We start from the raw sequence: 111,864 nt of genomic DNA on the forward strand, positions 1-111,864 counted from the left end.
CGATGGCCCAGCAGCGTCCGGAGGAACCGCGCACGCTGACCCAGCTGCGGGCCGATGTCGCCACCGAACTGCTCCTCACCGGTGGCGGAGGTGCCGATGGTGGCGGACCGCAGGAGGACCGGTTCGCCGGCATCCGTCCCACCGTGTTCGTCACCGTGCCGGTCGTGACATTGCTCGGCCACAGCGACGAACCCGCCACCCTCGACGGCTACGGCCCGATCGACCCGGACACCGCCCGCCGGCTCACCGCCCAGGCACCCTCCCTGTTCCGGCTGCTCACCGACCCCGAGACCGGCGAACTGCTCGCACTGGAGCAAGGACTGCTACCGGCTCCCCCGCCTGCTGCGCCGATTCCTGCGGCTGCGGGACGAGACCTGCCGGTTCCCCGGCCGCAACCGCAAAGCCGTGCACTCCGACCTCGACCACACCATCGCCAAAGAACACGGCGGCCCCAACACCGCCGCAAACCTCGCCCACCTCTGCCGCAAACACCACCGACTGAAACACCTCACCGGCTGGAGCGTCGAGCAACTGGACCACGGCATACTCCGCTGGACCTCACCCACCGGACACCAATACACCAGCGAACCAGAACTGCGTTCCGACCCGGCCAGATGGGAAACCCTCGTCAGTCACTCGGAGACCGTTTGGTCCACACCGGATTCAGACACGGACGGTGAAGCGAGATCCGAGACCACGAATGAGGCCAGGGATTCCGGCGAGAACGAGGCTGCGGATATGACCGGGCGGAGACCCAGTCCGGGATCCGAACCCGGCACCGATCCACCGCCGTTCTAGGCACCGGCGTGCGATTAGATGAGGGCATGTCGATTGTGTTGAGCGGACCAGGAGTCGATGGGCTAAGCGAGGCCGTAGGCGCGCTACGAGCGTGGCAGTACGACGGGGCACCGATGCAGCTTCACCCGGGAGACCTGGGCTGGTACTGGCAGCTGGGCGCGGAGGCGACGGCTGCGGCGGTTCGGACTTGGAGCCGCGACGGACAGATTCTCGCCGTTGGGCTGCTGGACGATCCTGGCCTGTTACGACTGGCGATGAAGCCGGAGCTGAACACGACGAAGAGCTGGCCAGGCAGATGGTCGCCGACGTGACCCGGCCAGAGCGTGGCGTCCTGCCGCACGGGAACGCATCCATCGAAGCGCGATTTGGCGGATTGCTTCAACGGCTGCTGCTCGATAACGGCTGGCACGCGCACGAGCCGTGGACACCACTCCAGCGCGACCTCGCGAAGGCCGTGGAGGACTGCGGCGTGCGTATCGAGGTGACCGGTCCACAGCGCCGCAGCGGCCGCTCTCAGGGAGCTGGGCTCGTCTACGCTACTGTCTGCGCTCCCAGCTCCAATGTCGGCGCCGTCGCCACCTACAGCTCAGCCGGCTTCCAGCAACTCCCCGAAGTACCAGACCTTCACCGAAGCGTCTAGGGCGATCATGCGAAGCTCCTCGCGAAGCTTGTAGTCACAGAACTTCCGGGTCCATAGCGCTGGGCACCACGCGCCCTAGTCCGCCAGCAGCCGCCGCACCACCGCGTCAGCCAACAAACGACCCCGCAGAGTCGGCACAACGGTGCCCGCGAGAGCGTCCCGAGGCTCGACCAGACCGTCGGCGATCAGGCCTGCAACGGCGGCACGTCCGGCACCCGACAGCTCCGAGATGGACAGGCCATCACGGATCCGCGAATGCAACAGCACCCGCTCGATTCGCCTGGTCTCCTGGTCGAGGGTCTCGCGGCCGGCCGCCGGAGAATCTCCGGCAAGGATCCGGTCCGCATAGGCCGCCGGATGCTTCACATTCCACCAGCGGACACCACCGACGTGGCTGTGCGCGCCCGGACCGATCCCCCACCAGTCCGCACCCTGCCAATAGCTGAGGTTGTGCCGCGAACGGAACTGAGGCTTCCGCGCCCAATTGCTCACCTCGTACCAGTCATACCCGGCCTCCGCGAGCAGCTGGTCGGCGAGCTCGTACATATCCGCCTGCAGGTCGTCAGAAGGCTCCGCAACCTCACCACGCCGGATCTGACGCGCGAGCTTGGTGCCATCCTCGACGATCAACGCATACGCCGAGATGTGGTCCGGCTGCTGAGCGATCGCGTGCTCGAGCGAGGCCCGCCAGTCATCGATGCTCTCCCCCGGCGTGCCATAGATGAGGTCGAGACTGACCTGAAGGCCCGCTTCGCGCGCCCACTGCACGACCAAGGGAATCCGCTCCGGGTCATGCGTGCGCTCCAGTGTGGCCAGCACCCGCGGCACCGCCGACTGCATCCCGAAAGACACCCGAGTGAATCCTGCCTGCTTCAGCGCGAGCAGGTACTCCAGGTCGACCGAGTCCGGGTTCGCCTCGGTCGTGACCTCGGCATCCGGAGCCAACCGCCAGGTTTCGGTGACCGCATGAAACATTTCTATGAGGTCGCTCGCCGGCAGGAGCGTCGGCGTCCCACCGCCGAAGAACACGGTCGACACCGCCCGCTGCGGCATCCCGGTCTCCCGCAACACCCGATCGGCCAGCTGCACCTCGGTGACCGCCTGCGCGGCGTAATCACTGCGCTTCACGCCCCGCAGTTCGGTGGCCGTATAGGTATTGAAGTCGCAATAGCCACAGCGCACCCGACAGAACGGCACATGCAGGTACACGCCGAACGCTCGGGACTCGGCGTCATCGACGACGAACCCCGGCAGCAGGCCATCGAGTGGGGCCGGGTCGGCGATGGGAAGGGCGGAGGGCATCAGATCATTCTCGCGCGCACGACTGAGAGCAGCCGGACCAGCGTCAGTTCTCCGGCCCAGTGGGGATTGCGTCAGGCGTGGTCTCCGGTGCCGCGACCAGCGCGCGCAGATAGCGCTTCACATACAGACGCTGCAACGCCCGAAGCGCGGGGTACGCCGGCCACCAGTACCACGCGGCAGGACGCCAGAAGAGCCGGATGTCGAGCCAGACCGAGCCGTCCGCGGTCTCTTCGACGACGAAGCTCTCTTCACCGGACAGCGGATGCCCGGCCCGGGTGCCGAGCGCCATGCCCTGTCGCCCCGGCTCATCGATGAAGGAGACCACCCGCACCGGCGCCCGGAACGGTATGCCAAGCACCCGCATCGTCAAGGTCGCCGTCGTACCAGGCGAGGCGAATTGCTCGCCGTCGGCGGTGTACTCGACTTCCTCCTGGTCGACTGGCTCGGCAGGACGAACCGGCTTGCCGGAGGCATCCCAGCCGACCGGTGAGTACGAGCTCGGGTCGATCGGCGCCATCTCATCGACCTTGACCTCGATGTCGCTCCGGGTGAAGACCTGCCAGGTCCGCACCTGCACCACGGCAGCAGCGAACCGGGCATCGCCATGCCCGATCCGGGTGCGGAACGCTGCGGGCCGAAAGCCGGTGGGCGGGTAGGCGAGCAAGTCCTCGGCCTGGGTGGCGCCGATGGCGCCGTAGGTCACATCGGATGCCTGGTGGGTTGAGCGGCGCATCTCTACTTCTTGGCGTCTTTTTTCTCGGTGTCCCCGCTGAGGGCAGCGATGAACGCCTCCTGCGGCACTTCGACTCGGCCCACCATCTTCATGCGCTTCTTGCCTTCCTTCTGCTTCTCGAGCAGTTTGCGCTTTCGGGTGATGTCACCGCCGTAACACTTGGCCAGCACGTCCTTGCGGATCGCCCGGATCGACTCACGGGCGATGATGCGAGCACCGATCGCCGCCTGAATCGGCACCTCGAACTGCTGCCGCGGGATCAGCTCACGCAACCGGCCGGTCATCATCACGCCGTACGCGTAGGCCTTGTCGCGGTGCACGATCGCGCTGAACGCATCCACCTGCTCGCCCTGCAACAGAATGTCGACCTTGACCAGATCGGCTTCCTGTTCGCCATCCGGCTCATAGTCGAGCGAGGCGTAGCCGGCGGTCTTCGACTTCAGCTGGTCGAAGAAGTCGAAGACGATCTCACCGAGCGGGATCCGGTACTTGATCTCGACCCGGTCTTCGCCGAGGTAGTCCATGCCGAGCAGGGTTCCGCGTCGGCTCTGGCAGAGCTCCATGATCGTGCCGACGTAGTCCTTGGGGGCGAGGATCGCGGAGCGCACCATCGGTTCGGTGACCGAATTGATTTTGCCGGTCGGGAACTCCGACGGGTTGGTCACCTCGACGGTCTTCTTGTCCTCGGTGGTGACCTGATAGATCACGCTCGGGGCGGTGGTGATCAGATCGAGGCCGAACTCGCGGCTGAGACGCTCGGTGATGATCTCGAGGTGCAGTAGTCCGAGGAAGCCGCAGCGGAATCCGAAGCCGAGGGCGACGGATGTCTCGGGCTCATAGTTGAGCGCGGCATCGGACAGCTTCAGCTTGTCGAGCGCCTCGCGCAGCTCCGGGTAGTCACTGCCGTCGATCGGGTACAGCCCGGAGAAGACCATCGGCAGCGGCTCGGTGTAGCCGGGCAGCGCCTGGGTGGCCGACTTCATCGCGGTGGTGACGGTGTCGCCGACCTTCGACTGGCGCACATCCTTCACTCCGGTGATCAGGTAGCCCACCTCACCGACGCCCAGACCCTTGCTCTCAGTGGGTTCGGGCGAGCTCACCCCGATCTCGAGGATCTCGTGGGTGGCCCTGGTCGACATCATCTGGATGCGTTCACGCGGGGCGAGCTGGCCATCGACCATCCGCACATAGGTGACGACGCCACGGTAGGCGTCGTAGACCGAGTCGAAGATCATCGCCCGGGCCGGGGCATCCTTGTCGCCCTGCGGTGCCGGGATCAGCTCGACCACGCGGTCGAGAAGTTCCTCGACGCCGACACCGGTCTTGCCGCTCACCTTGAGCACGTCGTCGGGGCTGCCGCCGATCAGGCTGGCCAGCTCCTTGGAGTACTTCTCCGGGTCGGCCGCCGGCAGGTCGATCTTGTTCAGCACCGGGATGATGGTCAGGTCGTTCTCGAGCGCCAGGTACAGGTTGGCGAGCGTCTGCGCCTCGATGCCCTGCGCGGCATCAACCAGCAGGATGGCACCCTCGCACGCGGCCAGGGAGCGCGACACCTCGTAGGTGAAGTCGACGTGGCCAGGGGTGTCGATCATGTTCAGGGCGAAGGCCTGGGAGCCGCGCTGCCACGGCATCCGTACCGCCTGGCTCTTGATCGTGATGCCCCGCTCACGCTCGATGTCCATGCGGTCGAGGTACTGCGCACGCATCGACCGGTCGTCGACGACTCCGGTGATCTGCAACATGCGGTCGGCCAGCGTGGACTTGCCGTGGTCGATGTGCGCGATGATGCAGAAGTTTCGGATGAACTCGGGGGCGGTCGACGCCGGTTCAAGGGCCTTCAGTGCTCGTGGGCTCACGCGTTCCTCTTGCTTGCCGTGGGGATCATCCGATTGTCCCACGACCTGAAGGCCCGCGAAGAATCAGACCAGGGCGAACAGGAAGAACGGCGCGGAAACGATCAGCCAGATCAAGCCGAGCAACACCCAACCGAACATGCTGACGAAGCCGAGGACGATGCCCCAGGTCGACATGGTGCGGCCTGCGGGCTCTCGCGTTCGGGCGAGGAACCCGAGGACGACAGCGGCGATCGGCACAATGAAGGTCAGTCCGAAGAACAGCGAGCCGATGCCGGCGACCAGCGACAGGATGGACAGGGTCTGCGACGGCTGGGCCTGCATCGGTTGAGTCGGGTAACCGGCCGGGTAGCCGGCGGGTGCCTGGTATCCGGCGGCACCTTCCGGGGTCTGCGTGGTTGTCATGGTTCAACCGTAGGAGGGCGCCGAAGCGCCGACCATGGGGCTATCCCCCGATCTTTGCGGCGGATTTCCCGGTGATCTCCCTGAGGGCAGGTTCCAGTTCCGGATGCCGGAACTCGAACCCGGCCGCCTCGAGCCGAGCGGGCAGCACCCACCGGCTCTTCAGCAGCAGCTCGGTCTCGGTGCGCAGCGCCAACGCGCCCAACTCGAGCATCCACCGCCACGCCGGCAGCCCGAACGGCATTCCCAGCACCCGGCGGATGGTCGCCATCAACTGTCGGTTGGTCACCGGATGCGGCGACGACACGTTCACCGGACCGCCGAGTTCGTCATCCTCCTGCACGAACCGGATGACGCGGTAGACGTCCTCGATGTGCACCCAGCTGAACCATTGCCCGCCGCGCGGCGTGGGACCGCCGATCTGCGGACCACCGAGGCCCAGGCGAGCCAGCATCAACAGCGGCCGAAGCGCTGAGCCGTCGCCGAGCACGATCGCAAGCCTCAAGGCGACCTGCCGCACACCGTCACGTTCGTGGGCGTAGAACTCGCGCTCCCAGCCCGTGGCGACATTCACCGAGAACCCCGTCCCCAGCTCGCCGTCGTCCTCGGTCATCGGACGATCGTCGGCATGCCGGTAGATCGTCGCGGTGCTGGCGTTCAGCCACAGCGGCGGTGGCGCGTCGACGGATTCGATCGCGCGGCCGAGTTCACCGGTGGTGAGCACACGCGAACCCATGATCCGCTTCTTGTTCCGCAGCGTGTATCGGCAGTTCACGTTCTTGCCGGCCAGATTGACCAGCAGGTCGGCGCCGTTCAGGGCGGCCTCGATCCCAGCCGAGTCGCCCCAGGTGACATCCGCCCCCTGCCGTCCGATCGTGATGACGGTGTCGCCGTCCTTCGCGAACCGGGCAGTCAGGTAGCGGCCGAGGAACCCGCTAGCGCCAGCGACGACAATTCGCTGACCGCCGCTCATCCGGCATCCCGCTGTCCAGCGGTTGTCGGTTCGGGAATGTGAGACACAGGGGACGACACACGCTCAGACTATTCGTTTGCACAGATGAGATTGGCCCCGCGGGTCGCGATTGCCGACCGGGCCTGTTGGCTGGTAATGTTTCCTGTTGGCTTGCACGCGCACACCGTTCCCGGGTTGGCGTGAATTGCGGCCGAGAACATATCGGGAGTCCACACCCTCCTCGGCTGCCCGGAACTTATCGATCAATCAGGAAGTACACACACGTGGCAAACATCAAGTCGCAGATCAAGCGCATCCTCACCAACAAGAAGGCTCAGGACCGCAACAAGGCTGTCAAGAGCGAACTGAAGACCCTGGTCCGCCAGACCCGCGAGGCCGTCGCGGCCGGCGACAAGGCGAAGGCCACCGCGTCGCTCGCGATGGCGTCGAAGAAGCTCGACAAGGCCGTCAGCAAGGGCGTCATCCACCAGAACCAGGCCGCGAACCGCAAGTCGGCCATCGCGAAGCAGGTTGCTTCCCTCTAAGGAACTTCCGTTCCGCGGGGTTCAACCCACAGCAGCAAGAGGCCCGTCCCGTAAGGGGCGGGCCTCTTTGCCTGTCCAGGCAGGTGCGGCTAGAGGCCGCGTCGCGCGACGGTCGCCACCATCCGCTCGAGGGCGAACACCGGATCCCGGCCGCCACCCTTGACCTGCGCGTCGGCTTCGGCGATCAACTCGATCGTGCGGCCGAGTCCCTCATCGGTCCAGCCGCGCAGGTCTCGCTGTGCTCGCTCCACCTGCCAGGGGGCAACCCCGAACCGGGATGCCAGCTGACCGGACGGACCGTGCGCGCCAGACAGCTTCGCCATGGTGCGCAGCTTGGAGGCGAAGGCGGCGACCATCGGCACCGGATCGGCCCCCGTCGCGAGCGCGTGTCGAAGCAGCACCAGCGCTTCACCGGCGTGACCGGCGATGGCGGCATCCGCGACCTTGAACGCGTTGGTCTCAACCCGACCCGAGTAGTACTTCTCGACGACGGGTTCGGTGATCTCGGCCGCTGCATCGGCGATCAATTGCTGGCAGGCGCTCGCCAGTTCGGACATGTCATCGCTGAAGGCGCCTACGACGGCACGCAGCGCGCCCGGGGTGATGCTGCGCCCTGCCGCGCTGAACTCGGCCTTCGCGAAGTCGTACTTCTCGGCATCCTTCTTCAACTCGGCGCAGACCACTTCGACGGCACCGCCGGTGCCGGAACGGATGGCATCCAGGAGCTTCTTGCCGCGTACTCCTCCGCCGTGCCGCAGCGCCACGACGGTGTCCTCGGCGGGCCTGGTGAGGTAGTCGAGCATCTCGACGATGAACGCGTCGGTGCATTTCTCGACGTTGGTCACCCGGATGAGGCGCGGTTCGCCGAACAGGGACGGGCTGGCGAGCGTGAGCAACTCCCCCGGCGCGTACTGATCGGCCTGCACGTCATGCACCTCGAGGCTCGGGTCAGCCTGGCGCAGCTGATCGCGCAGCAGTTTCATCGCCCGGTCGGCCAGAAACCCTTCGGTGCCCGAGATGAGGACGGCCGGAGCCGGTCGCACGTTGTTCCAGCTGAGCTGAGGGATCGCCGCCTTCTTCGGGCCGGCTGCGCTTCTCGCCACGGGGCTCCTTCCACCGATGTCCAGCCTATTCGTCGGCGCTGTCATCGCGACGCGCCACCGCCGCGCTGGGTCCACACTTCGATCGCGCCGGCTGAGCCACCGGAGGACAGCAGCACCAGCCCGGCGCGATCCGTTCGCACCACGGTGGTGCCCAGGCGCTCAAGGTCGCTGAGAATCGATGCGGTCGGATGCCCATAGCCGTTGTCAGCGCCAACGCCGATCAATCCGACAGTCGCCGCCGCCCGCTCATACAAGTTACGACTCTGGTCGGCTGACCCGTGGTGGGCGACCTTGACCACGTCAACCTCGGGCACCGCGCCGCCGGCGAGCATGGCCGATTGCGTCTGCTCCCCCAGATCGCCGAGGAACAGCGCGCTGGGGCATCCGTTCGCGCAGGCGCCAACGCCCTCCGCCGTAATCACCACGCTGCCGTCATTGCCTTCGTACTCTCCCCGCGAGGGCGGCCAGAGCACCCGCCAGCGCAACTCGCCGAGCAGGCCCGACAGGCCCGCCCGCGCATCGATGATGTCGGCGCCGGATGCCGCCAGACGCTCCAGCACGCGTTCGTCGTCGCCCGTGGCCGGCGGTCCGGTGAGCACAACGCTGGCCCGGCCGAGCACAGCACCGACACCGCCGACGTGGTCGAGATCGAAGTGGGTGGCGACGAAGACGTCGATCCTGCCGATGCCCAGGGCGTCGAGGCAGTCGGTGAGCAGTTGCTCGTCTGGTCCCGCATCGATCAGCATGGTCATTCCGGCGCTCCGCAGTAGGGCGGCATCGCCCTGCCCGACGTCGCACATTGCGACCTGCCAGTCGGCGGGCCTGCCCAGGCGCTGCACCACCTGGCTTCCGGCCATGCCGCCGACGGTCAGCACCAGCAGGCCGGCGGTGACGGTCGCGGCGAGCCGTCGGCCGAATCCGGGGCGAAGTCTGGCCGCCACGATGACTCCCGCAGAGATGAGGGCGCACAGGATGACTCCGACGAGTCCGTCGGGCCATGGCAGCCGGGCACCCGGCAAGGCAGAGCTCACCTCGGCGAGGGTCGCGATCCAGCTTGCCGGCAGCCAGGCCAGCACGGCGAGCAGGTGCGCGACCGGCGGCAGCACAGGCGCGAGGACACAGGCGAGAGAGCCGAGGATCGTCGCGACCGGGGCAGCCGGCGCCGCGAGCAGGTTGGCGGCGACGCCATGCACCGGGATCGAGGCGTCCAGCGTGATCAGCACCGGCTGGCAGGCCAGCTGTGCGGCGAGGGGCACCGCGGTGACCGTGGCCAGCGGGCGCGGCAACCAGCGCGCCAGCACGCCGGTGAGCGGGCCGGAGAAGAGCAGCAGGCCGCCGGTGGCGAGCACCGACAGCACGAACCCGTAGTCGAGCGCCAGCCATGGATCGGCGACAAGCAGGACGAGCACGGCCAGCGCGAGCACCGGCAGTCCCCGCACCGGTCGGCCGATCGCCAGGGTGATCAGCACGATGCCGGCCATCACGGCGGCCCTGAGCACACTCGGTTCGGGAGTCACCAACAACACGAAACCGACCAGCAGGACAACGGATGCCCCCACCCGCCAGCCGCGGGGAAGCCCGAGCGCCGCTCCGGCGAGCATCACGAGGCCGATCACCACCGCACAGTTGGCGCCGGAGACCGCCGTCAGATGACTGAGCGCGCTCGTCTTCATCGCCTGGTCCAACTCGGCACTGACGGCACTGGTGTCGCCGATGGCCAGCCCGGGCAGCAAATCCGCTCCGTTGCCCGGCAGCCCACCGGTCAGCTCGAGGAAACCGGCGCGCAGCTCTGCCGTGCCGGCCAGCACCCCCGACGGCTGCCGGCTTGACCGGGTGTCGTCCGGGAAGACCAGGAACGCGACGTCGTCTCCGGGTGGCGTCGGCTGGATGCTCCCGGTCCAGCTGATCACGCCACCGGGCGCGACCGGAGCGGAGGCGAACAGGAGCGCCGGGATCCGGACCGCGAGCACCCGCTCGTCGTGATCGATGGTCAGCAGCAGCGCCTCGAAACGCTCTTCGGCTGCGATCCGGGTGACCTGCGCAGTGCCGGTGATCGATGACTGTTCCTCGGCGAGGGCCACGACCGCGGCGGGCTGGCGGATCGGCTGCTGGCCGGCGGCGACGCTCGCGACCACGGCCGCTGCGGCGGCGCAGGTGCCGACCAGCAGCGCCGATGAAATCCGGGCACGCCAGCCGATGCCGATGCTGACGAGGGCAGCCAGCCACAGCCCGATCGCGAACGGCACCGCGCTGGGCAGGGCGATGACGATCGCGGCGGCGATCCACGCGACGAGTGCCGGGATGGCCAGCCGCGCGCTGTTCGTGAGCATCAGACGGTGATCAGGTCGCGGAGACCATCGAATGTCTTCTGGCCGATGCCGGTGACGTTCATCAGGTCTTCGACCTTCGTGAAGCGACCGTTGGCTTCGCGCCACTGAATGATCCGCTCGGCGATGGCCGGGCCCAGCCTCGGCAGCGTGTCGAGGGTCGCGGCATCCGCCGTGTTGATGTCGATCTTGCCCGGCACAACCGCACCCGGTGCACTCGGCGGCTGCTCCCCCTGCGCCGGCACGTACAACTGCTCACCGTCGCTCAGGAAACGGGCGAGGTTGACGCCGCCCTCGTCGGCGCCGTCGGCGAAACCACCTGCAGCGGCCACCGCGTCGATGGCACGGGCGCCGTCCGCCAGCTCATACAGCCCCGGTGCCGTGACCGCCCCGAGCACGTGCACGAAGATGGCGCTGCCGTGCTGCTCCGGCGCCGCGCTCGGCACCGGAGCAACCGGCTCCACGGTCACGGCCGCGCCCGGCTGGTTCAGCGCGGAGACCAACACCGTCACGCCCAGCCCACCGAGCACGACGACGACCGCCGCGGTCACCCCGATGCGCATCCGGGCACGCCGCTGATCGGGGATCGCCGGCATGCTCATGCCCGGACGCTACGCGGAGCGCCCGGCGCCATCCGCGACGGATATCCCCGCTGTGGAGCGCTTAGCCGCGCGTGGCGATGTTGACGATGCGCGGCGCACGGACGATCACGTTCACGATCTCCCGCTCACCGATCGAGCGCTGCACAGCGGACGACGCACGGGCCAGGGCCTCGAGCTCGTCCCCGCCGATCTTCGGCGACACATCGATGCGGTCCCGCACCTTGCCGTCGACCTGGATCACCGCGGTCACGGTGTCCTCGACCAGGAGCGCGGGATCGGCTTTCCGCCAGCCGGCGAAAGCGACACTCGGCTCGTAGCCGAGCTTCTCCCACATCTCTTCGGCGTGGTACGGAGCGAACAGGCTGAGCGCGATGGCGATCACCTCGGTGGCCTCGCGCACCGCAGCATCCGCCGCTCCAGCGCCGGAGTCGATCACCTTGCGGGTGGCGTTGACCAGTTCCATGATGCGGGCGATCACCACGTTGAACTTGAACGCCTCGATCAGTCCGGGACCCTCGGCAAGCAGCCGGTGGGTCTGGCGCCGCAGGCCGATGTCGCCGGTTGCCCAGACCACGTCCGGCGCGCTCGACACATCGTTCGCGAGTCGCCACGCGCGGGCCAGGAACTTCGCCGAACCGGTCGGAGACACCTCGGCCCAGTCGATGTCATCCTCGGGCGGACCCGCGAAGGCCATCGTCACACGCACCGCGTCGACGCCGTGCTTGTCGACCTCGTCGGAGAAGTAGACCAGGTTGCCCTTCGACTTCGACATCTTCGCGCCGTCGAGGATCACCATGCCCTGGTTCAGCAGGGCGCTGAACGGCTCGGTGAAATTCACGTAGCCGAGGTCGAACAGCACCTTGGTGATGAACCGCGCGTACAGCAGGTGCAGGATGGCGTGCTCGACACCACCGACGTACTGGTCGACCGGCGCCCACTTGTCAGCCTTGGCAGGATCGAACGCCTGGTCGGGGTCGTTCGGGCTCAGGAAGCGCAGGTAGTACCAGGAGCTGTCGACGAAGGTGTCCATCGTGTCCGGGTCGCGGCGCGCGGGGGTGCCGTCGATCGGGTTGGGCACGTTCACCCAGTCGGTGGCGGCGCCCAGCGGCGAAGTGCCCTTGGGCTGCAGGTCGAGGCCATCGGTCGGCGGCAGCACCACCGGCAGCTGGTCCTCGGGAACCGGGATCAGGTCGCCGTTCTCACCGTGGATGATCGGGATCGGGGTTCCCCAGAACCGCTGGCGCGAGATCAGCCAGTCCCGCAGCCGGTAGGTCTTCGCCGCCCGGCCGGTGCCGCGCTCCTCGAGAATCTCGATCGCCCGCTTGATGGCGTGCTGCTTGCTCAGGCCATCGAGCGGCCCGGAGTTGATCAGGCGGCCATCCCCGGCAAGCGCCTCACCGGTCGCAACCGGGTCGAGGAGGGGGAGGTCCGGGAGCACCGGGTCGCCGTTCTCGTCGGTCTCGATCACCGGGATCGCCCCGGTCACGGCCGCGTTGGTGTCGACGACCACCCGCACCGGCAGGTCGAACGCGCGCGCGAAGTCGAGGTCGCGCTGGTCGTGCGCGGGAACGGCCATGATCGCGCCGTGCCCGTAGTCGGCGAGCACGTAGTCGGAGACCCAGATCGGCAGTCGTTCGCCGTTCAACGGGTTGATCGCCCACCGGTCGAGGAACATGCCGGTCTTCGGCCGGCTGGTGTCCTGCCGGTCGATCTCGGATTCCTTCTGCACCTCGGTGAGGTAGCTCTGGAACGCCGCCTGCACCTCGGGGCTCGAACCCTCGGCCAGTTCAGCGGCGAGATCCGAATCGGGGGCGACGACCATGAACGTGGCGCCGTAGAGAGTGTCCGGCCGGGTGGTGAACACCGTGACCTTCTCGGCCCGACCTTCGATCTCGAAATCGACGTCGGCACCGGTGGACCGGCCGATCCAGTTGCGCTGCATACTCAGCACCTTTGCCGGCCAGTGCCCTTCCAGCTGGTTCAGGTCGTCCAGCAGCCGGTCGGCGTAGTCGGTGATCTTGAAGTACCACTGCGTGAGCTTCTTCTTGATGACGGTCGCGCCGGAGCGCTCGGACGTTCCGTCGGCGAGCACCTGCTCATTCGCGAGCACGGTCTGGTCCACCGGATCCCAGTTGACCCAGCTGTCCTTGCGGTACGCGAGCCCCTTCTCGTACATCTTCAGGAACAGCCACTGGTTCCACTTGTAGTACTCGGGGTCGCTGGTGTGCAGCACGCGGTCCCAGTCGAACGAGGCGGCGTAGCGGCGCATCGAGGCCTTCTGCTGCTCGATGTTGCTGTAGGTCCACTCCCGCGGATTCGCGCCCCGCTTGATCGCGGCGTTCTCGGCCGGCAGTCCGAACGAGTCCCAGCCGATCGGGTGCAGCACGTTGAAGCCCTGCTGCCGCCAATAGCGGGCGAGGACATCGCCGAGCGCGTAAACCTCGGCGTGACCCATGTGCAGGTCGCCGGATGGGTAAGGGAACATGTCGAGGATGTACTTCCGCGGCCGGTGGTCATCGTCCTTCGTCGAGAACGGTCGCAGCTCGTCCCAGATCGCCAGCCACTTCTCCTGGATGCGGTCGATGTCGAACTCGGGTGCGTCGCCGGCGTTGCCGGTGTGGTGCTGCTGGTTGGCCACGGAACTCTCTTCATCTACGGTGTCAGACGAGCACCAAGCTTACTGAATGGCGGCAGTTCAGGCCCTGAGCGCTGCGAGCACCGCCGCGGCCTTGAGTTTCACCTCGGCCAGTTCCTCCTCAGGCACCGACAGCGCGGTGATTCCCCCGCCTGCGCCGATCGTCGCGCCGGACTCGTCGATCACCGCGGATCGGATCACCATCGCCAAATCAACCGCGCCGTCCACCCCGAGGTAGCCGAAGGCGCCCGAGTACACGCCGCGGGCGCGCTGTTCCAGTCGGGACAGGATGCGCGAGGCCGCCAGTTTCGGCGCGCCGGTCATCGACCCGGCCGGGAAACAGGATGCGACGGCATCCAGCCCGTCCAGCCCCGCGCGCAACCGTCCGCGGACCGTGCTGACCAGTTGGTGCACGTGCGCGTAGCTCTCCACCTGCAGCAGGGCCGGCACGCGGACGGTCCCGGTTTCACAGACCCGGCCCAGGTCATTGCGCATGAGATCGACGATCATCACGTTCTCGGCGCGTTCCTTGTCGCTGTCCAGCAACTCCTGCAGCAGTCGTCGGTCCTCGTCAGGGCCCGCCGCGCGCGGTCGGGTGCCCTTGATCGGCTTGGTCTCGACGACACCGCCGGGGCTCACCGACAGGAACCGCTCGGGCGTCGCCGAGACGAGCGCGGTGCCGCCGGCGCGGATCAGGCCGCCGTGGTGCGTGGGGCTGGATGCTCGCAGCGCCAGGTAGGTCGCGACGGGGTCGATCGGGGCGGCGCCGGGCCCACGTGCGACGCTCACCTCGTTGGTCAGGCACAGCTGGTAAGCGTCACCGTCGGCGATCGCACGCTGGCATTCGCCGATCATGGCTAGGTAGTCGTCGTCGGGATAGCGCCAACTCGGAGCGGTGTGCACCGGCGTGCCCTCCCCCGGCGTGGCCGGAGATCGCAGTGCCTCGACCGTGGCATCCCGCCAGGCGGCGAGTTCACCGTCCCAGCGTTCGCCGAGCGCGCGTAAGGTCGTCCGCCCGGTGGTCGGGTCGATGGCGACAAGCCGGTCGACCCAGAGGAAAGCGGCCGCCGGATGTCTCGGCTGCTGCGGTACCGGATCGCCGAGGGTCACCGCCCGAACCTCGTAGCCGAACCAGCCGACCCAGCCGAGCGCGAATCCGGCTGGGCTCTTGGCGGTGCTCTCAGGGTCGGCAGGGATTTCGCCCGCATGCCCGGCGAGCCCTGAGCGAAGCACGTCGAACAGCTCGGCCACGCCATCGACATCCGCCGTCACCACCGTCGACGAGGAGCCGAGAAAGCTCATGCCCGTCGCGGTATACGAATGCTTATGCTCATCGCCGCCGGTGGAGTGGTCCGGCCCGGAACTGTCCAGCCAGAACGAGTTGGGCGCATCCGCGTACAGCGTGCAGAAGGCTGCGGCGGGGTCGACCGGGAAGTCGAGCGAGGCTTCGAGGACCCGGAGGCGCATAACCTAAGCCTATGAGCGAAGCCCCGCCCGTCGAACCGGTTGCCCTCGCCCGCTGGCGCGACGGCGTGTTGGAGCCGATCGAGTACTGCTCCCCAGACGACGCCTCGAGTATCCGGGTTGCGGATTCCTTCCTCGTCGCCGACGGCGCGGCGCTGGCGATCGACCTGCATCGGGAGCGATTCCTCGCCACCGCTGTCGCGCCGGATGCCGTGACGACAGCGGTGGATCCCGCGAATCCCGCGGTGGCCGAGGCGTTCTGGGACGCCGCGATCGGCAGCATTCCCCGCGCCGGGTCCTGGTTCCCGCGGCTCGAGCAGCGCACCACCGACGGGGCCACCCGATTGGTGCTGCGCACACGTCCGGCGCCGGAACTGCGATCATCCATCGCCCTGCTCACCCATGACGGACCGGATCCGCGGCAGCATCCCCTGGTCAAGGGCCCGGATCTCGATGCCCTCGTACGCACCCGCACGCTGGCCCAGCAGACGGGCGCGGACGATGCCGTGCTGCTGCAGGACGGCGCCGTGGTCGAGACCACGACCGCCGCCCTGCTCTGGTGGCGCGGCGATGCGCTCTGCATCCCGGAGCCTGAGCTGGCCCGGGTGGACAGTGTCACCGTCCGAAGCATCCTCGCCTTGGCCGCCGCGCTCGGGGTCGATGTGCTGCACGAAGCGGTCACCCCGGCCGAGCTGGATGGGCTGGAGGTCTGGGCGGTGAACGCCCTGCATGGCCCGCGCATCGTCACCGGCTGGCTGAACGGTCCGGGCACGGCGGAGCAACCGGGTCGGCTCAGCCTGTGGCGACGCAGGCTTGCGGCGCTGCGCCGGCCGCTTCCGTGAATCCTCCGTGACTCCTCCCGAGACGCAGCGGCGCGCGGGATAGGCTCGACAGGGTGAACGAGCTGCTCGTGTGGGTGCTGGAGATGGTCGATTCGGTCGGCCCGATCATGCGAACAGTGCTCGCCGGTATCGGCGTAATGCTGGAGACGTCGGTGCTCATCGGCCTCATCATTCCCGGGGACTCCATCGTCATCGTGGCGTCACTCTCGACCGAGAATCCGTTCGTCAACCCGGTGTCGTTCATTGCGCTGGTCATCACCGTCATCGTCGGCTCCCTGATCGGTGAGAGCATCGGTTTCGCGCTCGGGCGGTATTTCGGGCCGAAGATCCGCCGCTCAGCTCTTGGCCGCCGGATCGGCGAAGACCATTGGATGCGTGCCGAGAACTATCTGGACCGGCGTGGCGGCATCGCCGTGTTCGTGTCCCGGTTCCTGCCGGTGCTGCACTCGCTGGTGCCTCTCACGGTGGGCATGAGCACCATGAGTTACCGCAAGTTCATGGCCTGGACCATTCCCGCCTGCACCATCTGGGCGTTGGCGTACGTTTCGGTCGGCACGACGGCAGGTGAGGTCACCCGCCAGCTCATCTCAGAGCAGCTTCACTACGCCGGCTACGTCTTCGTGGGCATCATCGTCGTGTTCGCCGTCATCGTCTGGGTGGTCAAGTCGCTGCTGGCGCGCAGTCAGCGGCGGCACATGCTCCGCCGCGGGGACGGCGACGCGAACACGCTCGAGCCTGCGGAGTAACCCGTTGGTCGAGCTTGCCGAGACCTCGTGAGGAGATCTCGGCAAGCTCGATCAGCGGGGGTGTCGATCAGCGGGTGCTAGCCGTTCAGGCGCGCGTTCGCGATGAGTTCCGCAGCCTCGAGGGTGCTCACATCCTGAGCGGCGGACTCGCGGTAGATCGCGGTGATGGTGTCTCCGATCGCCTGGACGCGGGACTCGATGGCGTCAGCCTCTGCCCCCGGTTCGGAGGCAAGCGCGAGGAAGATCACTCCGCCGCCGTTGACGACGAAGTCGGGCGCCCACAGGATGCCGCGCTGGCGGAGCTGATCCGCGCCGTCGCGCGTGGCCAGCTGGTTGTTCGCGGCGCCGACGACTCCTTGTACTCGCAGCTCGGAGATGACGGTCCCGGTCAGCACACCGCCGAGACCGCACGGCACGAACAGGTCGGCTTCGGTCCGGTGCACGGTAGCGGGGTCCGCCCAGGTCGCGCCGAGACGGTCGGCGAGTGCCTTGCGAGCCTGGTTGACGTCGGCGACTGTGAGGCGGGCCCCGCCGGCAGCGAGCCGTTCCGCGAGTCGACCGCCGACCTGGCCGAGTCCGGCGATCACGAAGTGGCGTCCCGCGACATCGCGGGTGTCGAACAGCTCGTCCAGGGTGGCCAGGATGCCGGCATAGACACCTGAGGCTGTGGCATCCGCTGGCTCACCGACACCGCCCTCCTCCGGCGGCAGCCCGCACACGTACGACGTGCGCTCGGCCACGATCGACATGAGTTCCGCGCTGGTGCCGACATCCTCCGCGGTCATGTACGCGCCGCGCAGGCTTTCGACCGCGTCTCCGAGGTCGAGCATGGCGTTCCGCTGCTGCTCGGCAGTGAGCGTCACACCGAGCGGTAGACGGATGACCGACTTCCCTCCGCCGCGACCGATTCCGGCAACGGCGTTCTTCTGGGTCATCGCCCGGGACAACCGCAGGGCGTCATCGAGAGCGTCGGTCCAACTCGGGTACTGCCACACTCTGGCACCGCCGAGGGCTTGGCCGAGCTTCGTGGAATGCACCGCCACGCAGATGGTCAGCCCGGAACGAGCGCCGGTGGTGATGAGCACGCGTTCGTGCTCGAAATCGGCTGGGGCCAAGGCATCCTGCGTCGGTGAAGGCTGCGCGATGGTCATGGGAACTCCTTTGTCGCCCTGTCTCGTGGACAGAAATGCATGTGGGCAGGGTATTGCCCGACCTAACGCTACCGGTTCGGCGACTAGATGAGGCCCTTCTCGGTGAGCCATTCGGTGGCGATGGTGTCCGAGGACTCTTCGTCGACGGAGCTTCTGGTGTTCAGGTCGACCAGCTCCGCGGCGGTCAGCTCGGCCTGGACGGCGTTGATCACGTCGGCGATGTCGTCAGCAATGTCCGCGTTCACCAGCGGCACAACGTGCGAGGCCAGGAACAGGGACTCCGGGTCTTCCAGGACGACGAGGTTCTCGGTGCCGATCGCCGGGGACGCGGAGAAGATGTTGACGATCTGCACCTGGTTCTCGGTGAGCGCCTGAATCGTGAGCGGTCCGCCGCTGTCCTCGATCGGAGTGAAGCCGACGGTGACCCCGTACACGCTCTGCAGGCCCTCGGGGCCGTACGGCCGCGTCTCCAGCTCGGAGTTGCCGCCCAGCGTGAGCGGTGTCGTGACCGCCGCGAGGTCGGCGAGGCTCGTCACCGAGTTGGTGTCAGAGAACTCCTTGGTGACCACGTAGGAGTCCTGGTCGGTGGCCTCGGCCTGGTCGAGCACCTCGAGCCCGTCGGGCAGGGCGTCCGCGAGGGCGTCATAGACGTCGTCGGTCGATCGGGCCTCGGTTGCCTCGTCGTAGTACTGCAGCAGGTTGCCGGTGTACTCGGGAAACAGGTCGACCGAACCGGACTCGAGCTCAGGCAGGTATGCCTCGCGCTGGCCGATGTTGAACTGGCGCTCGACCTCGAAACCGTCAGCCTCCAGCGCCTGGGCGTAGATCTCGGCGATGATCTCGTTCGAGTAGTAGGCCTGCGAGCCGACGACGATGGTGTCGCTGTTCGTGTCGTCGGGTGCTGGTGCCTCGAGCGGGTCGCCTGACGCACATCCGGCAAGGGCGAACGCCCCCACTGCGATGAGTCCGGCGAGGGCCATCCGGCGCGGTCGTGCGGTCGATACCATCAGTGTCTCCTCAGTGCAGGGGCGCGAGTCAGGCGTTGCAGGAGGGCGAAAATGCCTTCCAACAGCAGGGCAAGCACGGCCACGAGGATCGCTCCACCGAGCATCACCTCGAAATTTCGAGTGCTCAGTCCCGAGAATATGTACCGGCCGAGCCCGCCGAGGCCAATGTACGCCGCGAGTGTTGCGGTCGCCACAACCTGCAGTGTCGCGTTCCGGAGGCCGCCGATCAGCAGCGGGAGGCCGAGTGGCAGCTCCACGCGGGTGAGCACCTGCCACTCGGTCATCCCCATCGCCCGGGCCGCGTCCACCGTGTGCCGGTCGATCGCCTCAACTCCGGCATAGGCGCCGGCGAGGATCGACGGCACCGCGAGCACGACAAGCACGATCAGCACCGGGCCGAAGTCGAGCCCCAGAAGCAGGGCGAGGATCGTGATGAGGCCGAGTGACGGCAGCGCGCGCGCCGCGCCGGAGAGCGCGATCGCGAGCTGCCGGCCACGGCCCGTGTGACCGATCAGCAACCCCGCCGGGATGGCGATGGCGGCCGCAATGAGCATGCTGACCAGCGTGTAGTACAGGTGCTCGGCGAGCCGGTTCGGGATGCTGGAGGACCCCACCAGACGCTCGGGCGAGAAGATCCAGGCCAGCGCCTCCAGAAACAGGCTCATGCGGAGGCCTGCCGTCCACGCTGGGCTTGCACGAACGGCAGCCACGGCATCAGCAGACGGCCCACCAGCACTAGGATCACGTCGAACAGCAGCGCCACCAGCATGGTGACGACAATGCCGGTGAGGATCTCGACGCCGATGCCCCGCTGCAGGCCGTTCGTGAACAGGTAGCCCAGGCTGTCGGCGCCGATCAGCACGCCGACGGTGAGCAGGCTCACGGTGCTCACTGACACCACCCGCAGACCCGCGAGCAGCACCGGGCCGGCCAGTGGAAGCTCGATCTTCCAGAACCGACCCCAGCCGGCGTAGCCGACTGCGGTTGCCGATTGCCGCACGTCAGGCCCGACCGAGCCGAGGGCGTCCGTCGCCGAGCGGACCATCAGGGCCACCGCGTAGATCGTCAGGGCGATGATGACGTTGAGCTCGGACAGGAAGCTGATTCCAAGGATCGGCGGGATCAGAACGAACAGCGCGAGCGACGGAATCGTGTACAGCAGCCCCACCACGGTGAGCAGCGTTGCGCGGGTCCACTGGTAGCGCCAGGCCACCCAGCCGAGCGGCACGGCGATGACGAAACCGAGCACGATGGGAATCGCGCTCAAGCGGATGTGGGAGAGCGTCAGCGCCCAGACAAGGTCCAGGTTTGAGAGCAACCAGTTCACGAGGCTGGGGTCTCTCCTACGGCGCCTTCTCCCACAGCGTCTTCTCGGACGGCGCCTTCTCGGGCTGGAGCCTCTCCCACCAGCCTGGCCTGCACACGGCCCTCAGCATCGACCAGCACAGTCCCGTCCGGTGTCTCACGTGTCCGGAGGGCGCGCTTGCCCCGCTGGGCTCCGATGAAACTGGCCACGAAGTCATCCGCCGGGTTCTCGATGATCTCGCTCGGCGAGCCTTGCTGGACGATACGGGCGCCGCGGCCGAGAATGACGACCTGGTCGCCAAGCAGGAACGCCTCATCAATGTCGTGTGTGACGAAGACCACGGTCTTGTCGAGTTCGCGCTGCAACCGGATGAGCTCCTGCTGCAGCTCGGCGCGCACGATCGGGTCGACCGCGCCGAACGGCTCGTCCATCAGCAGGATGTTCGGATCGGCGGCGAGACCGCGTGCCACACCGACGCGCTGCTGCTGCCCGCCCGACAGCTGGCTCGGGTACCGGTCGGCAAGGCTCCGGTCGAGTCCGACGACATCCAGCAGTTCGAGCGCGCGCGCCCGCGCCGCTTGCCGCGACGCCCCGTTCAACCGGGGCACGGTGGCGATGTTGTCGGCCGCGGTGCGATGGGGCAGCAGACCGCTGTTCTGCATCACGTAGCCGATACTGCGCCGCAACGGCACCGCCGCGACTTCCGACACGTTCGTGCCGTCGATCTCGACGTATCCCGATGTGGCGTCGACCATGCGGTTGATCATCCGCAGCAAGGTGGTCTTGCCGGATCCGGATGACCCCACGAGCACAGTTGTCTTCCGTGAAGGAATGACGAGACTAAAGCCGTCTACGGCGAGGGTGCCATCCGGGAATTGCTTGGAGACATCCCGGAACTCGATCATCAGTCGAAATACGGCTCCAGCAGTGCGTTCGCGATGGTGCGCCCCTGCTTCAGGTAGCGTTCATCACCCTTGTCGTCGCGGGCGAACGCGCGAGCGACGAGCGCGTCGGTGACTTCAATAGCGGCATTGAACGCGAATCGCGCCTCTTCATTCGCCGAGATCTGGAACCGCTTCGTGTACTCGTCGAGCATCGCAGCGCCCAGGCGACCGTAACTGGTCTCCTCCTCGGCGGCGGGACGGAGGTCGAGCACATCGCCGACACGGAGCGACCGGAATCCGGGCTCGGTACGGAACATCTCGACGAACACGTCGAACACCGCCTGCCTCGCGTCGTGAAAGTTCTTGTGCCCGCCGGCGTCGAGTTCGGCGACCAACCGTTCATGCAAGCGTGCGTAGTTGCGAGCCGCAAGCGCCTGGAGGACGGCGATGCGATCAGGGAAGTAGCGGTAGACGGTGCCGATGGATGCTCCGGCGCCATCGGCGACCATGGCCGTGGTCAGTCGTTCGTAGCCGATTCGATCGATGACGGCGGCTGCCGCGTCCATGAGTGCGGTCAGGCGGGCTGTGCTCCGAGCCTGGACCGGTTCGTTCCGGATGAGCGTGTTCCCCGCGGGAACTGCTGCGAAGTCTCGTGCAACCACAGTCACTCCTTCGTCGATTGGTCTGAATATACCCGTGACCCCCCAGTGTGGGGGACTTTTTCTCAAAGATGCATGGTGTCGGTGGCGATTGGCAGAATGTTCCCATGTGTGGACGCTTCGTCGTATCCGACACGACCCCCGATTTGATCGGAATGTTCGATGTCGAGGTCGTCGGCGACAACCTGCCGGGACAGTCGTGGAACGTGGCGCCGACCGATCCGGTCATCGTCATCATCGATTCACTGCCCAAGAACCAGCCCGAGCACCCCGAGCCGGTGCGCCGTGCCGAGGCAGCCAGGTGGGGTCTGGTGCCGTCGTGGGCAAAGGATCCCTCGGTTGGTTCGCGCATGTTCAATGCCCGGATTGAGGAGGCGGCCGAGAAGTCGTCGTTCCGCAACTCGGTGGCCAAGCGCCGGGCTGCGATCCCGGCCACCGGCTACTACGAGTGGCGACGCGGTCCGGACGGGGTGAAGTACCCCCAGTTCATCCACGCTGCCGATGGCCGGCCGCTGCTGCTCGCCGGCCTGTACGAGTGGTGGCGGAACCCGGCTGCCGCCGAGGATGCCGCGGACAAGTGGTTGTTGTCGGCGACGATCCTCACGACGGACTCGGCGGGCGAGCTGGCGAGCATCCATGACCGCATGCCGGTGGTGCTCGACCACGGGTTCCTCGATGAGTGGCTCGACCCGTACCTGATCGGTGACCGAGACTTGCTCGCTGCGATCGCCGAGTCGGCGAAAACCGGGGTGGACGAGCTCGCCCACTACGAGGTGGGCCGAGCCGTCGGCTCGGTGAAGAACAATGGGCCGCAACTGATCGACCCGGTGGCTGAGGACGAGGCGGAGCCGGAGGCGTGAACGCGTCCGGCTGAGCCGTGACAAACTGGACGAATGCGACGCAAGGGTCCGGTCGGTGACACTCTCGGCCGAACGCCGCGGGAGATTCTGCACCGCGCGGCCCGCATAGAGGACAAATTTCACGAGTTCCGGGCTCGCCGAGGCCGGAAACGCGGCCTGGTGACCACGGTCGTCCCGTACACCGCTTATGGCGCACCAGGCTGGGCGCGGGTGCTCTGTCGCGTGGTTCTCACCAAGCCCGACATCTCCGACCGGCACCGGTACGAGAAGATCCGCGGCTGGCGGAGCTTCTTCAGCATCCCGGTGCACGACTCCCCCGTCTTCGTCACGGTGAACGGAGTCGACCACGAACTGCCCGTCGACCGCGGCGGCGTCGTCGACGCACGCGTGGAATCGGACTTCGAGCCCGGGTGGCATGAGGTTTCCATCCGCACTCGGGACACCGACCCGGTGGTCGCACCGCTGTTCGTGATCGACCCGGCAACCCGATTCGGCATCGTCTCCGACATCGACGACACCGTGATGGTGACCTATCTGCCGCGGCCGTTCCTGGCCGCCTGGAACACCTTCGTGCTCGACGAGCACGCCCGGCGAGCGGTGACCGGGATGCCGGTGCTCTACGACCGGCTCGCTACGGCGAATCCCGGCGCACCGTTCATCTACCTGTCGACGGGCGCCTGGAATGTCGCGCCGACCCTCACCCGGTTCCTGACCAGGAACCTCTATCCGGCCGGCGCCCTGCTGCTGACCGACTGGGGACCGACGCATGACCGGTGGTTCCGCAGCGGCCGGGCGCACAAGGTCGAGAACCTCGAACGCCTCGCGGTCGACTTCCCCGATCTGCGCTGGCTGCTCATCGGCGATGACGGCCAGCGCGACGAGGACATCTACGGACAGTTCACGAAGCGGCATCCCGACAAGGTGATCGCCGTGGGCATTCGACAACTGTCGACATCCGAGGCGGTCCTGGCCGGTGGACGCCGGCATGGTGACCACGCGGAGGGGCCCGCACCGTGGGTCTACGCGCCCGATGGCGCCGGGCTGGCCGAACAGCTCGTCGCTTTGGGAATTCTGCGGTAGTCAACCTGCGTTAGCGTTACTTCGCCATGAGAAATTTTGAAGATGGGTCGGCGGGCGACGCCGACTACGGGACCATCGGGGCTGGGTACGCCCAGATCCGCCAACCGGATCCGCGCATCGCTGCCCGCATCCTCACCGCCCTCGGTAACGCGCGCACCGTTCTGAACGTCGGCGCAGGCGCCGGATCGTATGAACCGGTCGACCGCCATGTGTTCGCTGTGGAGCCGTCCGCGTCGATGCGGGCACAGCGCCCCGCGCACCTCGCGCCAGCGATCAACGCCACCGCAGAGAACCTGCCGTTCGACGACGACAGCTTCGACGCGAGCATGGCGAGCGTCACGGTGCACCAGTGGCCGGATGTCAAGAAGGGCCTCGGCGAGATGCGCCGGGTCACCCGCGGCCCGGTGGTGGTGCTGACCTTCGACCCGGTGGTGCCCGAACAGTGGTGGCTGCCGGAGTACGTGCCGGTTCTGTTCGACATCGAGGCGCGCCGGATGCCGACACTCGACACCATCGCCGACGCCCTGGGCGGCGCCCGCGTCGAGATCGTGCCGATTCCCGTCGACTCGATCGACGGATTCGGACAGGCGTTCTTCGGACGCCCCGAGCGCGTGCTGGACCCCGCGGTTCGCCGCGCCATGTCAGCGTGGAGCTTCGTCGCACCAGAGATCATCGAGGAGTTCGAGCAGCGCCTCGCCGCTGACCTCGCCTCGGGTGAGTGGGACCGCAAGTGGGGCCGGTTCCGCACCATGGACGAGTTCGACGGCGGGCTGCGTCTGGTCATCAGCGACCCCACCGAGTAACCATTCCAACGGAGGCCATCGGGTGAGAATGCTCTCATCCGATGGCCTTCCCTCATTCCCATACGGATAATTGGGGAATGCCCACCCGCCGGATGCCCCACTGGTCCGTCAGGGTGCGCATCCTCGCCGCGATCCTCGTCGTGACCGCGGTGGCGATGGTCACAGCCGGCGCCTCGGCGTATTTCGTGCAGCGCGAGCGAATCCTGGATGAGATCGACGACCGGCTGAACACCAGCGTTGAGGCGGTGCGCCTCGTCGTCACCGGCAGCGACCCGGCCGGTGGCGTCGACTCGCAGACAACCGCACCGGAGGCATCCGGTTTCAGCACCACCCGGTCAGCCATCGAAGCCGTGCTCGCCCGGGTGCTGCCCAGCCGGAACGAAAGCTCGCTCGGCCTGCTGAACGGCGTGCCGACGTTCGTCTCGGCGGTGCCGACCGACTTCCAGCTCGAGGACGATCCGGCCTTCATCGTGCGCGTGACTTCGGAGACATCCGACGGTTCCATCCGCCTCGGTACCGCTCTCACCACCGTCGGCGACCTGCGCTACATTGCCGTGCCGATCGACGTTGCCGGGACGCCCGACGCCGGGTTGTACGTCACCGCGTACGACATCGAAGCCGAACTCGCCGACATGAACGCCGCGTTCCGCACCTACGCGATGATTGCGGCGGTCTCGCTGCTGGCGATCGGCCTGGTCGGCTGGTTCGTCGCCGGCCGGCTGCTGCGGCCGATTCGGCAGGTGTCCGCTGCAGCTTCGCGGATCACCGCCAGCGACCTGTCCGGTCGCATCCCGGTCTCCGGCAACGACGATGTCAGCGCGCTCACCTCGACCGTGAACGACATGCTGGAACGACTGGATCGGTCGATCACCACCCAGCACCAGCTGCTCAGCGATGTGCGACACGAGCTCAAGACGCCCCTCACGATCGTGCGCGGTCACCTCGAGCTGATGAATCCGGATGACCCGGCGGAGGTGCGTCAGACGGTGCCGCTGCTCCTCGACGAACTGGACCGCATGACCGGACTGGTCGATGAGATCGCCGCCCTCGCGGACAGCCAGGAAGGCGTGCTGCAGCTGAAATGGGTGGACGTCGACGACTTCAGCGACCAGGTTTTCGCCAAGGCGTCAGCGATCGGCAACCACGATTGGCGCCTCGCCGAGTCGGCCACGATTGTCGCCTCGCTCGACCCGGTCAGGATCACGCAGGCGTGGCTGCAATTGGCCGACAACGCCGCCAAGTACTCGCCGCCCGGGTCGCCGATCGCCCTCGGCAGCCGCCTGCCGGATCCGCACACTCTGGAGTTCTTCGTGACGGACCGTGGCCCGGGCATCCCGGAGGGCATGGAGGAGCGCATCTTCGAGCGGTTCGGCCGCGTCGACGCCCGGCGCGGCATCCAGGGCAGCGGCCTCGGGCTCCCCATCGTTTCCGCGATCGCACGCGCGCACGGCGGCCGGGTGACGCTCCAGACATCGCCGTCCGGATCCCGGTTCGCAATCGTCGTTCCCGTGAATCAGGAGGTCAAGTGAGCAGCATTCTGGTGGTCGAGGATGAGGAACGCATCTCGGCTTTCGTCGCCAAGGGGCTGACCGCGGCCGGTTACGCCTGCCGGGTGACCGACAACGGTCTGGCCGCGGTTGAACTCGCCCGCAGCGACGAGTTCGATCTCATCCTGCTGGATGTCGGCCTGCCCGGCATCGACGGCTTCGAGGTGCTGCGCCGGGTGCGTGGCTTCAACGAGACCGTGCCGATCATCATGCTGACCGCCCGCACCGCCACCGTCGACACCGTTGCCGGACTCGACGGCGGCGCGAACGACTATCTGGCGAAGCCGTTCAAGTTCGACGAGCTGGTCGCCCGAGTGCGCAGCCGGATGCGGGATGCCTCCAGGTCGAGCGCGGCGTCGACGGTGCTGGTGCATGATGACCTGTCGTTGGACATGCATTCCCGCCGGGCAAGCATCGATTCCCACACCGTCGACCTGTCGGCGCGCGAGTTCGCCCTGCTCGAGGAGTTCATGCGGCATCCGGACCAGGTGCTGAGCCGGGAGCAGCTGCTCAGCCGGGTGTGGGGGTACGACTTCGATCCGGGGTCGAACGTGGTGGATGTCTACGTGCGTTACCTGCGCGGCAAGCTCGGATCGGATCGCATCGAGACCGTGCGCGGCATGGGGTACCGCCTGCGCTGAGACTTACACCAGGGCGCTGGCCCGTTCGAGCAGCCAGTTCGCCGGAACGCTTTGCCCGAGGGTGTGCGCGAGCAGGTGAGTCGCCGAGATCGCGTGGGCGCGATCACTGAAACCGGCGTCGTCACCGCGCACCCAGCGCTCCCTCCAGCGTTCGGCGAGCCGGTCGTACCGGGCTTCTGACTCGTGCTCACCGGCTGCCCGCATGGTGAGCGCAGACATGATCAGGTGCGCGTGCATCGCGCCGGCGTCATCGGCGGGATCGCCGAGACCGGCGGTGTCGATGTCGAGCACGCCGAGGATGCGGCCGGGATCGACCGGATCCACGAACAGCTGGCCGACGTGCAGGTCGCCGTGCACCATCACCGGCTGTGGCACGGCCGCGGCCGCGGCCGTGAGCGTGGCATCGATGCGACGGCAGATGTCACTCAGGGCGGCCAGCTCCGACCCGCCGGTCTCGGCAAGCAGCATCCGGACGCGGCGCTCGTACCAATCGAGCCGCCTGGACAGCGACACGCGTGCCGCGTTCTCCCCCGGGATTTGCGCGATCGTTCGGGTCAGTCCTTCCACGGCGTCAAGGAACCGTTCGTCATCGCCGAGTCGTTCGATCGACTGTGCCGCGACCACGCCCGGCAGCTCGGTGAACACGATGATGCCGTCATCGCTCCAGCCGAGGGTGGCCGGCACGGGCAGCCCGGCCTCACGCCAGCGGGAGTAGCGGGCATGCAGCGCCGACACCTGGTCGGGGGCGACCACCTTGAAGTAGGCGATGCCGGCCTGCCACACGGCTCTGACCACCGCACGCTTGCCGGGCCGGTAGGCGACCAGGGTGAGCTGAATGTCGGAGACATCCTGACCCATCCGGCGCAGCAATACGGTGGCGGCGTCCGGATACACGGCTGACGGCAACGCGGGCAGCGCCGGATCCTTCGGATACAGCCACACGGCGACCTCGTCGCCGGTGTCGTTGTTGCGCATGGTGAGCACACCGTCACGGGAGGCGTCGACGGCCTTGGTGGTGCCGTGCCGCGTGTCGAGGTAGACCACCTGACGTTGCACGACGCCGTCGGCGGAACGCAGTTCGATCTCGTGTCCGCTGATGAACCCGTCGCCGCTGACCTCGAGTCCGAGCGGCCTGCTCGACTGCAATGAGAATCCGAGCGATTCGGCGAGTCCCTCGAGCAGGTCCTGTTGCTGCTCAGTCATCGTCGTCAGGCGCGTCGGGGCCGTCATCAGGATCGTCGTCCGGCGCGTCATCATCCGGCCCGTCGTCATCCGATCCGTCGTCATCAAGCGGTGCCGGCGGCGCCGGCGCTACCGGTTGCGGCTCACCGGGGGCGGTCGTCGCGGGCACCGGAGTCGGTGGAACCGTGCTCCGTGGGACGATGATCGGCTGGGCGGGCTGCGGTTCGCCTGGCGTGTCGCGGATGTCCAGCGCCCGCACCGTCAGCGTGCCGAGCAGCACGAGGCCGAGCACGGTAAGCACACCCGCGATGAGAGCCACGTACCTGCGCATCCCCCCATCCTGCCGTGCGAGCTGGCCGATCGGGCCGCAGGTGAGTGAATTCTCATCGGGAGGGAGCTTTGGCACGCTCTGCCTGACACCGGTCGGCGGCATACTTGCCGCATGGCCACCTCCCCCGCCCGTCGCCTCACCGAGCTCCGGCTGGTTGCTCAGCGCATCTCATCGCCCGCCGCCGACACGCCCGGTGAGGTGGTGCGCCGGCTGCTGGCACTGCAGGGTCAGGACTATCCGGGGGTGCTCTGGTCGGTCGGGCTCCGGATGCGCCAGCCCCAGCGGTCCGCGGTCGAGGCCGCCCTCGCCACGGGCGACATCGTTCGGTCCTGGCCGATGCGCGGAACGCTCCACGTGCTGCCGGCCGAGGATCTCGGCTGGCTGCTCTCGCTCACCACCGAACGGCTGATCCGGGAGGCGACGACCAGGCGCAAGCAGCTCGAACTCGACGACCGCACGATCGAGGCGGCCGCGAGGTCGCGATCGGAGCGCTCACCGGCGGACGGATCCTCATCCGCACGGCACTCCTCGGCGAGTTCGAGGCCGCCGGGATCAGCACCGCCCGTCAGCGCGGGTACCACCTGCTGTGGCATCTGTCCCAAACCGGCACCCTGGTCTTCGGCCCGGCCGAGGGCGCAGCGCAGACCTTCACGCTGAGCAGTGAGTGGATTCCCAACCCCCGCAGGCTCGAGGCGGACGAGGCACTCGCCGAGCTGGCGGTCCGCTACTTCGCGGGGCACGGCCCGGCAACCGTGCACGACCTCGCCTGGTGGGCGTCGATCACAGTCACCCAGGCGCGGGCAGCGCTCGCCTCGGTGCGCGACCGGCTCGAGCAGCTCACCGTGGACGGCACCGACTACTACCTTCACGCAGACACCCTCGAAGCGCCCGCAGCCGGAGCCGGTGCGCGGGCGGCCGTGCACGCCCTGCCGGGCTTCGACGAGTTCCTGCTCGGCTACCGGGATCGAAGCGCAGCGCTCCGTCCGGACCAGCAACTCGTGGTGGTTCCCGGTGGCAACGGCATGTTCGCGCCGACCATCGTCGACAACGGCTCGGTCATCGGAGTCTGGCGCAAGCGGCAGACAGGCAGCGGCATCCGCGTGACTGCAGAGCCATTCGCTCCGCTCAGCAAGCGAGCCACGTCCGGCTTCACCCGGGCGCTGAAGCGGTATGGGGAGTTTCTCGGCCAACCGGTGACGCTCGATACGCTGAGCGAGTGAAGCTCTTCGGCACGCTGCAGGACACGAAGCGCTCACCGCTGCTGCAGGTACTGAAGACCTCGGCCGCGGCTGTCGTGGCCTGGCTGCTCTCCCAGTTGCTGCTTGGCCAGCCACTGCCCATCTTCGCGGCGATCGCCGCGCTGCTGGTGGTGCAACCAAGTGTGAACCAGTCACTCGCCAAGGGCATCGAACGAAGCGTCGGCGTGATCCTCGGAGTGCTGCTGGCCACAGCGCTGGGTGCGCTGTTCGGATCTGACAGCTGGGTCGTGCTGGTCGCCATCGTCGCGTCGCTGCTGATCGCCTGGGCGCTGAAGCTCGGCCCCGGGTCGACGAACCAGATACCGATCAGCGGCATGCTCGTGCTGGCGCTCGGGGCCAACACTCCCGGCTACGCGATCGATCGCATCCTGGAGACCGTGATCGGCGCGGTCACCGCCCTGGTGATCAACGCGCTGATCGTGCCGCCCGTGCTCGTGCAACCCGCGCACCACGCGATCGGCAAGCTGCAGGCCCAGACCGCTCGCATCCTCGAGCGGATCGCGCTCGCGCTGCACGAACCGCACGATCGTGGCCAGCTGGACCAGCTGCTCGTGGACGCCCGCGAGCTTCGCACGGCGCAGCGAACCGCCAGCGATGCCCTGACCCGTGGCGAGGAGAGCCTGCAGCTGAACCCTCGGCGCAGCCGCAACCGTGACCTGCTCGCCGAAGACGATGCACTGCTGCACCGATTGAACGCGCTCGTGACCCGGGTGATCGGCATGGCGCGCGCGGTGCGCGACCATTACGACCCGACGATCGTCGATGACCGCACGGTACAGGCGATCGTCACGGAAATGATCCGCGCCGCCCACGACCTGCGGTTACTCGGGCGCACCGAGGCTGCCGGCGACACCGCGGCCGAGCTGCCTGCCCTGACCGCACCGCTGGTGATCACCACGCCCGGCGAGCATTGGATCCTGATCGGCTCCCTGCTGGAAGACATGCGCCGGGTGCGCGAAGAGATCATGGGCACCACCCGCTGAACAACGGGCGGCCGCGGTGGGCTACAGCCAGCTCAGCGAGGCGAACTCCTCCGGGCTGAACCCGAACTGGTCGTACCCGTCAGCGACCAGCGCGCGCAGGTCATCGATCACTGCTGAATCCCGGACGAGCACCAACAGGCCATCCGGCGAGCCGTATACCTTGGACACCGCCAAGACTGCGACATCACCCGACGAGTGCACGCCGCGAACCGCCCACCGGCTGGCGCCGCGCGGATCGAACCGGCGGGTGCGCGTGCGGAAGTGGGTACCGGCCCAGCGGTCCCGACCGATCAGGGTTCGCTGCTTGCCTTCACCGTTCTCGAAGCTGATCACGTGCGAGAGCACCAGCGGGTTCTGCTGCTCCAGCCGATAGCTCAACCGGATCGGTGCCGCGGGGTTGTAGGTCCAGGCAGGGAAGCTCGACGCCGCCGTATTCCAGTCTCCGGGTAGTGTTTCGGCGATCTGTGTGGTGTCAGTGTCGGCATGCGGAACCATTTTGTTACCGTACCGTTGCACTCCGGTGATCGAGAGCGCCCACTCCGGGGGCCACCGAATCGGTTGAAGTCGCGCGGGATCAAGGACAATACAGCTGGGTGCGCTCCCCCGAGCGGTCAACGATGTGGTCGCTCATCAGCCGGCCGCACAGTGGGCATGCCTTGGTGTCACGCGACGGCAGGGGCGCTTCGTTGTACGGGCCGAGCGGCGGCGCACCGATGTATGGCCGGAGCTTCACGTTGAGCTTCTCAATCCAGTTACCGAATGAGCTGCCCTGTTCCGCGTCTCGACCCTTGCCCTGTCCCATATGCTTAGTGTACTAACGATTAGCGCGATCGCTAAAACGAGGGGATCACATGACTGAGCTCGCACATGATCGCAGTCTCCTGGCGCTCGAGGACCAGGTCTGCTTCGCCCTGGCGGTCGCCTCACGGAGCGTCATCGCGCTCTACCGGCCGATCCTCGAGCCACTTGGGCTGACGCATCCGCAGTACCTGGTGATGCTGGCCCTGTGGGACCGGGACCCGCGCACGGTGCGCGATCTGGGCCATGCCCTCGAGTTGGAGCCGGCAACGCTCTCCCCGCTGCTGAAGCGGCTGGAGGCATCCGGCTACATCACCCGCACCCGGAACGCCGCCGACGAGCGCGCGCTCGACGTGCGGTTGACGAGTGTCGGGCGCGAGTTGCGCGTGGAAGCGGAACAGATCCCCCACCGGATCATCGAGCGTCTGGGCATGCCCGCCCGCGAACTCGAGAATCTGCGCTCCAGCCTGCACCGGGTGATTCGCGCGGCGTCGACGTCCTAGCCGGAAGGTCAGAGTCGCTCGACCGCAGTCACTCTGATTTCCGCCGCGCCAATGGCATCTGATGCTGCCAGGTCGACTGTCGCACTGATCGCCCAGTCGTGATCACCGGCCGGATCGGCCAGGATCTGGCGCACGCGCCATTCGGCCTGGTCCTCATCGATGATCAGCATCGACGACCCGCGGGCGTTGGCGTCGGTACCGATCGAATCGTGCTCCGCCCAGTAGTCGTCAAGCGCGTCGGCCCAGTCATCTGCCGTCCAGCCGTACTCGCCGTCGAGCTCGCCCAGCTCCTCGTACCGTTCGAATGCGGCCAGTTGCACCCGGCGGAACAGTTCGTTGCGCACGAGCACTCGGAAGGCTCGAATGTTGCTGGTGAGCCGCGGCGGCGGGGGCGGTACGACCGGTCCTTGCGCCTCCTCGGCCGGATTCACCAGGTGTGCCCACTCGTCGAGCAGGCTCGAGTCCACCTGCCGCACGAGTTCCCCGAGCCAGTCAATGAGCTCGTGCAGGTCTTCGTTCTTGACATCGTCGGGGATGGTTTGCCGCAGGGCACGGAACGCGTCGGAGAGGTAACGCAGCACGACGCCCTCGGAACGGCTGAGCTTGTAGTGGCCGACGAACTCGGCAAAGCTCATCGCCCGCTCGAACATGTCACGCACCACGCTCTTCGGCGACAGCTCGAAGTCGAGCACCCAGGGCTGCGTTGAGGCGAAGGTCACGTAGGCCTGGTGCAGCAGCTCGTCGAGCGGCTTCGGGTGCGTGATCTGCTCGAGCAGCTCCATCCGCTGGTCGTACTCGATGCCCTCGGCCTTCATCGCGGCGACAGCTTCACCGCGGGCGAAGAACTGCTGCTGAGACAGCACTGGCCGCGGGTCATCCAGGGTGGCCTCGACGATGCTCACCATGTCCAGCGCGAAGTCCGGCGCCTCCGGGTCAAGCAACTCGAATGCGGCGATCGCGAACGGGGACAACGGCTGGTTGAGCGCGAAGTTCGGCTGCAGCTCGACCGTCAGCCGGATGCCGCTGGGAGTGTTCTCGACGATCCGGGCGTCGCGGAGGGTGCGGTAGATGGCAAGCGCGCGCCTGGCCAGTTGGTACTGCCTGGTGCGCGACTCGTGGTTGTCGAAGACCAGCGAACGCACGTTCTCGAAGCTGTCGCCGCCGCGGGCGATCACGTTGATCAGCATCGCCGCGGACAGTTGCAGGTGGCTCGTGAGTTTCTCGGGGGTCGCCGCGACCAGCTTCTCGAAACTCGCCTCACCCCACGAGACGAAGCCATCGGGAGCCTTCTTGCGCACCACCTTGCGACGCTTCTTCGGGTCGTCGCCGGCCTTCTGCAGCGCCTTGAGGTTGTCGCTCTCATGCTCGGGCGCCTGGACGATGACCGTGCCGGCGGTGTCGTACCCGGCCCGACCGGCGCGGCCCGCGATCTGGTGGAACTCCCGGGCGCTCAGCTGGCGCATGCGCACCCCGTCGAACTTGGTGAGCGCCGAGAGCAGCACGGTGCGAATGGGCACGTTGATGCCGACGCCGAGCGTGTCGGTTCCGCAGATCACCCGCAGCAGGCCGCGTTGCGCGAGCTGCTCGACCAACCGCCGGTAGCGCGGCAGCATGCCCGCGTGGTGCACGCCGATCCCGCTGCGCACCAGGCGGCTCAGGGTCTTGCCGAAGACCGTGGTGAAGCGGAACTCGCCGATCGCGTCGGCGATCTCGTCGCGCTGCTCGCGGCTGAGCACTTTCACGCTGGTGAGCGCCTGGGCGCGTTCCAGCGCGGCGGCCTGCGAGAAGTGCACGACGTAGACGGGCGCCTGGCCGGTGTCGAGCAGTTCCTCGATGGTCTCGTGGATCGGGGTGGTCGCGTAGTAGAAGTGCAGTGGCACCGGCCGTTCCACGCCGGTCACTTCCGCGGTCTGCCTGCCGGTACGCCGCGACAGGTCGGCGGCCAGGTCGGTGACATCGCCCAGGGTTGCGGACATCAGCACGAACTGGGCGCGCGGCATCAGCAGCAGCGGCACCTGCCAGGCCCAGCCGCGTTCCGGATCGCCGTAGAAGTGGAACTCGTCCATGACGACCTGGTCGACGGGCGTGGCCTCGCCGTGCCGGAGCGCCAGGTTGGCCAGGATCTCCGCGGTGGCGCAGATGATCGGGGCATCCGGGTTCACCGACGAGTCTCCGGTGATCATGCCGACCCGTTCGGCCCCGAACAGGTCGACCAGGGCGAAGAACTTCTCGCTCACCAGTGCCTTGAGCGGCGCGGTGTAGAAGGTGCGCTTGCCCTGCGCGAGTGCGGTGAAGTGCGCCGCGATCGCCACCAGCGACTTTCCGCTGCCGGTCGGTGTGGAGAGGATCACGTTGTTGCCGGAGACCAGTTCGATCAGCGACTCGTCCTGCGCGGGATACAGCGGCAGCCCACGGGATCCCGCCCACTCGGCGAACCGTGCGTAGACGTCGTCCGGGTCGAATTCGTCAGGAATCAGCGCCGCCAGAGGCGCGCGGTTATTCGGGCGCCCGGCGTCAGTCATGATTAATAGATCATGTCATCCGCTCCCGACACCGAAACACCGCCGACCGACTGGCAGCCGAGCGGCATCGACCCCGCCGACCTCGACACCACCCTCAAAGTGCTCGCCTTCATGGACCAGGTCAGTGAAGAGCACCCGGACTACATCGCCGTGCGCCGGGCGACCGCGCAGATGTTCAAGTCGGTCAAGCGCGTGCGTCGTCGTGAGTTGCGCCAGGCCGTCGTCGACGCGGACAACGCCGTCGTCGCCGCCACCGCCACCGGCGCACCCGATCGCATCGACGATGAGACCCGCGGCATCCCTTTGGAGCCCGGCACCAGCGCCCCGGTCGCAGGCACGCTGCTCAAGCCGCGCGCCTGTTATATCTGCAAGCAGCAGTACACCCAGGTTGATGCGTTCTACCACCAGCTCTGCCCGGACTGCGCCGCGTTCAGCCATCAGAAGCGCGACGCGCGCACCGACCTGACCGGGCGCCGTGCCCTGCTCACCGGCGGCCGGGCGAAGATCGGTATGCACATCGCCCTGCGGCTGCTGCGGGACGGCGCGCACACCACCATCACCACCCGGTTCCCGCGGGACGCGGTGCGCCGCTTCTCGTCGCTGCCGGATGCCTCGGACTGGCTGCACCGGTTGCGGGTCGTCGGTATCGACCTGCGTGACCCGGCGCAGGTGATCGGCTTGGCGGATTCGGTCGCCGCATCCGGCCCGCTCGACATCCTGATCAACAATGCCGCGCAGACGGTGCGTCGCTCCCCCGGTGCCTACGCGCCGCTCGCGCAGGCGGAGCTTGCCCCGCTGCCCGACGGTCCGCTGCCGGAGCTGCTGACCTTCGGGCACACCACCGACGCGCACCCTCAGGCGCTCGCGGCCTCGGTGGCCTCGCATCCGCTGCTGGCTCGTGCCGGCGGCGCATCGCAGGGCATCTCCCCGGAGCAGCTGGCCGAGTTCGCGATGACCGCCGGTTCGTCGTCACTCGAGCGGATGGCCGCCGGCACGGCGATCGACGCCGGCGGCCTCGTCCCCGACGAGCTGACCGTGAACAGCTGGACTCAGCACGTTCAGCACGTGGACCCACTCGAACTGCTCGAGGTGCAGCTGGTCAACCAGACCGCGCCGTTCGTGCTCGTCAGCCGGCTGCGTCCGGCGATGGCCGCGTCACCCGCCCGGCGCAAGTACGTCGTGAACGTGTCGGCGATGGAGGGGCAGTTCTCCAGGCGCTACAAGGGGCCGGGACATCCGCACACCAACATGTCCAAAGCCGCCCTGAACATGCTCACCCGCACGAGCGCCGAGGAGATGCTCGAGACCGACGGCATCCTGATGACCGCGGTCGACACCGGCTGGATCACCGACGAGCGTCCGCACTACACCAAGGTTCGACTGGCCGAGGAGGGCTTCCACGCTCCGCTCGACCTCGTCGACGGTGCCGCCCGCGTCTATGATCCGATCGTGCGCGGCGAGGCCGGCGAAGACCTTTACGGCGTGTTTTTGAAGGACTATAAGAAAGCCGCATGGTGAACCGAAAAGAACTGAAGACTCTCGCCCTGGCCGCCGGGCTGCTCGCTGTCGGCGGCATTGCTCTGGCCGCGCTGTCGATCGCCGGGATCGTGATCGCCAGCGTCCAGGGCAACGGCCTGTGGATCGGCCTCGGCATCGCCGGGGCGGTCGTCGGAGTGCTGCTGCACCTCTGGGGCCGTCGGCTCGGGCTGCGGGTGGTCGGCGGGCGTTAGAACTCACCGGCAGGAGGCGCCGGACCCGTAGCGAAACCCTTCACGCCTCCAGGTGGTCGGCGACCGCCTGAATGAGCAGCGGATGCCGCAGGATGCGGAAGTGCCCGTCGATCGGCAATTCCACATTGGTCGCCCCACGCAGCTCACTGCCACCCGGGATATGCGGGTCGAACTGCGGGTAGATCGAGACGATCCGGGCATTGGTGGCGACATCCCGCGCCAGCAGCAGGATGGTCTCATCGTTCGGCCGGAACAGGCGTAACGAGCGCACCGGCAGGAAACTCGCATACGCCGAACCGGCAAACGGGGTCGCGATCGCGATCAGCCGGGACACCCGGGATCCGGATGCCCCGAGCATCAGGTGTTTGCCGATCAGACCGCCCTTGCTGTGCGCCACGATGATCACTCGGTCGAGGTTTCTGGCCTCGATGAATCGGGCGGCGACGGCCGCCATGGCCGCAACACTCCCCCGATTGGTGCCGAGCTCGGGCAGCACGTGCACCGGATGTCCGCGGGCATTGATCAACCGAGCCAACGGGCCGAGGAAACGCCAGGTCTCCCACACGCCCGGGATCATCACCACCGGGGCGCGATCTCCCGACGACAGTACGGTCACGTCGCGTCCACCGAAGATGCTGCCCAGCTGGCGACCGGCTGCGTACGCGTAATCGGCGATCCAGGGGCCGATCCGGATCATCGTGCGGCGTGTTCTGCGATCAGCCGGGCGGTGTTCTGCGGGTCGGTGAACATGATCACGTGTGGCCCGTTCACCAGCTGCGCCTGCGCATCCGGAATCAACTCCGCGATCTGCTGCGTCCATTCGGCGGTGGCGATCGGATCCCGATGTCCGGAGATCACCAGCGTCTTCGCCCGCACACGCGGCAGGCGCTCTTCGATGCGATCGTCGAGCAGGTGCGGCAACTGGCGCAGGTAGTACGGGATGCCACAACGGAACAGGTAGTCGACGACAACGATCACGTTGGCCATCAGCGGCTCGCGCAGGATGTCACGGAACAGAAGCCAGCTTGCGCGGCCGACTCGTCGTCCGCTCGGTCTCATGGTGGTGCCCAACAGCACCAAGCGGTCGCTCACCTCCGGCGAATCGACCGCGAGCCGGGTGACGATCTGAGTGCCCATCGAGTGGCCGACGAGCACCGGGTTCTGCACACCATAAGCGGTGAGGAACTCGGCGAGCACGGCGGCATGCTCGGCCAGGCTGACATCCTGATGCGGGTTCGGCGCCGAGCCGTAGCCTGGCAGGTCGATCAGGTACACCTGCCCGAACTTGGCCAGCGCGGCCGCGAGCGGAGTGAAGTACCGAGTTGACACCCCGATCCCGTGCACCAGCACGAACGCCGGCCCTGTCTGATCCGACGGGAAGACCTTGACGGCGACCGCGAGGTCACGATACCGGGCGCGGCCGCTGAAGTACTCGGTGCCGTGCCAGCGGCGTCGGGCGAGGTTGTCAGTGAGGGTCGGCATCCTCGCAGGCTACCCGGAGCACCCCAAAGAGGCCGGATGCCGAGGTCAGGCGAGCAGGTCGCGGACCATCGGGATGACCCGGCTTCCGTACAGCTCGATGCTGTTCATCAGCCGATCGTGTGGCAGCGTGCCGGTGCTGTACTTCAGATCGAACCTGGTGAGGCCGAGGTCGGTGACCGCCTGCGCGATCTTGCGGGCGACGGTGTCGGGTGAGCCGACGAACAGTGCGCCATCCGGTCCCGCGTCATGCTCGAACTGGTCCCGGCTGGCCGGACCCCAGCCGCGCTCGGCGCCGATCCGGGCCTGCATCACCGCGTAGTGCGGCCAGAGCTCCTCACGGGCCTGCTCGTCGGTCTCGGCGACATGGCCCGGGGAGTGCGCACCGATCGGTTGCTGCTCACCACCGAACTGGTCGAGGGCCCGGCGGTACAGGTCGGCAAGCGGCGCGAAGCGCACCGGCGCGCCGCCGATGATCGCGAGCATCAGCGGAAGACCGTAGTGCGCGGCGCGGACCACCGACTGCGGGCTGCCGCCGACGCCGACCCAGGCACGCAAGCGCCCGGACTCGGTGGGCGGGAACACCCGCTGCTCGCTCAGGGGCGCCCGGGTGCTGCCCTGCCAGGTCACCGGCTCCTCCTTGAGCAGTTCGGCGAAGAGGTTCAGCTTCTCCTCGAACAGGTTCTCGTAGTCGGCGAGATCGAAGCCGAACAGCGGGAACGACTCGATGAAGGACCCGCGGCCGAGGATCACCTCGGCGCGGCCGTTCGACAGCGCGTCCAGGGTCGAGAAGCGCTGGAAGACTCGAATCGGATCGTCGGAGCTCAGCACGGTGACCGCGGATCCCAGCCGGATGCGCTCGGTCTGACCGGCGATGGCGGCGAGCACGACTTCCGGTGCGGACACCGCGAAGTCCTCGCGGTGGTGCTCACCGATGCCGATGAAGTCGACACCGAGCTCGTCGGCCAGGCGGGCCTGGGCCACCACATTGCGCAGCACCTGAGGCTGGGGAATGGCGGCACCCGCGGCATCCGCCGTGACATCGCCGAAGGTGTCGAGTCCGAGCTCAAGGGCGGCGGGCGCCGTCTTGTCGGGCACAGTGGTGTCGGGCTCTGTGGTGTCGGGCTCTGTGGGGTCGGGCACGGTGGTCCAATCTCGCGGTTACATGCGGACGTATCGAAGGGGCCAACCGCGGTCGGCCGGCCGCTATTCCCGGGCTCGCGTGCCTACTGCCCGGTCTCGATCAGCGCTGTCGAGATGAACGCCGCGACGCTCGCCAACGTGTCGGCGTCCCACGGGAAGTCGCCGTGGCTGGTCGCGGTCGATCGGGTCCCAGCCGGCGCGTCCTGGCTGGTCGTGGCCAGCACGAGCCTGTCGTCGGCCGCTGCCAGGAACTCCCGGATGGCGTCGCGGTGGGCGCGCTCCCCGTGGCTGAGCGCGGGATCCAGGTCATCCAGCAGGAAACGCTGCATGCCGAGCAGCGGCCGATCGGGCAGTGTCTCCAGCGCTCCGGAGATCAGGTAGAGCAGGCTGTGCTGGTAGAACTCGAACCGGTCATGGATGACGGTGTCTGCACGTTCCAGTTCGTCCCGCATTGTGAACATCCGGAACCCGCGCAGGCGACCGAATTCATGCGCGTGCCGGCGCAGGGTGTCGTAGAAACGGGCGTGTGAGACGGCGGGCGCGAGGAACACCACGTCGACGTCGATCTCCGTCTCGCTCAACGCATCGAGCAGCGCACACGCCATGACGCAGCCCGCGCTGTGCGCCACAAGGGTGAGCCTGGTCAGCCGGCCGTCGGCCGCGCGGGCGGTCAGCGCCCGGGCGAGCGCCGATCCCGCGGCGCGGTCATCCGCCTCAAAGCCTGCGTCAATGTCGGCGAGCATGCCTGTCCACACCGCCCTGCCGATTCGCAGTTTGCGGATCAGCTCTTCCTGGATGGTCTGCCACGCCCCGTGCATGCGGCCGGCGTCTTCGCGGGCGCTGACCTGGTCGTAGACATCGGCGAGCACGGCGGCCAGTCGTTGCGGCAGGGTGAGCCCGACTCCCTGGAACAGGGTGGCGTAACCGGGGGTGTCCAGCCGGCCGACTGTCCTCGCGCGGGCAGTCCGTTCCTGCCCGGGCGGGATGGGCCCCGCAGCTCGCACCGCTTGCACGCTGACGATCAACCCCGGGTCGCCGCTGATCCGTTCCTCGAGCGCGGCGCGCACCGCGCGACCACCTTCGACGGGGGCACGGCGGATGTCGTCGATTGCGTCGGCGAAGGATTGAAGCATCCGACCGACCGGGTCCAGGACCTCCGCCTGCAGCGCCGACAGGAATCCGGAGTCCCACACCAGGAAGGCCGGATAGGCGCGCGCCTGCTCATAGGCCGCGGCGAGCCGTCGAGCGCTCTCGATACCCGCTCCCGGGGTGACCAGGCCGCCATGGATGTGCAGGACAAGACCGTTCGGCGCCGTTTCGGCGGCATCGAGGATGGCCTCAATCTGAGCGGCATCGCTCACCGGAGCATCGTCGGACAGTCGGCCATCCCGCGAATGGATGATGTGTTGCCGAAAGAACTCGTCGTCCGACTCCTGCACGGGTCGACCTTCCCCTCCGACGCCTCCGGCGGCGCACGTGGTGCCGACTGTAGCAGCAGTCCATCCACCGCGGATCGAGCGTGCGCCGAGGCCCGGCAGCCTTGGCCCGCCGGGCGCGCCTCCCCCATTCGAGGGGTACGCCAATAGACTGGCCCAATGAATCAGGTCGTCGTATTTGCGCCATCGCCGGTTCTGACGGTGACGGTCGAGGACCACCCTGATGGAGCCGACATCCATATCCACGCCGGCGGCCAAGGCGTCTGGCAGGCGCGCATGCTGCGCGCACTTGGCGCCTCGGTGACGATGTGCTCGGTGTTCTCGGGCGAATCGGGGCGCGTGCTGCATCATCTGCTGGATGACGAGGGATTCGACGTACTCGCGGTGCACAGCACCGGCCGCGGCGGTGCGTACGTTCACGACCGGCGCGGCGGTGAACGGATCAAGATCGCCGAGACCGGCGGCGAACCGCTCTCCCGGCACGACCTGGACGCGCTGTACGGGCTGACGCTGCGCGCGGGCCTTGATGCGGGCACCACCATCCTGAGCGGACCGCACGGCGAGGGCGCCCTGCCTGCCGACATGTATCGACGGCTTGCATCCGACCTGCGCACCGGCGGACGGCAGGTCATCGCCGACCTGTCCGGCGAACGCCTGCGCGCCGCGCTTCGCGGCGGCGTCACCGTGGTCAAGGTCAGCGACGTCGAGCTCGAAGCCGACGGAATCGTCAGCGACCGCACCCTGCTGCCCGACGTGATCCGTGCCATGCACCGGCTGCACGAAGACGGCGCCCAGAACGTACTCGTGAGCCGCTCAGAGGAACCCGCCCTGCTGCTCGCCGATGGCGTGGTGAGCGAGGTGCACATGCCGAAACTGGAGATCGCCGACACCAGCGGCGCCGGCGACTCGATGACCGCCGGCGTCGCCGCCACGCTCGCCGACGGCGGCTCGATTCTGGAGGCGGTCGCGATGGGCGCCGCCGCAGGAGCTCTCAATGTCACCCGGCACGGACTGGGCACCGGCGAGGCAGCCGCGATCCTGCGGTTGCGCCAACTGGTCACCGTCACCCCGCTCGAAGAAGAACGCGGGGCGAGCACCCGCGTCAGTCCCGATGAACTGGCGCGAAGGGTGCGTGAGGAGTGATTCGGCCGGTCAAGACCCTGATCACCAACGACGACGGGATCACCTCGCCTGGCTTGTTCCGGCTGGCGGTCTCCGCAATGGAGCTGGGGTTGGACGTCGTCGTGGCGGCCCCCGCATCCGAGGCGAGCGGTTCCAGCGCGTCGATCATCGCCTCCGAGAGCGATGGCCGCATCCGGATGGACCGCCGCAAGCTCGAGGGACTCGAGGATGTCCCCACCTACGCCGTGCACGGCGCTCCCGCGCTGATCGCGCTCATCGCCGGACACGGCGCATTCGGCGATCCGCCCGAGCTCGTGCTGTCCGGCATCAACCGCGGCGCGAACGTCGGACGGGCAATCATCCACTCGGGAACCGTGGGAGCGGCGCTCACCGGCGGGGTGAACGGCGGCCGCGGGCTCGCCGTGTCACTCGACGTCGGACTGGAGCCGACCAGGTTCCGCTGGAGCATCGCTGCCCGGATGGCGCGCAAGCTCATCCCATTCCTGCTCGACCAGCCGGTCGGCACGGTGCTGAACCTCAACGTGCCCAACCTGGAGACCGATGAGTTGCCGGAGTTCCGGCAGGCGCCGCTGGCCAAGTTCGGCATCGTGCAGACCACGATGACCGAGAGCGACCAGCACAGCATCCGGCTCGCCGTCGCCGACCAGGATGCGCAGGCCGAGCCCGGCAGTGATGCCGCGTTGCTCGCCGACGGCTTCGCGACGGTCACCTCGATCGACCCGGTGCGGGAGGCTGCGCTGCCGGCGCTCTAGCGCGCTGGAGCTAAAGGGATCGCGCAGCGATCCGCGACGCCAGCGCCGCAGGAGCCTGCGACTGCGGTTTCCGACTTCGTAGCGCGCTACTCACCCACCGAAACTGTCGCCGTCGACGTAGAACCAGCGCCCGGACTCGCGCACGAAGCGGCTCACCTCGTGCAGCACGCCAGCGCCGGCATCCGTCCGATGGTGCGCCCTGAACTCGACGACACCATCCGTGTCGAAGGGACCGCCCCGCTCACTGCGAACGATGTCGAGGCGGTACCAGCGCTCGGCCGGATCGAGGGCGAGCGTCGCCGGGCGCGTGGCCGGATGCCAGGTGGCGAGCAGGTACTCGGTGTCACCGGCCGCGAACGCCGAGTAGCGGGAGCGCATCAGAGCTTCGGCTGTGGGCGCAATGGCGCCGGCGTGCAGCGGGCCACAGCATTCGCCGTATGGGTTCCCGCTCAGGCAGGGGCAGCGGTCGGTGGGTTGGAGCACCGTGTCAGGCTAACCGGTGTCAGGCTAACCCCGGTCAGGCTAACCGCTGGATGAGCGCCATCGCGTCGAACGGGGCCCGCACCTTGACATCGTTGTCGAAGTACGCCCAGACGTCGCGACCCTCGGCCAGCCAGCCGCGCATCATCGATGCCCACCCATCCAGTGCCGCATCGTCGTAGCCGCTCTCGTAGAGCACCGTGTCACCGTGCAGCCGCACGTAGACGAAGTCGGTGGTCGCGGCGGTGAGCTTCGGCCACTTGCCTGCGGTGTCGGCGACGACGGATGCCACCTGGTGCGCGGCCAGCTGCGCGAAGTACTCCGCGGTGTCGAAGCTGGGGTGGCGCACCTCGATCGCATGGCGCAGCGGGCGGTCGGCGTCGATGTCGAGGTGCACGCGCCCATCCAGCCGATCTTCGTGCTGGCGGCCGAGGGTCGCTGCCTGGCCGGTGCTGGTTGGCAGCAGCGTGAGGAAGCGTTCCAGCGTCTCGGGGGCATAGCTCAGATTGGGCGGCAGTTGCCAGAGCACCGGGCCGAGCTTCGGCCCGAGCGCAAGCAACCCGGAGGCGAAGAAGTTCGCGAGAGCCTGCTGCGGCTCACGCAGCCGCAGCAGATGGGTGATGTATCGGCCGCCCTTGACCGCGAACCGGAACTGGTCCGGAGTCTCGGCTGCCCAGCGCGTGAAGTAGGCGGGCTTTTGCAGCGAGTAGAAGGTGCCGTTGATCTCGATCGAGGTGAGCCGGTCGGCGGCGTACTCGAGTTCGAGTCGCTGCGGCAGCTTCGGCGGATAGAACGTGCCGCGCCAGGCGGGGTAGCGCCACCCTGAGATGCCGATTCGGGCGACCGCTCCCCCGTCAACCACTGCCATGCCGCCGACGCTACGCCCGCGCCAGGCTCGGCGAGAAGGTGCGCGGTTAGTCCGGCTGGGCCGTTAGTCAGACTGAGCTGTGCGGGCCCGATTGATGAGTCGGACGCGTCTCGGTGCTCGCCCACCGATGAACGACCGGGCAGGGTCGACGAGGAACTGCTGGCGCAGCGCTTCCCGGCCGATCAGCATGCGGAAGCCCATCGAGTCCCGGTTGCTGAGGGTCACCTCAGCTCTCACGGTTCGGCCCAGGATGGCGACATCCATGAGCACCACGATCCGCTCCTCGGCGTGCCCGGACGAACTGCGCACAAGTCGCCGATCGTGCACCGGGGCGTCGACGAGAACAGCATCCTGATCCGAGTTCTGCCAGGGGTGCACCCAGAACCTCACCCGCTCGTCGGCGCCATCACTGGATACCTCGACATCGAACGCGTGGATCGACGACGTGCGAGCACCGGTGTCGAGTTTTGCTTTGATCCACGGGACGCCGATTCCTGGGAGACCCACCCACTCGCGCCACCCTGCGATGGTGCTTGAATGGGAAAGATGCCTCATACCTCCATCTTCTCAGTCTTCGTCCGGCTTCCATGAAACTCGCTATTCTTTCGCGCGCCCCGCATTCCTACTCGACGCAGCGACTTCGCACCGCTGCCGCGCAGCGTGGACATCAGGTCAAGGTGCTGAACACCCTGCGGTTCGCCATCGACCTGTCCGGCGAGGAACCGGACCTGCAGTTCCGCGGCCGCCCGCTGTCCAGCTATGACGCGATCCTGCCGCGGATCGGCAACTCGATCACCTACTTCGGCACCGCCGTCGTGCGGCAGTTCGAGCAGATGGATGTCTACACGCCGAACACCGCCAACGGCATCAGCAACGCGCGCGACAAGCTGCGGGCGACCCAGATCCTGTCGCGGCACAACATCGGCATGCCGGCAACGGCGTTCGTGCGCAATCGGGCCGACGTGCGACCGGCGATCGAACGGGTCGGCGGCGCCCCGGTGGTCATCAAACTGCTCGAGGGCACGCAGGGCATCGGAGTCATTCTCGCCCCCGAGGCGAAGGTGGCCGAGGCGATCATCGAGACGCTGCACTCCACCAAGCAGAATGTGCTGATCCAGGCCTTCATCGCCGAGAGCCGGGGCCGCGACATCCGTGCCCTGGTCGTCGGTGATCGCGTCGTTGCCGCGATGCGGCGGAAGGCGAACGGCGACGAATTCCGCTCCAACGTGCACCGTGGCGGCTCGGTCGAACCGGTCGAACTGACTCCCGAGTATGTCCGCGCCGCCGTGCGTTCGGCGCAGATCATGGGGCTGCGGGTAGCCGGTGTCGACATGCTCGAGGGCAATGACGGCCCGCTCGTGATGGAGGTGAACTCCTCCCCAGGGCTGGAGGGCATCGAGACCGCCACCAAGCTCGACGTGGCCGGCGCGATCATCGACTACATCTCGAACGAGGTCGCGTTCCCCGACATCGATGTGCGCCAGCGGCTTGCGGTGTCGACCGGGTACGGGATCGCCGAACTCGTGGTGAACAGCGGCGCCGATCTGGTCGGCAAGGCGCTGGGCGACTCGGGCCTGCCTGAGCGTGACATCTCGGTGCTCACGCTGCACCGTGGGGCGACCGTCATCCCGAACCCGCGGCGCTTCGAGGTGCTGCAGGCCGGTGACCGGCTGCTCTGCTTCGGCAAGCTCGAGGAGATGCGCTCGATGATCCCGAACCGGCGTCGGCGCGCCAAGGTGCGGAAGCTGCCCAAGGAGCCGGTTACCGAGGACTGATTCCCGCTGACCCTCCTGGCCCCGCTGGCCGGTCAGCCGCCGGGCTGCGCGATCATCAGCCACAGGATGACGGCAAGACCGACGCCGCCGATGAGGGCGAGGGCCGTGGGGCGCCACGATGTGGCCAGAGACTCCACGACGCCTTCAGTCCCGAGACCGGCGGCCTTCTTGCGTGAGGCCTCATCCATCGTCGCGCCAGTCACGAACCGCAGGCGACGGAACGTAGGGGTGGCGATGCCGTACATGGCGCCCATGACGAGCAGAAGCAGCACGATCGAAACCCAGAGCCACCAGTCTCCCCAGAACCCACCCATGAAACCGAGCACGATGCCCGGGACGATGATGAGCAGCAGCCCCGCGTACATCAGCCCGGCGCTCCAGGAGGAGAGGTCGAGCATGGCCGCGATGCGGGCGTGTTCGACCTCCTTGCGCAGGCGGAAGGCCACCGCGACCGACGTACCGTGACCCAGCGCGAAGACGATCACGCCGAGCACGTGCAGGAAGATCATCAGCAGGTACATCGGTGGTCCCCTCGTCGGCGTCTGTCTGGACACGGCCTGTGAAGAGTCTCCGCGTCGATCGCTGCCGTGGCAAGGAATCTCGTGGGCGCGAGAACAGAAAAAGCCCCGGCCATCGGCCGGGGCTTTCCACGTGGTGGATCTGAGGGGACTCGAACCCCTGACCCCCTGCATGCCATGCAGGTGCGCTACCAGCTGCGCCACAGACCCTTACTGTTTTCCTCTGCGTATCCCGCAGAAGCAACTCATCAAGATTACATCATCCTTGGGGGTGGTCGTGACCACTTGGGGGAAAGACGGATGCCCCGCGCCTGACCGGCGCGCGGCATCCGTCTGTTCTTAGTTCTTACTCGACCGGGATCATCTGGTCGCCGAAAGTCTCCTCCATGTAGGCCTTGGCCTCAGCGGAGGTGAGCAGCTCGAACAGCTTGACGATGCGCGGGTCGTCCTCGAGCTCAGCGGTCGTTGCGAGCACGTTGAAGTACTTCGAGCCCTGGCCCTCGACGAGGATCGCATCCTCGAGCTTCAGCTGCGCGGGCAGCGCGAACGAGATGGTCACGAACGCCGCGTCGACATCCGGCAGCACGCCAGGCAGCGACGCGTTCTCGGCCTCGATGAACTCGAAGTCGTGCGGGTTCGCGGTGATGTCGCCGACGACGGTCGGGTTCTCGGTGGTCTCGATCAGGCCTTCCGCGGCGAGCATCTCGAGCGCACGGCCCTCGTTGGTCGGGTCATCCGGGATGGCGATCTTCGCGCCGTCCTCGAGCTCGTCGATCGAGGTCACCTTGTCGCTGTAGAACGCGGCAACCGGCAGGTAGACCTCGCCGACGCTGACGAGGTCGGTGCCCGAGGCCTCGTTGTAGGTCTTCAGGAAGGTCGTGTTCTGGAACAGGTTGGCGTCGATGGATCCCTCGGCCAGCGCGGTGTTCGGAGTGTTGAAGTCGGTGAACTCGGTCCACTCGATGTCAAGGCCGGCGTCGGCGGCGAGGTTCTCGTCGACCCAGGTGAGCAGCTCACCGGCGGGAACCGCGAGGGCTCCGACGTTGACGGTGCCGAGGCTGCCGTCGGCGGGAGCGGCGTCCTCGGAGGAGGTCGATGCGCAGGAGGCCAGGGCGACCGTGAGCGCGGCGGCAACAGCGGCACCAGCAAGGCGCTTGCTGCGAGTAGTGAACTGCATGAGTGCTTCTTTCTTCAGGGAGTGGAACCGTGTCCGTGATGCTGACTTCGGGCACGGCTGGTGGGCGGTTAGGCCCATCTCACGCGGGGACGTCGGCGGCTATCTTGTCCCGGACTTTCGTCGCGGGCGCACCGCCCCGGTGAGCCAAACGCCGGGCCAGCCGCGCTGCTATGCCCTGCAGGATCATGACGATCACGAAGATGATGATGATCACGGTGACCATGTGGATGACGCTGTAACGCTGGTAGCCGTACCGCAGCGCCACCGAACCGAGTCCGCCACCGGCAACCACGCCGACCATGGCCGAGAAGTTGATGATCGAGGTGACCGTGGTCGACAGCCCCAGCACCATCGGAGCAAGGGCCTCAGGCACGAGCACCTTGGAGATGATCTGCCAGCGGGTGGCCCCCGAGGGATTCCGCGGCTTCGATCAGGCCATTGTCGACTTCCTTGATCGCGATCTCGACCATGCGGGCGAAGAACGGGATGGCCACCGCGGCCAGCGGCACAATCGCCGCCGTTGTGCCGATCGAGGTGCCGACGATCAGCCGGGTGAACGGAATCAGCGCGACCATGAGGATCACGAACGGCACACTGCGGCCGATGTTGACGATGAAGTCGAGCACCTTGTTGAGGAAGAGGCCGACCGGGCGCGAGCCGAACGGGCGCTCGAGGATGCCGCCAGGTTCGGTGCCGACGAGCACAACGCCGAGCGGCAGTCCGATGAGGATGGTGAAGATCAGCGCGACGAAAACCATGTACAGCGTTTCGGCGGTCGCCATCAGCAGGACTTCGAAGAGCTCCGGCCAGAATCCGGGGGCGGATGGATCGATCATGCGGCACCTCCGACGATCTCGACGAGCAGTCCTCGGCCGCGGAGGTCTTCAATCGGGGCTGCGTTGGCCTCGGGCGAACCGGGCAGCTGCAGGCGGGTGCGCCCGGCCTGATTGCCGCCGATGGTCTCGATGACGGCGCCGAGGATGGAGACATCCAACCCGTACTCGCGCGCGAGCCGCGCAATCACCGGGCGGTCCGCGGAGCCCCCGCTGAAGGTTATGTCGATGACGGTGTCCCCATTGTGCGACGGCACCGGGCCGAGCGGGAACAGGTCGCGTGCCAGCCGGGAGCCCGGGGTGGAGATGAGGGAGACGATGCTGCCCTGCTCGACGACACGACCGGCTTCCAGCACCGCGGCTGATTGGCAGACCGCCTTGACGACATCCATCTCATGCGTGATCAGCAGCACGGTGAGCTCGAGCTCGCGGTTGATCGTCTTGATCAGGTCGAGGATGGACCGTGTGGTCTCCGGGTCGAGGGCGGATGTCGCCTCGTCGGAGAGCAGGACGCGCGGTTTGCCTGCGAGAGCCCGGGCGATGCCGACTCGCTGCTTCTGTCCGCCGGACAGTTCCTCGGGATAGGAGTTCGCCTTTGCGGCGAGACCGACCAGGTCGAGCATCTCCAGCGACCGGCGGCGGCGTTCAGCCGTGGGCACGCCGGTGATCTCGAGGCCGAGTTCGACGTTGCCGAGCACAGTGCGTCCGCTCAGCAGGTTGAAGTGCTGGAAGACCATGCCGATCTTCTTCCGCGCGTGCCGCAGCTCGGTCGAGGAGAGCGCAGTGAGATCCTGCCCGTCGACGGTGATGCTGCCGCTGTCCGGGCGTTCGAGCAGGTTGACGTGCCGGATGAGCGTGGACTTGCCCGCGCCGCTCTGGCCGATGACTCCGAAGATCTCGCCCTCCGCTACCTCCAGGCTGACGTCGTCGAGCGCGGTCACGGCCGACGCGCCAGACCCGTAGGTCTTGGAGACGTGGGAGATGGAGATCACGAGGTGGAGCCTTGCAGTCGATCGGTTGGGAAGTGGCGCGGTCACGCACCCTCGGGCGACAGCGAATCCGGCATACAGCCGACGTCCATTATCTCAGAGCGGTTCGGCACGGCTCATCCGGGTTACGGATTGTTGCCAGCTGGCGGCTCAGTCGGCCGGCTGCTCCGCGGTTTCGGCCGCCTGCAGCTCCAGCGGGATCACCGGGCAGTCCTTCCACAGGCGCTCGAGCGAGTAATACATGCGGTCTTCTTCGTGGAAGACGTGCACCACCAGGTCGCCGAAGTCGATGAGGACCCAACGTCCCTCGGCGCGACCCTCGCGGCGGAGCGGCTTGGCGTCGGCGAGTTCGAGCAGCTTGTCTTCGATCTCGCCGGCGATTGCGAGCACGTTGCGCTCATTGCGTCCGGTGACAAGCAGGAAGGCGTCGGTGAGGGGCAGTGGACCGGTCACGTCGAGCGCGACCAGGTCGGTGCCCTGCTTGGCGTCAGCGGCGGCTGCCGCGATTTTCAATAGGTTGAGCGCGTGCTCTGATGCAGTCACAGGTTCCTTGGGGAGTGGGGCAGGCGATTGGACATCGGGGATGTCGCTAGAAGGTACCGCTCAGGAAACCGACGACGACGAGGCCGACGACGACAACCGCGAGGGCAGAGGCGGTGACCGCGAGCACGGCGAGCATTTTGTTGCCATTGCTCGGGCGCTTCGCCTGGATCATGCCGCGGGTGGCGGTGTGGGTACTGACCGCCCGGCTGGCGCGCACGGGAGTCGAGTTGGTGGCGCTGACCGACCGGTCCTCTTCATCGAGCAGCCGGTCCACCTCGATGCCGTCGAGACCCGAGTGCTCCGCGGTGCTGATTCCGTAGCCGCGCGGAAGGTCCATGCTGCCGGTGATCAGGATTTCACCGGTGCCGTCCAACGCACGGGGCAGGTCGGAGTGGGTCGGGATCGAGGGCAACACGAGGGCGCTGGGCGCGTAATGCGAGCTGCCGCCGTCGTGCGCGATGAGGCTGTCGAAGTCCGGGGCCGGGGTCTTGGCTGCCGCCGGGGCTGGTGCTGGTGCTGGCGCAGGCGCCTTGGGTGCTGCCGGGGCGGACCCCTGGACGAGCGGGACCGGAGCCTGCGGCACGATCTTCGGCACCGGCTCGGCCCGCGGCGCAACCCGCTCGGGGACGTGGGGTTCCGGGGTCGGCGGGGCGGCCGGGGTCGGGCTCGGCGCCGCCGGCTGGCCGGTCGGGATCGCCGCCGGCGGAACCGGCAAGGCAGGGGTCGGCACGCTGAGCGGAGCGCCCAGACCGCTGGATGCCGGCTTCTGCGGCTCGATCAGCTGCGGCGGGGCGCTGTTCTCGGCCGCTGCCTGGGCTTCACGCAGGGCCCGCAACTCGCGACGGGTCATCGTCCGGTCAGGGGCGTTGAGGTTGTCAGGCGTCGTTTGCTCTTCGCGCTGGGGTGGAACAGGCTGCGCGGCGCGTTGCTGGCTGCCGTCCCCTGAACGCAGCGCGCTCGGGACCGAGGACACGATCGGAGCGGCCGCTTGTGTGCGGTAGTTCAGCGGCGCGCCGTCGTCGGTGGGTGCCGACTGGGCAGGAATCGTGCCGGGGCTGCGGCGTCCCTCGGGACTGAAGTCACGAATCCGGTAGCCGGCGACCTGGGGCAGCGTGGTGGTGACGTGGTCAACGGGCTCCGGCAATCCGGCCGGAGCGGGCGCGTCTGCCGGTGCATCCGTCTGCGCCGTCGGATCCTGGCTGCGCTCCAAGGCGTCACGAAGGTCGCGCTCCGCAGCTTGGCCACGTTCGCTTTCTCGTGCGGCTCGCCGACTCATCGGCGGCCGATCCTGGTACGTCGTCACGTAGTTCTCCGGTAGAGATGATGCTTGGAGATGTATTGGACTACACCGTCTGGTACGAGGTACCAGACGGGATACCCCCGACTCACTCGGTTCCGGCAATCGGTGGACGATATCGCCAGCGCGGGAACCTCAAGAGAGCTTACGCCGTGAGTAGGTAATCCGCTAATGCTGAGCTGGTGCCCTGGCCGGGACACTGCGACGAAATGGGCAAGGTTCCAGAGTTCGTCCTTGTCTTTCCAGTCGATGATCTGGGCGATCGCATCCGCTCCGGAGATGAAGAACAGGTCCGCGTCCGGCCGTTCGAGTCTCAGGTCACGCAGCGTGTCGATGGTGTAGGTCGGCCCGGTGCGGTCGAGATCGACTCGGCTGACCGTGAACCGTGGATTCGCCGCGGTGGCGATCACGGTCATCAGGTAGCGGTGCTCCCCCGATGTCACGCTCGGCTTCATCCACGGCTGCCCGGTCGGCACGAAGATGACCTCGTCGAGGTCGAACTGCTGCTGGACCTCGCTGGCGGCGACGAGGTGACCGTGGTGGATCGGATCGAAGGTTCCGCCCATCACCCCGATGCGTGGACGTCGCTTCTCCGTGTCCGTCATGAAACGGGCGTCGCCTTAGTGGCGAGTGTGCTGGTCGTGCTTGGCAGCCTTGTCGCGGTGCCGGTTGGCCACGTCGCGGTAGCTGAAGGTCACCATTCCGAGCACGATGAACAGCAGCGCCATGATGCCGCCGATGACGGGCGCCGGGACGATGAGCGGGGCAAGCTCGTGTTCCGTGGACGCGGTAACAATGGTGGCAAGCAGCGACATGGTGGTTTCTCCGTTCAAAGCTTTCTCAATTCTATGCGCGAACCTGGCCGGCGCCTCGCACGACCCACTTGGTGCTGGTGAGTTCGGCGAGGCCCATCGGGCCGCGGGCGTGCAACTTCTGGGTCGAGATCCCGACCTCGGCACCGAAGCCGAACTCGCCACCGTCGGTGAAGCGGGTGGATGCGTTCACCATCACCACGGCGGAATCGATCTCGGCGAGGAAGCGTTCGCTGTTCTGGATGTCGCCGGTCACGATGGATTCGGTGTGTCCTGTCGAGTACCGCCGGATGTGGTCGATGGCCTCGTCGAGCGAGTCGACGATCTTCACCGACACGTCCAGCGACATGTACTCCGTTGACCAGTCTTCTTCGGTCGCCGGTACAGCGTCCGGGAACAGGTTGCGGGTGTCGTCGTCGCCGTGCACGGTGACGGATGCCTCGCGCAGAGCCTGCAGCACGTCGGGCAGCAGGCGGTCGGCCGCGGCGCGGTGCACCAGCACGGTTTCCACCGCGTTGCAGACGCTGGGCCGCTGCACCTTCGCGTTCCGCACGATGTCGACGGCCCAGTCGCGGTTGGCGGTCTCGTCGATGAAGATGTGCACGACGCCCGCGCCGGTTTCGATGACCGGAACCTTGGATTCGGTGACGACGGTGTTGATCAGGTTGGCGCTGCCTCGCGGGATGAGCACGTCAACGTAACCGCGTGCCTGCATGAGCTGCTTCGCGCCGTCGCGCCCGAACTCGTCGATGGTCTGTACGGCGGCGGCGGGGAGCCCGCTTGCGGTGAGCGCTTCCTGAATGATCTCGACCAGCACCCGGTTGGTGTTCTCGGCCGCGTGCCCGCCGCGTAGCACGACCGCGTTGCCGCTCTTCAGGGCGAGGGCGGCGATGTCGATCGTCACGTTCGGACGCGCTTCGTAGATCGCCCCGATCACGCCGAACGGCACGCGCACCTCGGTGATCGACAGTCCGTTCGGCAGTACCTTGCCGCGTACCGTCTCGCCGACCGGGTCGGTCAGCGCGGCAATGTCCTCGACGGCTGCGGCGAGCGACTCGAGCCGGGCGGCATCAAGCCGCAGGCGATCCTGCAGTCCGGTGCTGAGCCCCTCGTTGCGACCGTTCGACAGGTCGAGCTCGTTGGCGGGCACCACCCGCGAAGCGCCCTCGCGCACGTGCGTGGCAATCGCGAGCAGGGCGGCGTTCTTCTGAGCGGGAGTCAGGGTTGCCAGCATCCGGGAGGCGGAGCGCGCAGCGTCGAGCTTGTCGATCATGGACGGCACGGCGAGGACAGTTTCAGGCACGGCCCTAGTTTATCGGCATGTCCGCTTCAGCCGCGGCGAACCAGGTGCCGACCATCTCGCCGCTGAGCGCGCGCATGACGTCTCCGGTCGACGCGAGCAGCACGGGGGTGCCCCGGTGGGCGGCGTGCTTGGCAGCGGCGATCTTGGTGCCTGCTCCCCCGGTGCCGACGCCGGCGGCGCCGATGTCGCCGAGTTCGATGCCGCCGAGATCGTCGTCGATCGGCACCTCGGTGATCCGGGTGGCACCCGGCTCGTGCGGCGGTTTCGTGTAGAGCGCGTCGACGTCGCTGAGCAGCACCAGAGCGTCTGCACGGATCAGTTCGGAGACGAGCGCGGCGAGCCGGTCGTTGTCACCGAATCGGATCTCGTGGGTTGCCACGGTGTCGTTCTCGTTGACGATGGGCAGGATGCGCAGGGCGAGCAGCCGATCCATTGCGCGTTGCGCGTTGCCGCGGGATGTCGCCTGCTCGAGGTCCCCTGCGGTCAGGAGCACCTGGCCGGCGACGATTCCGTAGCGGCGCAGGCTCTCCTGATACCGGTAGATCAGCACGTTCTGGCCGACGGCAGCGGCGGCCTGCTGGGTCGCGAGGTCATCGGGGCGGCCGTCGAGCTTCAGGAACGGGATGCCGGTGGCGATCGCGCCCGAGGACACCAGCACAACCTCGGTGCCGCGCGCGTGGGCGACGGCCAGAGCGTCGACGAGCGGGCCGATCTGGGTGACGTTGGGGCCACTGATCGAGGATGAACCGACCTTGACGACGATGCGGCGAGCCTGGGTGAGTTGCTCCCGGCTGGTCAGGGTTTCAGTCATCCGTGCCCGGTTCCTCCTCGCGCCACAGCCCAGCTTCCTTCTCGCGCGCCAGCTCGGCGCGGGCCTCGGCCTTTGCATCCATTCGGTCGAGGTAGTCCTCGCGACGCTTCGCCCGCGTTGCGCGGGGGCTGCCGCCGAGCCGGTCGTCGCTGCCGCGTGGGCCGGTCATGAGTTCCGCAGTCGAAGTGAGTGTCGGCTCCCAGTCGAACACGATGCCCGATCCCTCGCCGATGACCACGGTCGAGCCGGCAACCGCGCCGGCTCGGAACAGTTCGTCCTCGACGCCGATCTTCGCCAGCCGGTCCGCGAGAAAGCCGACGGCCTCATCGTTGGTGAAGTCGGTCTGCGCGACCCAGCGTTCCGGCTTCTCGCCGAGGATCCGGTAGACGTTGCCGTAGGTGCCGCCTTCGACGCGGACGATGAACGGCTTCTCATTGACGGCGCGGGGCCGGATCACGATCCGCTCTAGGGCGGGCTGGGCAGCCTTCTGAGCCCGGTCCTCCTCAACGAGGGCGGCCAGGGCGAAGGACAGCTCCCGCAGGCCTTCGCGGCTGACGGCGCTGATCTCGAACACGCGGTACCCGCGACGTTCAAGCTCGGGGCGCACGAAGTCGGCGAGTTCGCGACCGTCCGGGACGTCGACCTTGTTCAGGGCGACCAGCTGCGGGCGTTCCAGCAGCGGGGTCTGCCCCTCAGGGACCGGGTAGGCGCGCAGCTCCTCGAGGATGATGTCGAGGTCGCTGATGGGGTCGCGACCGGGCTCGAGCGTCGCAGTGTCGAGCACGTGCAGCAGGGCGGTGCAGCGTTCGACGTGGCGCAGGAACTCCAGGCCGAGACCCTTTCCTTCGCTCGCGCCCTCAATCAGTCCGGGGACATCGGCAACCGTGAACCGGGTCGACCCGGACTCGACGACACCGAGGTTCGGATGCAGGGTGGTGAACGGGTAATCGGCGATCTTCGGCTTGGCTGCCGAGATCGCGGCGATCAGGCTGGACTTGCCCGCGCTCGGGAAACCGACCAGCGCAATATCCGCAACCGTCTTCAACTCGAGCTGGACGTCGCCCTGCCAGCCCGGGGTGCCGAGCAGCGCGAATCCGGGCGCCTTGCGCTTGGTGCTGGACAGGGCAGCGTTGCCGAGTCCGCCGATTCCGCCCGGAGCGACGACGAAGCGCATGCCGGGCTCGTTCATGTCGATGAGTTCTTCGCCGTCGGCGCTCTTCACGACCGTGCCAACCGGCACGGGCAGCACGAGTTCTTCGCCGGTGTGGCCGCTGCGGTGATCGCCCATGCCGAAGCCGCCGTTCTCGGAACTGCGGTGCGGGGCGCGGTGGTAGCCGAGCAGGGTGGTGACCTGCGGGTCACTGATCAGCACGATGTCACCGCCGTGGCCGCCATTGCCGCCGTCGGGGCCGGCGAGCGGCTTGAACTTCTCCCTGCGAACGGAGACACATCCGTTACCGCCGTTGCCGGCGCGCAGATGCAAGGTCACATGGTCAACGAACGTGGCCATGGCACCGCTCCTTCAATGGTCGATCGCCGTGACGGATGCCACGGCTATAGAAACACCAAAGGCGAGCCGAAGCTCGCCCCTGGAGTGAAACAAGAAAACTAGCTGGCCGCCACGATGTTGACGACCTTGCGGCCGCCCTTCGAGCCGAACTGAACCGCTCCCGCCTCAAGGGCGAACAGCGTGTCGTCCCCGCCACGGCCGACGCCTGCGCCGGGGTGGAAGTGAGTGCCGCGCTGACGGACGATGATCTCTCCAGCACCGACGACCTGGCCGCCGAAACGCTTCACACCGAGGCGCTGTGCGTTCGAGTCGCGACCGTTACGGGTCGAGGAAGCTCCCTTTTTATGTGCCATTTCAGCGCCTGCCTTACTTGATGCCGGTGATCTTGACGCGGGTCTGGTCAGCGCGGAAACCCTGACGCTTCTTGTACCCGGTCTTGTTCTTGAACTTCTGGATGGTGATCTTCGGGCCACGGAGGTCTCCGAGGACCTCAGCAGTGACCTTGACCTTCGCAAGCGACTTAGCGTCGTGCGTGATCGTGTCGCCATCGACGAGCAGCACCGGGGCGAGCTCGATGTTGCCATCCTTATCAGCCGCGATGCGGTCAAGAACGACGATCGAACCAACTTCGACCTTCTCCTGCCGACCACCGGCGCGCACAACTGCGTAAACCACTTCTAACCCTTACTTTTCAGAGGAAATCTCTTGGCGACCAGCGCGGACACAGCCCAGCGCACACCAACGGTCAAGATTACTCGATGCTGTGCGCTTCGGTCAAACCGCGTCCACGATCCCTGCAGCAGTGGGTGTTGTGCAGGATGTCGCGTGAGCCAGTTCCGCGAATGAGCCACTTCCAGAAGGATCAGCTCAGCCAAGATTGTCCATGGTAGCAACTCGATCGCCACCGCGTGTGCAGCGCGCCGGAATGTCGGAAGAGGCATCCGCGTGTCCCGCCACCCGACTGTCTACAATCGGCGCATGGCGGTGATTCCATGACGGTGCTCATCGATCCGCCCAGGTGGCCGGCGCACGGCATGCTGTGGGCGCACCTGGTGAGCGACGAGTCCCTGGCCGAGTTGCACGCGTTTGCTGCGTCAGCTGAGATACCGCCTCGGGCGTTCGACCACGACCACTACGACGTGCCGGAGAACCGCTATGCCGATCTGGTTGCTCGTGGTGCCGAGCCGGTCAGTGGACTGGATCTGGCCCGCCGGCTGGAGGCCAGCGGGCTGCGGGTGAAGCAGCGCGACAAGAAGCCGCACGCGTAACCGCTGGTTGAGGAGCGCCGCGAGGGCGCTCCTCATCAACAAGCGAGTCTGGCGCTATCTAGCTGATGGTGCCCGGAGCCCCACCGGAGGACTGCACGCGGCGCGAGGTGCGCGCGGTGCGACCCTGGCCGGGCTGCTTCGGTTCGGGCAGCGCCTCAAGCACCGAGCCGAGGATCTGCTGAGCCTCTTCGGTGTTGATGCGGCGGTTCTGACGGGCCTTCTTGACCGGGATGTCGAGGATGGCAACTGTCGCCTCGGCGGCCGCAACCGTCTCGGCATCCGTCTTCGCCTCGCGCACGGCGTCGGCGACCTGCTCCAGCTTGCCTGTGGCGGCCTGCTCGGCTGCCTCGGCGGCAGGCTCAGCCGATTCGCCCTCCTGGGTGTGCGCCACGGTGCTCGCGGCGATCTGGGCGAGAGCGTGTCGCACGTCCTCGGTGATCGCGTGAGTGCCCGCGCTGGCTGCGACCGGCTTCTGCTGCTGGGCGTTGCCGCCACCATTGCCGCCGTTGCCGTTTCCGCCGTTGCCGCCCTTGCCGCGGCGGTTACTACGCCCGGACTCCGGCTGCTGGCTGCGGTGCTTCGTGACGGGGTCGTGGTGCACGATGATGCCTCGGCCGGCACACGTCTCGCAGGGCTCGCTGAAGGACTCGAGCAGTCCGAGGCCCAGCTTCTTGCGGGTCATCTGCACGAGACCGAGCGAGGTGACCTCGGCGACCTGGTGCTTGGTGCGGTCGCGGCTCAGGCACTCGACGAGACGTCGCAGCACCAGGTCACGGTTGGATTCGAGGACCATGTCGATGAAGTCGACGACGATGATGCCGCCGATGTCCCGCAAACGCAGCTGTCGCACGATTTCTTCGGCCGCTTCGAGGTTGTTCTTCGTGACGGTCTCTTCGAGGTTGCCGCCCGACCCGACGAACTTGCCGGTGTTGACGTCGACCACGGTCATCGCTTCGGTGCGGTCGATGACGAGCGAACCGCCCGAGGGCAGCCACACCTTGCGGTCGAGCGCCTTCTCGATCTGCTCGGTGATGCGGAACTCGTCGAAGGCGTCACGCTCGCCCTCGTACTTCTCGACGCGCTCGAGCAGGTCCGGGGCGACCGCGGCCAGGTAGCCCTCGATCGTGGCCTGGGCATCGTCACCGGAGATGACGAGCTTCTGGAAGTCCTCGTTGAAGACATCCCGGATGATCTTGACCAGCAGGTCGGGCTCGGAGTGCAGCAGCGCGGGAGCGTTCACGGTCTCAACCTGACGGCTGATCTGTGCCCACTGCGCGGTCAGCCGGTTGACGTCGAGGGTCAACTGCTCCTCGGTGGCCCCCTCGGCAGCTGTGCGGACGATGACGCCGACGTTCTCGGGCAGCACCTCCTTGAGGATCTTCTTCAGCCGGGCACGCTCGGTGTCGGGCAGCTTGCGGCTGATCCCGTTCATCGAGCCGTTCGGCACGTAGACGAGGTAGCGACCAGGCAGCGAGACCTGGCTGGTGAGCCGGGCTCCCTTGTGGCCGATCGGGTCCTTGGTGACCTGCACCAGCACCTTGTCGCCGGGCTTGAGTGCCAGCTCGATGCGGCGCGCCTGGTTCTTGTTCTCGCTCTCGGCGGCGGCGGCTTCCCAGTCGACCTCACCCGAGTAGAGCACGGCGTTCCGGCCGCGCCCGATGTCGACGAATGCGGCTTCCATGCTCGGCAGCACGTTCTGCACGCGGCCGAGGTAGACGTTGCCGATCAGCGAGCCGTCCTGCGACTTGGCGACGTAGTGCTCGACGAGCACGCCATCCTCGAGGACACCGATCTGGATGCGTCCGTTCTTCGACCGAACGACCATGGAACGGTCGACGCTCTCGCGGCGGGCGAGGAACTCGGCCTCGGTGATCACCGGACGGCGACGACCGGCGTCGCGACCGTCACGGCGACGCTGCTTCTTGGCCTCGAGACGCGTGGAGCCCTTGACCTTCTGCGGCTCAGTGATCAGCTCAGGCTGCTTGCGCGGCTGGCGGACCCGCACAGTGGTGTTCGGCTCGTCGTCACCCTCGCGGACGTCGTCCGCGCTGCGCCGGCGGCGCCGGTTGCGGGGAGCACCGCGGTCTTCGTCGTCATCGGCGTCGTGCTCGGGGAGCGGCGGCAGCGGTGCGATCGCCGGCGCGTGGAAGAGCAGCGACGTGGTCGAGGTGGCGACGAGCTTCACCTCGGCGGGCTTCGGCTCGGTGGCGGCTGCTTCCGGCGAAGCGGATGCCTCGGCCGACTGCGCCTTCAGGGGCTCAGCCTCGTCAGACGCGCTGTCTTCGGCGGCAGTGGCCTCGGCGTTGCCCTGCTCAACGGTGTCCGCGTCAGCGGACGTCTCAACGGTGCCCGTCTCAACAGTTCCCGCCTCGGGTGCGGCCTCGACGTCGGTCAGCGGTTCATCGGCGCTCGTCTCGAGGACCGGCTGACCGGTCTTCTTCCGGGCTCCGAAAAGCCGCGTGCGTCGTCTGGGTGTTCCTTCGTTCCCTACCATCGTGGTAGCACTCCTCGCCCGGTGCGGGTAACCGCGCACCCGCCGGGTACTTCTCACGCGGGAACGCCATGGCGTCCGCCGCTAATCCTGTCGTCTGCGATCGTGTGCGACACTGCGGTTCGCGATCACTATCGCTGCGCTCTGTCACAACGCTTCGGAACTTGCTATCCGACACGCCAGCGAATCGGTTCGCTGCCTGCGTGGCCCGGTTTGCCCGGTAAGCCTTCATTGGCGCCAGTTCGGGCGCGGCCCGTCTGACTACATCAAATTATCGCACGGTACCCGTGAAACCCCGCACATCGCCCCCACCAAGCCTGTCGCGGTACTCGCGAAGGATGCTCACACGTGGTTGGTCGCGCTTGTCGCGGTCTCGGCAAGCTCGACCAGGGAGGGTGCGGCTGGTACTAGCCGACTCGTTCGAGCCGCGAAACAGCGAACGCCGCCGCCCAGTGGCGACGGCGTTCACTGTACGTGTGTGGCTTATGCGAACCAGAGGCCCAGCTCGCGCTCCGCGGTTTCGGGAGAGTCGCTGCCGTGCACGAGGTTCTGCTGCACCTTGAGGCCCCAGTCACGGCCGAGGTCGCCGCGGATGGTGCCGGGCGCGGCGGTCGTCGGGTCGGTGGTGCCGGCGAGAGCGCGGAAGCCCTCGATCACCCGGTCGCCGGCGGCACGGATGGCCACGATCGGGCCCGACTCCATGAACTCGAGCAGCGGCTCGTAGAACGGCTTGCCCTCGTGCTCGGCGTAGTGCTTGGCGAGCAGCTCCCGGTCGGCCTGCACGAGCTTGATGTCGACGAGGCTGTACCCCTTCGCTTCGATGCGGCGCAGGATCTCGCCGGTGAGGTTGCGGGCGACCCCATCGGGCTTGACCAGGACGAGGGTTTCTTCGACTGCCATTACTCTCCTTCTCTCGTGTCAGGCGCTGACGCCGCATTCCTGCGATCGATCTGCCTGCCCTTTACAAGGTAGTAGACGAACATGGCCGCAAAGCCCGCACCGATCAGGTACATGAGCGGCTCCAGCAGCCCGAGCGCGATCAGCACAACTTGCAACCCGAGCGCAAGCCAGATGCCAACCGGGTAACGGAGCAACCGCACGGCGACAATCAGCAGCACGACGAGCGCTCCCCCGCCGATGAAGGCCACCGGCGCCGGCAGCCGCTGCAGGCCGAACACCACGATTGTCGCGAAGAAGACCAGGAACATTTCCAGCGCGAGCACGATCGAGAGCAGGCTCTCGGTCACCGTGCGCACGCGACGAGGCCTGGGTGCCTCGGCGCTCACTTCATCCACCGTTCACTTTCGGCGAGGCCGATGACCTCGCCGATCAGCGTGATCGAGCCGGCGACGAGTGCCGCACCGCGTTCGGTTTCGCCCGCGAGTGCTCGGGCCTCATCCATCGCGGTGGCCAGGTTTGGTTCGACCCGGACCCGGTCGGGGCCGGCGACCGCGACGACGATGGTCGCCAGCGCATCAGCCTCGAGGGAGCGTTCCGAGTCCGACTCGGTGACGATGAACTCGGCCACCACCGGGTCGAGTGCCTCGACGATGCCGCGGGCGTCCTTGTCGGCGAGCACGCCGAGCACGCACACGACGTGGTCGAAGGTGAAGTAGCTGGTCAGCGCGGCCGCCAGCGCGGCGGCGCCGTGCGGGTTGTGGGCGGCGTCGACGAGCACGGTGGGATCGGTGCCGACGATCTGCAGACGGCCGGGCGACGTGACCGAACCGAGTCCCTCAGCGAGGGTGTCGTGGTCGAGCGGGTGCGCCCCGTCGCCGAGGAATGACTCGACGGCGGCAATCGCGAGCGTCGCGTTCTGCGCCTGGTGGTCGCCGAACAACGGCAGGAACAGGTCGTCGTACTGGCCGGCGCGTCCGCGGACGCTGATCACCTGGCCACCGACGGCGACCGTGTTCGACAGCAGCGCGAACGCGTCGCCGTCCACGGCGAGCAGGGATTCGTTCTGCTCCGCGGCGAGCCGGATCTCAGTGAGCGCCTCGGGGGTCTGCAAGGCGGAGACGACGCGGGCGGCGGGTTTGATGATGCCCGCCTTGGTGCGCGCGATCTCACTGATGGTCTCGCCCAGTCGCTTGGTGTGGTCCAGCGCGATCGGCGTGAACACGGCCACCTGACCGTCGGCGACGTTGGTGGAGTCCCACTCACCGCCCATGCCGACTTCGAGCACGGCGACATCCACCGGGGCATCCGCGAACACCGCGAAGGCCAGCACCGTGAGCGCCTCGAAGTAGGTCAGCGGCTGTTCGCCGTTGGCGGTCAGTTCGGCGTCGACCATCAGCAGGTAGGGCTGGATGTCGGACCAGTTCGACGCGAGCGCGGCGTTGGATACCGGCACTCCGTCGATCACGATCCGCTCGTTCAACCGGGTCAGGTGCGGGCTGGTGAGGAGCCCGGTACGCAGGCCGTAGGCACGCAGGATGCTCTCGATCATGCGGCTGGTCGAGGTCTTGCCGTTCGTTCCGGTGACGTGCACGACCGAGAACGAGTGCTGCGGATCGCCCAGCAGCTGAGCGGCGCGGCGCGTCGGTTCCAGGCGCGGTCTCGGCGTTCCCTCCCCCACGCGGCCGAGCAGGTCGTCGATCACGCGGTCGGCTGCATCCTGATACTCGTGGTCGTCGAACGCGGCGTCGTCGTACTGGCCGCTCGCGTCGAAGATGTCGTCCTTGCTCATGCGCGCTCCAGGGTGACGCTTACGGTCGACTCAGCGCCGACCTGGGTGCTGCCTGCGCCGTCGGTGACGGTCAGTTCGACGGCCAGGGTCTCGGCCGCGATCAGATCCCGGTGGGTCTCGATGGACGAGGTGGCGTCGCTTTCAAGGCGGAGCTTGATGCGGTCGCTGACGTCGAGGCCGGCGTCCTTGCGTGCCTGCTGCACGGCACGGATCACGTCGCGGGCCAGGCCCTCGGCTTCCAGTTCCTCGGTGGTCTCGGCATCCAGCAGCACGAAGCCGCCGCCGGGCAGGAAGGTGATCGCGCTGGAGGCGTCGTCGGCCTGCAGGTCGAGTTCGAACTCGCCCTCGAGCAATTCGATGCCATCCACGACGACAGTGTCACCGGTCTGCTCCCAGAAGCCCTTCTTCGCGCCGGCGATGACGTGCTGAACGTCCTTGCCGATGCGCGGGCCGGCTGCGCGGGCGTTCACTGTGAGCTTCCGGGTGATGCCGAAGTCGGTGAGGCTCGACTCCGCGAGCGGGGTGAGCGTGACCTCCTTGACGTTCAGTTCTTCACGCAGGATGTCGGTGAACTCGGTGAACTGTTCGCCATCCTCGCTGACCACGGTGAGGCTCGCCAGCGGCAGGCGCACGCGCAGCTGGCGGGCCTTGCGCAGCGCGAGCCCGGCCGAAGCGATCTCGCGGACCCGGTCCATGGTGGCGACCAGGTCGGGGTCGGCGCCGAAGGCGAGCTCGTCCGGCCAATTCTCGAGGTGCACGCTGCGACCGCCGGTGAGGCCACGCCAGATCTCTTCGCTCACCAGCGGGACCAGCGGAGCGGCGACCCGGCACAGGGTCTCCAGCACCGTGTACAGCGTGTCGAAGGCGTCGTGCCAGCCGGCTTCGCCGGTGTCGCCGGTCCAGAACCGGTCACGACTGCGGCGCACGTACCAGTTGGTGAGCACGTCACCGAAGTCGCGCAGCGCGTTCGTGGCCAGCGGGCTGTCGAGGTGCTCGAGGTGATCGGTGACCTCGATGATCAGGTCGCGGGTCTTGGCGAGCAGGTAACGGTCGAGCACGTCGGTGGAGTCGGTGCGCCACGTCGCCGTGTACCCGTCCTCGCTCGCGGCGTTGGCGTACAGGCTGAAGAAGTAGTAGGTGCTCCACATCGGCAGCAACAGCTGCCGGACGCCCTCGCGGATGCCCTCCTCGGTGACGACCAGGTTGCCGCCGCGGATCACCGAGCTGGACATCAGGAACCAGCGCATCGCGTCTGCGCCGTCGCGGTCGAAGACCTCCGAGACATCCGGATAGTTCTGCAGCGACTTCGACATCTTCTGCCCGTCACTGCCGAGCACGATGCCGTGGCTGATCACGTTCTTAAATGCCGGCCGGTCGAACAGCGCGGTGGCCAGCACATGCATGGTGTAGAACCAGCCGCGGGTCTGGCCGATGTATTCGACGATGAAGTCGGCGGGGTTGTGGCTGTCGAACCACTCGGCGTTCTCGAACGGGTAGTGCACCTGCGCGAACGGCATCGAGCCGGAGTCGAACCAGACATCGAGCACGTCTTCGATGCGGCGCATCGTCGACTGACCGGTCGGGTCATCCGGGTTCGGCCGGGTGAGCTGGTCGATGTACGGCCGGTGCAGGTCGGGTTCGCCCTCGCCATTGTGTGGCAGTGCGCCGAAGTCGCGTTCAAGTTCCTCGAGCGAACCGTAGACGTCGACCCGCGGGTACTCGGGGTTGTCGCTCTTCCAGACCGGGATCGGGCTGCCCCAGTACCGGTTGCGGGAGATCGACCAGTCGCGGGCGCCTGCCAGCCACTTGCCGAACTGGCCGTGCTTGACGTTCTCGGGTACCCAGGTGATCTCTTCGTTCAGCTCACCCATCCGGTCGCGGAATTCGGGGACGCGCACGAACCAGCTGGACACGGCCTTGTAGATCAGCGGCTGGCGGCAACGCCAGCAGTGCGGGTAGCTGTGCTCGTAGCTGGCGACCTTGAGCAGCCTGCCCTCGGCGCGCAGTAGCTGGGTGAGCGGCTTGTTCGCCTCGAACACGTGCATGCCGGCGACGGGCTCAACCTGCGGGAGGAACTTTCCGCCGTCGTCGACGGAGAGGATCACCGGGATGCCGGCACCGGCGGCGACGAGCTGGTCGTCTTCGCCGTAGGCGGGTGCCTGGTGCACGATGCCGGTGCCCTCGCCGGTGGCGACGTAGTCCGCGGTGAGGATCTGCCAGGCGTTCTCGGTGCCCCAGGTCTCGGTGTCGGCGTAGAAGTCCCACAGCCGGTCGTAGTGCACACCGTTGAGGTCGCGACCGGTGACGGTCTTCGTGCGCGCAGCGAGGGCGTCGGCTGCGGAGTCGTAGCCAAGCTCCTTGGCGTAGCTGGAGAGGGTGTCGGTGGCCAGCAGGTACTCGGCGACGCCTTCTTCGGCGCCGTCGCCGGCTCCGTTCGGGCCGCTTGGGATGATCGAGTACTCGATGTCGGGGCCGACCGCGAGCGCGAAGTTCGTGGGCAGCGTCCACGGCGTGGTGGTCCAGGCGAGTGCCCGCACCGCGGTCAGGCCGAGCGCCTCGGCCTTGGTCCCGACCAGCGGGAAGGTGACCGTGACCGTCTGGTCCTGGCGCATCTTGTAGACGTCGTCGTCCATGCGCAGCTCGTGGTTGGACAGCGGGGTCTCGTCGTTCCAGCAGTACGGCAGCACCCGGAAGCCCTCATAGGCGAGGCCCTTGTCGTAGAGGCGCTTGAACGCCCAGATGACGCTCTCCATGAACGAGACGTCAAGGGTCTTGTAGTCGTTCTCGAAGTCGACCCAGCGTGCCTGCCGGGTGACATAGGCCTGCCACTCCTTGGTATAGCGCAGCACCGATTCGCGGGCCGCGGTGTTGAACGCGTCGACCCCCATCTGCTCGATCTCTTCCTTCTTGGTGATGCCGAGCTGGCGCATCGCCTCGAGCTCAGCGGGAAGACCGTGCGTGTCCCAGCCGAACCGACGCTGCACCTGCTTGCCGCGCATGGTCTGGAAGCGCGGGAAGATGTCCTTCGCGTACCCGGTCAGCAAATGGCCGTAGTGCGGCAGGCCGTTGGCGAACGGCGGGCCGTCGTAGAACACCCACTCCGGCGCGCCCTGCCGCTGGTCAATCGACGCCTTGAAAGTGGCGTCATCCTTCCAGAACTCGAGGATTCGCTCTTCGATCGCCGGGAAATTCGGCGACGGCGAGACACCCGACTGATCGTCGGAGCTCTCGCGGCGGTTGCGGGGGTACGTCATGTGTCTCCTCGGGAGGGATTGCATCTGCACGAGGACGCTGCTTGGTCTCACCCTGCAGCGCGGTACCACCCCGCTTGCCGCCCGTTGCCGGACGACCGCTTGTTCATTGGCTGTGACGGGCCAGACCCGTTCGGTTCTACTGAGCGTTCCACCGTGATGGGCCACCGTTCTTCCGAAAACTCCCCGGTGATGCCGGATCGGTGTCGTTGCCGTTCAGAATACCGTGAATCGCCTGAGGACTCGTCGTCAGCGCACCAGGGCGGGCATCGCCGACAGCAGGCGAATGGTGAATGGATGCTGCGGCGACTCCAGGACCGACGCCGCATCCCCCTGCTCGACGACGACGCCGTCCTTCAGGACCAGGATGTCGTCGGCGAGCTGACGGATCACGCCCAGGTCGTGGGAGATGAACACCATCGACAGCCCCAGCCGCTGCTGCAGGTCGCCGAGCAGGTCGAGCACCTGCCGCTGCACCGACACGTCGAGGGCGGACACCGGCTCGTCGCAGACGAGGATCTCCGGCCGCCGGGCCAGGGCCCGCGCGATCGCGACTCGCTGCCGTTGACCTCCGGAGAGTTGATGCGGTCGGCGGCGACGGAACTCTTCGGACAGCCCGACCTGACCGAGCAGCTCGACAATGCGGGCCGGTCGCTCGGCGCGCGGGGTGTCGGTGAGGCTGAGCGCCTCGGTGATGATCCGCTGCACGCTGTGCCGCGGATCCAGTGCACCGAACGGGTCCTGATCGATCAGCTGGATGCGGGCGCGGCTGCGTCGCCGGCGGGACTCGGACAGCTCCGACCACGGTTTCCCGCCGAGGGTGACCGTGCCGGCATCCGGCCGTTCCAGGGCCAGCAGCAGGCTGGCGAGCGTGCTCTTGCCGGAGCCGGACTCGCCGACGACACCGAGCGTGGTTCCGGCGCGCAGGTCGAGCGAGACCCCGTCGAGCGCACGGAATGGGGTGTGATCGGGGCGTCGGTAGGCCTTGACGAGGTCCCGGGCACTGAGCACGACCTCACCGGGGTCGGAGGCGCCATTCCCGCTGCCTTGCTTGGCTCCCGGGACGGCATCGATCAACATGCGCGTGTACGGGTGCTGCGGCGAGGACAGCAGGGATGCGGCATCCGCGGTCTCGACGATCTCGCCGTCCTTCATCACGGCGATGCGGTCGGCGAGTCGGGCCACCAGGCCGAGGTCGTGACTGACCAGCAGAAGGCCGAGTCCCTGCCGCTTGAGGGTGGCGAGCAGGTCGATGATCTGCACCTGCACGGTCGCGTCGAGCGCGGTGGTGGGTTCATCGGCGATCAGCAGGGCCGGTCCAGCGGCCAGCGCCGAGGCGATCAGCGCCCGCTGGCGCAATCCCCCGGAGAGTTCATGGGGGAACTGCCTGGCGCGCTGCGCAGGCTCGGGCACCGCGACATCCGCCAGCAGGGAGAGCACCCGCTGACCGATGTCGCTTGGCTCCCGGTCGTGTACCTCGATAGCCTCGGCGACCTCGCGCCCCACGCGGCGCAGCGGGTCGAGCGAGACCAGCGCGTCCTGGCTGACCAGTCCGATGTGGCGGCCACGGATGCCTCGCCAGTCGTCCTCGCGGAACCGGGAAGCGTCGCGACCTGCCACGACGAGCGAATCGGCTCGCGCGGTGCCGCCATCGGGGGTGAGCCCCAGCAGGGCGAGTGCGGTTTGCGTCTTGCCGGAGCCGGACTCACCGACCAGGGCGAGGCACTCCCCCGGGGCGATCTCGAAGGAAACGCCGTGCACAACCTCGGTGGCACCGAACCAGACCCTCAGATTGTCGACGGACACGAAGCTCATGCGCGTCCCCTTTGCCTGAGATAGCGGCCGAGAGTGCTGGTCGCGATGACCGTGACGGTGATCGCGAGACCGGGGAACACGGCGATCCACCACGCGGTGGAGAGGAAGTTGCGACCCTCGGACAGGATCAGGCCCCACTCCGGGGTCGGCGGGTTCGGGCCCATGCCGAGGAAGCTGAGGCCGGCGGCCGAGACGATCGCGGTGCCGACGCCGATGGTGGCCATCACCAGCAGCGGTCCGAGCATGTTCGGGACCACGTGGTCGAGGGTGGAGCGCCAGCGGGGCACGCCGAGCGCGGTCGCGGCGCGCACGTAACCGGACCTGCGGATGACGATGGTCTGCGACCGGGCGATCCGGGCGTAGGCGGGCAAAGCTGCCAGGGAGACCGCGACCAGCAGGCTGACCTCACCGGGACCGACCACCGCGATGACGATGAGCGCGAGCAGGAACTCGGGGAACGCCATCACGATCTCGATGATTCGCGACAGCACGGTGTCGACGCCGCGCGGTGAGATCCCGGACAGCACGCCGACCACGATGCCCGCGAGCAGTGCGAGAACGGTGGCGCCGAAGCCGACCACCAGTGAGTACCGCGCGCCGTGGACGACCCGGGCGAAGACATCCCGGCCCGCCTGGTCGGTGCCGAATGGATGCCCGGCACTGGGGGGCTCGAGCGAGTTCGCCACATCCGTCTTCAGCGGGTCCAGCGCGGTGAACAGAGTCGGCCAGAGGGCGGCCGCGAGGATCACGACGAGCACCACGGTCGCGGCGATCACCCCGGCGGGTGCGGCTTTCCAGCGAGCCGCCTGCGGGTTGGAAACGATTGTGGTCATACGGGCACCGTCAACAGGCGCGGGTCGAGCCGCTCATGCAGCAGGTCGACGATGAGGTTGGTCACCGCGAACACGATCGCGGCGAGCACGATGATGCCGAGGACGACCGGGATGTCGCGACCGAGGATCGCGCGGACCGCGACGCCGCCGAGCCCAGGCCTTGCGAACACCGTCTCGACCAGGACGGCGCCGCCGAGCAGGGTTCCGATCAGGTATCCGGTGAGGGTGATGGTGTCGCCGGCGGCATGTCGAAGGGTGTGACGTCGCACCAGACGGCCGTGGCCGACGCCGCGGGCTCGGGCGGTGGTGGCGAATGGCTGCTCCGCGGCTGCGTCGAGCCCCTGCCGCAGCACCTGGCTGATGATGCCCGCGACGGGCAGGGCGAGGGTGAGTGCAGGGAGGATCAGCGAGGCGATGCCCTCGCTCGCCGCGACCGGGAACCAGCCCAGTCCGAAGCCGAACACGGCCAGCAGCACCAGCCCGATCCAGAATGTCGGCGAGGAGACCACCACCAACTCGACGAGCGAGACCAGCGACTTCGAACGCCGACCGCGGGCGACGAAGGCGGCGATCGTGGCGAGGAAGAGCACGAACAGCAGGGCAAGCCCGGTGAGTTGCAGGGTCGGCAGCGCCTGTCGGCCGATGACCTCGGCGACCGGCTGGCGGAGCTGGTACGACTCGAGTTGTCCGGTGACCAGCTGGCCGAGGTAGGCGAAGTACTGCACGATCACCGGCTGGTCGAGCCCCCAGTCGGCGCGGATCTGGTCGCGCACGCTCTCGGCGACGCGCGCGTTGATGCCGAGCATGACATCGACCGGGTCACCGGGAATCAGGCGCAGGGCGATGAAACCCGCGGTGGCGGCTCCCCAGATGACGAGCAGCATGCCGCCCAGCCGGCCGAGGAGCCGCACCGCGAGTCGCTGGGTCATCCCTCGACGGTAGCGCCGTAGAACGAGGCGCGGCCGTACAGGTCGAAGGTGAGTCCGCTGACCTTCTCGTTCGCTGCGGTGATCTCAGAGGGCACGTAGAGCGGAACGATCAGTACCTGCTCGTTGTTCCACTGCTGGATCTCCTGGTACAGCGCCTCACGCTCGGCAGGGTCGCTGGTCGAGACGGCCGCATCGAGCTTGGCGTCGAGTTCGGGCTTCGTCACCGTGGAGACGGTCTGGAAGCCGCCGGTGTGCAGGTGGCTTCGCAGCACGTCGGCGTCCGGGCTGGAGAAGCCCCAGTCGGTGATGTCGAAGGTGCGCGGGCCGTACAACTCGTTGTACTGGGCGGGTTCGAGCGCTTCGCGTACGATCTCGAAGCCGATCTCACGCAGGTCGGACTGGATGACGTCGCCCAGTGCGGCCTTGTCATCCGGGACCGGGGTCCAGGCAATCCACTGTGCGCTCAGACGCTGGCCGTCCTTGACGCGGTAGCCCTCGGCGTCTCGCTCGGTCCAGCCGGCTTCGTCGAGCAGCTGGTTCGCCTTCTCCGCATCGAATGGCCAGCTCTCTTCGAGGCTCGCGTCGTACGAGTTCGGCGTGGTCGGTGCGAGTACGCTCCAGGCCCGGTCGAACTGGCCGCCGTAGATGTTCTCGATGGCGGCATCCAGGTCGAAGCCGATCCGGAACGCTTCGCGCACCTTCTGGTCGGCGAACACGCCGTTGGCCTCGTTGATGTACAGCGAGTACGGGATGCCGGGCAGTTCGACCGAGGTGGTCTCGAAGCCGTCGCCGATCTGGCCGGCCATGGTGGGGGTGACATCCGCGATCACGTCGACCTCGCCGCTGGTGAGGGCACCGGCGCGGGTGGACTGCTCGGGCAGGATCCGGATCACGAGGCGGTCGGATGCCGCTTTCCCCTGGTGCTCGGAACCCTCCGGTGCCCAGTTGTAGTCGGGGTTCGCCTCGAACACGAGCTCCTGCGCGGGGGTGAACTCGGTGAGGATGAACGGTCCGGTGCCGACGGTGACGTCGGGGCCGCCGGCGCGCAGCTCGTCCTGTGCCTCATCGAGGACCTTCGGCGAGTAGAAGCCGAGCTGAGGCAGGCTGACGCCCTGCAGGAACGGTGCGTACGGCTGGCTGAAATTGACCCGCACGGTGAACTCGTCGACGACCTCGGTGTCGACGTAGTAGCCGCCTTCCTTGGCGTAGCCGATCAGGCTCGCGGCCTGGGCGGAAGCGGTCTCATCGGCGACGACGTGGTCGAAGTTCGCCTTGACCGCTTCGGCGTTGAACGGTTCGCCGTCGTGGAAGGTGACGTCCTCGCGCAGGGTGAATGTGTACTGCAGGCCGTCGTCGGAGATTTCCCAGCTCTCGGCGAGCCATGGTGCGAAGCTGCCGTCGGGGTTCTGGGCGACGAGTGAGTCGAAGGTGTTGCGCAGCACGAGGGAGGAGACATCCAACTGGGTGGAGTGGATGTCCATGTGTCCGTCGGAGAGGTTCGCCCCCTCGATGCCGAAGGTGATTGTCGACTCGTCGCTGGCGCCGGTGGTTGCGCAGCCGGCGAGAAGGAGGGATGCCGTGGCGACTGCGGCGAGGATGCCGACGCGGGCTGGGCGGGAACGGAGAATGGGCATGCCGGGGTTCTCTCTGTGCTGTGTGGGAGGGAGTCAGATCATCCTAGCTTTATTGGACTCGGTACAAATAATCTGGACGGGTGGAGCAGCGTGACTGATACGTCGCCGCAGCGGGGGCGTCCCCGGGCGGTCTCGCGTGCGATGCTGCAGGAGGCCGCGTTCGAGCTGTTCCTGGAACTCGGATACGACGGCACCACGGTCGGTGAGATCACCCAGCGAGCGGGGGTCAGCCGGGGCACGTTCTTCAACAACTTCGCCTCGAAGAGTGACGTGTTCTGGGTCGATCTCGATGAGAGCATCGATGCCCTGGCCGATGCTCTTGGGCAGGTGCCGGCCTCGGCCGGCCAGAATGCGTTGCGTCTGGTCGCGAGCACGCTGGTGCACCTGGCGGGTAGTTATGGAGCGTCGCGGGTTCCGTGGGCTTTGACGCAGAGCGAGTTCATCGGTGCCGATCAGGAGTTGCAGGCATCCGCGCTCGGCCGGTTCGTCAGGCTGACGACGCTGGTGACAGGGTTCATTCAGCGGCTGCATCCGGATGCCTCGGCCATGGTCGCTCGGGCTGCGGCGTTTGCGGTGGGCGGGGCGGTGGTGGCGGCAGCGCAGGAGTGGGCCGCCGCGGGCACCGACCGCGGCGAGCTGTCGAGCTATCTGCGGGTGACGCTTGAGCCCGTGGTCGCCGGGTTCGGTGCGCTGTAAGTTGAGGGCATGCAGGCACAGCGAGGCGCCGGACGCCGTGGCAGTGTCAGGTTCCTGGCTGCGATTGCCGTCGCGTCGGTCGCGTCGGTGTCGCTCGCAGGGTGCGGCGCCACGATCGAGCGGCTCCCGGAAGGCTCCCTCGCCACTTGGCAAGTCGGGGTTGTCCATCCGTCGCCGCCGCCACCGAACGCGTGCGCTGACGACCCTGCGGTCGAATCCTCACTCCAAAGTCTGGATCTGCCGTCGTCCCACTACGGCTACTCGCTCATTGCGGACGCAACCGAGAGCGACGCGGAACGAGTCGCCGACTGCATCGCAGCGGGGATCTCGAGCGGCAACATCACGATCGCCCCGCCGGCTTCGGAATGACGCCGGGACGCGGAGCCTGCAGAGGTGGTCGGGTACGGATTCCTGTTCAGCTCCGTTTGCGAGCGCTGATGCGGGTGCGGGCTTTGCTCACGGGTTTCCACCTGCCGGTCCGGTCAAGCCAGGGTGGCGCTTTCAGGTGCGGTGCGCCGCGGATCATCTGGATCTGCCAGCCGGACGAATCGATGGTGCGGTGGTGGAACCAGCACAACAGGACTCCGTTGTCGGTGTGAGTTTCTCCATCGCGGGAGGCTTCCTGCACATGATGGATCTCGCACCAGCCAGCCGGAATGTTGCAGTCATCGATCAGGCAGCCGCCGTCGCGGAGGCTGATCGCCTTGCGTTGGGCGGGAGTAAAGGACCGTTGCGGGGAGCCGAGGGCAATGATCCGGCCGAAGGAGTCGAAGCTGACCGGTTGAATGCCGCCAGTGCAGGCGAATTGGTTCACCGCGGCCATCGAGATCGGGTCGGTCAGCCCGTCGATCCAGCCGGCACCCCGGCCGCTCGTGAGGTCTTCGGCGGTGACGCTGACCAGCACTGTCGGAGCAGCGCCGCCGAGGGTGGGAGTATTCCCGGATCTTGCCCAGCTATCGATCATCGTCGCGAAGACGTCGTGACGTTGTTGATCAGTGCTTCGGGTGTCCCCTGACGCCTCAGCCTGCAGGCGTTCGGCGTCGGTGAGGAAGACGCCGGTGGTCTTCGGGGCCAGGTAGGCATCGAACAGGCGGTCAAGCTTCGCAGCGATCTCCGGCAGCAACGCATAGGTGCCGTGCACGAGGCCGTCGCGGAGCCGTCCGCGGGAAAACAGCCGGTTTCGCATGGCACGTTCCTCGGACGGTTGCAATCCGTCCGGGTCGAGCACCGCCCGCCAGATCGCGGCCTGGATCGCTAACTCATCCGCCGGACACGGATACGAGGGTGCGCCGGACACGGGAAGCTCTTCCGTCACGCCGTCAGGGCCGACGTCGGGGCCGTCGTCACCGGCGGCGACGCCGTCACCGGCGGTGCAGTCTGAGGGAGGCATCCCTGTGGCCGCGGCGACCAGCTCGGTCTCGGCCGCGGCCAACTCCACGGGGTGCGCGGCACTGAATGCCGGTTGCAGGCCTTTCACGATCGCGGTTGCGGCATCGATGCCAATGCGGCCCGTCGTGATAGCGTCGGCGACTTTCGGGAACCGTGCCGGCAACACCTCGCCGGTCAGCGCGGTTGCCGGTTGCAGGTCCTTGCCGAGCTTCAGACGCTGGTGCGCCGTCAGTGCACTGATCAGGGTCACCCTTTGCAGCAGCTCGACGGGGTTCCGGCAGCCCTTCCGCACGGCCAGGCCCTCTGAGCCGAGCTCGCGGCGGGACCGGTCGCCAACCTCCGCCGCAGTGACGACCCGCAACCCGTCCACCGCCCGCCCGAGCCGTTCGACGGCGGCGGTCAGTGCCAGCAGGTCGTCGTCGACGAGCCCAGCGATCGCGGCTTTGGGCACGATCCCGGCAGCTTCGACGGCCATTCGGTCGAACTGGACTGCGAGGTTTTGCATGGTCTAATTCTCCCAGAGTAGAACACAAATACGAAGCTGTTTCGCGAATCTTGGGATAAGTCATGCGGTGCCCCGCCTGTGGAGGAGAGGAGACGATGTGGAGAGCAGAGAGGGAAGGCTCAATCCCACCGCCCACTAGGCTCCAAACCATGGTCGCCGCCGCCCTCCCATTCGAGTTCACGACACCGCTCACCACCGAGCGGCTAACAATCCGACTGCTGACAGAGGCAGACACCGACGCGGTTCACGCTTACCAATCCCGCGAAGATGTCTGCCGCTACCTTCTCTTCGAACCTCGCACGCGAGACGAGGTGAAGGCTCGCCTGGCCGTCCACGCCACCCACACTCGACTCGAGAAGGACGGCGACTATCTACAGCTCGCGGTCGAACGCACCAGCGACGGACAGGTCATCGGCGACCTCTACTTCACGATCAAGAGCGTCGAGAACGACTGCGGTGAGATCGGCTGGAGCTTCCACCCTGACTTCAACGGACAGGGCTACGCGACAGAGGGCGCCCGCCGCATCCTCGACCTCGCCTTCGACACGCTCAATCTGCACCGCGTGATCGCGGAACTCGACCCGCGCAACGAGCGCTCGATCGCCCTCTGCCGTCGACTCGGGATGCGCGAAGAGGCGCACTTCGTCGAGGACATGTGGTTCAAGGGTGACTGGGCGGATACCGGTATCTACGGCCTCCTCGCCCGCGAGTTCGAAAGCCACCGCCTAGGCGGGCAACCGACTCCGTCGGTACTGACCTAACTGGCCGAACTGACCGAAGCCAGCACCCGCTGCTCCAACTCCGGGTCCAGACCAACCGCCGGCCGATCTTCCCGCTGCGGCGGAGTGCCGCCGATTGACTGCAGCCAAGCCCAGGTGTCGGCGACCGTCTCTTCGACCGGTCGGCAGTGCAACCCAGCGGCGAGCGCCTTCGTCACATCGCTCTCGTGGAAAGAACCGTGCAACTCCCCCGGCGGAAGCCATATCGGCAAATCAGTCCACGGCTCAATCCCAGCGGCAAGGATCACCTCGGGCGGCACCCACCGGAGCACCGCCCTCGAACCCGTCATCCGCACGGCCGCCTCGAGCAGGCTGCCCATGGTGGCGTGACCGACGGGAGCCACGATGTTGTAGGCACCATGGAGACCGGATGCCCCGGCAGTCAGGCACCAACTCGCAAGGTCACGCGCATCGATGTACTGGATGCCAAGGCCTGCCGGCCCCGGTGCGAGCACCTCACCGCCGCGGGCGATCCTGTTCAGCCACCACGGCAGCCTGCCGACGTTCTCATGAGGTCCGAGAATGACACCCGGTCGCGCAAGCACCGCACGATCACCGAAGGAGGCGACGACGGCGAGTTCGGCACCGGCCTTGGCTTCCGGGTACTCGACATCCCCGGCATCCGGTGAGGCCTGAACGACCGCGGCGTCCTCGCCGACTCCCGCGGGAAGCGGGCTGGCATACACCGACCGGCTGGACACATACACGTACCGACCCGCCCGGGACGCGAGCAGCGAAGCCGAGTCACGCACAACGGATGGCGCCCATGACCAGGTGTCAACGACGACATCCCAGCTGCCATCTTCCAACGCTGCCAGCCCCCTGGGAGCGGTACGGTCCCCGACCAACGCGGTCACCCGGTCGGTTGCCGGCCGAGTCCCCCGGTTGAACGTGGTCACCGACCAGCCTCTGGCGAGTGCCTCATCCACGACCGCGCGGCCGACGAACTGCGTGCCTCCCAGAACCAACACCCTCATCGCTGCCTCCCCGCTGCGGTTCGGTACCATTACAGCAGTCCACACTCAGGCACCTCACCCCAGACTCGGTGCCGCACATATTGAACCGGAGCATCCATGTCGCAGATTCCTGAGAAGCCGGCCCTCGAAGGCCTCGAGACCAAGTGGGGCGACCAGTGGGAATCGCAGGGAACGTACCGGTTCGATCGGGAAGCCGCCATCGCGGCACAGGGTCTCGACAAGCTCGACCAACGGGATGGGCTCGACCAGCGGAGTGGGCTCGACCAGCAGCACGAGGCGCGCAAGATCTTCTCGGTTGACACTCCCCCGCCGACGGCATCCGGTTCACTGCACATCGGCCACGTCTTCAGCTACACGCACACCGACGTCACCGCCCGGTACCAACGCATGCGCGGCAAGCACGTCTTCTACCCGATGGGCTGGGATGACAACGGCCTGCCCACTGAACGCCGGGTGCAGAACTACTACGGCGTGCGCTGCGACCCGTCGCTGCCCTACGACGCCGAGTTCACCCCACCGTTCGAAGGCGGCGACAACAAGAGCTCCAAGGCCGCGGACCAGGTGCCGATCAGCCGCCGCAACTTCATCGAGCTGTGTGAACGACTGACGGTCGAGGACGAGAAGCAGTTCGAGGACCTCTGGCGCAAGCTCGGCCTGTCCGTGGACTGGACCCAGACCTACCGCACCATCTCCCCCGAATCCCAGGCCATGGCGCAGAAGGCATTCCTGCGGAACCTCGCCCGCGGCGAGGCATACCAGGCCGACGCGCCGACGCTGTGGGATGTCACCTTCCGCACCGCCGTCGCCCAGGCCGAGCTCGAAGACAAGGACCAGCCCGGCGCCTACCACCGCATCGTGTTCCATCACGAGGCCGGTGACCTGCAGATCGAGACCACTCGGCCCGAGCTGCTGCCCGCGTGTGTCGCGCTGGTTGCGCACCCGGATGACGAGCGCTACAAGCACCTCTTCGGCACCAACGCCACCACCCCGGTGTTCGGTGTCGAGGTGCCAATCGTCGCCCACCACCTCGCGCAGCCGGACAAGGGCTCCGGCATCGCGATGATCTGTACCTTCGGTGACCTGACCGACGTCATCTGGTGGCGCGAACTCGACCTGCCCAACCGCGCGATTCTCGGCTTCGACGGTCGCGTGGTCTCCGATCCGCCCGCCGCGCTCGCGACTCCCACGGCGAAGGCCGCCTACTCGCAGCTCGCAGGCAAGACGGTGTTCAGCGCCAAGCAGGCCGTCGTCGAACTGCTCAAGGCCAGCGGCGAGATGATCGGCGAGCCCAAGTCGATCACCCACCCGGTGAAGTTCTACGAGAAGGGCGACAAGCCGCTCGAGATCGTCTCCACCCGCCAGTGGTACATCATGAACGGCGGCAAGTCCGACGAACTGCGCACCCGCCTGGTCGACCTCGGCAATCACATCGCCTGGCACCCCGATTTCATGCGCGTGCGCTACGAGAACTGGGTGAACGGATTGAACGGCGACTGGCTGATCAGCCGTCAGCGTTTCTTCGGCGTACCGATCCCGGTCTGGTACCCGCTCGACGCTGACGGCAACCCGGTGTTCGACTCGCCCATCGTCCCCGACGAGGCGAGCCTGCCGGTCGATCCGTCATCGGATGTCGCGCCCGGTTACCGCGAGGAGCAGCGCAACCAGCCCGGCGGCTTCGTCGGCGAACACGACGTCATGGACACCTGGGCGACGTCGTCGCTGACCCCGCAGCTGGCGGGCGGCTGGGAAGTGGACCCCGAACTCTGGAGCGCCGTCTTCCCCTACGACCTGCGCCCGCAGGGCCAGGACATCATCCGCACCTGGCTGTTCTCCACCGCGTTGCGTTCGCTGCTCGAGCACGACGGTCAGGCGCCGTGGAAGCACACCGCCATCTCCGGCTTCATCGTCGATCCCGACCGCAAGAAGATGTCCAAGTCCAAGGGCAACGTGGTCACCCCCGCTGGCATGCTCGACGAGCACGGTTCGGACGCCGTGCGCTACTGGGCGGCTTCCAGCCGGCTGGGTACGGATGCCGCGTTCGACCCGCAGAACCCGAAGCAGATCAAGATCGGCCGACGTCTGGCGATCAAGATCTTGAACGCGGCCAAGTTCGTCTACTCGTTCCCGGAGGTCTCGGCAGGCTCGACCAGCGGAGGTGGCTCGACCAGCTCCGGCGCCACCGAACCGCTCGACCTCGACCTGCTGGCCATGCTCGCTGACGTCGTCGCCCAAGCCACCAAGGCCTTCGACGAGTACGACCACGCCCGTGCCCTAGAAGTCACCGAGCAGTTCTTCTGGACCTTCTGCGACGACTACCTCGAGCTGGTCAAGGAACGTGCGTATGGCGCCGGCACTCCCGAGGGTCAGGCGAGCGCCGTCTACACCCTCCGCACGGCGATCAACATCATGCTGCGACTGTTCGCCCCGTTCGTTCCGTTCGCCACCGAAGAGGTGTGGAGCTGGACCCACGAGGGCAGCGTGCACACCGCACCCTGGCCGATCCCGGCCGAGGCGAGCAGCGAGGCACCGACCGGGCTGCTGCCGCTGGTCAGCGCCGCCCTGATCGGCATCCGACGGGCCAAGACCGATGCCAAGGCGTCGCAGAAGACCGACGTGACCGAGGCGCTCATCGCCGGTCCCGCGGCGCTCGCCCAGGCCGCAGCCGATCTCAAGGCCGTCGGCCGCATCGCCGAGCTGCGTTTCGAGGACTCCGATGAGGTCGCCGTTCGCAGCATCACCCTCGCCCCGCAGGAGTCGTAATGCAGCTCGGCACCAGATGGAACCTCGGAACCGAACCGCCGGCAAGGCTGTCGGATGCCGTCACCGACGCCGTGCGCAGGGTCGAAGCCGACGTGGCCGACTTTGACACCGCAGGCTGGTGTTGGACCCTCACCTGGCTCGAAGGGCGTGCCGTAGTCGAACTCGACGACGGCACGCTCGTGCGCGAGGCATCCGATGGCTCGGTGACCGTGACGGAGCTGGACTGACGACGTAGAGTCCGAGTAATCGCTCGCAACGCGAACGGCAATTCCCAGCAGTCACAAAGGAGTGATGGTCATGAGGAATACCCTTTTAGCCGGCGTCGCGCTGGCTTCCGCGGTCGCCCTCGTCGGGTGCACCGCAGGCACGCCCGAACCGGAGGAGTCGCCCGGAGCCGAGGGGGAACTCACCCCGATCACGGTCGGCATCATCCCGATCGTCGACACGGCACCGCTGCACCTCGGCGTCGAACAGGGCTTCTTCGAGGACGAGGGCCTCGAAGTGACCATCGAGTCCGGTGCCGGCGGCGCCGCCCTGATCCCGGGCGTCGTCAGCGGCGACTTCGACTTCGCGTTCGGCAACTATGTCTCGAGCATGGTCGCGCGCGACCGTGGCCTGGACATCGTCTACGTCGCAAACGGCAACTCCACCACCGGTGACCCCGAGTTCGACTTCGGCGGCGTCGTGGTCTCGGCCAACTCCGACATCCAGTCCCCTGCCGACCTCGCGGGAAAGCGCGTGTCGGTGAACACCCTGGCGAACATCGGTGACACGACGATCCGGCAGGTCGTCGAAGACGACGGTGGCGACCCGGAATCCATCGAGTTCGTCGAGATCCCGTTCCCGGATGCCCCGGCAGCGCTGGAGAACGGACAGGTAGACGCGGCGTGGATCCTTGACCCGTTCATGACCACGGCCGTCGACGCGGGTGCCCGGGTGATCTCGTACAACTTCGCCGATTTCGATCCGGCCTTGGATGTCTCGGGCTACTTCAGCTCCGGCGACCAGATTGAGGCAGAGCCCGAGAAGGTCGAAGCGTTCCAGGCTGCGATGAACCGGTCGCTCGAATACGCCCAGGAGAACCCCGACGAGGTTCGCCGCATCGTCACGACCTACACGGAGATCGCCCCGGATGTTCTCGAGCGGATCGCGCTCCCGAAGTTCAACCCGGAGTTCAACCGCGATGCGATCGAGAAGCTCGGCGCGGCCGCGCAGAAGTACGGCACGATCAGCGAAGAGCCGAACCTCGACGAACTGCTGGCGAACTAACCGCGACTCACCGCGAGCAGGAGCAGCGGAATGCGCACCAAAGTCTTCTCCGGCCCACTTCTCGGAGTCGTCGGCATCCTGTTGTTCCTGCTCGTCTGGGAGGCGATTCCCCGACTGGGACTCGTGAGCCCGCAGTACCTGCCGCCGGCCAGCGACGTGGTCACGCGGCTCATCCAGTACTTCGGCGATCCGGAGTTCTGGAACGACGTCGCCGAGACCATGATCACCTGGGCCATCGGCCTCGGCATTGCGGCAGGCGCCGCCATCGTCCTGGGGTTGGTCATCGGCTCCAGCCCATTCCTCCGGAAGGCCACTCACTCGACCATCGAGTTCTTCCGCCCGGTGCCTTCGGTCGCACTCATCCCGCTGGCGGTGCTGCTGTTCGGCATCAAGATGGAGTCGACGATCATGCTCATCATCTACGCCGCGTTCTGGCAGGTGCTGCTGCAGGTGCTCTACGGGGTCGCCGACATCGACTCGGTCGCGAACGACACCGCGAAGAGCTACGGGCTGGGGACCCTCGCCCGAATGCGCTACGTCGTCTGGCCGACCACCCTGCCCTACCTGATGACGGGAATCCGGCTGGGCGCGGCCGTCGCCCTGATCCTGGCGATCACCGGCGAACTGCTGATCGGCAGCCCCGGCCTCGGCAAGCAGATCGCCCTCACCCAGGCCGGCGGGGCGGTCACCTCGATGTATGCGCTCATCCTCGCCACGGGATTCATCGGGGTCATCATCAATCTCTTCGCGCGCGCTGTCGAGCGGCGCGTGCTCGCGTGGCACACCTCCGTGCGTGGGGAGGTCATCGTATGAAGACTCTGAAACGGGTCCTGTACTTCGTAGCGCTCCCGATCCTCCTCATCCTCCTGTGGTGGGTCCTCACCCTCGGCGAGGTGAACTTCTACACGCCGAAGCCTGGGCAGCTGGTTGAGACCTTTGCCGAGGTGTGGTTCAGTGACCGCTTCTTCGACGACGTGCTGCCCAGCATCACGCGCCTCTTCGTCGGTTTGTTCGCCGCGATTCTGTTGGGCATCGTGCTTGGCGTGCTGATCGGCTCCGTCCGCTGGCTGCGTCGGTTGTTCGAGCCGCTTCTGGAGTTCTTCCGCGCCATCCCGCCACCCGTCCTGGTGCCGCTGCTGCTGCTGCTGATCGGCGTGAACGACACCATGAAGGTCGTGGTGATCGTCTCGGGGGCGATCTGGCCGGTGTTGCTGAACACCGTAGAGGGCGTCCGGGCGGTTGATGAGGTGCTCGGCGACGCGAGCCGCGTCTACGGTCTCACCGGGTTCGCACGCCTGAGGTACCTGGTGCTGCCATCAGCCAGCCCACAGATCATGGCCGGGGTGCGGCAAAGCCTCTCGATCGGGCTGATTTTGATGGTGATCTCGGAGATGTTCGCCTCCTCGTCGGGCCTCGGTTTCACGATCATCCAGTTCCAGCGGTCGTTCGCGATCCCGGAGATGTGGAGCGGCATCGTCCTGCTAGGGCTCATCGGAATCGCCCTCTCGTTCATCTTCCAGTTCGTCGAGCGTCGCGTTCTGCACTGGTACCACGGCCTCAAGGAGCTGCACACCTCATGACCGTCAACGAGCACGCCATGTCCATCCCCGATGCACCCGGCACCGTCGCGCCCGCCCTTCGGGTGCGCGATGTCCAGAAAATCTACAAGACGGATGCCGGATCCTTCGAGGCGGTGCATAACCTCACCTTCGATCTCGCCCCCGGTGAGCTGGCATGCCTCGTCGGCCCATCGGGCTCGGGCAAGACGACGCTGCTCAAGTGCATCGCCGGGCTGATGGCCCCGACCAGTGGCAGTGTCGAGCTGAACGGCAAGAAGGTCACCGGCCCTCCCAAGGGCATGGCCGTCGTCTTCCAGGAATACGGGCGAAGCCTGTTCCCGTGGATGACCGTGCGGGGCAACGTCGAGCTTCCACTGAAGAACGCCGGTGTCGCGAAGGCCGAGCGGGAGACGCTCGTGAACGACGCCCTCGAAGCCGTTAGTCTGGCCCACGTGCCGAAGAGCTATCCGTGGCAACTGTCCGGTGGCATGCAGCAGCGCGTCGCAATCGCCCGGGCGGTTGCGTACAAGCCCCAGGTGCTGCTGATGGATGAGCCGTTCGCGGCGGTCGATGCACAGACGCGCGCCGACCTCGAAGACCTGATCCGGTCCATCTGGCACCAGTTGGGCGTCACCGTGCTGTTCGTCACGCACGACATCGATGAGTCCGTGTACCTCGGACAGCGGGTCATCATGCTCTCGAGCTCCCCGACCGTGATCCAGGACGATCTGAGCATCGATCTACCGGATCAGCGTGACCAGCTGACCACCCGCAACGCGCCGCGCTTCGCTGAGCTTCGGGCGCACGTGTACGAGCAGATTCAGATTGCGAAGACCAACGCCGGGAGAACCGACGTCGCGCCCTAGCTCTCGCTGAGAAGTGCCGCACCTCGCCGGAGGCCACCGGAGGTGGGCTGAGAAGGGCCCGGGCTCTAGGAAGCCGTCGAAGTCGCCCGCGACGAGGTGCGGGGTCTGTGAGAGGGAGCCTCAGCGCTCGCCTCGGTACCACTGTTTCAAAACCAACTGGTCGAAGGCTGAGCGTTCACGCTGTACCGCCAATTGACGGGAGCGTTCTTCGTGGCTGACCACGCGGCGCGCAACCCGACGTTCGCTCCAGCTGATGAGAGCGGTGCCGGTGAGTCTGACGATGCGGTCGAGCCTGGTTGGACGCGAGGAGTACAGGGCCGGTGCCACTGTTGCCATGGGTCTCTCCTTAGTCTGGGAAGGCGTTTAGGACGCGGTGTTCTCCGGAGCATCGATCACCGGGAACGCATTGAAATGAACCTGAACGGGCCGTGAGCCGGGCACCGACTGACCGCGATAGCGGTCGACGAACTCGTCGATGACTGCCGTGGTGCGATCGCGCAGTTCCCGGAGCTGCTCGACTGTCAGCACCAGGTTCGATGTGCTGACGGTGCCGGCGTCCTGCCACTCGGGCGAGAGCTCGTCCATGCCGAGATCGAGGAAGTCCTGCAGCATCCGTTCCCGGCCCACCGACCACTCCCGCAGCACGATCCGGGTTGCCGCTTTGCCAGCCGGCGTGGACGCCACCTCACGACTCGTGAGCTGCAGTCCGCCGGGCGGCCGTTCCCACCAGCGCTCGCGGCCGGTGCCCTTGCCCTCCACCTCGCGCACGAAACCGTGCTTCTCGAGTTGCCTGAGGTGGTAGCTGGTCGCTCCACTCGATTCGCCGAGGCGTTCGGCCAGGCCGCTCGCGGTGAAGGAACCGTAAGTGGACAGGGTGTCGACGATCTTCACGCGAAGTGGGTGCGCGAGCGCCTTCAACCCCTCGAGGTCGATGACACGGTCGGTGCGTTCCTGCTTCGCCATGGCGCAAAAGTATCATTGCAAAGGTTTCTTTGCAACAGTTCCTTTGCAACGCTTCCTTTGCATCTGTCCCGTAGGGTTATCGACATGACGAATCCGTTCTTCGAAGCATCGACGCTCCCGTACCAGCTGCCGCGCTTCGCCGACATCGCTGATGAGCACTACACGGAAGCGTTCGACCGTGGCATGGCCGACCAACTGGCGGAAATCGAGGCGATCGCCTCGAGCGCCGAGGAACCGACGTTCGAGAACACCATGGTGCCGCTGGAGCGCAGCGGACAGGTGCTGCAGCGCGTGAGCGCGGTCTTCTTCAACCGCGCCTCGGCCGACTCCAATGACTTCACGCAAGCGGTCGAACAGGAATACGCGCCCAAGCTCGCGGCGCACGCCGACGCCGTCCGGCTGAACGCGGCGCTCTACAACCGGATTGAGACCTTGTACGGCCGCCGTGGACGGATGGGCCTTGAGGCCGAGGCGCAATACCTGGTGGAGCGCTACTACACCGAGTTCACCCTCGCCGGCGCCGGCCTCACCGAATCCGAGAAGGAGACCCTGCGCGAGCTGAACAAGCGGCTCTCGGTCTTGACCACCCGGTTCGAGAAGAACCTGCTCGCCGACATGAACGATCTCGCTGTGGTGATCGAGGATGTCGCGGAACTCGACGGGCTCACGCCGGGCGAGATCTCGGCCGCTGCTGAGGCGGCGAACAGCCGCGGACTGGAGGGCAAGTACCTGGTCACCCTGGTGCTCCCAACGGGACATCCGCACCTGTCCTCGCTCACCTACCGCGACGTCCGTGAGCGCATCATGCTCGCGTCGCGATCCCGCGGCATCCGCGGCGGCGACAACGACAACCGGCAGCTCGTGCTGGAGATCAGCCGGCTGCGCGCCGAACGCGCGAACTTGCTCGGCTTCCACACCCACGCCGCGTTCGTGACCGCTGACGAGACCGCCGGTTCGCCGGAGGCTGTCGCCGACCTGCTGGGCAAGCTCGCTCCGCCTGCCGCCCGCAATGCGACCGCCGAACAGGCCGACCTGCAGGCGCTGATCGGCGACGACTTCACCCTCTCCAGCCATGACTGGGCGTTCTACAGCGAGCGGGTGCGCAAGCAGAAGTACGACGTCGACAAGGCGGCGATGCGCCCGTACTTCGAAGCCGAGCGAGTGCTGCGCGACGGAGTCTTCTTCGCAGCGACCAGGCTGTACGGGATCACCTTCACCGAACGCCACGACCTCGAGGGCTACCACCCGGATGTGCGCGTGTTCGAGGTGCACAACGAGGACGGGTCCCCGCTCGGGCTCTATCTGCTCGACCTGTACACCCGTGACTCCAAGCGCGGCGGCGCCTGGATGAATTCGCTGACCCAGCAGAACGACCTTCTCGGCCAGCCGACCATCGTGACGAACAATCTCAATGTGCCGAAGCCCGGCGTCGGCGAGAAGACCCTGCTCACCTACGACGAGGTCAATACCCTGTTCCACGAGTTCGGGCATGCGCTGCACGGCCTGTTCGCCACAGTGACCTACCCGAAGTTCGCCGGCACCAACGTGTTCCGCGACTTTGTCGAGTTCCCGAGCCAGGTCAACGAGATGTGGATGCTCTGGCCCGAGGTGCTCGAGAACTACGCGGTCCACGTCGAGACCGGCGAGCCGATGCCGCGCGAACTGGTCGAGAAGATCGAGGCCTCCCGCAGCTATGGCGAGGGCTTCGCGACCAGCGAGTACCTGGCTGCTGCCCTGCTCGATCAGGCTTGGCACTCGATCTCCGCGGACGCTGAGGTCACGGATGTCGCCGCGTTCGAAGCCGGTGTGCTGGCGTCGATCGGGCTCGACAACCCCGCGGTGCCGCCGCGGTACTCGAGCACCTACTTCCAGCACGTCTTCTCGAGCGGGTATGACGCCGGCTACTACTCCTACATCTGGAGCGAGGTGCTCGACGCCGACACCGTCGCCTGGTTCCATGAGAACGGTGGGCTCACTCGCGAGAACGGCGACCGGTTCCGCTCCCTGGTGCTCGGCGTCGGCGGCTCCGTCGACCCGCATGAAGCGTTCCGGCATTTTCGGGGACGCGCGGCGGACATCCAGCCGTTGCTTGACCGGCGAGGACTGAACTGATGGTTGACACGTGGGTCTGGACGCTGACGATCGTCTTCATCGTCGCACTGCTCGCCTTCGACTTCTTCTTCCACGTGAGGGCGGCGCACGTGCCGACGCTGCGGGAATCCGCGATCTGGTCGTCGATCTACATCGGAATCGCGGTGCTCTTCGGCATCGGCGGGTTCATCTTCGGCGGCGTCGACTTCGGCACCGAGTACTTCGCCGGGTACATCACCGAGAAGGCGCTGTCGGTCGACAACCTGTTCGTGTTCCTGATCATCATGTCGAGCTTCCGGGTGCCCCGTGAGGACCAACAGAAGGTGTTGCTGTTCGGCATCGTGTTCTCGCTGATCGCCCGGACCGGGTTCATCTTCCTGGGCGCTGCGCTGATCAACAGTTTCGCCTGGGTGTTCTACATCTTCGGACTCATCCTGTTGCTCACGGCGGGCAATCTGCTGAAGCCGAAACGCGACGACGAAGCCGAGAACTTCGTCATCCGCCTGGTGCGCAAAGTGTTCCATACGACGGACTACTACGACGGCGACAAGCTGTTCACCATGCACGAGGGCAAGCGCGCGCTCACGCCCATGCTGCTGGTGATGGTCGCCATCGCCGGAACCGACCTGTTGTTCGCGCTGGACTCGATTCCGGCGATCTTCGGCCTGACCCAGAACGTGTACATCGTGTTCACCGCGACCGCGTTCTCGCTGCTCGGGCTTCGACAGCTGTACTTCCTCATCGACGGTCTGCTCGACCGGCTGATCTACCTCTCGTACGGGCTCGCCGGGATCCTCGCATTCATCGGTGTGAAGTTGGTGCTGCACGCGCTGCACGAGAACAACGTGCCGTTCATCAACAACGGTGAGCCCGTGCCGGTGACCGAGATCAGCACCGGCACATCGTTGACCGTCATCCTCGGCATCCTGGCGATCACGGTGGTGGGTTCGCTGGTCAGCCCGAAGGGCCGGGCGCGCACCGCGGTTGTCAATGTGCGCCGCTATGCGGACGAGTACCTCGACCTGTCGTACACGACCGATCCCGCGGAGCGGCAACGCGTGTACAACGGAATGCTCGCCGCGGAGAAGGTCGTCGTCGCCCTGCCGGCCAAGTATCGCGCGATGATCAAGCAGCCCGAACAGCTGCGCGAGAAACTGGGCCGCGCCCACGACGAGCACGAGCAGCACTTCTCGATCTGAGCGCCCCGCAAGAAACAGTCACGGGCGAAGGGCGTAGAACCGCCAGAAGTCGTGCTCGATGGGCAGTACCTCGACGCTGCCGAATCCCGCCTCGGCGGCCCAGCGACGCACGGACGGCGCCCGCAGCACGGTGCCGTTCGCGACCGCGGTTGATTCGGCCATGGTCGCCGGCAGGCAGTGCAGCACACTGACGGCGTACTGCATCCGGTCGAGCTTGTCGGCAGGGGCGGTGAACTCGTCGGCCACCTTCTCGTCACCGATGAGGACGACTCCGGCATCCGACAGCGTGGAACGGATGCCGCGCAGCACCGCCACCGGATCACCCATGTCATGCAGCGCTTCGAAGACGCAAGCGAAGTCGTAGCCACCCGCCGGGGTTCCGCCGGGGGTACCGCCTGCCGCGTTCGCCAGCGTGAACCTCACCCGGTCACCAACACCGGCCGCCTCGGCATTCGCGGTTGCCGTCTCGATCGACGCGGCGTCCAGATCCACCCCGTGAACCCGAGCCGCGGGAAATGCCTTCGCCAGCGCGATGGTGGACCAGCCCTCGCCACAGCCTGCGTCGAGTACCGTGCCGCCGTGTGCCAGCCATTCGGCCACTCCGTCGACCGCCGCCACCCAGTGGGCAAGGTCGTGCTCGAAACCTGGACGGTTCATCGCGGCGATCCCCCAGCGCAGGTGCGGCCCATACCGGTCGTAGGGCACCCCGGCACCGGATCGGAATGCGGCAATGACCGCGGCGAACGGTTCGACTGATCCTGCGAAGAGCGCGGGCATGCCGAGAGTGAAGCTCGGATCGGTTTCGTGGACGAGCACAGGGATGTGCGCGTCTGGCAGCCGATACTGGCGAGCCGCGGCATCCGTCGCCTCATCATCGACGTCGACGAATCCCGCAGCCGCCTGCTGCTCGAGCCATTCGCGGGCGTACCGCTCGGCGATACCGGCTGCCTCGGCGAGACCGCGCGGGCTCAGCGGACCACGCTTGTGGAGCGTGCGATACAAACCAAGCCGTCGGCCGAGCTCAATCGTGAAGAGTTCCGAGCCGGCGGTGTAGGAGTCGACGATCCGGTCCACGAGAGCGTCGCGGCGGGTTTCGTAGTCTGCGGCTGTCATGCCGCCGAGTCAACACCGCGCTCTGCCGGGCGACAATCCCCTTTGTTCACTCCTCGATCGGAGGCAGGCCCTGTTCGATCAGCTGGCGCCCGTAGATCTCGGGGTGGATTCGACGGTAGCCGGAGGCGAGGATCAGGCGGGCGGCGAGTTCCGGCGAGAGTTCGATGCTCATGCCCACCGGCTCGGGCTGCGGTTCGGGCTGCTCATCGCGCAGGAAGAGGCTCAGCACCGGGATGGCGATCGTGCCGAGCACGTCGAGAATGGCGACGACCCCGAATACCCGCCAGTACGTCTCGCCCTGCTCGCCCGGCACGTCTCCGTCGGTCAGTATCGGCAGCACAATCATTGCCGCGACGACGGTGATCGCAACGAGCGTGAGCCAGAGTCCCCAGCGGATCGGGGCTCGACGTCGGGTGCTCAGCAGGAGCAGCAGGTTGGCGTGTGCGAGGCTGACCGCGATCACCCAGGTCACCCCTAGCCAACGCCATACCCCGGTCAGGTCGGTGTCGCCGGTGTAAGGCGTCCAGATGAGAATGAGTGCCAGCGCCAGGGCGATCGCGGTGATCGTGATTCCGGTGAATCCGACCACACGCACCGCGCGACCGACGACGGCCAAATGGCAGAGCAGCAGGATGCTGGAGCCTGCAACCAGCGACGTGGTGGCCAGGATGCGCCATTGAGTGTCACCGAAGTCCCCGGACAGCAGCGCAATGATCCCGATCGCTGCGGTGACGACGAGCGAGGCAATGGTCACAATGATCGCGATCCGGCGTGCCCCGCGCAGAGACGACGGCACGGCGGGCGGGGCTAGTGTCGGGTCAGTCATGGATGCTCCTTCGGGGGTCCTGCAGAGTCAACGCTAGCGGTCCTCAGTAATTCCGGAACCACGAGAAACGCGTCGGCCGGGGCTGTGCAGCCACAGCATGACCGCGCCGCCTGCCACCAGACCCCAGAACGCGCTGCCGATTCCGGCGATCACGACTCCGGAGGCGACGACGAGGAAAGTGACCGCCGCAACCAAACGGCGATCGGGCTGCTCGAACGCGGTGACAATCCCGGTGATGAACGCACCGAACAGGGCGAGGCCGGCGACCGCGGTGATCAGCACGGGCGGCGCGGCCGCGACCAGGGCGGTGGAGACGCTCGCGGTGAGACCGAGAAGCACGTAGGTGGCTCCCGCGCTGAACGAGGCGATCCACCTGCGGCCCGGATCGGCATGCGCATCCGGACCGGCCATCATCGCCGCGGACAGTGCCGCCAGGTTCACGGCGTGGGAGCCGCCGAATGCCCCGGCAACCGACAGCGCTCCCGTGCCGACGAGAATCGGGACGGCAGGCGGCGGCGGGTATCCGAAGGTGGTGAGGACCGCGAACCCTGGCACATTCTGGCCGGCCATCGTGACGATGTAGAGCGGAACACCGAGGCTCACGATCACCAGCGGGTCGAAACTCGGCGAGACCCACTCGATGCGCGGCACCTGCGCAGCGGCACCGGTGAGCCAGTCGGTGCCGGTCGCGACCCCGACGACAAGCGCCGTCACCAGCATCGCGGCCGGGACCGCCCACCGCGGCGCCAGTCGGTACAGCACCAGCCAGACGATGACGATCGGCAGCGCGAGCGCCGGAAGTTCGATCGACGCCGTCACCGGAGCGAGGCACATCGGAAAGAGGATGCCGGCGAGCATCGCACCGGCGATGGGTTTCGGGATGCCGGTCATCGCTCGCCCGAGCGCAGGCCAGAGACCGGTGAGCACGATCAGCACGCCACAGACGATGAACGCGCCTACCGCGGCCGAGAAGTCGTCGGTCACCGTGTTCGCGGCGATCAGCAGCGCGGCGCCCGGCGTGGACCAGGCGAAGGACAGAGGCATCCGGAACCGCCACGAGTAGAGCATCGCGATCACCGCCGACGCCAGGCAGAGGATCAGCAGGCCGCTCGCCGCCTGCTCTTCGGAGGCGCCCACCGCGCGCAGCCCGGCGATCACGATCGCGAACGAGCTGGCGAACCCGGCAATGGCGCCGATGATCCCAGCGACGATCGGCTGCACCATCTATGACACCCCCCTGTGCGTGTGCGGAGACTCCAGCGTAGGGGCGCGACTACCGCGGCGTTGGTCGCCGCCTCAAAGGACGCCCGGGACAGCCTCGCTGCGGTCGGACGGCAGCGAACTTCGGATCCTCGAAGGTGCCGGGCATGGCGTCTCGCTGCAGTTCCCCGAGCTGTTCAATGAACTGCTCGACGACTGGTTGCGGCAGATCGCTTAGGCCGACTTCTCCTGGCGACGCGGCTTGTGGGGCACGATCGTCGGCGCGGCGTTGTTCTCGACCGCGTCACGCGTGACGACCACACGGGCTACCTCGCTCGAGGACGGCACCTCGAACATGATCGGGCCGAGCACCTCTTCGAGGATGGCGCGCAGCCCTCGGGCACCGGTCTGACGCAGCACCGCGAGGTCGGCGATCGCTTCAAGCGCGTCGGTCTCGAACTCGAGTTCGACGCCGTCGAGTTCGAACATGCGCTGGTACTGACGCACCAGGGCGTTCTTCGGCACGGTGAGGATCTGCATGAGCGCGGCCTGGTCGAGTGGGGTGACCGTGGTGACCACCGGCAGACGACCGATGAATTCCGGGATCAGACCGAACTTGTGCAGGTCTTCCGGAAGCACTTCGCTGAAGTAGTTCACGTTGTCGCCCTTGCTGTGCAGGGGCGCACCGAAGCCGATGCCCTTCTTGCCTGCACGCGAGGAGATGATGTCCTCAAGTCCCGCGAACGCTCCGGCGACGATGAACAGCACGTTCGTGGTGTCGATCTGGATGAATTCCTGGTGCGGATGCTTCCGCCCGCCCTGCGGCGGAACCGAAGCGACCGTGCCCTCGAGGATCTTCAGCAGCGCCTGCTGTACACCCTCACCCGAGACGTCACGAGTGATCGACGGGTTCTCGGCCTTGCGGGCGATCTTGTCGACCTCATCGATGTAGATGATGCCGGTCTCGGCGCGCTTGACGTCGTAGTCGGCGGCCTGGATCAGCTTCAGCAGGATGTTCTCGACATCCTCGCCGACGTAGCCGGCCTCGGTGAGCGCGGTGGCGTCCGCGACGGCGAACGGCACGTTGAGGCGCTTCGCGAGCGTCTGGGCGAGGTAGGTCTTGCCGCATCCGGTCGGGCCGATGAGCAGGATGTTGCTTTTCGCGATCTCGATGTCGTCGGCATGCACGTCGGCGGGGTGCAGCTGGTTGCCCGCGCGGATGCGCTTGTAGTGGTTGTAGACGGCGACCGAAAGGGCTTTCTTGGCCGCCACCTGGCCGATGACGTATTCCTCGAGGAAGGAGTAGATCTCTTTCGGCTTCGGCAGGTCGAACTCGCTCTGGGCCTCTTCGCCCGATTCTGCGAGTCGTTCCTCAATGATCTCGTTGCACAACTCGACGCACTCGTCGCAGATGTACACGCCGGGCCCCGCAATAAGCTGCTGCACCTGCTTCTGGCTCTTTCCGCAGAAAGAACACTTCAGCAGGTCGGCGCTCTCGCCGATACGTGCCATTGCGCGGCCTCCCTCTTTCACCGTGCTCGTTCTTTGAGCCTAACCCGATCCGGCGACACGCGCGCGCACGTGACGCCGTGCGGCATGTCCGCTGTCGGCGGACATGGCGAAGGTATCGTTGAGGTGTGCCAATCTCCGTGTCTCGCTGGTTGCGGGTTGCGCGCGGTTTCGGTGCAACGGGCGTTTCGACGATCGTCGCCGCGACCGCCCACGGCGTGGCCGGCGGTGGGTTCCCCGCCGCGATCGCGCTCGGCTTCGCGATCCTGTTCGGAGGCCTCGCCGGCATGCTTCTTGCGGGCCGGCCGCTTGGGCGGGTTCGCCTCGCTGTCACCGTCGTCACGGCACAGCTGATCTTCCACGGCCTGTTCACCCTGTTCGGGTCAGCGACCGGAACCGCCCGGATTGTGGAGACTCACGGCAGCCACCACAACTCGTACGCCTTCATCGGCGGAGCAGCGGATGCCCCGGTGCCAGCCGACATGACGCTCATGCACCTCATGGCGGCGATTGCCAGCTACGCGCTGATCCGTCACGGACTCCAGGTATTCGCGCGGTTGATCCAGCTCGCTGCGATGCTGATCGATCCCCTCCGCCGAGCCTGCGCATTGTTGGCCCGTCCTGTCAGCGCACTCCCCCGGCTTGTCGTGGCAGCCCTCAGTTGGCGCCCCACGATCACGCAATTCCTTTCCGGCTCGATCGAACGCGGACCTCCGGTAGCCCTCGGGCACTGATCAGATTCCGCTTTCGATTAACCGTTAAGGACACCACCATGAAACACCGATCCATCCTCGCGGCTGCCGCCGCTGCCGCCCTCATCTTCGCTGCCCCCATGTCGGCCAGCGCCCACAGCTCGGCGACGCCTGACCCGGCTGACGGAGCCACGGTCACCACCCTCCCTTCAGAGTTCTCAGTGACCGCGAGCGACCCGTTCTTCACCGCCGCCGGCGACGGCGGATTTGGCCTGCTTGTCCAGGATGCCGCGGGTCTCTACTACGGCGATGGCTGCGTGACCATCGACAGCGCCGACATGTCCACGCCCGTGACCCTCGGTGCGCCCGGCACCTACACGATCACCTGGCAGTTCATCTCCGCTGACAGCCACCCTACGAGTGGCACGTCCACCTTCGAGTGGGCACCGAGCGCGCCGACCGAAGAAGCTGTCGGATCGACTGAGGCGCCCGTTTGTGGCGCCGACGGAGGGTCAGCCGCCCCCGGCGCTGATGACGAGCAAACGGCTGCTCCGACGGCTGACAGCGACGACGTCGCCAACAGCGGGTCGGATGCCGCGGACTCCGGCGCGCTGCCGTGGGTGATCGGCGGAATAGTCGTCGTCCTGTTGGCTGCCGGGATCAGCTATGGAGTCGTCCGCCGCCGCGCCGCCAACGACTGACGCGGACTGCCCAGGAGCAGGAATACTGGCGGGATGACCGAGGGAAAGCCCGTCTACCTGCTCGACTGCGACACCGGCATCGATGACGCGGTCGCCCTGCTCTACCTGCTGGGCGATCGGTCCATCGACCTGGCTGCGGTGACCATCACCTTCGGCAATGTCACCGCAGCACAGGCCGCCGACAACACCCTCCGCCTGCTGCACCGGGTCGGCCGCGATGACATCCCCGTCGCGGTCGGCTCGGAACTCTCGGTCGCCGGAGGCGAGCTCGTCGATCGCGGGCAGAACCGGATCCACGGCCGTAACGGCATCGGGGACGTCACGCTGCCACCCTCCCCGAATGCGCCGGTCGACGAGACCGCGCCCGAGCTCATCGTGCGGCTCGCACACGAGCACGCAGGCAGGCTGCACCTGATCGTCACCGGCGTCTGCACCAACCTGGCACACGCGCTGGAACTCGATCCCGAGTTACCCGAGCTGGTGGCATCCGTCACCATCATGGGCGGCGCCGCGATGGTGCCAGGCAATGCGACCGCAGCTGCCGAGGCGAACATCATCCATGACCCGGTAGCTGCCGCCCGTGTGCTGCGGGCGCCGTGGCCGGTGACCCTGGTTCCGCTGGATGTCACGATGCTCGATGTCATCGAGCAGCCGGAGTGGCAGCAACTGCTCGCCGCGACCGGGACAGTCGGCGAACTCGCCGCGCAGATGATGGATGTCTACATGGACTTCTACGCCGACCGGTACGGGCGCCGGGTGGCTGCCTGCCACGATGTGCTTGCCGCGGCGATCGCCGTTGGCGACATCCGGCCGACGCTTGCGCCGGTGATCGACGTGCTGGTCGACACCACCGACGGTCCGGGTCGGGGTCAGACGATCTGCGACCTGCGCGACCGGTTTCGTGGCTATGACCGCGACGTGGACGGCGGCTCCCGCGTGGTGCTCGAGCTCGGGGAACGATTCGTGCCGCGCCTGCTTGACCGGCTCACCAGCTACTAGAACGCGACCTCATCCGGTGGTCGAGCCTGCCGAGACCCGGTCTAGGCAAGCTCGACCACCTGAGGCAAACGCAGTGAGGCCCGCCGGTTTCCCGGCGGGCCTCACTGATCCGTTCGCTACTTGACGAGCGTCGGGAGATTCTTGCGGCTGGTGAGCACCTGGTCGATGAGCCCGTAGTCGAGCGCCTCGGCGGCGATCAGGATCTTGTCGCGGTCGATGTCCTTCGACACCTGCTCGACGGTGTGGTTCGAGTGCTTCGACAGCGTCTCCTCGAGCCACTCGCGCAGGCGCTGGATCTCGCGGGCCTGGATCTCGATGTCGGAGGCCTGGCCGCGTCCGGCGTCACCGGTCGAAGGCTGGTGGATCAGCACGCGGGCGTTCGGCAGGGCGAGACGCTTGCCCGGGGTACCAGCCGCGAGCAGCACGGCGGCCGCGGAGGCAGCCTGGCCGAGCACCACGGTCTGGATCTCGGGACGGATGTACTGCATGGTGTCGTAGATCGCGGTCATCGCGGTGAACGAGCCACCGGGCGAGTTGATGTACATCACGATGTCGCGGTCGGGGTCCTGGCTCTCGAGCACGAGCAGCTGGGCCATGACGTCGTCAGCCGAGGCGTCATCCACCTGCACGCCGAGGAACACGATGCGGTCCTCGAACAGCTTCGCGTAGGGGTCCTGACGCTTGTAGCCGTAGGCGGTGCGCTCTTCGAAGCTCGGCAGGATGTAGCGCGAGCTGGGCATCATCGAGCCATTCAGGGCGCCGAAGTTGGGGGTTTCCATGTCTGTTTCTCTCTCCTGAATTCCAGCGCCGCTACTGCTCGGTACCGCCGCCGCCGATGACGTCGGAGGCCGATTCGCGGATGTGGTCGACAAAGCCGTACTCGAGCGCCTCCTGGGCGCTGAACCAGCGGTCACGGTCACCGTCGAGGTTGATCTGCTCGACGGACTTGCCGGTCTGCGCGGCAGTGATCTCGGCGAGGCGCTTCTTCATGTCGAGGATGAGCGCGGCCTGGGTCTGAATGTCCGACGAGGTACCGCCGAAGCCACCGTGCGGCTGGTGCAGCAGCACACGCGCGTTCGGGGTGATGTAACGCTTGCCCTTGGTGCCGGCGGTCAGCAGCAGCTGGCCCATCGACGCGGCCATGCCGATGCCGACCGTGACGATGTCGTTCGGCACGAACTGCATGGTGTCGTAGATCGCCATGCCCGCGGTGATCGAACCACCGGGCGAGTTGATGTAGAGGTAGATGTCCTTCTGCGGGTCCTCGGCGGCGAGCAGCAGCAACTTCGCCGCGATCTCGTTGGCGTTGTCGTCGCGCACCTCAGAGCCGAGCCAGATGATGCGGTCCTTCAGCAGTCGATCGAAAACACTGTTCGGCGTAGCCGGTTCGGCCATGGTTCGAGCTCCCATTCAGTTGTCGCTTGATTTCGAATCTAGTGGAACGGGCGCGCGGGATCGGCCGTGTTCGCCGTCGGCAGACTGTCGGGCCGTCGCCGCGGTGCCGCTTCGGTGCCGCTTCGGCATCTGTGCCCGTTCGGGACATCCGTGCCTGCTCGCGCCGGCTCAAATGCCCCAACGGGGCACGTTCGCCGGAATGGCCGCCGCGGTGTGCGCGAGAGCGCACTTTCGCGGAGATGCACGCCCATAGGCTGGCCGCATGACGGATGCCTGGACCGAACAAGTCGCCGCAGTGTGGGCTGCAGCCGACGAACTCGACGATTCCGAGGTGCTGCGAAGGATCGACGCGATCGTGCTGGCCGCGATGGGCCTCGACTCCGCCGAGCCGGATGCCGCTGCAGCGCTGGTCACCGACGCCGCCGCCCTGTTCGAGCTGGCGAGCGCCCGAGACTACGCGGACCGCGAGGCCGACGCCGCGCCCCTGTACGAGTCTGCGCTGGCGGCAGGGCTCGAGGAGCCACTGCGCGGCCAGGCCGTGATCCAACTCGCGAGCACCCTCCGCAACCTCGGCCGCGCAGATGCAGCCATCGCGCTGCTGCAAGAGTCGTTCGGCGACGAGCCGGAGCATCCGCTAGCCGACGCCGCGCGCGCATTCCTCGCCCTCTGCTATGCCAGCCGAGGCGAGACCGCCACGGCCACTGCGATCGCTCTGGATGCCCTGGCGGGGCACCTTCCCCAGTACCAGCGCTCGGTGCGCGCGTACGCCGCAGAGTTGGCCAGTAGCGAGCAGCCCAAACGGCAGATTCGGCTGATGAACGACTACGGCGCGGAAGTGCCGCTGTGGGATGACGGGGGCCTCGCAGACTCGGGCTCGCTGCCACTGAGCGACGAGTTGATCGAGCGGTTGAAGGCGTGGGCCGCCCAGTTCGAGCAGTGCATGGACCCACAGACCGGCTGGCGTGAAGCCGCGCTGGTGGAGGCCCACCGCGCCGAGGCACATGCCCTACGCGAGGCAGTCGCTCACGCATTGGGCGCTGACTTCCACGTCGTCCTCTTGCTGTGGGAACTCGACGGGCGGTAATCGGCCGCTCGGGAGGACACTTCTGCGGATTGCGTCCTCCCAAGCCGACTATCTCCTCCCGAGCCGTGGACGGCCGACCCGCGAAGGCGAATCATTCAGGGAAAGTGACGTCGAGCGCCGCACGCAGATCCGCGATCAGGTCGCCGGCATCCTCCAGTCCAATCGACAGGCGCAGGTGCCCGAGGCGCTGCATCGGCTCGGGGTAGTGGGCGACGCGGGGTCCGCTGGTGCCGACATGCACGATCAGCGTCTCGTCGTGCCCCAGCGACACTGCCGAGGTGATCACCCGCAGGTTCGCCACAAACCGGTTCTGCAGTCCGGGATCGCCGTCGACCGCGAACGCCATCATCGCCCCTGGCCCATTGGGCAGCAGCCGCCTGGCCAGGTCATGCTGCGGATGCGACGCCAGCCCCGGGTACAGCACGTACGCGACCCGCGGATCGGCCTCGAGGAACTCGGCGACCTTCTGGGCGGTCTCTACATGCTGCCGCAGCCGAAGCGGCAAGGTCACCGAGCCGCGCATGATCAGCCACGCGTTGAAGGGGCTGATCACTCCCCCGACATCCACCATGGCATCGGCTTTGATGGTGCCGATCAGCTCGGCTGAACCGATCACCGCGCCACCCATCGCGTCGCCGTGGCCGTTGATGTACTTGGTCAGCGAGTGCACAACCAAGTCGGCGCCCGCATCGAGCGGACGGCTGAGCGGTGGCGGGGTGAACGTCGAGTCGACCGAGAGCCGCGCGCCCGCGTCGTGCGCGATATCCGCGATTGCGGGGATGTCCGCAAGCCGAGTCGTCGGGTTCGCGATGGTCTCCGTGTGGATCAGCCTGGTCGTCGGGCGAATCGCTGCCCGCACCGCGTCGAGGTCTGACGTGTCGACCAGGGTGGCCTCGATGCCGTATTTCTGCGGCAACAATTCGGTGAACAGGCGGAAGGAGGCCTCGTAAGTTTGGTCCGCGAGGACGACATGGTCTCCGGTCCGCAGCACGCTGAAGAACACCGCATGCAGGGCAGCGACGCCGCTCGCCAGCACGACAGCATCCTCGCCGTTTTCGAGGAGCGCGAGTTTCTGCTGCAGCGCCTTCTGGTTGACCGCACCGTTCCGGGTATAGATGTTGTGTTCCGACGTCGACCAGCTGATTCCGGAGGGGTCCTCGGGCAGGGCATACGAGTTGGCCATCACGATTGGCGTGCGCACCGCCCCGCTGCCGGGATCGATCGCATTGCCGGCATGGACGGCCTGCGAGTTCGGCCCGAGAGTCGACGGGTCGTGCTTGTCTGGGCGGATGCTGTCGCTCACTCTTGCACCCTAGCGAGCCCGCCCCGGATCCCACTCGTGAAGTTCTTCGGCAACGACGAAGGGCCCGGAGCGGATGCTCCGGGCCCTTCGTTCTGGACTACTCAGTGGTTGTGACCGGCGTGCTCGTCGACCTCAGCCTCGTCGTCGGTGTCGATGACGTCGTCGGGGGTCTCTCCCGCGGTGGCGGTGAAGTCCGAGACATCCACGGCCTGGCCCTTGTCGTCAACGACCTTCGCCTTGCCGAGAACGACCGCGAGCACCTTGGAGCGCGCAACCTCGCCGACCATGGCCTGGATCTGGCCGTTCTGGTCGAGGATCTGGATGAACTCGCCGGGCTCCATGCCGTACTGCGCAGCGCCCTGGATGAGGTACTGGGTCAGCTCGTCCTGGCCGACCTTGACCTCTTCCTTCTCGGCGATCGCGTCGAGCAGGATCTGCGAGCGGAAGGTCTTCTCGCTGGACTCAGTGACCTCGGCACGGTGCTCGTCGTCCTCGAGGCGGTTCTCCTGCTCGAGGTGACGGTGCACCTCGTCCTCAACGAGCTTCGCGGGGACCGGGATCTCGACGAGCTCGAGGAGCTTGTCGACGATCTGGTCACGCGCCTGCGACACCTGGCCGAAGGTCTTCGACTTGGCGAGCTGCTCCTTGAGGTCGGCCTTCAGCTCGTCGATGGTGTCGAACTGGCTGGCGATCTGAGCGAAGTCGTCGTCGGCCTCGGGAAGCTCGCGCTCCTTGACCGAGGTCAGCGTAACTGCGATCTCAGCGGTCTCGCCGGCGTGGTCGCCACCGACCAGCTTCGACTCGAAGGTGGTGCTCTCACCAGCGGTCAGCGAGTCGAGTGCCTCATCGATGCCGTCGATGAGTTCTCCCGAGCCGATCTCGTAGCTGATGCCGTTCGCCGTGTCGACCTCGACACCGTTGATGGTGGCGACCAGGTCGAGCTGGGCGAAGTCGCCCGACTTCGCCGGACGGTCGACCGAGATCAGGGTGCCGAAGCGAGCGCGCAGGTTCTCCAGCTCGCCGTCGATGTCCTCGTCGGACACATCGACCGAGTCGACCTTGAGCTCGAGCTCCTCGTAGTTGGGCAGCTCGAAATCGGGGCGCACGTCGACCTCGACGGTGATCACGAGGTCGCCGCTGAAGTCGGCGACGCTCGGCCACTCGGCGACATCCGCCTCGGGACGACCGAGCGTACGGATCTCCTCGGCCTTGACCGCGTCACGGTAGAACTTGTCGAGTCCCTCGCTGACAGCGTGGTTCAGCACCTCTTCGCGCCCAACCCGCTGGTCGATGATCGGCGCGGGCACCTTGCCCTTGCGGAAACCGGGAACGGTGACCTGCTCCGCGATGTGCTTGTAGGCGTGGTCGATGCTCGGCTTCAGCTCGTCAGGCGAGACGGAAATGGTGAGCTTCGCGCGGGTGGGGTTGAGCTTTTCAACCGTGGTGGTTACCAATGGAGGTTCTCCTGTAGTCCTTTTTTTGTGGGTGTGGTCGGGGCGACAGGATTCGAACCTGCGGCCTCCCGCTCCCAAAGCGGGCGCTCTAGCCAAGCTGAGCTACGCCCCGGCGGTGCGTTCGGTGACCAACCGAACGAGAGACCTGGGTCACCCGAGAATTGGCCTCGGCAAGTCTAGCCGAGTTCACCAGCGCGTTTGTCAGGGACATCCGTGGGATGTATTAGGCTTGCTTCGCGCAACCGGCTCAGGCCGGCTGTTTGCGGGGATGTAGCTTAATGGTAAAGCCTTAGTCTTCCAAACTAATGACGCGGGTTCGATTCCCGTCATCCCCTCCAAGAGGATGTTCTTCAAGAGGCCACGCTGGTCGGCGTCACTCGTTAGGCTGCCGCACGATGGCTGACTACGACCCCAGACTCGTCGAGCTTTACGACTTCGACAATCCGGATGGTCCGGACCACGACTTCTACCGGGAGCTCGCCGCTCAACTGGATGCACAAAGCATCATCGACATCGGCTGCGGAACCGGCCTCCTCACGGTGACCCTCGCAGGGCCAGGTCGCTCGGTGCTCGGCACCGACCCGTCCCGCCGCATGCTGGATTACGCGAGAAGTCGTCCTCAAGCCGGTCGGGTGCGGTGGCTGGAGGGCGACGCAAGCGCCATTGACATCCGCGACGCCGACTACGCGGTCATGACCGGGAACGTCGCCCAGCACATCGACAACAACACCTGGGCTGCCACTCTCGCCAACGTTCACCGCGCGTTGCGAACCGGCGGGGTGCTCGCATTCGAGAGTCGCAATCCCGCCGTTCTGGCGTGGGAGGAATGGCGCGCCGAGCCGGTCAGCACTCGCCAGACACCGCTTGGACCTTTGCAGGAGTGGATGGAAGTGTCCGACCTGCACCCAGACGGTGTCGTCAACCTGACGGCGCACAACGTGTTCGAAAATACTGGCGAGCATGTGATTGAAGAGCTGGCCCTGGTGTTCCGTGATCGAGCCGCAATCGAGGCCGACCTGGTAATAGCTGGGTTCATAGTCGAAGCCGTCTGGGGAGGATGGGCGAAGACTCCTCTGAAGCAGTCCGATCCGATCATGGTGTTCCAAGCGCGCAAGGAATAGCCGCGCGCAGCACCCCGCAAATGCGCCCCTGTTGAGGGCGTGTCGCTATTGCTTCCGAGGGTGATTCGGCTTTACTCTCGCAGTACCCCGCCCGAATACTCCGCCCTGGGACCCCTAGCCCAACGGAGCCGGCCCTCACCCAGGAGCCAAAGATGACTACTGCAGTGCCCTCTGCCCCCGCCGGCTGGTACCCCGACCCGCTTGGCACGACACTTCTTCGTTGGTGGAACGGCGACGGTTGGACCGACCGCGTCGAACAGCGCCGGCCGGAGATCCAGCTCGCTCCCGGCGCGATCGACTGGCGCACCCGCCGCCGGATCGCCTAGATCTAGCGCTGCAGCCAGGCCAGGACGGCCAGCACCCGCCGATGGTCGGTGCCGGAATCCTCAAGGCCAAGCTTCTGAAAGATCGACGTCACGTTCTTCTCGACCGCCCCGGTACCGATGAACAGGGTCGAGGCGATCGCCGCGTTGGTCCGGCCTTCCGCCATCAGCGTGATCACCTCACGCTCGCGAGCGGTGAGATGCTCCAGCGGGTCATGCCGTCGACCGAGCAACTGCGAAACCACTTCCGGGTCCAGCACCGTTCCCCCGGCAGCAATGCGCTCGATCGCGTCTTTCAACTCGTCGAGGCTCGCCACGCGGTCCTTCAGCAGGTAACCGACTCCCCCGCTGCCCGACGCCAGCAGCTCACTCGCGTAGGCGACCTCGACGTACTGCGACAGCAGCAGGATGCCAAGCGTCGGCTGCAGCTCGCGGGCCCGGATCGCGGCACGCACGCCCTCGTCTCGGAAGGTCGGCGGCATCCGCACGTCCAGCACGGCGAGGTCCGGTTTCAGGTCAGCCAGGCTGGCCAGCAGCTCCTCGCCGTCGCCGAATGCGCCGACAACATCGAGTTCCGCCTCGCCGAGCAGCCGGACGAGGCCCTCACGCAACAGGACTGAATCATCGGCAACCACGACACGAAGAGCACTCACCACCCAACCCTATTGGTCGAGGAATCCCCACGCTGATCGAACCTGCGGAGATCTCGGCAAGGTCGATCAGCGGGATCGCTCGATCAGCGGGATCGCTCGATCAGCGGGATCGCTCGATCAGCGGGATGGCTCGATCAGCGGGGCACGTCAGTACGTGACCGGAAGGTGCGCGGTCACCACGGTCGGGCCGCCCACTGGACTGGTGAACTCGAACGTGCCGCCGAGCCCGCGCAACCGCTCCTCGATGCCCGCAAGACCGTGACCCGCCTTGGCCACCGCACCGCCACGACCCGAGTCGGCCACCGTCACATCGAGCCACCAGTTGTCGCCCTCCGGCACCCGACGCAGCGCCAGCTGCAGGCCGATCTCGGATGCCCCGGAGTGCTTCGTCGCGTTCGTCACCAGCTCACTCGCGATGAAGTAGGCGTTGCGCTCGATCTCCTGCGGCAGCTGCACTCCCTCGTCGATGGCGTTCGCGAACTTCACCGGCACGGCGTTGCGCGCGGCCATCGACTGAAGCGCGGCAGCAAGCCCTCGGTCCATCAGGATCGGCGGTGCGAACCCGCGCGACAGCGCGCGGAGCTCGTCCAGGGCGGCGCTCGACTGTTCGGTGGCCTCGGCAATCAGTGTCCGTGCGTTCTCCGGATCCTTCTCGAGCGCACGCTCCGCGGAGGCGAGGTCCATCTGCAGGCGCACCAGCCGCTGCTGCGGACCATCGTGGATGTCTCGCTCCAAACGACGAAGCGAGTGTCCCTCGGCGGAGATCGCCGCGCCTCGCGACTCGCTGAGGTCGACCACCTGTCGCTCGAGCGCCTCAGAGCGCCAGGCGCCAAGCATCCCGCGCGCGAAGTGGTGGTGCAGGTTGACCAGCCCGCGCATCACGAATGGCAGGGTGAACGCGAACACGACGCCGATGATCAGGTTCAGAACCGCATCACCCGATCGTCCATCGGCAACGTCGACTCCTGGGAAGAGGAACTCGACGACCACCTCGGAGATGTAGATGTCCTGATTGCCCTCCGGAATGAATCGGTCCCAGAACCAGAACGTGAGCCCACCGAGCGCTGCAGCAACCCAGGTGACCGTGAGCGACCAGGTCAGGATCGAGATGATGAAGCCGACCACGACCGTGTGCAGCAGGTAGAGCCAGTAGTGACCGTCAGCCAATGGCACGAACGCCCGGGCAAGCCGGCCTCCCTGCGACGTCTTGAACTGGGGACGGGTGACCTCAGGCATCCCAGCCGCCCGCAACCTGACCAGTTCGAGCGTGCCGAACGCACGCGCCACATAGAGCGCCGCGGCGAGGACGAAGATCCCGATGAAGGTGACGATCAGGCCAGCACCGAGCGCGAACACGGTGATCGTTACCGAGAATGCGACCACCGCGATCGGCAGCAGAGGCAGTAGGAACCCCAGCTCCCGCGGAACCGCGCGCCAGAGCGCGCCGTACCCGGTTCGGTCGCCGACCGACGTTGCGCTCACAGTCTCGGTGGTCATGGTTCTCTTCTCTCGGTTGTGCGGGGCTTTCGCCAGTTGATCTCCAGCATTTCCGATGGCGGGTACCCGAGGGCATCCGGCCCCCTCACGAATGCACCGTGGGGTTAACCCCCGAACGCCACGTCAGAGCGTGTTGAAGGTGAACCGTCCGGCGAGCACCGTGGCTGCCACGGGCATGCTCCGCAACTCGGTCGCTGACACCGTGTGCGGGTCGGCGTCGAGCACGACGAGGTCGGCTACCTCACCGACAGCGACGGCGGAGCGGACGGATGCCTCGATCGCCTGGTCCACCGTGATGGCCTGTTCCGCATGCCACGGTTCGCGACCGTCACGGGTCCGGCCGACAGCGGCCGCGATGGACACCCACGGATCGAGTGGAGCGACCGGGGCATCCGATCCCAGCCGAACCCGCGCGCCCGCGTCGATGAGCGAACGCAGCACGAAGGCGCGGTCGGTGCGACCGGCCCAGTAGTGGTCGGCGACATCACGGTCGTCCATGGCGTGCTCCGGCTGCACGCTGGCCTCGACACCGAGCGCGGCGAACCGGGCGAGGTCCTCGGCCCGCAGCAGCTGGGCGTGTTCGATGCGTCCACCGCAGCCGATCGCCTCGAACGCGTCGAGGGCGAGCCGGTTGGCTTCGTCGCCGATGGCGTGCACGGCCATCCGCAAACCGGCGTCGGTGGCCCGGGACATGAGCTGCCGCAGTTCGTCGCTCGGCACATTCAGCATGCCGTGCGGGTGCTCGGTGAGCCCGGGGTACGGGTCGACGCAGAACGCGGTACGGGTGTTCAACGAACCGTCGCTGATGATCTTGTACGGACCGACGGTGAGCAGGTCGTTCAACCGCTGCCCGGACTTCAGGCCCCGCCCGATGACCTCGTCGAGGTGCTCGGTGTAGAACCCGGCGTCCACGCGCAGGGTGTCGAACCCGGCCGCCATTCGCCGCTGCCAGTGGTCGAGGTTCAAGCTGAATTCGAGGTCGGTGATGCCGACGATTCCACGGGCGGCGGCTGCGGATGCGGCATCCGTGAGCCAGGCATCCAGCACGTCGGCCGGCACGTCGTCGAGCGCCTTGAGCACCGCCCAGCAATCGTCCTCGACCAGGACTCCGGTCGGGTGCCCGGCGAAGCCGTGCACCGACAGGGCCGCCGAGTTCAGCCAGACGCTGTGCACGTCGCCGCTGATCAGCACCACCGGCACATTCGCGGCCACCACGCCGACGATGGCGTCCAGCACCGCGAAGGTGGGCTGCCGGGACCAGAGCCCGGGCCGGAAGCCGGTTCCCACGACGACGGAGCCCGGCGCCGGGGGGTTTGCCGCGACGGCATCGGCGACGATGGCCGCTGCGGCTTCGGGCGAGTCGGCGTGCTGCACATCCACGCGCCGCAGCGACATCGCCCACTGGGAGAAGTGCACGTGCTCGTCCCAGAGTCCGGGGATCACCGGGCGCCCGTCGAGATCAAGCTCCAGGTCCGCCGTGTCCTCGTTACTCCGGTCGCCGATCAGCCGGTCGTCATCCCGCCGGCCGATCTCGGCGGTCCGGCCGCCCTCGATCCGGATATCGACGGCCCGGTCACCGAGACGGGCGTTTCGAAGCAGCATTCGGGTGGACCCTCCGCATCTGGTTCACGAGTGCCGGATTGGCATAGTGCTCGTCGGATTCGAGGCCGTGGATGATCTCGACAACCGTGTCGGCCGGCTTGTTCTGACTCATCTTGTCCTTGGCGACGAAGCGCTGAACACGCAGCCGGAAGCCTACTGTTCCTGCGGAGATTTTCTCGGCATAGGCCGCATTCTCTGGCGTGCCATTCATCAGCCGCGGATGCGGCATGACGTGCTCGAAGTGCTCGACAAGCCGATCGAGAACCTTCAGGTTCTCCTCGGCGCTGAGGATCTCCGGCGTGCCAGTCAGGTGCGCCGCGCTGAAGTTCCAGGTCGGCACCGCTGGGCCGTCGCCGTACCAGCCGGGCGAGATATACCCGTGCGAGCCCTGCACGATGACCAGCAATTCGTGCGACCCGAGTTCATGGATGAGGTCATCGGGCTTGCCGACGTGGCTGAGCAGCACGATGCCCTCGGCCTCCTCGTCGAGGATCACCGGGTAGTGGGATGCCACCAGCCCGCCCGCGTCGGTGTTGCTGACGATCGTGGCGAACGGGTTCTCGCGGATCAGACGCTTGATGCCGTCCTCACCGGCGAGGGTGAAGCTGGGGTTCTGTCGCATCCGTTTCTCCCGTCAGCGCTGACAGCTCGGGCACCAGTAGAGCTTGCGGCCGGCGGCCATCTCCATGGCGATGTTGGTGCCGCAGACGCGGCAGGGCAAGCCCTCACGCAGGTAGACCCAGTGGCGGTCGGCCCGGTTCGCCAGCGCGGCACGGTAGGCGTCTTCCTCCAGGTCGTCCATGGTCATCATCTGGCCGACGTGCACGCCGATGGTCAGCAAGCGCGTCCAGTCCCGCCACAGTTCGCGGGCGACATCCTGGGGCACGTTGCGGCCGGGAGTGTGCGGGTCGAGGCGGGCACGGAACAGCAGCTCGGCGCGATAGATGTTGCCGATCCCGCTGACGACCGACTGGTCCATCAGCAGCAGGCCGATCGGCGTCGACTTCTTGCGCACGCTGCTCACGAACCGTTCCTCGGCGACCTCCGCGTCGTCGACGAGCGGATCCGGGCCGAGTCGTGCGATCACGGCATCCACCTCGGCGGCGTCGAGCACCTCGCACGCGGTCGGGCCGCGCAGATCGGCGCAGGAGACATCCGTCAGCAGGCGCACCCGCACCTGGCCGACCGGCTCAGGAGGGAACGACTCGATGTCGTCCTGCTGCTTCTCCTGCTCCGACATCCGCAGCCGGGTGCGCCGCGGCGCACCGATGGAGTGCAACGAGTTCTCACCGTCGGCGTCGACGACGGTGTCAGCCGGCACCGTCGCATCGACGGTGACGTCCCCTGCGAAGTCCCAGGCGCCGTAGAGGCCGAGGTGCACGCGCAACCAGAGTCCGCCCTCGAACCCGAGGAACATCTGCTTGCCGATCGCGCGCGCCTCGGTCATCACCCGCCCATCGAGCTGCTTCGCACCGGCTGCGAATCGACCCTGCGGGCTGGATGAGGCGACCGGATGTCCCACGAAATGCAGCGCGAACTGCCGAGCGATGCGGTGGACGGAGTGACCCTCAGGCATGGTCAGACGATACTGCGGCCTGCGATGGCGCCGGTCGTCTCGTACTCGGCGAGCTGCGCGATCCGTCGCGCGTGACGCTCGTCGCCGGGGAACGGCGTGGCGATGAATGCGTCGATGAACAACACGGCCTCATCGATCGAGTGCTGGCGGGCACCGATCGAAATCACGTTGGCGTCATTGTGCTCGCGCGCGAGCTTGGCAGTGTCAAGGTTCCAGACCAGCGCGGCACGGGCACCGTCCACCTTGTTCGCAGCAATCTGCTCACCGTTGCCGGATCCGCCGAATACGACGCCGAGAGCCTGCACCCCGGCCCGCTGGTCGGCGACGACGGCTCGCGCCGCATTGATGCAGAACGACGGGTAGTCATCGAGCGGGTCAAAACTGGTCGGACCGTGGTCGATGACCTCGTGGCCCTCACGGGTCAGGTGCTCCTGCAGATCCCGGCTGAACTCGAGACCGGCGTGATCGGTGGCGATATGGATGCGCATCGACCCAGTCTAGAAGTCGCTACCCGTTGAGTTTCGCGCCCATCGGGAGGACAGTAGATGTTAGGTCACGTCGTTCAAGGAGGCACGTCATGGCTGCATCGTCGGCACCGCTGGATATCCTGCCCATCCTGTCACCTGGACGGCATCGGAATCCTAAAAAGGGCGCCTGCTTCATGGAGTTCGCGTCATATCTTGCTGGCGAGCGCTGGAGCGACCACCCGAAGTGCACGCACCCCGGACTCGCACACTTGGCTCGGATGGTGAACGACTGCACCGGCGACGCCGCGCGTGGCCGTCTCGTCACCCTGATCCCGTCCGTCATCGGCCTCACCAGCGATGACCGTCGGCTTGACGTGGTGCTCGCCATCCAATCCGCGGCCGCCGCGATCCCGATCGCGTTCGAGGAGCGGCAGCGGTCGCTTGCTGTCGGCGCAATCGTCGCGCAGGCCTCGCTGGAGCGGATGGGCGGCACCGATGTGATCGACAGCGATGCGCTGCTGAAGGCAGCTTTTGCCGCAGCACCGGCCGCCGAGCGGTGGGCGCGCGCATTCGTCAGCGCAAACCTGCGGCACATGCCGACGGACATGACCTCACGGCACAGTCACACCATCATTCAGAGTGGTGTCGACGGCGTTGCGACGGCCTGCGTCTCCAACGCCGATGACCGTTTGGTGACCCTGCTGAATGACGCGATTGAGACTGCGACTCGATTCGTGCGTGCCGAGCACGCCGAGCCGGCCAGCCCGCCGGTCAGTCGAACTGAGGCCCGCGCGTTCGAGACCGCTTGAGTTCGAAGAAGCCGTCGTAGCTCGCCGCGGCGACGACACCGTCCCAGAGGGTCAACGCCATCTCGCCGGTCGGCGCAGGCGAGATGACTGGTCCGAAGAAGGCGACGTCATTCACGGCGATCACCGGCGTCCCGACGTCCTGTCCGACCCGGCTGATGCCGTCAGCGTGACTGGCCCGCAGGGCAGCGTCGTGCTCGTCGCTGTCGGCGTACCTGGCGAACCCGGCATCCAGCTGGAGATCGGCAAGCGCGCCGGCGATCACCTCGTCGGCGTCCTTCTGGCCTCCGGGATGGATGCGGCTGCCGAGGGCGTCGTAGAGCGGCTTGATGATTTCGGGGCCGACCACCTCGCCGAGCGACGCGACCAAGCGCGCGTAGCGCAGGGCGCGGGGCAGGAAGGCGCGATAGTCGTCTGAGACGTCCTTGTCCTCGTTCAGCACCGCGAGGCTCATGATGCGCCAGGTGACGTCGAGGTCGCGCTTTTCGGAGACCTCGTCCACCCAGCGGCTGGCCATCCACGCCCACGGGCAGGAGGGGTCGAACCAGAAGTCAACGGTGGTCGGTGAGGCAACGGTGGAAGAGCTCATCCAGCCATTACATCTGACTTATCTGAGCGTTTGTAACCTCCGCACGGGTGGTCTACGTGGCTCGCGGGCCTTCGGGCGCTAGGTTTGGTGTCGGTCGGCGCGCCGAAGCGCCAGCACTGACAACGAACCCCAGGGAGAACCTGTGCCAGGAGAGAACCTCACACGCGCCGAGGCCGAAGAGCGCAAGGCGCTCGTCGACGTCGCCAGCTACGACGTGACCCTCGACCTCACGACCGGTGAGGAGACCTTCCTCTCGACCACCGTGGTCACCTTCACCGCGACACCGGGCGCGTCCACCTTCATCGACGCCTTCACCCGCACCGTGCACTCGGTCACGCTCAACGGAGAGCAGCTGGACCCGAGCACGGTCGCCGACGGCGTGCGCATCCAACTGGACAACCTCCAGGAATCCAACGTCCTCGAGGTGGTCGCCGACGCCGAGTACACGAACTCGGGAGAAGGACTCCACCGCTTCGTCGATCCGGTCGACAACGAGGTGTACCTGTACTCGCAGTTCGAGGTCCCCGACTCACGCCGCATGTTCGCTGTCTTCGAACAGCCTGACCTCAAGGCGTCCTTCACCTTCACGGTGACCGCACCGGCACGCTGGCAGGTGGTCAGCAACTCGCCCACTCCCGAGCCGCAGCCGATCGACGGAACCGACAACGCCATTTGGCGCTTCTCCCCCACGCCGCGCATCTCCTCGTACATCACCGCGCTGGTCGCCGGCCCGTACGACGTGGTGCGCAGTGAACTCACCAGCAGCGATGGGCGCACCATTCCGCTCGGCGTCTTCTGCCGCGCATCCCTCTCGCAGTACATGGATGCCGACTACGTCTTCGAGAAGACCCGTCAGGGCTTCGAGTACTTCGAGCAGAAGTTCGACTACGCGTACCCGTTCGAGAAGTACGACCAGCTGTTCGTGCCCGAGTTCAACGCCGGTGCGATGGAGAACGCGGGAGCGGTCACCTTCACCGAGACCTATGTGTTCCGCAGCAAGGTCACCGACGCGATCAAGGAACGCCGCGTCGTCACGATCCTGCATGAGCTCGCGCACATGTGGTTCGGCGACTTGGTCACCATGAAGTGGTGGAACGACCTGTGGCTGAACGAGTCCTTCGCCGAGTGGGCGTCCACGATCGCGACCGCCGAGGCCACCGAGTGGACCGAAGCGTGGACCACGTTCCAGGCGATGGAGAAGAGCTGGGCATACCGGCAGGACCAGCTGCCGTCGACGCACCCCGTGGTCGCGACCATCAACGACCTCGAAGACGTCCAGGTCAACTTCGATGGCATCACCTATGCCAAGGGCGGATCCGTGCTCAAGCAGCTGGTCGCCTGGGTCGGTGAGGACGCCTTCTTCGCCGGGGTGGCCGCCTACTTCAAGAAGCACCAGTTCGGCAACACGACGCTGGCCGACCTGCTCGCCGAGCTCGAGGTCACCAGCGGCCGCGAGCTGAGCGGCTGGTCGAAGGTATGGCTGGAGACCGCCGGCGTGAACACGCTGCGCCCCGAGCTCGAGGTCAATAGCGAAGGCATCATCGAAAGCTTCGCGGTGCTGCAGTCGGCTGCAGAGGATTACCCCACCATCCGCCCGCACCGGCTGGCGATCGGCTTCTACAACCTGCGCGACGGCAAGCTGGTGCGCGATGACCGCATCGAATTGGATGTGGACGGCGAGCGGACGGATGTCCCAGAGCTCGTCGGCCGTCCGCGACCGGCGCTCGTGCTGATCAACGATGACGACCTGGCCTACGCGAAGATCCGCCTCGATCACGCGTCGCTGCAGTCGGCGATCGCACATCTGCGCGACATCAAGAACCCGCTGGCCAGGGCCCTGGTCTGGGGCTCGGTGTGGGACTCGACGCGCGACGCCGAGACCAGCCCGACCGACTACATCCGGCTCGTCCTCGGCAACATCGCAACTGAGACCGAATCGACCACCATCCGCACGACCCTCAGCCAGCTCGCGACGACGGCGCGGCTGTACGTCGAGCCCTCGGAGCAGGCGGCGGCCATCGAGTTCATCGGATCCACGCTGTGGGATCTCGCGCAACTGGCCGAGCCGGGTTCGGATGCGCAGTTCCAGTTCGTCAAGTTCTTCGCGAACCTCGCCTCCACCGGCGAACACGTCGCCACCCTGCGCGGTCTGAAGAGCGGCACGATCACGCTCGAAGGACTGGAGATCGACACCGACCTCAGCTGGGAACTGCTCGAGGGCCTCGTGCTCAACAATGCGGCCACCGAGGCTGACATCGCGGCGGAACTGCAGAACGACAACACCGCCAACGGCCAGCAGGCGGCCGCCCGGGCACGGGCGACCTTCCCGACCGCGGAGGCGAAGCTCGCCGCGTTCGCCTCGCTCGTCGATGATGATTCACTGCCGAACGCGATCGTGCGGAACACCACACTGGGCTTCCAGCATGTGAACGACCCGAGTCCGCTTACGGCAGTGCTGGACCGGTACTTCGACTCACTCACCACGATCTGGGAGAACCGCAGCTACCACATCGCCGAGACCGTGATCGTGGGGCTGTACCCGACCGGGCTGGCGAACCTGGAACTGGTCGAGCGCACCCGGGCATGGCTGGCAGCGAACCCCGACACACCGGCACTCCGCCGACTGGTCGTGGAAAACCTCGCCGGGGTGGAGCGCGCTCTGGCCGCCCAGGCACGCGACGCCCGGTAGCAGTCTCCGCTGATCGAGCCTGTCGAGATCCCCACAGGGGTCTCGGCAGGCTCGACTAACGGTGAGCGACCGAAACGTAGACTGTCCGGGTTATGGATGGATTCGATTGGGCGGCCTTCTGGGCTGGAGTCAGCGCGTTCTGGCAGACGTGGGAGATCCCGCTGACGGTCATCTTCATCATCGTGGGGGCGATCATCGTCCGCCGCATCCTGCACTTCGCCATCGATCGGGTCGTGAGCCGCGTGGTCTCCGGCGTGAAGAAGAAGCAGAACGTCGAAGACACTCAGGCGCTGCAGGCCTCGCCATTGGCGGCGGTGCGCGTCGTGCAACGTACCCGCGCGCTCGGCAGCGTGATGAACAACGTCGCCACGGCGGCCATCGTGATCATCACCGCGCTCGCCCTGATCTCGATCCTGCTGCCGAACGCCACCGGCGCCTTCGCGGTGATCAGCGCCGCCGTCGGTGCCGGCCTCGGCTTCGGCGCCCAGAACATCGTGAAGGACGTGCTGAACGGCCTGTTCATGGTTGCCGAGGACCAGCTCGGCATCGGCGACGTGGTCGACCTCGGACCTGCCACCGGTGTGGTCGAGGCGGTCGGCGTCCGCATCACCCAGGTGCGCGACGTGAACGGCACGCTCTGGTTCGTCCGGAACGGTGAGATCCTGCGGGTCGGCAACATGTCGCAGGGCTGGGCACGCGTGATCATCGACCTCGCGGTGCCCTACGACACCGATGTCGAAGCCGTGCAGGAGCACATCCTCTCCACCGCGGTCGACATGTCCACGTCAACGAAGTGGCGTAGCCGCATCCTCGAGAAGCCCGAAATCTGGGGTATCGAATCGGTCTCCGCCGAGGCCATCGTGGTTCGCCTGGTCGTCAAGACCCGCACCTCGAGCAAGGACGACGTCGCGCGTGAACTGCGCGGCCGGTTGAAGCGCGCCCTGGATGACATCGGCGTGCGGTTGCCCGCGCTCAACAGCATCGTGCTCAGCGGCGCCGAAGGCGCCGCCAGCGTGCGCGGCTCTCGCCCCCCGAAGACCGCCCCGCTCGAAGTGAGCGGCCCGAAATCAAACCCCAACGAGGCAGGCAGTAATCGATGACCGACGATCAGACCAGCGGGATTCGCTCGAACCTGACCCTGCGCCTGAGCGAGAGCGGGGATGCCGCGCCGGGCAGCTTCTATGAGCAGGTCGGCGGTCGCCCGGTGTTCGAGAAACTCGTCCGCCGCTTCTACGAGGGCGTCCAGCAGGACGACATCCTCTGGCCGATGTATCCTGCGGACGACCTCGATGGTGCCATCCATCGGCTCACCGGATTCCTGGTGCAGTACTGGGGCGGCCCCGCCACCTATAGCGAGGAGCGCGGCCACCCGAGACTGCGGATGCGGCACAACCCGTTCAAGGTGAATCCGGCCGCGCGCGACCGCTGGCTGCACCACATGCGCGAAGCGGTCGACTCGCTCGGGCTCAGTCCCCTGCACGAGGAAACCCTGTGGGCGTACCTCGAGCGGGCCGCGGGCGCGATGGTGAACACCTTCGACGAGTGAATCGTGAAGTGACTACGTAATGTAGTATGCTCGCGATATGCCTGCCGAAGTGACCGACCCGTATATCCGCGCGCTCGACCGCGTCCTTGAACTCACCGTGTTCCTGAGCGAGGACATGACTCGTGGTCTCGCCCAGGACGGGTTGACCGGCTCCCGCACGCACCTGCTCTGGGTGCTCCGCCAATTGGGGCCGTCGACTCAGCACGCGCTCGCGTCGGCACTCAAGGTGACGTCACGCAACGTCACCGGTCTGGTGGACGGACTCGTCGACACCGGGTTCGTCACCCGCGAACCGCACCCGAGCGACCGGCGGGCGACGCTCGTCACCTTCACCGAACACGGAACGGCTGTCATCGAGCGCATGGAGGGCGAACAGCGCGAGCTCGCCGACGCCCTGTTTCGGGACCTGCCGGAGTTCAACGCGTTCAGCGCCGGACTCGACGCGGTGCTCGACCGCCTCAAGACCCTCGCTGCAACAAGCCCGACCGACCAGAACACTGCGGTGCGTCCCTGATGCCCGCGCTGCGCTGGCTGGCAAAGATCGCTCGGATCGCGATCACCCTGGAGATCGGGGTGTGGCGCAGTCTCTGGCGATTGATCAGCCGCCGGCCGAACATCCCGACGGGTGCGCAGCCGTTCGGCTACACCAAGCCGATCCTGTCGATCATGATCATCTTCATCGTGCTGTCGGCGATTGAGATCCCGATCGTGGACCTCATCGTGCACCAGTGGCCCACCGTGCGGATCATCGCGCTGATCCTCGGCATCTGGGGCGTCACCTTCATGATCGGGTTTCTTGCCGCAATGCTCACGAACCCGCACGCTGTGAGCGAGCAGGCGCTGCATATCCGGCACGGCGCCGGTCTCGACATCCGAATCGACTGGGACGATATCGAGAGCATCCACTCGGTGCGCAGCGGCCTCGCCGAGTCGAAGACCGTCCAACTGACCGACACCGCCTCGGGCACCGCGCTGCACGTCGCGATCCAGAGCGAGACGAACGTGGATGTCCGGCTGCGGCACCCGGTGACCGTCACCCTGCCGAAGGGCGAGGCGACGATCACCGAGGCGCACTTCCGCGCCGATGACCCGGACACGCTTGTGAGCAGTGCCCGGGCCCGACTGAGCTCGAACGTCTGAGCTCGAACGTCTGAGCTCGAACGTCTGAGCAGGGCGGCTGAGCAGGGTGCGGCTGAGCCCAGCGCCTTAGGCGGCCGCCTCCGTGGAGCGCACCAGCTCGGCCAGACCATCGGCGAGGGACGTGGTCGGCCGGCCGATCAACCGGGACAGGTCACCGGTCATGACCTCCAGGATGCCCTCCCGGATGTTTCCGTCCAGCGCCGCAAGGAAGCCCGCGGTGCCCTGGTCCAGGCCGACCTCGACGAGGTGCGCGATGAGTTCCTCGGCGGGTACGTCGCGGAAGACCACGGGTCGACCGATCAGCTCACCGATCGTCGATGCGAGCTCGTCGTAGTGCCAGGCAATGTCGCCGGCAAGCTCGTACACGGCGCCCTCGTGGCCGGACTCGGTCAGCACCACGGCGGCTGCCTCGGCGTAGTCCTTGCGCGAGGCGCTCGCCACGCGGCCGTCGCCGACGCTTGCGACGATTGCGCCGGTCACGCGCGCGGCCTCGATGGTCTGCGCGTAGTTCTCGGTGTACCAGCCGTTCCGCAGGAAGGTGAACGGGATGCCGGACT

General features: G+C 66.9%; 114 protein-coding genes, 3 tRNA genes and 2 pseudogenes (2 of these 119 cut by a window edge). 46 read left to right on the top strand and 73 right to left on the bottom strand.

The features are described from left to right. The 4 genes and pseudogenes from GO591_RS16120 to GO591_RS15935 all read left to right on the top strand — a co-directional run. Positions 1–236: pseudogene (locus tag GO591_RS16120) on the top strand (DUF222 domain-containing protein); its annotated part reaches 205 nt to the left of the window's first position; the annotation flags it as partial. 169 nt (positions 237–405) lie between these two features. Continuing rightward, positions 406–798: an HNH endonuclease gene (locus GO591_RS16125; RefSeq protein ID WP_370455348.1), complete on the top strand. Its 393-nt coding sequence runs from the start codon at positions 406–408 to the stop codon at positions 796–798. A 26-nt stretch (positions 799–824) separates the two neighbouring features. Next, positions 825–1,109, top strand: coding sequence for a hypothetical protein (locus GO591_RS15930; RefSeq protein ID WP_232466099.1), 285 nt, complete (start codon positions 825–827; stop codon positions 1,107–1,109). After that, a complete protein-coding gene (locus GO591_RS15935) occupies positions 1,106–1,438 on the top strand; it encodes a hypothetical protein (RefSeq protein ID WP_232466100.1) in 333 nt (110 codons plus the stop codon). Before GO591_RS15930 ends, GO591_RS15935 begins: the two co-directional genes overlap by 4 nt. 75 nt (positions 1,439–1,513) lie before the next feature. Here the strand turns inward: GO591_RS15935 and hemW are convergent, their stop codons facing one another. The 5 genes from hemW to GO591_RS08240 form a co-directional block, all read right to left on the bottom strand. Next, positions 1,514–2,740, bottom strand: coding sequence for a radical SAM family heme chaperone HemW (gene hemW, locus GO591_RS08220; protein ID WP_157156373.1), 1,227 nt, complete (start codon positions 2,738–2,740; stop codon positions 1,514–1,516). Positions 2,741–2,783: 43 nt separating this feature from the next. Then, positions 2,784–3,473 carry a DUF1990 family protein gene (locus GO591_RS08225; protein WP_157156374.1) on the bottom strand — a complete coding sequence of 230 codons (690 nt, stop codon included), beginning with the start codon at positions 3,471–3,473 and terminating at the stop codon, positions 2,784–2,786. A 2-nt stretch (positions 3,474–3,475) separates the two neighbouring features. Next, positions 3,476–5,329 (bottom strand): translation elongation factor 4, encoded by a 1,854-nt coding sequence (gene lepA, locus GO591_RS08230; RefSeq protein ID WP_157156375.1) that lies wholly within the window; start codon positions 5,327–5,329, stop codon positions 3,476–3,478. Positions 5,330–5,392: 63 nt separating this feature from the next. Beyond that, positions 5,393–5,731 carry a DUF4190 domain-containing protein gene (locus tag GO591_RS08235; protein ID WP_157156376.1) on the bottom strand — a complete coding sequence of 113 codons (339 nt, stop codon included), beginning with the start codon at positions 5,729–5,731 and terminating at the stop codon, positions 5,393–5,395. Between the two features lie 40 nt (positions 5,732–5,771). Then, complete coding sequence (locus tag GO591_RS08240) at positions 5,772–6,701, bottom strand: TIGR01777 family oxidoreductase (protein ID WP_157156377.1); 930 nt, start codon at positions 6,699–6,701, stop codon at positions 5,772–5,774. 263 nt (positions 6,702–6,964) lie between these two features. Here GO591_RS08240 and rpsT point away from each other — a divergent pair, with 263 nt between their 5' ends. Then, a complete protein-coding gene (gene rpsT, locus GO591_RS08245) occupies positions 6,965–7,225 on the top strand; it encodes a 30S ribosomal protein S20 (protein ID WP_157156378.1) in 261 nt (86 codons plus the stop codon). A gap of 89 nt (positions 7,226–7,314) precedes the next feature. Here the strand turns inward: rpsT and holA are convergent, their stop codons facing one another. The 5 genes from holA to GO591_RS08270 all read right to left on the bottom strand — a co-directional run bounded on the left by holA (position 7,315) and on the right by GO591_RS08270 (position 15,359). Then, positions 7,315–8,373, bottom strand: coding sequence for a DNA polymerase III subunit delta (gene holA, locus GO591_RS08250; protein WP_157156379.1), 1,059 nt, complete (start codon positions 8,371–8,373; stop codon positions 7,315–7,317). Further along, complete coding sequence (locus GO591_RS08255; protein WP_157156380.1) at positions 8,370–10,658, bottom strand: ComEC/Rec2 family competence protein; 2,289 nt, start codon at positions 10,656–10,658, stop codon at positions 8,370–8,372. Before GO591_RS08255 ends, holA begins: the two co-directional genes overlap by 4 nt. After that, a complete protein-coding gene (locus tag GO591_RS08260) occupies positions 10,658–11,257 on the bottom strand; it encodes a ComEA family DNA-binding protein (protein WP_157156381.1) in 600 nt (199 codons plus the stop codon). Before GO591_RS08260 ends, GO591_RS08255 begins: the two co-directional genes overlap by 1 nt. Positions 11,258–11,318: 61 nt before the next feature. Beyond that, complete coding sequence (gene leuS, locus GO591_RS08265; RefSeq protein ID WP_198295608.1) at positions 11,319–13,841, bottom strand: leucine--tRNA ligase; 2,523 nt, start codon at positions 13,839–13,841, stop codon at positions 11,319–11,321. A gap of 111 nt (positions 13,842–13,952) precedes the next feature. Beyond that, the gene (locus tag GO591_RS08270) at positions 13,953–15,359 is read right to left on the bottom strand and encodes an anthranilate synthase component I family protein (protein WP_157156383.1); all 1,407 of its coding nucleotides are present in this window, start codon (positions 15,357–15,359) and stop codon (positions 13,953–13,955) included. Between the two features lie 11 nt (positions 15,360–15,370). Here GO591_RS08270 and GO591_RS08275 point away from each other — a divergent pair, with 11 nt between their 5' ends. Together GO591_RS08275 and GO591_RS08280 are read left to right on the top strand one after the other, a co-directional pair. Then, positions 15,371–16,198: an aminotransferase class IV gene (locus GO591_RS08275; RefSeq protein ID WP_157156384.1), complete on the top strand. Its 828-nt coding sequence runs from the start codon at positions 15,371–15,373 to the stop codon at positions 16,196–16,198. A 53-nt stretch (positions 16,199–16,251) separates the two neighbouring features. Continuing rightward, positions 16,252–16,944 (top strand): DedA family protein, encoded by a 693-nt coding sequence (locus tag GO591_RS08280; RefSeq protein ID WP_157156385.1) that lies wholly within the window; start codon positions 16,252–16,254, stop codon positions 16,942–16,944. 77 nt (positions 16,945–17,021) lie between these two features. Here GO591_RS08280 and GO591_RS08285 read toward each other — a convergent pair whose 3' ends face one another. From GO591_RS08285 to GO591_RS08310, 6 genes are all read right to left on the bottom strand, one after another. After that, complete coding sequence (locus GO591_RS08285; RefSeq protein WP_157156386.1) at positions 17,022–18,095, bottom strand: Glu/Leu/Phe/Val dehydrogenase family protein; 1,074 nt, start codon at positions 18,093–18,095, stop codon at positions 17,022–17,024. Positions 18,096–18,178: 83 nt separating this feature from the next. Next, positions 18,179–19,102 (bottom strand): ABC transporter substrate-binding protein, encoded by a 924-nt coding sequence (locus tag GO591_RS08290; RefSeq protein ID WP_157156387.1) that lies wholly within the window; start codon positions 19,100–19,102, stop codon positions 18,179–18,181. Then, complete coding sequence (locus GO591_RS08295; RefSeq protein ID WP_157156388.1) at positions 19,102–19,767, bottom strand: ABC transporter permease; 666 nt, start codon at positions 19,765–19,767, stop codon at positions 19,102–19,104. Before GO591_RS08295 ends, GO591_RS08290 begins: the two co-directional genes overlap by 1 nt. Continuing rightward, complete coding sequence (locus GO591_RS08300; RefSeq protein WP_157156389.1) at positions 19,764–20,429, bottom strand: ABC transporter permease; 666 nt, start codon at positions 20,427–20,429, stop codon at positions 19,764–19,766. Before GO591_RS08300 ends, GO591_RS08295 begins: the two co-directional genes overlap by 4 nt. After that, positions 20,426–21,313: an ABC transporter ATP-binding protein gene (locus GO591_RS08305; protein WP_157156390.1), complete on the bottom strand. Its 888-nt coding sequence runs from the start codon at positions 21,311–21,313 to the stop codon at positions 20,426–20,428. Before GO591_RS08305 ends, GO591_RS08300 begins: the two co-directional genes overlap by 4 nt. Continuing rightward, positions 21,313–21,954, bottom strand: a complete 642-nt coding sequence (locus GO591_RS08310) for a TetR/AcrR family transcriptional regulator (RefSeq protein ID WP_232466102.1) — start codon at positions 21,952–21,954, stop codon at positions 21,313–21,315. Before GO591_RS08310 ends, GO591_RS08305 begins: the two co-directional genes overlap by 1 nt. Before the next feature lie 104 nt (positions 21,955–22,058). Here GO591_RS08310 and GO591_RS08315 point away from each other — a divergent pair, with 104 nt between their 5' ends. The 5 genes from GO591_RS08315 (at position 22,059) to GO591_RS08335 (ending at position 26,882) form a co-directional block, all read left to right on the top strand. After that, a complete protein-coding gene (locus GO591_RS08315) occupies positions 22,059–22,811 on the top strand; it encodes an SOS response-associated peptidase (protein ID WP_157156391.1) in 753 nt (250 codons plus the stop codon). Positions 22,812–22,844: 33 nt separating this feature from the next. After that, positions 22,845–23,891, top strand: a complete 1,047-nt coding sequence (locus tag GO591_RS08320) for an App1 family protein (protein WP_157156392.1) — start codon at positions 22,845–22,847, stop codon at positions 23,889–23,891. Between the two features lie 26 nt (positions 23,892–23,917). Beyond that, complete coding sequence (locus GO591_RS08325) at positions 23,918–24,694, top strand: class I SAM-dependent methyltransferase (protein WP_157156393.1); 777 nt, start codon at positions 23,918–23,920, stop codon at positions 24,692–24,694. 77 nt (positions 24,695–24,771) lie between these two features. After that, a complete protein-coding gene (locus GO591_RS08330) occupies positions 24,772–26,223 on the top strand; it encodes a sensor histidine kinase (protein ID WP_198295441.1) in 1,452 nt (483 codons plus the stop codon). Beyond that, positions 26,220–26,882, top strand: coding sequence for a response regulator transcription factor (locus GO591_RS08335; RefSeq protein ID WP_157156395.1), 663 nt, complete (start codon positions 26,220–26,222; stop codon positions 26,880–26,882). Before GO591_RS08330 ends, GO591_RS08335 begins: the two co-directional genes overlap by 4 nt. Positions 26,883–26,885: 3 nt before the next feature. On the opposite strand, the gene GO591_RS08340 is transcribed toward GO591_RS08335, so the two are convergent. Then, positions 26,886–28,085 carry a phosphotransferase family protein gene (locus GO591_RS08340; protein ID WP_157156396.1) on the bottom strand — a complete coding sequence of 400 codons (1,200 nt, stop codon included), beginning with the start codon at positions 28,083–28,085 and terminating at the stop codon, positions 26,886–26,888. Continuing rightward, positions 28,078–28,395, bottom strand: coding sequence for a hypothetical protein (locus tag GO591_RS08345; protein WP_157156397.1), 318 nt, complete (start codon positions 28,393–28,395; stop codon positions 28,078–28,080). The genes GO591_RS08340 and GO591_RS08345 overlap by 8 nt, the downstream gene beginning before the upstream one ends. 111 nt (positions 28,396–28,506) lie before the next feature. Between GO591_RS08345 and GO591_RS16045 the strand changes: the two are divergent. The 3 genes and pseudogenes from GO591_RS16045 to GO591_RS08355 form a co-directional block, all read left to right on the top strand. Next, positions 28,507–28,761, top strand: a pseudogene (locus GO591_RS16045) (DNA glycosylase AlkZ-like family protein); the annotation flags it as partial. An 11-nt stretch (positions 28,762–28,772) separates the two neighbouring features. Further along, complete coding sequence (locus GO591_RS15940) at positions 28,773–29,615, top strand: winged helix DNA-binding domain-containing protein (RefSeq protein ID WP_255446941.1); 843 nt, start codon at positions 28,773–28,775, stop codon at positions 29,613–29,615. Further along, positions 29,612–30,637: an FUSC family protein gene (locus GO591_RS08355; protein ID WP_157156398.1), complete on the top strand. Its 1,026-nt coding sequence runs from the start codon at positions 29,612–29,614 to the stop codon at positions 30,635–30,637. The genes GO591_RS15940 and GO591_RS08355 overlap by 4 nt, the downstream gene beginning before the upstream one ends. 21 nt (positions 30,638–30,658) lie before the next feature. On the opposite strand, the gene GO591_RS08360 is transcribed toward GO591_RS08355, so the two are convergent. Beyond that, a complete protein-coding gene (locus tag GO591_RS08360) occupies positions 30,659–31,132 on the bottom strand; it encodes a hypothetical protein (protein ID WP_157156399.1) in 474 nt (157 codons plus the stop codon). A gap of 79 nt (positions 31,133–31,211) precedes the next feature. After that, on the bottom strand, positions 31,212–31,439 hold the full coding sequence (locus tag GO591_RS08365) for a hypothetical protein (protein WP_157156400.1): 228 nt from the start codon (positions 31,437–31,439) through the stop codon (positions 31,212–31,214). A 49-nt stretch (positions 31,440–31,488) separates the two neighbouring features. Between GO591_RS08365 and GO591_RS08370 the strand changes: the two genes are divergently transcribed. Next, positions 31,489–31,938 (top strand): MarR family winged helix-turn-helix transcriptional regulator, encoded by a 450-nt coding sequence (locus GO591_RS08370; protein WP_157156401.1) that lies wholly within the window; start codon positions 31,489–31,491, stop codon positions 31,936–31,938. Positions 31,939–31,946: 8 nt separating this feature from the next. Here GO591_RS08370 and GO591_RS08375 read toward each other — a convergent pair whose 3' ends face one another. Then, a complete protein-coding gene (locus tag GO591_RS08375) occupies positions 31,947–34,460 on the bottom strand; it encodes a DEAD/DEAH box helicase (protein ID WP_157156402.1) in 2,514 nt (837 codons plus the stop codon). Between the two features lie 12 nt (positions 34,461–34,472). Here GO591_RS08375 and GO591_RS08380 point away from each other — a divergent pair, with 12 nt between their 5' ends. Both GO591_RS08380 and GO591_RS08385 read left to right on the top strand, forming a co-directional pair. Further along, a complete protein-coding gene (locus tag GO591_RS08380) occupies positions 34,473–35,978 on the top strand; it encodes an SDR family oxidoreductase (protein WP_157156403.1) in 1,506 nt (501 codons plus the stop codon). Then, positions 35,972–36,190 (top strand): hypothetical protein, encoded by a 219-nt coding sequence (locus tag GO591_RS08385; protein ID WP_157156404.1) that lies wholly within the window; start codon positions 35,972–35,974, stop codon positions 36,188–36,190. Before GO591_RS08380 ends, GO591_RS08385 begins: the two co-directional genes overlap by 7 nt. A 40-nt stretch (positions 36,191–36,230) precedes the next feature. On the opposite strand, the gene GO591_RS08390 is transcribed toward GO591_RS08385, so the two are convergent. The 4 genes from GO591_RS08390 to GO591_RS08405 form a co-directional block, all read right to left on the bottom strand. Then, positions 36,231–36,887: an esterase/lipase family protein gene (locus tag GO591_RS08390; protein ID WP_157156405.1), complete on the bottom strand. Its 657-nt coding sequence runs from the start codon at positions 36,885–36,887 to the stop codon at positions 36,231–36,233. Further along, on the bottom strand, positions 36,884–37,672 hold the full coding sequence (locus tag GO591_RS08395; RefSeq protein ID WP_157156406.1) for an alpha/beta fold hydrolase: 789 nt from the start codon (positions 37,670–37,672) through the stop codon (positions 36,884–36,886). Before GO591_RS08395 ends, GO591_RS08390 begins: the two co-directional genes overlap by 4 nt. A gap of 45 nt (positions 37,673–37,717) precedes the next feature. Next, positions 37,718–38,767 (bottom strand): LLM class flavin-dependent oxidoreductase, encoded by a 1,050-nt coding sequence (locus tag GO591_RS08400; protein WP_157157839.1) that lies wholly within the window; start codon positions 38,765–38,767, stop codon positions 37,718–37,720. 128 nt (positions 38,768–38,895) lie between these two features. Next, a complete protein-coding gene (locus GO591_RS08405; protein ID WP_157156407.1) occupies positions 38,896–40,173 on the bottom strand; it encodes a hypothetical protein in 1,278 nt (425 codons plus the stop codon). Positions 40,174–40,407: 234 nt separating this feature from the next. Between GO591_RS08405 and GO591_RS08410 the strand changes: the two genes are divergently transcribed. Together GO591_RS08410 and surE are read left to right on the top strand one after the other, a co-directional pair. Continuing rightward, the gene (locus tag GO591_RS08410; protein WP_157156408.1) at positions 40,408–41,391 is read left to right on the top strand and encodes a PfkB family carbohydrate kinase; all 984 of its coding nucleotides are present in this window, start codon (positions 40,408–40,410) and stop codon (positions 41,389–41,391) included. After that, complete coding sequence (gene surE / locus GO591_RS08415; protein WP_232466103.1) at positions 41,388–42,143, top strand: 5'/3'-nucleotidase SurE; 756 nt, start codon at positions 41,388–41,390, stop codon at positions 42,141–42,143. Before GO591_RS08410 ends, surE begins: the two co-directional genes overlap by 4 nt. Positions 42,144–42,233: 90 nt before the next feature. Here surE and GO591_RS08420 read toward each other — a convergent pair whose 3' ends face one another. From GO591_RS08420 to GO591_RS08430, 3 genes are all read right to left on the bottom strand, one after another. Then, positions 42,234–42,626, bottom strand: a complete 393-nt coding sequence (locus GO591_RS08420; protein WP_157156409.1) for a YchJ family protein — start codon at positions 42,624–42,626, stop codon at positions 42,234–42,236. Between the two features lie 34 nt (positions 42,627–42,660). Further along, the gene (locus GO591_RS08425; protein ID WP_157156410.1) at positions 42,661–43,491 is read right to left on the bottom strand and encodes a DUF72 domain-containing protein; all 831 of its coding nucleotides are present in this window, start codon (positions 43,489–43,491) and stop codon (positions 42,661–42,663) included. A 63-nt stretch (positions 43,492–43,554) separates the two neighbouring features. Next, entirely contained in the window at positions 43,555–44,046 is a 492-nt protein-coding gene (locus GO591_RS08430; protein WP_157156411.1) for an ATP-dependent zinc protease family protein, read from the bottom strand. 32 nt (positions 44,047–44,078) lie between these two features. On the opposite strand from GO591_RS08430, the gene GO591_RS08435 reads away from it, so the two are divergent. Further along, complete coding sequence (locus tag GO591_RS08435; RefSeq protein ID WP_157156412.1) at positions 44,079–45,266, top strand: RimK family alpha-L-glutamate ligase; 1,188 nt, start codon at positions 44,079–44,081, stop codon at positions 45,264–45,266. A gap of 32 nt (positions 45,267–45,298) precedes the next feature. Here the strand turns inward: GO591_RS08435 and GO591_RS08440 are convergent, their stop codons facing one another. The 15 genes from GO591_RS08440 to rplU form a co-directional block, all read right to left on the bottom strand. Continuing rightward, positions 45,299–45,787, bottom strand: coding sequence for a hypothetical protein (locus GO591_RS08440; RefSeq protein WP_198295444.1), 489 nt, complete (start codon positions 45,785–45,787; stop codon positions 45,299–45,301). Positions 45,788–45,918: 131 nt separating this feature from the next. Then, positions 45,919–45,994: transfer RNA gene (locus GO591_RS08445), tRNA-Ala, on the bottom strand. A gap of 136 nt (positions 45,995–46,130) precedes the next feature. Continuing rightward, a complete protein-coding gene (locus GO591_RS08450) occupies positions 46,131–46,961 on the bottom strand; it encodes a MetQ/NlpA family ABC transporter substrate-binding protein (RefSeq protein WP_157156414.1) in 831 nt (276 codons plus the stop codon). A 79-nt stretch (positions 46,962–47,040) separates the two neighbouring features. Then, positions 47,041–47,334, bottom strand: a complete 294-nt coding sequence (locus GO591_RS15945) for a hypothetical protein (protein WP_232466104.1) — start codon at positions 47,332–47,334, stop codon at positions 47,041–47,043. Beyond that, positions 47,327–47,797 (bottom strand): methionine ABC transporter permease, encoded by a 471-nt coding sequence (locus GO591_RS15950; protein WP_232466105.1) that lies wholly within the window; start codon positions 47,795–47,797, stop codon positions 47,327–47,329. Before GO591_RS15950 ends, GO591_RS15945 begins: the two co-directional genes overlap by 8 nt. After that, on the bottom strand, positions 47,794–48,786 hold the full coding sequence (locus GO591_RS08460) for a methionine ABC transporter ATP-binding protein (RefSeq protein WP_157156415.1): 993 nt from the start codon (positions 48,784–48,786) through the stop codon (positions 47,794–47,796). The genes GO591_RS15950 and GO591_RS08460 overlap by 4 nt, the downstream gene beginning before the upstream one ends. A gap of 147 nt (positions 48,787–48,933) precedes the next feature. After that, entirely contained in the window at positions 48,934–49,326 is a 393-nt protein-coding gene (gene rsfS, locus GO591_RS08465) for a ribosome silencing factor (RefSeq protein WP_157156416.1), read from the bottom strand. A 46-nt stretch (positions 49,327–49,372) separates the two neighbouring features. Then, positions 49,373–50,629: a hypothetical protein gene (locus GO591_RS08470; RefSeq protein WP_157156417.1), complete on the bottom strand. Its 1,257-nt coding sequence runs from the start codon at positions 50,627–50,629 to the stop codon at positions 49,373–49,375. Beyond that, entirely contained in the window at positions 50,626–51,228 is a 603-nt protein-coding gene (gene nadD / locus GO591_RS08475) for a nicotinate-nucleotide adenylyltransferase (RefSeq protein WP_157156418.1), read from the bottom strand. Before nadD ends, GO591_RS08470 begins: the two co-directional genes overlap by 4 nt. A gap of 15 nt (positions 51,229–51,243) precedes the next feature. Continuing rightward, positions 51,244–51,438 (bottom strand): hypothetical protein, encoded by a 195-nt coding sequence (locus tag GO591_RS08480; RefSeq protein ID WP_157156419.1) that lies wholly within the window; start codon positions 51,436–51,438, stop codon positions 51,244–51,246. Positions 51,439–51,469: 31 nt separating this feature from the next. After that, positions 51,470–52,708 carry a glutamate-5-semialdehyde dehydrogenase gene (locus GO591_RS08485; RefSeq protein WP_157157841.1) on the bottom strand — a complete coding sequence of 413 codons (1,239 nt, stop codon included), beginning with the start codon at positions 52,706–52,708 and terminating at the stop codon, positions 51,470–51,472. Between the two features lie 34 nt (positions 52,709–52,742). Continuing rightward, positions 52,743–53,549, bottom strand: coding sequence for a glutamate 5-kinase (proB, locus tag GO591_RS08490; RefSeq protein WP_157156420.1), 807 nt, complete (start codon positions 53,547–53,549; stop codon positions 52,743–52,745). Continuing rightward, a complete protein-coding gene (gene obgE, locus GO591_RS08495; protein ID WP_157156421.1) occupies positions 53,542–55,059 on the bottom strand; it encodes a GTPase ObgE in 1,518 nt (505 codons plus the stop codon). Before obgE ends, proB begins: the two co-directional genes overlap by 8 nt. 98 nt (positions 55,060–55,157) lie before the next feature. Continuing rightward, on the bottom strand, positions 55,158–55,412 hold the full coding sequence (gene rpmA / locus GO591_RS08500) for a 50S ribosomal protein L27 (protein WP_157156422.1): 255 nt from the start codon (positions 55,410–55,412) through the stop codon (positions 55,158–55,160). 13 nt (positions 55,413–55,425) lie between these two features. After that, entirely contained in the window at positions 55,426–55,734 is a 309-nt protein-coding gene (gene rplU, locus GO591_RS08505; RefSeq protein ID WP_157156423.1) for a 50S ribosomal protein L21, read from the bottom strand. Between the two features lie 317 nt (positions 55,735–56,051). Here rplU and GO591_RS08510 point away from each other — a divergent pair, with 317 nt between their 5' ends. Next, positions 56,052–56,327, top strand: a complete 276-nt coding sequence (locus GO591_RS08510) for a DUF4031 domain-containing protein (protein ID WP_157156424.1) — start codon at positions 56,052–56,054, stop codon at positions 56,325–56,327. A gap of 58 nt (positions 56,328–56,385) precedes the next feature. On the opposite strand, the gene GO591_RS08515 is transcribed toward GO591_RS08510, so the two are convergent. From GO591_RS08515 to GO591_RS08555, 9 genes are all read right to left on the bottom strand, one after another. Then, positions 56,386–58,821 (bottom strand): Rne/Rng family ribonuclease, encoded by a 2,436-nt coding sequence (locus tag GO591_RS08515; RefSeq protein ID WP_157156425.1) that lies wholly within the window; start codon positions 58,819–58,821, stop codon positions 56,386–56,388. Positions 58,822–59,301: 480 nt separating this feature from the next. Then, positions 59,302–59,718: a nucleoside-diphosphate kinase gene (ndk, locus tag GO591_RS08520; protein ID WP_157156426.1), complete on the bottom strand. Its 417-nt coding sequence runs from the start codon at positions 59,716–59,718 to the stop codon at positions 59,302–59,304. Then, positions 59,718–60,113 carry a DUF4233 domain-containing protein gene (locus GO591_RS08525; protein ID WP_232466106.1) on the bottom strand — a complete coding sequence of 132 codons (396 nt, stop codon included), beginning with the start codon at positions 60,111–60,113 and terminating at the stop codon, positions 59,718–59,720. Before GO591_RS08525 ends, ndk begins: the two co-directional genes overlap by 1 nt. Continuing rightward, positions 60,101–61,507: a bifunctional folylpolyglutamate synthase/dihydrofolate synthase gene (locus tag GO591_RS08530; protein WP_157156428.1), complete on the bottom strand. Its 1,407-nt coding sequence runs from the start codon at positions 61,505–61,507 to the stop codon at positions 60,101–60,103. The genes GO591_RS08525 and GO591_RS08530 overlap by 13 nt, the downstream gene beginning before the upstream one ends. Next, entirely contained in the window at positions 61,504–64,761 is a 3,258-nt protein-coding gene (ileS, locus tag GO591_RS08535; RefSeq protein ID WP_157156429.1) for an isoleucine--tRNA ligase, read from the bottom strand. Before ileS ends, GO591_RS08530 begins: the two co-directional genes overlap by 4 nt. A gap of 246 nt (positions 64,762–65,007) precedes the next feature. Further along, a complete protein-coding gene (locus GO591_RS08540; protein WP_157156430.1) occupies positions 65,008–66,573 on the bottom strand; it encodes a dipeptide ABC transporter ATP-binding protein in 1,566 nt (521 codons plus the stop codon). Further along, complete coding sequence (locus GO591_RS08545; protein WP_157156431.1) at positions 66,570–67,406, bottom strand: ABC transporter permease; 837 nt, start codon at positions 67,404–67,406, stop codon at positions 66,570–66,572. The genes GO591_RS08540 and GO591_RS08545 overlap by 4 nt, the downstream gene beginning before the upstream one ends. Further along, on the bottom strand, positions 67,403–68,335 hold the full coding sequence (locus GO591_RS08550; protein ID WP_157156432.1) for an ABC transporter permease: 933 nt from the start codon (positions 68,333–68,335) through the stop codon (positions 67,403–67,405). Before GO591_RS08550 ends, GO591_RS08545 begins: the two co-directional genes overlap by 4 nt. Next, positions 68,332–69,969 carry an ABC transporter substrate-binding protein gene (locus tag GO591_RS08555; protein ID WP_157156433.1) on the bottom strand — a complete coding sequence of 546 codons (1,638 nt, stop codon included), beginning with the start codon at positions 69,967–69,969 and terminating at the stop codon, positions 68,332–68,334. Before GO591_RS08555 ends, GO591_RS08550 begins: the two co-directional genes overlap by 4 nt. Before the next feature lie 90 nt (positions 69,970–70,059). Here GO591_RS08555 and GO591_RS08560 point away from each other — a divergent pair, with 90 nt between their 5' ends. Then, a complete protein-coding gene (locus tag GO591_RS08560; protein ID WP_198295445.1) occupies positions 70,060–70,665 on the top strand; it encodes a TetR/AcrR family transcriptional regulator in 606 nt (201 codons plus the stop codon). A gap of 9 nt (positions 70,666–70,674) precedes the next feature. After that, entirely contained in the window at positions 70,675–71,034 is a 360-nt protein-coding gene (locus GO591_RS08565; protein ID WP_157156434.1) for a hypothetical protein, read from the top strand. 46 nt (positions 71,035–71,080) lie between these two features. On the opposite strand, the gene GO591_RS08570 is transcribed toward GO591_RS08565, so the two are convergent. After that, complete coding sequence (locus GO591_RS08570; protein WP_157156435.1) at positions 71,081–72,559, bottom strand: HNH endonuclease signature motif containing protein; 1,479 nt, start codon at positions 72,557–72,559, stop codon at positions 71,081–71,083. A gap of 149 nt (positions 72,560–72,708) precedes the next feature. Here GO591_RS08570 and GO591_RS08575 point away from each other — a divergent pair, with 149 nt between their 5' ends. Beyond that, positions 72,709–73,320, top strand: a complete 612-nt coding sequence (locus GO591_RS08575; protein WP_157156436.1) for a GNAT family N-acetyltransferase — start codon at positions 72,709–72,711, stop codon at positions 73,318–73,320. On the opposite strand, the gene GO591_RS08580 is transcribed toward GO591_RS08575, so the two are convergent. Then, positions 73,317–74,315, bottom strand: a complete 999-nt coding sequence (locus GO591_RS08580) for an NAD-dependent epimerase/dehydratase family protein (RefSeq protein WP_157156437.1) — start codon at positions 74,313–74,315, stop codon at positions 73,317–73,319. The genes GO591_RS08575 and GO591_RS08580 overlap by 4 nt on opposite strands. A 96-nt stretch (positions 74,316–74,411) precedes the next feature. On the opposite strand from GO591_RS08580, the gene valS reads away from it, so the two are divergent. The 6 genes from valS (at position 74,412) to GO591_RS08610 (ending at position 80,769) form a co-directional block, all read left to right on the top strand. After that, on the top strand, positions 74,412–77,075 hold the full coding sequence (gene valS / locus GO591_RS08585) for a valine--tRNA ligase (RefSeq protein WP_157156438.1): 2,664 nt from the start codon (positions 74,412–74,414) through the stop codon (positions 77,073–77,075). Then, complete coding sequence (locus tag GO591_RS08590; RefSeq protein ID WP_157156439.1) at positions 77,075–77,302, top strand: hypothetical protein; 228 nt, start codon at positions 77,075–77,077, stop codon at positions 77,300–77,302. Before valS ends, GO591_RS08590 begins: the two co-directional genes overlap by 1 nt. A 70-nt stretch (positions 77,303–77,372) precedes the next feature. After that, positions 77,373–78,344: an ABC transporter substrate-binding protein gene (locus tag GO591_RS08595; protein WP_157156440.1), complete on the top strand. Its 972-nt coding sequence runs from the start codon at positions 77,373–77,375 to the stop codon at positions 78,342–78,344. Positions 78,345–78,374: 30 nt separating this feature from the next. Continuing rightward, on the top strand, positions 78,375–79,157 hold the full coding sequence (locus GO591_RS08600) for an ABC transporter permease (protein WP_157156441.1): 783 nt from the start codon (positions 78,375–78,377) through the stop codon (positions 79,155–79,157). Next, the gene (locus GO591_RS08605; RefSeq protein WP_157156442.1) at positions 79,154–79,924 is read left to right on the top strand and encodes an ABC transporter permease; all 771 of its coding nucleotides are present in this window, start codon (positions 79,154–79,156) and stop codon (positions 79,922–79,924) included. Before GO591_RS08600 ends, GO591_RS08605 begins: the two co-directional genes overlap by 4 nt. Next, the gene (locus GO591_RS08610) at positions 79,921–80,769 is read left to right on the top strand and encodes an ABC transporter ATP-binding protein (protein WP_232466107.1); all 849 of its coding nucleotides are present in this window, start codon (positions 79,921–79,923) and stop codon (positions 80,767–80,769) included. Before GO591_RS08605 ends, GO591_RS08610 begins: the two co-directional genes overlap by 4 nt. Before the next feature lie 120 nt (positions 80,770–80,889). Here the strand turns inward: GO591_RS08610 and GO591_RS08615 are convergent, their stop codons facing one another. Both GO591_RS08615 and GO591_RS08620 read right to left on the bottom strand, forming a co-directional pair. Continuing rightward, positions 80,890–81,105 (bottom strand): hypothetical protein, encoded by a 216-nt coding sequence (locus GO591_RS08615; RefSeq protein WP_157156443.1) that lies wholly within the window; start codon positions 81,103–81,105, stop codon positions 80,890–80,892. Between the two features lie 27 nt (positions 81,106–81,132). Beyond that, the gene (locus tag GO591_RS08620; protein ID WP_157156444.1) at positions 81,133–81,732 is read right to left on the bottom strand and encodes an ArsR/SmtB family transcription factor; all 600 of its coding nucleotides are present in this window, start codon (positions 81,730–81,732) and stop codon (positions 81,133–81,135) included. 84 nt (positions 81,733–81,816) lie between these two features. Between GO591_RS08620 and GO591_RS08625 the strand changes: the two genes are divergently transcribed. Both GO591_RS08625 and GO591_RS08630 read left to right on the top strand, forming a co-directional pair. After that, complete coding sequence (locus tag GO591_RS08625; protein WP_157156445.1) at positions 81,817–83,844, top strand: M3 family metallopeptidase; 2,028 nt, start codon at positions 81,817–81,819, stop codon at positions 83,842–83,844. Beyond that, the gene (locus tag GO591_RS08630) at positions 83,841–85,022 is read left to right on the top strand and encodes a TerC family protein (protein WP_370455349.1); all 1,182 of its coding nucleotides are present in this window, start codon (positions 83,841–83,843) and stop codon (positions 85,020–85,022) included. The genes GO591_RS08625 and GO591_RS08630 overlap by 4 nt, the downstream gene beginning before the upstream one ends. Positions 85,023–85,040: 18 nt before the next feature. On the opposite strand, the gene GO591_RS08635 is transcribed toward GO591_RS08630, so the two are convergent. The 4 genes from GO591_RS08635 to clpX all read right to left on the bottom strand — a co-directional run bounded on the left by GO591_RS08635 (position 85,041) and on the right by clpX (position 89,673). Continuing rightward, positions 85,041–86,135 (bottom strand): methyltransferase domain-containing protein, encoded by a 1,095-nt coding sequence (locus GO591_RS08635; protein ID WP_157156447.1) that lies wholly within the window; start codon positions 86,133–86,135, stop codon positions 85,041–85,043. 46 nt (positions 86,136–86,181) lie between these two features. Next, positions 86,182–86,961, bottom strand: coding sequence for a hypothetical protein (locus GO591_RS08640; RefSeq protein WP_157156448.1), 780 nt, complete (start codon positions 86,959–86,961; stop codon positions 86,182–86,184). 33 nt (positions 86,962–86,994) lie between these two features. After that, a complete protein-coding gene (locus GO591_RS08645) occupies positions 86,995–88,185 on the bottom strand; it encodes a benzoate/H(+) symporter BenE family transporter (protein WP_157156449.1) in 1,191 nt (396 codons plus the stop codon). 210 nt (positions 88,186–88,395) lie between these two features. Beyond that, a complete protein-coding gene (clpX, locus tag GO591_RS08650; RefSeq protein ID WP_157156450.1) occupies positions 88,396–89,673 on the bottom strand; it encodes an ATP-dependent Clp protease ATP-binding subunit ClpX in 1,278 nt (425 codons plus the stop codon). A 125-nt stretch (positions 89,674–89,798) separates the two neighbouring features. Here clpX and GO591_RS08655 point away from each other — a divergent pair, with 125 nt between their 5' ends. Genes GO591_RS08655 through GO591_RS08665 form a run of 3 tightly spaced genes read left to right on the top strand, consistent with a single transcriptional unit; the run spans position 89,799 to position 92,062 of the window. Then, a complete protein-coding gene (locus GO591_RS08655; protein WP_157156451.1) occupies positions 89,799–90,404 on the top strand; it encodes a hypothetical protein in 606 nt (201 codons plus the stop codon). 38 nt (positions 90,405–90,442) lie between these two features. Continuing rightward, on the top strand, positions 90,443–91,063 hold the full coding sequence (locus tag GO591_RS08660) for a copper resistance CopC family protein (RefSeq protein WP_157156452.1): 621 nt from the start codon (positions 90,443–90,445) through the stop codon (positions 91,061–91,063). Positions 91,064–91,096: 33 nt separating this feature from the next. Continuing rightward, complete coding sequence (locus GO591_RS08665) at positions 91,097–92,062, top strand: nucleoside hydrolase (RefSeq protein WP_157156453.1); 966 nt, start codon at positions 91,097–91,099, stop codon at positions 92,060–92,062. A 116-nt stretch (positions 92,063–92,178) separates the two neighbouring features. Here the strand turns inward: GO591_RS08665 and GO591_RS08670 are convergent, their stop codons facing one another. Together GO591_RS08670 and GO591_RS08675 are read right to left on the bottom strand one after the other, a co-directional pair. Next, positions 92,179–92,841, bottom strand: coding sequence for an ATP-dependent Clp protease proteolytic subunit (locus GO591_RS08670; RefSeq protein ID WP_157156454.1), 663 nt, complete (start codon positions 92,839–92,841; stop codon positions 92,179–92,181). Between the two features lie 31 nt (positions 92,842–92,872). Beyond that, entirely contained in the window at positions 92,873–93,457 is a 585-nt protein-coding gene (locus GO591_RS08675; protein ID WP_157156455.1) for an ATP-dependent Clp protease proteolytic subunit, read from the bottom strand. A gap of 262 nt (positions 93,458–93,719) precedes the next feature. Between GO591_RS08675 and GO591_RS08680 the strand changes: the two genes are divergently transcribed. Beyond that, positions 93,720–94,541 carry a tetratricopeptide repeat protein gene (locus tag GO591_RS08680; protein ID WP_157156456.1) on the top strand — a complete coding sequence of 274 codons (822 nt, stop codon included), beginning with the start codon at positions 93,720–93,722 and terminating at the stop codon, positions 94,539–94,541. 91 nt (positions 94,542–94,632) lie between these two features. Here GO591_RS08680 and GO591_RS08685 read toward each other — a convergent pair whose 3' ends face one another. The 3 genes from GO591_RS08685 to GO591_RS08695 all read right to left on the bottom strand — a co-directional run bounded on the left by GO591_RS08685 (position 94,633) and on the right by GO591_RS08695 (position 97,410). Next, positions 94,633–95,844, bottom strand: a complete 1,212-nt coding sequence (locus tag GO591_RS08685) for a trans-sulfuration enzyme family protein (RefSeq protein ID WP_157156457.1) — start codon at positions 95,842–95,844, stop codon at positions 94,633–94,635. A 101-nt stretch (positions 95,845–95,945) separates the two neighbouring features. After that, complete coding sequence (gene tig / locus GO591_RS08690; RefSeq protein WP_157156458.1) at positions 95,946–97,298, bottom strand: trigger factor; 1,353 nt, start codon at positions 97,296–97,298, stop codon at positions 95,946–95,948. A 34-nt stretch (positions 97,299–97,332) separates the two neighbouring features. Beyond that, positions 97,333–97,410, bottom strand: a tRNA-Pro gene (locus tag GO591_RS08695). 152 nt (positions 97,411–97,562) lie between these two features. Here GO591_RS08695 and GO591_RS08700 point away from each other — a divergent pair. The 3 genes from GO591_RS08700 (at position 97,563) to GO591_RS08710 (ending at position 98,745) form a co-directional block, all read left to right on the top strand. Beyond that, positions 97,563–97,636, top strand: a tRNA-Gly gene (locus GO591_RS08700). 57 nt (positions 97,637–97,693) lie between these two features. Next, a complete protein-coding gene (locus GO591_RS08705) occupies positions 97,694–98,419 on the top strand; it encodes a class I SAM-dependent methyltransferase (RefSeq protein ID WP_157156459.1) in 726 nt (241 codons plus the stop codon). Positions 98,420–98,571: 152 nt separating this feature from the next. After that, positions 98,572–98,745: a DUF2510 domain-containing protein gene (locus GO591_RS08710; RefSeq protein ID WP_157156460.1), complete on the top strand. Its 174-nt coding sequence runs from the start codon at positions 98,572–98,574 to the stop codon at positions 98,743–98,745. A gap of 2 nt (positions 98,746–98,747) precedes the next feature. On the opposite strand, the gene GO591_RS08715 is transcribed toward GO591_RS08710, so the two are convergent. The 6 genes from GO591_RS08715 to GO591_RS08740 form a co-directional block, all read right to left on the bottom strand. Beyond that, a complete protein-coding gene (locus GO591_RS08715; protein ID WP_157156461.1) occupies positions 98,748–99,395 on the bottom strand; it encodes a response regulator transcription factor in 648 nt (215 codons plus the stop codon). A gap of 147 nt (positions 99,396–99,542) precedes the next feature. After that, positions 99,543–100,892, bottom strand: a complete 1,350-nt coding sequence (locus tag GO591_RS08720; protein ID WP_157156462.1) for a sensor histidine kinase — start codon at positions 100,890–100,892, stop codon at positions 99,543–99,545. A 123-nt stretch (positions 100,893–101,015) separates the two neighbouring features. Next, positions 101,016–102,494, bottom strand: a complete 1,479-nt coding sequence (locus GO591_RS08725; protein ID WP_157156463.1) for an amidohydrolase — start codon at positions 102,492–102,494, stop codon at positions 101,016–101,018. Next, entirely contained in the window at positions 102,466–103,116 is a 651-nt protein-coding gene (locus tag GO591_RS08730; RefSeq protein WP_157156464.1) for an FMN-binding negative transcriptional regulator, read from the bottom strand. Before GO591_RS08730 ends, GO591_RS08725 begins: the two co-directional genes overlap by 29 nt. Before the next feature lie 12 nt (positions 103,117–103,128). Further along, positions 103,129–104,070, bottom strand: coding sequence for an Fpg/Nei family DNA glycosylase (locus GO591_RS08735; protein ID WP_157156465.1), 942 nt, complete (start codon positions 104,068–104,070; stop codon positions 103,129–103,131). A 2-nt stretch (positions 104,071–104,072) separates the two neighbouring features. After that, the gene (locus tag GO591_RS08740) at positions 104,073–104,558 is read right to left on the bottom strand and encodes a ribose-5-phosphate isomerase (protein WP_157156466.1); all 486 of its coding nucleotides are present in this window, start codon (positions 104,556–104,558) and stop codon (positions 104,073–104,075) included. 89 nt (positions 104,559–104,647) lie between these two features. Between GO591_RS08740 and GO591_RS08745 the strand changes: the two genes are divergently transcribed. Continuing rightward, positions 104,648–105,346: a hypothetical protein gene (locus GO591_RS08745; protein ID WP_232466108.1), complete on the top strand. Its 699-nt coding sequence runs from the start codon at positions 104,648–104,650 to the stop codon at positions 105,344–105,346. Here the strand turns inward: GO591_RS08745 and GO591_RS08750 are convergent. Next, the gene (locus GO591_RS08750; protein ID WP_157156467.1) at positions 105,309–105,932 is read right to left on the bottom strand and encodes a mycothiol-dependent nitroreductase Rv2466c family protein; all 624 of its coding nucleotides are present in this window, start codon (positions 105,930–105,932) and stop codon (positions 105,309–105,311) included. The genes GO591_RS08745 and GO591_RS08750 overlap by 38 nt on opposite strands. A 142-nt stretch (positions 105,933–106,074) precedes the next feature. Between GO591_RS08750 and pepN the strand changes: the two genes are divergently transcribed. The 5 genes from pepN (at position 106,075) to GO591_RS08775 (ending at position 111,307) form a co-directional block, all read left to right on the top strand. After that, positions 106,075–108,621, top strand: a complete 2,547-nt coding sequence (gene pepN / locus GO591_RS08755; protein ID WP_157156468.1) for an aminopeptidase N — start codon at positions 106,075–106,077, stop codon at positions 108,619–108,621. A 92-nt stretch (positions 108,622–108,713) separates the two neighbouring features. Next, the gene (locus tag GO591_RS08760) at positions 108,714–109,721 is read left to right on the top strand and encodes a mechanosensitive ion channel family protein (protein WP_157156469.1); all 1,008 of its coding nucleotides are present in this window, start codon (positions 108,714–108,716) and stop codon (positions 109,719–109,721) included. Continuing rightward, positions 109,718–110,167, top strand: coding sequence for a globin (locus GO591_RS08765; RefSeq protein WP_157156470.1), 450 nt, complete (start codon positions 109,718–109,720; stop codon positions 110,165–110,167). The genes GO591_RS08760 and GO591_RS08765 overlap by 4 nt, the downstream gene beginning before the upstream one ends. A 37-nt stretch (positions 110,168–110,204) precedes the next feature. Continuing rightward, complete coding sequence (locus GO591_RS08770; protein ID WP_157156471.1) at positions 110,205–110,681, top strand: MarR family winged helix-turn-helix transcriptional regulator; 477 nt, start codon at positions 110,205–110,207, stop codon at positions 110,679–110,681. Next, positions 110,681–111,307, top strand: coding sequence for a hypothetical protein (locus tag GO591_RS08775; protein ID WP_157156472.1), 627 nt, complete (start codon positions 110,681–110,683; stop codon positions 111,305–111,307). The genes GO591_RS08770 and GO591_RS08775 overlap by 1 nt, the downstream gene beginning before the upstream one ends. A 66-nt stretch (positions 111,308–111,373) precedes the next feature. On the opposite strand, the gene GO591_RS08780 is transcribed toward GO591_RS08775, so the two are convergent. Beyond that, positions 111,374–111,864: the 3' portion of an SDR family oxidoreductase gene (locus GO591_RS08780; RefSeq protein ID WP_157156473.1), read on the bottom strand. The gene runs 385 nt beyond the window's last position; the window shows 491 of its 876 coding nt (coding positions 386–876); the start codon falls outside the window, past its right edge — the gene reads right to left on this strand; its stop codon occupies positions 111,374–111,376.

Origin of the sequence: Diaminobutyricimonas sp. LJ205, assembly GCF_009755725.1 — a bacterium.
Lineage (GTDB): Bacteria > Actinomycetota > Actinomycetes > Actinomycetales > Microbacteriaceae > Ruicaihuangia.

Coding starts and splice junctions, on each gene's coding strand:
- GO591_RS08430 (WP_157156411.1), bottom strand. CDS start 44,046: ATGAGGCATCTTTCCCATTCAAGCACCATCGCAGGGTGGCGCGAGTGG.
- GO591_RS08255 (WP_157156380.1), bottom strand. CDS start 10,658: ATGCTCACGAACAGCGCGCGGCTGGCCATCCCGGCACTCGTCGCGTGG.
- GO591_RS08410 (WP_157156408.1), top strand. CDS start 40,408: ATGAATCAGGTCGTCGTATTTGCGCCATCGCCGGTTCTGACGGTGACG.
- GO591_RS08260 (WP_157156381.1), bottom strand. CDS start 11,257: ATGAGCATGCCGGCGATCCCCGATCAGCGGCGTGCCCGGATGCGCATC.
- GO591_RS08485 (WP_157157841.1), bottom strand. CDS start 52,708: ATGATCGACAAGCTCGACGCTGCGCGCTCCGCCTCCCGGATGCTGGCA.
- GO591_RS08285 (WP_157156386.1), bottom strand. CDS start 18,095: ATGACCATCGCGCAGCCTTCACCGACGCAGGATGCCTTGGCCCCAGCC.
- GO591_RS08345 (WP_157156397.1), bottom strand. CDS start 28,395: ATGCGCAGGTACGTGGCTCTCATCGCGGGTGTGCTTACCGTGCTCGGC.
- obgE (WP_157156421.1), bottom strand. CDS start 55,059: ATGGCCACGTTCGTTGACCATGTGACCTTGCATCTGCGCGCCGGCAAC.
- GO591_RS08670 (WP_157156454.1), bottom strand. CDS start 92,841: ATGGAAACCCCCAACTTCGGCGCCCTGAATGGCTCGATGATGCCCAGC.
- GO591_RS08710 (WP_157156460.1), top strand. CDS start 98,572: ATGACTACTGCAGTGCCCTCTGCCCCCGCCGGCTGGTACCCCGACCCG.
- GO591_RS08425 (WP_157156410.1), bottom strand. CDS start 43,491: ATGGCAGTGGTTGACGGGGGAGCGGTCGCCCGAATCGGCATCTCAGGG.
- GO591_RS08510 (WP_157156424.1), top strand. CDS start 56,052: ATGACGGTGCTCATCGATCCGCCCAGGTGGCCGGCGCACGGCATGCTG.
- GO591_RS08645 (WP_157156449.1), bottom strand. CDS start 88,185: ATGGTGCAGCCGATCGTCGCTGGGATCATCGGCGCCATTGCCGGGTTC.
- GO591_RS08705 (WP_157156459.1), top strand. CDS start 97,694: ATGGCTGACTACGACCCCAGACTCGTCGAGCTTTACGACTTCGACAAT.
- valS (WP_157156438.1), top strand. CDS start 74,412: ATGTCGCAGATTCCTGAGAAGCCGGCCCTCGAAGGCCTCGAGACCAAG.
- GO591_RS08675 (WP_157156455.1), bottom strand. CDS start 93,457: ATGGCCGAACCGGCTACGCCGAACAGTGTTTTCGATCGACTGCTGAAG.
- GO591_RS08365 (WP_157156400.1), bottom strand. CDS start 31,439: ATGGGACAGGGCAAGGGTCGAGACGCGGAACAGGGCAGCTCATTCGGT.
- GO591_RS08270 (WP_157156383.1), bottom strand. CDS start 15,359: ATGCGCCTCCGGGTCCTCGAAGCCTCGCTCGACTTCCCGGTCGACCCC.
- GO591_RS08545 (WP_157156431.1), bottom strand. CDS start 67,406: ATGACCACAATCGTTTCCAACCCGCAGGCGGCTCGCTGGAAAGCCGCA.
- GO591_RS08390 (WP_157156405.1), bottom strand. CDS start 36,887: ATGATCCGGATCGGCCCCTGGATCGCCGATTACGCGTACGCAGCCGGT.
- ileS (WP_157156429.1), bottom strand. CDS start 64,761: ATGACGTACCCCCGCAACCGCCGCGAGAGCTCCGACGATCAGTCGGGT.
- GO591_RS08435 (WP_157156412.1), top strand. CDS start 44,079: ATGAAACTCGCTATTCTTTCGCGCGCCCCGCATTCCTACTCGACGCAG.
- GO591_RS08640 (WP_157156448.1), bottom strand. CDS start 86,961: ATGACTGACCCGACACTAGCCCCGCCCGCCGTGCCGTCGTCTCTGCGC.
- GO591_RS08290 (WP_157156387.1), bottom strand. CDS start 19,102: ATGGTATCGACCGCACGACCGCGCCGGATGGCCCTCGCCGGACTCATC.
- GO591_RS08660 (WP_157156452.1), top strand. CDS start 90,443: ATGAAACACCGATCCATCCTCGCGGCTGCCGCCGCTGCCGCCCTCATC.
- GO591_RS08385 (WP_157156404.1), top strand. CDS start 35,972: ATGGTGAACCGAAAAGAACTGAAGACTCTCGCCCTGGCCGCCGGGCTG.
- GO591_RS08330 (WP_198295441.1), top strand. CDS start 24,772: ATGCCCACCCGCCGGATGCCCCACTGGTCCGTCAGGGTGCGCATCCTC.
- GO591_RS08325 (WP_157156393.1), top strand. CDS start 23,918: ATGAGAAATTTTGAAGATGGGTCGGCGGGCGACGCCGACTACGGGACC.
- GO591_RS08750 (WP_157156467.1), bottom strand. CDS start 105,932: ATGAGCTCTTCCACCGTTGCCTCACCGACCACCGTTGACTTCTGGTTC.
- GO591_RS08635 (WP_157156447.1), bottom strand. CDS start 86,135: ATGACAGCCGCAGACTACGAAACCCGCCGCGACGCTCTCGTGGACCGG.
- GO591_RS08580 (WP_157156437.1), bottom strand. CDS start 74,315: ATGAGGGTGTTGGTTCTGGGAGGCACGCAGTTCGTCGGCCGCGCGGTC.
- GO591_RS08360 (WP_157156399.1), bottom strand. CDS start 31,132: ATGGTTCCGCATGCCGACACTGACACCACACAGATCGCCGAAACACTA.
- GO591_RS08605 (WP_157156442.1), top strand. CDS start 79,154: ATGAAGACTCTGAAACGGGTCCTGTACTTCGTAGCGCTCCCGATCCTC.
- GO591_RS08730 (WP_157156464.1), bottom strand. CDS start 103,116: ATGCGACAGAACCCCAGCTTCACCCTCGCCGGTGAGGACGGCATCAAG.
- nadD (WP_157156418.1), bottom strand. CDS start 51,228: ATGACGGACACGGAGAAGCGACGTCCACGCATCGGGGTGATGGGCGGA.
- GO591_RS08305 (WP_157156390.1), bottom strand. CDS start 21,313: ATGATCGAGTTCCGGGATGTCTCCAAGCAATTCCCGGATGGCACCCTC.
- GO591_RS08760 (WP_157156469.1), top strand. CDS start 108,714: ATGGATGGATTCGATTGGGCGGCCTTCTGGGCTGGAGTCAGCGCGTTC.
- GO591_RS08565 (WP_157156434.1), top strand. CDS start 70,675: ATGCAGGCACAGCGAGGCGCCGGACGCCGTGGCAGTGTCAGGTTCCTG.
- GO591_RS08375 (WP_157156402.1), bottom strand. CDS start 34,460: ATGACTGACGCCGGGCGCCCGAATAACCGCGCGCCTCTGGCGGCGCTG.
- ndk (WP_157156426.1), bottom strand. CDS start 59,718: ATGGCAGTCGAAGAAACCCTCGTCCTGGTCAAGCCCGATGGGGTCGCC.
- GO591_RS08625 (WP_157156445.1), top strand. CDS start 81,817: ATGACGAATCCGTTCTTCGAAGCATCGACGCTCCCGTACCAGCTGCCG.
- GO591_RS08530 (WP_157156428.1), bottom strand. CDS start 61,507: ATGAGCAAGGACGACATCTTCGACGCGAGCGGCCAGTACGACGACGCC.
- proB (WP_157156420.1), bottom strand. CDS start 53,549: ATGACTGAAACCCTGACCAGCCGGGAGCAACTCACCCAGGCTCGCCGC.
- GO591_RS08240 (WP_157156377.1), bottom strand. CDS start 6,701: ATGAGCGGCGGTCAGCGAATTGTCGTCGCTGGCGCTAGCGGGTTCCTC.
- GO591_RS08480 (WP_157156419.1), bottom strand. CDS start 51,438: ATGTCGCTGCTTGCCACCATTGTTACCGCGTCCACGGAACACGAGCTT.
- GO591_RS08735 (WP_157156465.1), bottom strand. CDS start 104,070: ATGCCTGAGGGTCACTCCGTCCACCGCATCGCTCGGCAGTTCGCGCTG.
- GO591_RS08570 (WP_157156435.1), bottom strand. CDS start 72,559: ATGCAAAACCTCGCAGTCCAGTTCGACCGAATGGCCGTCGAAGCTGCC.
- GO591_RS15930 (WP_232466099.1), top strand. CDS start 825: ATGTCGATTGTGTTGAGCGGACCAGGAGTCGATGGGCTAAGCGAGGCC.
- GO591_RS08515 (WP_157156425.1), bottom strand. CDS start 58,821: ATGGTAGGGAACGAAGGAACACCCAGACGACGCACGCGGCTTTTCGGA.
- GO591_RS08235 (WP_157156376.1), bottom strand. CDS start 5,731: ATGACAACCACGCAGACCCCGGAAGGTGCCGCCGGATACCAGGCACCC.
- hemW (WP_157156373.1), bottom strand. CDS start 2,740: ATGCCCTCCGCCCTTCCCATCGCCGACCCGGCCCCACTCGATGGCCTG.
- GO591_RS08370 (WP_157156401.1), top strand. CDS start 31,489: ATGACTGAGCTCGCACATGATCGCAGTCTCCTGGCGCTCGAGGACCAG.
- GO591_RS08770 (WP_157156471.1), top strand. CDS start 110,205: ATGCCTGCCGAAGTGACCGACCCGTATATCCGCGCGCTCGACCGCGTC.
- GO591_RS08620 (WP_157156444.1), bottom strand. CDS start 81,732: ATGGCGAAGCAGGAACGCACCGACCGTGTCATCGACCTCGAGGGGTTG.
- GO591_RS08740 (WP_157156466.1), bottom strand. CDS start 104,558: ATGCGCATCCATATCGCCACCGATCACGCCGGTCTCGAGTTCAGCCGG.
- GO591_RS08575 (WP_157156436.1), top strand. CDS start 72,709: ATGGTCGCCGCCGCCCTCCCATTCGAGTTCACGACACCGCTCACCACC.
- GO591_RS08610 (WP_232466107.1), top strand. CDS start 79,921: ATGACCGTCAACGAGCACGCCATGTCCATCCCCGATGCACCCGGCACC.
- GO591_RS08680 (WP_157156456.1), top strand. CDS start 93,720: ATGACGGATGCCTGGACCGAACAAGTCGCCGCAGTGTGGGCTGCAGCC.
- GO591_RS08550 (WP_157156432.1), bottom strand. CDS start 68,335: ATGACCCAGCGACTCGCGGTGCGGCTCCTCGGCCGGCTGGGCGGCATG.
- GO591_RS08720 (WP_157156462.1), bottom strand. CDS start 100,892: ATGACCACCGAGACTGTGAGCGCAACGTCGGTCGGCGACCGAACCGGG.
- GO591_RS08665 (WP_157156453.1), top strand. CDS start 91,097: ATGACCGAGGGAAAGCCCGTCTACCTGCTCGACTGCGACACCGGCATC.
- GO591_RS08315 (WP_157156391.1), top strand. CDS start 22,059: ATGTGTGGACGCTTCGTCGTATCCGACACGACCCCCGATTTGATCGGA.
- GO591_RS08540 (WP_157156430.1), bottom strand. CDS start 66,573: ATGAGCTTCGTGTCCGTCGACAATCTGAGGGTCTGGTTCGGTGCCACC.
- clpX (WP_157156450.1), bottom strand. CDS start 89,673: ATGGCACGTATCGGCGAGAGCGCCGACCTGCTGAAGTGTTCTTTCTGC.
- GO591_RS08450 (WP_157156414.1), bottom strand. CDS start 46,961: ATGCAGTTCACTACTCGCAGCAAGCGCCTTGCTGGTGCCGCTGTTGCC.
- GO591_RS08745 (WP_232466108.1), top strand. CDS start 104,648: ATGGCTGCATCGTCGGCACCGCTGGATATCCTGCCCATCCTGTCACCT.
- GO591_RS15950 (WP_232466105.1), bottom strand. CDS start 47,797: ATGATCGATCCATCCGCCCCCGGATTCTGGCCGGAGCTCTTCGAAGTC.
- GO591_RS08590 (WP_157156439.1), top strand. CDS start 77,075: ATGCAGCTCGGCACCAGATGGAACCTCGGAACCGAACCGCCGGCAAGG.
- GO591_RS08225 (WP_157156374.1), bottom strand. CDS start 3,473: ATGCGCCGCTCAACCCACCAGGCATCCGATGTGACCTACGGCGCCATC.
- rpmA (WP_157156422.1), bottom strand. CDS start 55,412: ATGGCACATAAAAAGGGAGCTTCCTCGACCCGTAACGGTCGCGACTCG.
- GO591_RS08555 (WP_157156433.1), bottom strand. CDS start 69,969: ATGCCCATTCTCCGTTCCCGCCCAGCCCGCGTCGGCATCCTCGCCGCA.
- GO591_RS08595 (WP_157156440.1), top strand. CDS start 77,373: ATGAGGAATACCCTTTTAGCCGGCGTCGCGCTGGCTTCCGCGGTCGCC.
- GO591_RS08725 (WP_157156463.1), bottom strand. CDS start 102,494: ATGCTGCTTCGAAACGCCCGTCTCGGTGACCGGGCCGTCGATATCCGG.
- holA (WP_157156379.1), bottom strand. CDS start 8,373: ATGACAGCGCCGACGAATAGGCTGGACATCGGTGGAAGGAGCCCCGTG.
- GO591_RS08320 (WP_157156392.1), top strand. CDS start 22,845: ATGCGACGCAAGGGTCCGGTCGGTGACACTCTCGGCCGAACGCCGCGG.
- GO591_RS08775 (WP_157156472.1), top strand. CDS start 110,681: ATGCCCGCGCTGCGCTGGCTGGCAAAGATCGCTCGGATCGCGATCACC.
- GO591_RS08600 (WP_157156441.1), top strand. CDS start 78,375: ATGCGCACCAAAGTCTTCTCCGGCCCACTTCTCGGAGTCGTCGGCATC.
- GO591_RS08295 (WP_157156388.1), bottom strand. CDS start 19,767: ATGAGCCTGTTTCTGGAGGCGCTGGCCTGGATCTTCTCGCCCGAGCGT.
- GO591_RS08615 (WP_157156443.1), bottom strand. CDS start 81,105: ATGGCAACAGTGGCACCGGCCCTGTACTCCTCGCGTCCAACCAGGCTC.
- GO591_RS08380 (WP_157156403.1), top strand. CDS start 34,473: ATGTCATCCGCTCCCGACACCGAAACACCGCCGACCGACTGGCAGCCG.
- GO591_RS08440 (WP_198295444.1), bottom strand. CDS start 45,787: ATGTACCTGCTGATGATCTTCCTGCACGTGCTCGGCGTGATCGTCTTC.
- GO591_RS08395 (WP_157156406.1), bottom strand. CDS start 37,672: ATGCCGACCCTCACTGACAACCTCGCCCGACGCCGCTGGCACGGCACC.
- GO591_RS08275 (WP_157156384.1), top strand. CDS start 15,371: ATGAGCGAAGCCCCGCCCGTCGAACCGGTTGCCCTCGCCCGCTGGCGC.
- GO591_RS08765 (WP_157156470.1), top strand. CDS start 109,718: ATGACCGACGATCAGACCAGCGGGATTCGCTCGAACCTGACCCTGCGC.
- GO591_RS08340 (WP_157156396.1), bottom strand. CDS start 28,085: ATGACTGAGCAGCAACAGGACCTGCTCGAGGGACTCGCCGAATCGCTC.